General features: G+C 51.5%; 125 protein-coding genes, 10 tRNA genes and 2 pseudogenes (1 of these 137 only partly in view). 103 read left to right on the forward strand and 34 right to left on the reverse strand.

What is annotated here, in order from left to right; all coding sequences use genetic code 11:
- Positions 1-1211 precede the first annotated feature (1211 nt).
- The 21 genes and pseudogenes from ruvX (at position 1212) to trmD (ending at position 17734) form a co-directional block, all read left to right on the forward strand.
- A pseudogene (gene ruvX, locus EPO04_00005) lies at positions 1212-1616 on the forward strand (Holliday junction resolvase RuvX).
- Complete coding sequence (gene mltG, locus EPO04_00010) at positions 1597-2664, forward strand: endolytic transglycosylase MltG (protein ID TAK89492.1); 1068 nt, start codon at positions 1597-1599, stop codon at positions 2662-2664. Before ruvX ends, mltG begins: the two are co-directional and overlap by 20 nt.
- Positions 2665-3340: 676 nt before the next feature.
- Positions 3341-4561, forward strand: a complete 1221-nt coding sequence (locus EPO04_00015; protein ID TAK89493.1) for a LysM peptidoglycan-binding domain-containing protein — start codon at positions 3341-3343, stop codon at positions 4559-4561.
- A 72-nt stretch (positions 4562-4633) separates the two neighbouring features.
- The gene (gene obgE, locus EPO04_00020; protein TAK89494.1) at positions 4634-5896 is read left to right on the forward strand and encodes a GTPase ObgE; all 1263 of its coding nucleotides are present in this window, start codon (positions 4634-4636) and stop codon (positions 5894-5896) included.
- A gap of 31 nt (positions 5897-5927) precedes the next feature.
- A tRNA-Ala gene (locus EPO04_00025) sits at positions 5928-6003 on the forward strand.
- A 93-nt stretch (positions 6004-6096) separates the two neighbouring features.
- Complete coding sequence (locus tag EPO04_00030; protein TAK89495.1) at positions 6097-6666, forward strand: hypothetical protein; 570 nt, start codon at positions 6097-6099, stop codon at positions 6664-6666.
- Between the two features lie 150 nt (positions 6667-6816).
- A complete protein-coding gene (locus EPO04_00035) occupies positions 6817-7296 on the forward strand; it encodes a hypothetical protein (protein ID TAK89496.1) in 480 nt (159 codons plus the stop codon).
- A gap of 127 nt (positions 7297-7423) precedes the next feature.
- Positions 7424-7936: a hypothetical protein gene (locus tag EPO04_00040; protein TAK89497.1), complete on the forward strand. Its 513-nt coding sequence runs from the start codon at positions 7424-7426 to the stop codon at positions 7934-7936.
- Between the two features lie 220 nt (positions 7937-8156).
- Positions 8157-8233 (forward strand) — tRNA-Ala (locus tag EPO04_00045).
- Between the two features lie 25 nt (positions 8234-8258).
- A complete protein-coding gene (locus tag EPO04_00050) occupies positions 8259-9542 on the forward strand; it encodes a hypothetical protein (GenBank protein TAK89498.1) in 1284 nt (427 codons plus the stop codon).
- A 6-nt stretch (positions 9543-9548) separates the two neighbouring features.
- Positions 9549-10310, forward strand: coding sequence for a hypothetical protein (locus EPO04_00055; protein ID TAK89499.1), 762 nt, complete (start codon positions 9549-9551; stop codon positions 10308-10310).
- Positions 10311-10350: 40 nt separating this feature from the next.
- Positions 10351-13233, forward strand: coding sequence for an NUDIX domain-containing protein (locus tag EPO04_00060; protein TAK89500.1), 2883 nt, complete (start codon positions 10351-10353; stop codon positions 13231-13233).
- Between the two features lie 258 nt (positions 13234-13491).
- Positions 13492-13911: a hypothetical protein gene (locus EPO04_00065; GenBank protein ID TAK89501.1), complete on the forward strand. Its 420-nt coding sequence runs from the start codon at positions 13492-13494 to the stop codon at positions 13909-13911.
- Positions 13898-14068, forward strand: a complete 171-nt coding sequence (gene rpmF, locus EPO04_00070) for a 50S ribosomal protein L32 (protein ID TAK89502.1) — start codon at positions 13898-13900, stop codon at positions 14066-14068. The genes EPO04_00065 and rpmF overlap by 14 nt, the downstream gene beginning before the upstream one ends.
- Before the next feature lie 3 nt (positions 14069-14071).
- Entirely contained in the window at positions 14072-14527 is a 456-nt protein-coding gene (gene nusB, locus EPO04_00075) for a transcription antitermination factor NusB (protein TAK89503.1), read from the forward strand.
- A complete protein-coding gene (locus EPO04_00080; GenBank protein ID TAK89504.1) occupies positions 14490-14981 on the forward strand; it encodes an NUDIX domain-containing protein in 492 nt (163 codons plus the stop codon). The genes nusB and EPO04_00080 overlap by 38 nt, the downstream gene beginning before the upstream one ends.
- Positions 14978-15688, forward strand: a complete 711-nt coding sequence (gene rnc, locus EPO04_00085; protein TAK89505.1) for a ribonuclease III — start codon at positions 14978-14980, stop codon at positions 15686-15688. Before EPO04_00080 ends, rnc begins: the two co-directional genes overlap by 4 nt.
- Positions 15689-15819: 131 nt before the next feature.
- Complete coding sequence (locus EPO04_00090) at positions 15820-16020, forward strand: hypothetical protein (GenBank protein TAK89506.1); 201 nt, start codon at positions 15820-15822, stop codon at positions 16018-16020.
- Positions 16021-16146: 126 nt separating this feature from the next.
- Complete coding sequence (gene rpsP, locus EPO04_00095; GenBank protein ID TAK89507.1) at positions 16147-16593, forward strand: 30S ribosomal protein S16; 447 nt, start codon at positions 16147-16149, stop codon at positions 16591-16593.
- Between the two features lie 69 nt (positions 16594-16662).
- Positions 16663-17049: a KH domain-containing protein gene (locus EPO04_00100; protein TAK89783.1), complete on the forward strand. Its 387-nt coding sequence runs from the start codon at positions 16663-16665 to the stop codon at positions 17047-17049.
- Between the two features lie 4 nt (positions 17050-17053).
- Positions 17054-17734 carry a tRNA (guanosine(37)-N1)-methyltransferase TrmD gene (gene trmD, locus EPO04_00105; GenBank protein ID TAK89508.1) on the forward strand — a complete coding sequence of 227 codons (681 nt, stop codon included), beginning with the start codon at positions 17054-17056 and terminating at the stop codon, positions 17732-17734.
- On the opposite strand, the gene EPO04_00110 is transcribed toward trmD, so the two are convergent.
- Together EPO04_00110 and EPO04_00115 are read right to left on the reverse strand one after the other, a co-directional pair.
- Positions 17718-18752: a serine hydrolase gene (locus EPO04_00110; protein ID TAK89509.1), complete on the reverse strand. Its 1035-nt coding sequence runs from the start codon at positions 18750-18752 to the stop codon at positions 17718-17720. The genes trmD and EPO04_00110 overlap by 17 nt on opposite strands.
- A gap of 27 nt (positions 18753-18779) precedes the next feature.
- On the reverse strand, positions 18780-19565 hold the full coding sequence (locus tag EPO04_00115; protein ID TAK89510.1) for an alpha/beta hydrolase: 786 nt from the start codon (positions 19563-19565) through the stop codon (positions 18780-18782).
- A 36-nt stretch (positions 19566-19601) separates the two neighbouring features.
- On the opposite strand from EPO04_00115, the gene EPO04_00120 reads away from it, so the two are divergent.
- The 4 genes from EPO04_00120 to EPO04_00135 all read left to right on the forward strand — a co-directional run bounded on the left by EPO04_00120 (position 19602) and on the right by EPO04_00135 (position 21245).
- A complete protein-coding gene (locus tag EPO04_00120; protein ID TAK89511.1) occupies positions 19602-20216 on the forward strand; it encodes a superoxide dismutase in 615 nt (204 codons plus the stop codon).
- A 32-nt stretch (positions 20217-20248) separates the two neighbouring features.
- A complete protein-coding gene (locus EPO04_00125; GenBank protein TAK89512.1) occupies positions 20249-20731 on the forward strand; it encodes a hypothetical protein in 483 nt (160 codons plus the stop codon).
- A gap of 82 nt (positions 20732-20813) precedes the next feature.
- A tRNA-Gln gene (locus EPO04_00130) sits at positions 20814-20888 on the forward strand.
- A gap of 54 nt (positions 20889-20942) precedes the next feature.
- Positions 20943-21245: a hypothetical protein gene (locus EPO04_00135; GenBank protein ID TAK89513.1), complete on the forward strand. Its 303-nt coding sequence runs from the start codon at positions 20943-20945 to the stop codon at positions 21243-21245.
- Between the two features lie 64 nt (positions 21246-21309).
- Here the strand turns inward: EPO04_00135 and EPO04_00140 are convergent, their stop codons facing one another.
- Entirely contained in the window at positions 21310-21801 is a 492-nt protein-coding gene (locus tag EPO04_00140) for a hypothetical protein (GenBank protein TAK89514.1), read from the reverse strand.
- Positions 21802-21934: 133 nt separating this feature from the next.
- Between EPO04_00140 and EPO04_00145 the strand changes: the two genes are divergently transcribed.
- Positions 21935-22372: a hypothetical protein gene (locus EPO04_00145; protein TAK89515.1), complete on the forward strand. Its 438-nt coding sequence runs from the start codon at positions 21935-21937 to the stop codon at positions 22370-22372.
- A 14-nt stretch (positions 22373-22386) separates the two neighbouring features.
- On the opposite strand, the gene EPO04_00150 is transcribed toward EPO04_00145, so the two are convergent.
- Positions 22387-22986, reverse strand: coding sequence for a restriction endonuclease (locus tag EPO04_00150; GenBank protein ID TAK89516.1), 600 nt, complete (start codon positions 22984-22986; stop codon positions 22387-22389).
- A gap of 102 nt (positions 22987-23088) precedes the next feature.
- Between EPO04_00150 and EPO04_00155 the strand changes: the two genes are divergently transcribed.
- From EPO04_00155 to tgt, 3 genes are all read left to right on the forward strand, one after another.
- Positions 23089-23928, forward strand: a complete 840-nt coding sequence (locus tag EPO04_00155; protein ID TAK89517.1) for a hypothetical protein — start codon at positions 23089-23091, stop codon at positions 23926-23928.
- 93 nt (positions 23929-24021) lie between these two features.
- Positions 24022-24333: a hypothetical protein gene (locus tag EPO04_00160; GenBank protein ID TAK89518.1), complete on the forward strand. Its 312-nt coding sequence runs from the start codon at positions 24022-24024 to the stop codon at positions 24331-24333.
- A gap of 88 nt (positions 24334-24421) precedes the next feature.
- Positions 24422-25648 carry a tRNA guanosine(34) transglycosylase Tgt gene (tgt, locus tag EPO04_00165; protein ID TAK89519.1) on the forward strand — a complete coding sequence of 409 codons (1227 nt, stop codon included), beginning with the start codon at positions 24422-24424 and terminating at the stop codon, positions 25646-25648.
- On the opposite strand, the gene EPO04_00170 is transcribed toward tgt, so the two are convergent.
- Positions 25638-26021, reverse strand: coding sequence for a hypothetical protein (locus EPO04_00170; GenBank protein ID TAK89520.1), 384 nt, complete (start codon positions 26019-26021; stop codon positions 25638-25640). The two genes, tgt and EPO04_00170, sit on opposite strands and share 11 nt — an antisense overlap.
- A gap of 174 nt (positions 26022-26195) precedes the next feature.
- Between EPO04_00170 and EPO04_00175 the strand changes: the two genes are divergently transcribed.
- Together EPO04_00175 and EPO04_00180 are read left to right on the forward strand one after the other, a co-directional pair.
- A complete protein-coding gene (locus EPO04_00175) occupies positions 26196-26741 on the forward strand; it encodes a hypothetical protein (protein TAK89521.1) in 546 nt (181 codons plus the stop codon).
- Between the two features lie 13 nt (positions 26742-26754).
- Positions 26755-26991 carry a hypothetical protein gene (locus EPO04_00180; protein ID TAK89522.1) on the forward strand — a complete coding sequence of 79 codons (237 nt, stop codon included), beginning with the start codon at positions 26755-26757 and terminating at the stop codon, positions 26989-26991.
- Positions 26992-27629: 638 nt separating this feature from the next.
- On the opposite strand, the gene EPO04_00185 is transcribed toward EPO04_00180, so the two are convergent.
- Entirely contained in the window at positions 27630-28634 is a 1005-nt protein-coding gene (locus tag EPO04_00185; GenBank protein ID TAK89523.1) for a GTP-binding protein, read from the reverse strand.
- A gap of 30 nt (positions 28635-28664) precedes the next feature.
- Between EPO04_00185 and EPO04_00190 the strand changes: the two genes are divergently transcribed.
- Positions 28665-29105: a response regulator gene (locus EPO04_00190; GenBank protein ID TAK89524.1), complete on the forward strand. Its 441-nt coding sequence runs from the start codon at positions 28665-28667 to the stop codon at positions 29103-29105.
- Here the strand turns inward: EPO04_00190 and EPO04_00195 are convergent.
- Genes EPO04_00195 through EPO04_00205 form a run of 3 tightly spaced genes read right to left on the reverse strand, consistent with a single transcriptional unit; the run spans position 29049 to position 30476 of the window.
- Positions 29049-29891, reverse strand: a complete 843-nt coding sequence (locus tag EPO04_00195; GenBank protein ID TAK89525.1) for a prenyltransferase — start codon at positions 29889-29891, stop codon at positions 29049-29051. The two genes, EPO04_00190 and EPO04_00195, sit on opposite strands and share 57 nt — an antisense overlap.
- Entirely contained in the window at positions 29884-30189 is a 306-nt protein-coding gene (locus EPO04_00200; GenBank protein ID TAK89526.1) for a lycopene cyclase domain-containing protein, read from the reverse strand. The genes EPO04_00195 and EPO04_00200 overlap by 8 nt, the downstream gene beginning before the upstream one ends.
- Complete coding sequence (locus EPO04_00205; protein TAK89527.1) at positions 30174-30476, reverse strand: lycopene cyclase domain-containing protein; 303 nt, start codon at positions 30474-30476, stop codon at positions 30174-30176. The genes EPO04_00200 and EPO04_00205 overlap by 16 nt, the downstream gene beginning before the upstream one ends.
- Positions 30477-30510: 34 nt before the next feature.
- Between EPO04_00205 and crtI the strand changes: the two genes are divergently transcribed.
- The 15 genes and pseudogenes from crtI to EPO04_00280 all read left to right on the forward strand — a co-directional run bounded on the left by crtI (position 30511) and on the right by EPO04_00280 (position 43957).
- Entirely contained in the window at positions 30511-32010 is a 1500-nt protein-coding gene (gene crtI, locus EPO04_00210; GenBank protein TAK89528.1) for a phytoene desaturase, read from the forward strand.
- Between the two features lie 2 nt (positions 32011-32012).
- A complete protein-coding gene (locus EPO04_00215) occupies positions 32013-33104 on the forward strand; it encodes a polyprenyl synthetase family protein (protein TAK89529.1) in 1092 nt (363 codons plus the stop codon).
- Positions 33101-33985, forward strand: coding sequence for a phytoene/squalene synthase family protein (locus EPO04_00220; protein ID TAK89530.1), 885 nt, complete (start codon positions 33101-33103; stop codon positions 33983-33985). The genes EPO04_00215 and EPO04_00220 overlap by 4 nt, the downstream gene beginning before the upstream one ends.
- Before the next feature lie 19 nt (positions 33986-34004).
- Positions 34005-35204 (forward strand): annotated as a pseudogene (locus tag EPO04_00225) (FAD-binding protein).
- 51 nt (positions 35205-35255) lie between these two features.
- Positions 35256-35777, forward strand: a complete 522-nt coding sequence (locus EPO04_00230) for an inorganic diphosphatase (protein TAK89531.1) — start codon at positions 35256-35258, stop codon at positions 35775-35777.
- 74 nt (positions 35778-35851) lie between these two features.
- Entirely contained in the window at positions 35852-36862 is a 1011-nt protein-coding gene (gap, locus tag EPO04_00235) for a type I glyceraldehyde-3-phosphate dehydrogenase (protein ID TAK89532.1), read from the forward strand.
- Positions 36859-37308 carry an RpiB/LacA/LacB family sugar-phosphate isomerase gene (locus EPO04_00240; GenBank protein TAK89533.1) on the forward strand — a complete coding sequence of 150 codons (450 nt, stop codon included), beginning with the start codon at positions 36859-36861 and terminating at the stop codon, positions 37306-37308. The genes gap and EPO04_00240 overlap by 4 nt, the downstream gene beginning before the upstream one ends.
- A complete protein-coding gene (locus EPO04_00245; protein ID TAK89534.1) occupies positions 37229-37939 on the forward strand; it encodes a hypothetical protein in 711 nt (236 codons plus the stop codon). Before EPO04_00240 ends, EPO04_00245 begins: the two co-directional genes overlap by 80 nt.
- Entirely contained in the window at positions 37936-38820 is an 885-nt protein-coding gene (locus tag EPO04_00250) for a transketolase (protein ID TAK89535.1), read from the forward strand. The genes EPO04_00245 and EPO04_00250 overlap by 4 nt, the downstream gene beginning before the upstream one ends.
- The gene (locus tag EPO04_00255) at positions 38813-39793 is read left to right on the forward strand and encodes a transketolase family protein (GenBank protein ID TAK89784.1); all 981 of its coding nucleotides are present in this window, start codon (positions 38813-38815) and stop codon (positions 39791-39793) included. Before EPO04_00250 ends, EPO04_00255 begins: the two co-directional genes overlap by 8 nt.
- A gap of 36 nt (positions 39794-39829) precedes the next feature.
- A complete protein-coding gene (locus EPO04_00260; GenBank protein ID TAK89536.1) occupies positions 39830-40717 on the forward strand; it encodes a fructose bisphosphate aldolase in 888 nt (295 codons plus the stop codon).
- Positions 40718-40810: 93 nt separating this feature from the next.
- A complete protein-coding gene (locus EPO04_00265; GenBank protein TAK89537.1) occupies positions 40811-41101 on the forward strand; it encodes a hypothetical protein in 291 nt (96 codons plus the stop codon).
- Between the two features lie 73 nt (positions 41102-41174).
- Positions 41175-42152 carry a carbohydrate kinase family protein gene (locus EPO04_00270; protein TAK89538.1) on the forward strand — a complete coding sequence of 326 codons (978 nt, stop codon included), beginning with the start codon at positions 41175-41177 and terminating at the stop codon, positions 42150-42152.
- Positions 42152-43387, forward strand: coding sequence for a hypothetical protein (locus EPO04_00275; protein ID TAK89539.1), 1236 nt, complete (start codon positions 42152-42154; stop codon positions 43385-43387). The genes EPO04_00270 and EPO04_00275 overlap by 1 nt, the downstream gene beginning before the upstream one ends.
- Positions 43388-43957: a hypothetical protein gene (locus tag EPO04_00280; protein ID TAK89540.1), complete on the forward strand. Its 570-nt coding sequence runs from the start codon at positions 43388-43390 to the stop codon at positions 43955-43957. It begins immediately after the preceding gene.
- A 39-nt stretch (positions 43958-43996) separates the two neighbouring features.
- Here EPO04_00280 and EPO04_00285 read toward each other — a convergent pair whose 3' ends face one another.
- The 3 genes from EPO04_00285 to EPO04_00295 form a co-directional block, all read right to left on the reverse strand.
- On the reverse strand, positions 43997-44365 hold the full coding sequence (locus EPO04_00285) for a hypothetical protein (GenBank protein TAK89541.1): 369 nt from the start codon (positions 44363-44365) through the stop codon (positions 43997-43999).
- Positions 44358-44786 carry a hypothetical protein gene (locus EPO04_00290; protein TAK89542.1) on the reverse strand — a complete coding sequence of 143 codons (429 nt, stop codon included), beginning with the start codon at positions 44784-44786 and terminating at the stop codon, positions 44358-44360. Before EPO04_00290 ends, EPO04_00285 begins: the two co-directional genes overlap by 8 nt.
- 183 nt (positions 44787-44969) lie before the next feature.
- Positions 44970-45215, reverse strand: a complete 246-nt coding sequence (locus EPO04_00295) for a hypothetical protein (GenBank protein ID TAK89543.1) — start codon at positions 45213-45215, stop codon at positions 44970-44972.
- 144 nt (positions 45216-45359) lie between these two features.
- On the opposite strand from EPO04_00295, the gene uvrB reads away from it, so the two are divergent.
- On the forward strand, positions 45360-47327 hold the full coding sequence (uvrB, locus tag EPO04_00300) for an excinuclease ABC subunit UvrB (GenBank protein ID TAK89544.1): 1968 nt from the start codon (positions 45360-45362) through the stop codon (positions 47325-47327).
- Between the two features lie 11 nt (positions 47328-47338).
- Here the strand turns inward: uvrB and EPO04_00305 are convergent, their stop codons facing one another.
- On the reverse strand, positions 47339-47965 hold the full coding sequence (locus tag EPO04_00305; protein ID TAK89545.1) for a hypothetical protein: 627 nt from the start codon (positions 47963-47965) through the stop codon (positions 47339-47341).
- Between the two features lie 180 nt (positions 47966-48145).
- Here EPO04_00305 and uvrA point away from each other — a divergent pair, with 180 nt between their 5' ends.
- On the forward strand, positions 48146-50986 hold the full coding sequence (gene uvrA / locus EPO04_00310) for an excinuclease ABC subunit UvrA (protein TAK89546.1): 2841 nt from the start codon (positions 48146-48148) through the stop codon (positions 50984-50986).
- Positions 50958-51533, forward strand: a complete 576-nt coding sequence (locus EPO04_00315; protein ID TAK89547.1) for a hypothetical protein — start codon at positions 50958-50960, stop codon at positions 51531-51533. The genes uvrA and EPO04_00315 overlap by 29 nt, the downstream gene beginning before the upstream one ends.
- 40 nt (positions 51534-51573) lie before the next feature.
- Here the strand turns inward: EPO04_00315 and EPO04_00320 are convergent, their stop codons facing one another.
- From EPO04_00320 to EPO04_00330, 3 genes are all read right to left on the reverse strand, one after another.
- The gene (locus tag EPO04_00320; GenBank protein TAK89548.1) at positions 51574-51924 is read right to left on the reverse strand and encodes a hypothetical protein; all 351 of its coding nucleotides are present in this window, start codon (positions 51922-51924) and stop codon (positions 51574-51576) included.
- A 219-nt stretch (positions 51925-52143) separates the two neighbouring features.
- Positions 52144-52545: a hypothetical protein gene (locus EPO04_00325; protein ID TAK89549.1), complete on the reverse strand. Its 402-nt coding sequence runs from the start codon at positions 52543-52545 to the stop codon at positions 52144-52146.
- A complete protein-coding gene (locus tag EPO04_00330) occupies positions 52538-52930 on the reverse strand; it encodes a hypothetical protein (GenBank protein TAK89550.1) in 393 nt (130 codons plus the stop codon). The genes EPO04_00325 and EPO04_00330 overlap by 8 nt, the downstream gene beginning before the upstream one ends.
- Before the next feature lie 67 nt (positions 52931-52997).
- Between EPO04_00330 and EPO04_00335 the strand changes: the two genes are divergently transcribed.
- From EPO04_00335 to EPO04_00370, 8 genes are all read left to right on the forward strand, one after another.
- Positions 52998-54485, forward strand: a complete 1488-nt coding sequence (locus EPO04_00335) for an excinuclease ABC subunit UvrC (protein TAK89551.1) — start codon at positions 52998-53000, stop codon at positions 54483-54485.
- A gap of 13 nt (positions 54486-54498) precedes the next feature.
- A complete protein-coding gene (locus EPO04_00340; protein TAK89552.1) occupies positions 54499-54870 on the forward strand; it encodes a response regulator in 372 nt (123 codons plus the stop codon).
- Positions 54867-55235, forward strand: coding sequence for a phage holin family protein (locus EPO04_00345; protein ID TAK89553.1), 369 nt, complete (start codon positions 54867-54869; stop codon positions 55233-55235). Before EPO04_00340 ends, EPO04_00345 begins: the two co-directional genes overlap by 4 nt.
- 28 nt (positions 55236-55263) lie before the next feature.
- Entirely contained in the window at positions 55264-55443 is a 180-nt protein-coding gene (secG, locus tag EPO04_00350; protein TAK89785.1) for a preprotein translocase subunit SecG, read from the forward strand.
- 9 nt (positions 55444-55452) lie between these two features.
- Positions 55453-57210 (forward strand): hypothetical protein, encoded by a 1758-nt coding sequence (locus EPO04_00355; protein TAK89554.1) that lies wholly within the window; start codon positions 55453-55455, stop codon positions 57208-57210.
- 52 nt (positions 57211-57262) lie between these two features.
- Positions 57263-57348 (forward strand) — tRNA-Leu (locus EPO04_00360).
- A 54-nt stretch (positions 57349-57402) separates the two neighbouring features.
- On the forward strand, positions 57403-58107 hold the full coding sequence (locus EPO04_00365; protein TAK89555.1) for a hypothetical protein: 705 nt from the start codon (positions 57403-57405) through the stop codon (positions 58105-58107).
- Between the two features lie 92 nt (positions 58108-58199).
- Entirely contained in the window at positions 58200-60542 is a 2343-nt protein-coding gene (locus tag EPO04_00370) for a hypothetical protein (protein TAK89556.1), read from the forward strand.
- On the opposite strand, the gene EPO04_00375 is transcribed toward EPO04_00370, so the two are convergent.
- Positions 60539-60976 (reverse strand): hypothetical protein, encoded by a 438-nt coding sequence (locus EPO04_00375; protein TAK89557.1) that lies wholly within the window; start codon positions 60974-60976, stop codon positions 60539-60541. The two genes, EPO04_00370 and EPO04_00375, sit on opposite strands and share 4 nt — an antisense overlap.
- Here EPO04_00375 and EPO04_00380 point away from each other — a divergent pair.
- The gene (locus tag EPO04_00380; GenBank protein TAK89558.1) at positions 60954-62423 is read left to right on the forward strand and encodes a hypothetical protein; all 1470 of its coding nucleotides are present in this window, start codon (positions 60954-60956) and stop codon (positions 62421-62423) included. The genes EPO04_00375 and EPO04_00380 overlap by 23 nt on opposite strands.
- Here the strand turns inward: EPO04_00380 and EPO04_00385 are convergent.
- A complete protein-coding gene (locus EPO04_00385) occupies positions 62420-63190 on the reverse strand; it encodes a hypothetical protein (GenBank protein ID TAK89559.1) in 771 nt (256 codons plus the stop codon). The genes EPO04_00380 and EPO04_00385 overlap by 4 nt on opposite strands.
- A gap of 75 nt (positions 63191-63265) precedes the next feature.
- Between EPO04_00385 and EPO04_00390 the strand changes: the two genes are divergently transcribed.
- The 7 genes from EPO04_00390 (at position 63266) to EPO04_00420 (ending at position 68876) form a co-directional block, all read left to right on the forward strand.
- Positions 63266-64900: an FAD-binding oxidoreductase gene (locus EPO04_00390; protein TAK89560.1), complete on the forward strand. Its 1635-nt coding sequence runs from the start codon at positions 63266-63268 to the stop codon at positions 64898-64900.
- 11 nt (positions 64901-64911) lie between these two features.
- Positions 64912-65250, forward strand: a complete 339-nt coding sequence (locus EPO04_00395; protein TAK89561.1) for a hypothetical protein — start codon at positions 64912-64914, stop codon at positions 65248-65250.
- A gap of 35 nt (positions 65251-65285) precedes the next feature.
- Positions 65286-65372 (forward strand) — tRNA-Leu (locus tag EPO04_00400).
- Between the two features lie 64 nt (positions 65373-65436).
- A complete protein-coding gene (locus tag EPO04_00405; GenBank protein ID TAK89562.1) occupies positions 65437-65955 on the forward strand; it encodes a hypothetical protein in 519 nt (172 codons plus the stop codon).
- A 79-nt stretch (positions 65956-66034) separates the two neighbouring features.
- A complete protein-coding gene (locus EPO04_00410; protein TAK89563.1) occupies positions 66035-66949 on the forward strand; it encodes a hypothetical protein in 915 nt (304 codons plus the stop codon).
- Positions 66950-67009: 60 nt separating this feature from the next.
- Positions 67010-67768 (forward strand): ABC transporter ATP-binding protein, encoded by a 759-nt coding sequence (locus tag EPO04_00415; protein ID TAK89564.1) that lies wholly within the window; start codon positions 67010-67012, stop codon positions 67766-67768.
- A 1-nt stretch (position 67769) separates the two neighbouring features.
- Positions 67770-68876, forward strand: coding sequence for an ABC transporter permease (locus EPO04_00420; protein TAK89565.1), 1107 nt, complete (start codon positions 67770-67772; stop codon positions 68874-68876).
- A gap of 17 nt (positions 68877-68893) precedes the next feature.
- Here the strand turns inward: EPO04_00420 and EPO04_00425 are convergent, their stop codons facing one another.
- Positions 68894-69271 (reverse strand): cupin domain-containing protein, encoded by a 378-nt coding sequence (locus EPO04_00425; GenBank protein TAK89566.1) that lies wholly within the window; start codon positions 69269-69271, stop codon positions 68894-68896.
- Positions 69272-69339: 68 nt separating this feature from the next.
- Here EPO04_00425 and EPO04_00430 point away from each other — a divergent pair, with 68 nt between their 5' ends.
- Positions 69340-70038, forward strand: a complete 699-nt coding sequence (locus EPO04_00430) for a DUF4190 domain-containing protein (GenBank protein TAK89567.1) — start codon at positions 69340-69342, stop codon at positions 70036-70038.
- An 83-nt stretch (positions 70039-70121) separates the two neighbouring features.
- Here the strand turns inward: EPO04_00430 and EPO04_00435 are convergent, their stop codons facing one another.
- Positions 70122-70442 (reverse strand): hypothetical protein, encoded by a 321-nt coding sequence (locus EPO04_00435; protein ID TAK89568.1) that lies wholly within the window; start codon positions 70440-70442, stop codon positions 70122-70124.
- Positions 70443-70656: 214 nt separating this feature from the next.
- Here EPO04_00435 and EPO04_00440 point away from each other — a divergent pair, with 214 nt between their 5' ends.
- Positions 70657-71463: a hypothetical protein gene (locus tag EPO04_00440; GenBank protein ID TAK89569.1), complete on the forward strand. Its 807-nt coding sequence runs from the start codon at positions 70657-70659 to the stop codon at positions 71461-71463.
- A gap of 69 nt (positions 71464-71532) precedes the next feature.
- On the opposite strand, the gene EPO04_00445 is transcribed toward EPO04_00440, so the two are convergent.
- The 12 genes from EPO04_00445 to EPO04_00500 form a co-directional block, all read right to left on the reverse strand.
- On the reverse strand, positions 71533-71721 hold the full coding sequence (locus tag EPO04_00445) for a hypothetical protein (GenBank protein ID TAK89570.1): 189 nt from the start codon (positions 71719-71721) through the stop codon (positions 71533-71535).
- A 211-nt stretch (positions 71722-71932) separates the two neighbouring features.
- Entirely contained in the window at positions 71933-72169 is a 237-nt protein-coding gene (locus tag EPO04_00450) for a hypothetical protein (protein TAK89571.1), read from the reverse strand.
- A gap of 20 nt (positions 72170-72189) precedes the next feature.
- Complete coding sequence (locus EPO04_00455) at positions 72190-72792, reverse strand: dihydrofolate reductase (GenBank protein ID TAK89572.1); 603 nt, start codon at positions 72790-72792, stop codon at positions 72190-72192.
- A gap of 4 nt (positions 72793-72796) precedes the next feature.
- Positions 72797-73219, reverse strand: coding sequence for a DUF1801 domain-containing protein (locus EPO04_00460; protein ID TAK89573.1), 423 nt, complete (start codon positions 73217-73219; stop codon positions 72797-72799).
- Complete coding sequence (locus EPO04_00465) at positions 73209-73589, reverse strand: DUF1428 domain-containing protein (protein TAK89786.1); 381 nt, start codon at positions 73587-73589, stop codon at positions 73209-73211. The genes EPO04_00460 and EPO04_00465 overlap by 11 nt, the downstream gene beginning before the upstream one ends.
- A 248-nt stretch (positions 73590-73837) precedes the next feature.
- Positions 73838-74914, reverse strand: coding sequence for a restriction endonuclease (locus tag EPO04_00470; GenBank protein TAK89574.1), 1077 nt, complete (start codon positions 74912-74914; stop codon positions 73838-73840).
- On the reverse strand, positions 74914-75369 hold the full coding sequence (locus EPO04_00475; GenBank protein TAK89575.1) for a hypothetical protein: 456 nt from the start codon (positions 75367-75369) through the stop codon (positions 74914-74916). Before EPO04_00475 ends, EPO04_00470 begins: the two co-directional genes overlap by 1 nt.
- A 110-nt stretch (positions 75370-75479) precedes the next feature.
- Positions 75480-75555, reverse strand: a tRNA-Gly gene (locus EPO04_00480).
- An 8-nt stretch (positions 75556-75563) separates the two neighbouring features.
- Positions 75564-75639, reverse strand: a tRNA-Phe gene (locus EPO04_00485).
- A gap of 62 nt (positions 75640-75701) precedes the next feature.
- Complete coding sequence (mscL, locus tag EPO04_00490; GenBank protein TAK89576.1) at positions 75702-76103, reverse strand: large conductance mechanosensitive channel protein MscL; 402 nt, start codon at positions 76101-76103, stop codon at positions 75702-75704.
- Between the two features lie 27 nt (positions 76104-76130).
- Positions 76131-76207: transfer RNA gene (locus EPO04_00495), tRNA-Val, on the reverse strand.
- Between the two features lie 112 nt (positions 76208-76319).
- A complete protein-coding gene (locus tag EPO04_00500; protein ID TAK89577.1) occupies positions 76320-76724 on the reverse strand; it encodes a hypothetical protein in 405 nt (134 codons plus the stop codon).
- 130 nt (positions 76725-76854) lie between these two features.
- Here EPO04_00500 and EPO04_00505 point away from each other — a divergent pair.
- The 21 genes from EPO04_00505 (at position 76855) to EPO04_00605 (ending at position 94393) form a co-directional block, all read left to right on the forward strand.
- Positions 76855-76928, forward strand: a tRNA-Cys gene (locus EPO04_00505).
- 15 nt (positions 76929-76943) lie between these two features.
- A tRNA-Leu gene (locus tag EPO04_00510) sits at positions 76944-77029 on the forward strand.
- 89 nt (positions 77030-77118) lie between these two features.
- On the forward strand, positions 77119-77676 hold the full coding sequence (locus EPO04_00515) for a hypothetical protein (protein ID TAK89578.1): 558 nt from the start codon (positions 77119-77121) through the stop codon (positions 77674-77676).
- The gene (locus EPO04_00520; GenBank protein TAK89579.1) at positions 77666-78259 is read left to right on the forward strand and encodes a hypothetical protein; all 594 of its coding nucleotides are present in this window, start codon (positions 77666-77668) and stop codon (positions 78257-78259) included. Before EPO04_00515 ends, EPO04_00520 begins: the two co-directional genes overlap by 11 nt.
- Before the next feature lie 94 nt (positions 78260-78353).
- Entirely contained in the window at positions 78354-78668 is a 315-nt protein-coding gene (locus EPO04_00525) for a hypothetical protein (protein ID TAK89580.1), read from the forward strand.
- The gene (locus EPO04_00530) at positions 78665-78883 is read left to right on the forward strand and encodes a hypothetical protein (GenBank protein ID TAK89581.1); all 219 of its coding nucleotides are present in this window, start codon (positions 78665-78667) and stop codon (positions 78881-78883) included. Before EPO04_00525 ends, EPO04_00530 begins: the two co-directional genes overlap by 4 nt.
- A 122-nt stretch (positions 78884-79005) precedes the next feature.
- Positions 79006-79836 (forward strand): hypothetical protein, encoded by an 831-nt coding sequence (locus EPO04_00535; protein TAK89582.1) that lies wholly within the window; start codon positions 79006-79008, stop codon positions 79834-79836.
- A 112-nt stretch (positions 79837-79948) separates the two neighbouring features.
- A complete protein-coding gene (locus EPO04_00540) occupies positions 79949-80503 on the forward strand; it encodes a LemA family protein (protein TAK89583.1) in 555 nt (184 codons plus the stop codon).
- A 25-nt stretch (positions 80504-80528) separates the two neighbouring features.
- Positions 80529-80960 carry a hypothetical protein gene (locus EPO04_00545; protein TAK89584.1) on the forward strand — a complete coding sequence of 144 codons (432 nt, stop codon included), beginning with the start codon at positions 80529-80531 and terminating at the stop codon, positions 80958-80960.
- A 2-nt stretch (positions 80961-80962) separates the two neighbouring features.
- On the forward strand, positions 80963-81847 hold the full coding sequence (locus EPO04_00550; protein TAK89585.1) for a protease: 885 nt from the start codon (positions 80963-80965) through the stop codon (positions 81845-81847).
- Positions 81844-82593 (forward strand): hypothetical protein, encoded by a 750-nt coding sequence (locus EPO04_00555; protein TAK89586.1) that lies wholly within the window; start codon positions 81844-81846, stop codon positions 82591-82593. Before EPO04_00550 ends, EPO04_00555 begins: the two co-directional genes overlap by 4 nt.
- Entirely contained in the window at positions 82594-84606 is a 2013-nt protein-coding gene (gene ligA, locus EPO04_00560; protein ID TAK89587.1) for an NAD-dependent DNA ligase LigA, read from the forward strand.
- A gap of 753 nt (positions 84607-85359) precedes the next feature.
- Positions 85360-85653: an Asp-tRNA(Asn)/Glu-tRNA(Gln) amidotransferase subunit GatC gene (gatC, locus tag EPO04_00565; GenBank protein TAK89588.1), complete on the forward strand. Its 294-nt coding sequence runs from the start codon at positions 85360-85362 to the stop codon at positions 85651-85653.
- 20 nt (positions 85654-85673) lie between these two features.
- A complete protein-coding gene (gene gatA / locus EPO04_00570) occupies positions 85674-87104 on the forward strand; it encodes an Asp-tRNA(Asn)/Glu-tRNA(Gln) amidotransferase subunit GatA (GenBank protein ID TAK89787.1) in 1431 nt (476 codons plus the stop codon).
- Positions 87101-87544 carry a hypothetical protein gene (locus EPO04_00575; protein TAK89589.1) on the forward strand — a complete coding sequence of 148 codons (444 nt, stop codon included), beginning with the start codon at positions 87101-87103 and terminating at the stop codon, positions 87542-87544. Before gatA ends, EPO04_00575 begins: the two co-directional genes overlap by 4 nt.
- Positions 87541-88986, forward strand: a complete 1446-nt coding sequence (gene gatB, locus EPO04_00580; protein ID TAK89590.1) for an Asp-tRNA(Asn)/Glu-tRNA(Gln) amidotransferase subunit GatB — start codon at positions 87541-87543, stop codon at positions 88984-88986. The genes EPO04_00575 and gatB overlap by 4 nt, the downstream gene beginning before the upstream one ends.
- Positions 88987-89544 (forward strand): mechanosensitive ion channel family protein, encoded by a 558-nt coding sequence (locus EPO04_00585; protein ID TAK89591.1) that lies wholly within the window; start codon positions 88987-88989, stop codon positions 89542-89544.
- A 67-nt stretch (positions 89545-89611) separates the two neighbouring features.
- Positions 89612-89869, forward strand: coding sequence for a hypothetical protein (locus EPO04_00590; GenBank protein ID TAK89592.1), 258 nt, complete (start codon positions 89612-89614; stop codon positions 89867-89869).
- 2 nt (positions 89870-89871) lie between these two features.
- A complete protein-coding gene (locus EPO04_00595) occupies positions 89872-90360 on the forward strand; it encodes a hypothetical protein (GenBank protein TAK89593.1) in 489 nt (162 codons plus the stop codon).
- On the forward strand, positions 90332-90622 hold the full coding sequence (locus tag EPO04_00600; GenBank protein ID TAK89594.1) for a hypothetical protein: 291 nt from the start codon (positions 90332-90334) through the stop codon (positions 90620-90622). The genes EPO04_00595 and EPO04_00600 overlap by 29 nt, the downstream gene beginning before the upstream one ends.
- Positions 90623-90697: 75 nt before the next feature.
- Complete coding sequence (locus EPO04_00605; GenBank protein TAK89595.1) at positions 90698-94393, forward strand: DNA polymerase III subunit alpha; 3696 nt, start codon at positions 90698-90700, stop codon at positions 94391-94393.
- Here the strand turns inward: EPO04_00605 and EPO04_00610 are convergent, their stop codons facing one another.
- Positions 94394-94648: a hypothetical protein gene (locus tag EPO04_00610; protein TAK89596.1), complete on the reverse strand. Its 255-nt coding sequence runs from the start codon at positions 94646-94648 to the stop codon at positions 94394-94396. It lies immediately after the preceding gene.
- 479 nt (positions 94649-95127) lie between these two features.
- On the opposite strand from EPO04_00610, the gene EPO04_00615 reads away from it, so the two are divergent.
- The 11 genes from EPO04_00615 to EPO04_00665 all read left to right on the forward strand — a co-directional run bounded on the left by EPO04_00615 (position 95128) and on the right by EPO04_00665 (position 106475).
- Positions 95128-95769 carry a 50S ribosomal protein L19 gene (locus EPO04_00615; GenBank protein TAK89597.1) on the forward strand — a complete coding sequence of 214 codons (642 nt, stop codon included), beginning with the start codon at positions 95128-95130 and terminating at the stop codon, positions 95767-95769.
- A gap of 58 nt (positions 95770-95827) precedes the next feature.
- Positions 95828-96457, forward strand: a complete 630-nt coding sequence (locus EPO04_00620) for a ribonuclease HII (protein ID TAK89598.1) — start codon at positions 95828-95830, stop codon at positions 96455-96457.
- Positions 96441-96806 carry a YraN family protein gene (locus EPO04_00625; protein TAK89599.1) on the forward strand — a complete coding sequence of 122 codons (366 nt, stop codon included), beginning with the start codon at positions 96441-96443 and terminating at the stop codon, positions 96804-96806. The genes EPO04_00620 and EPO04_00625 overlap by 17 nt, the downstream gene beginning before the upstream one ends.
- A gap of 8 nt (positions 96807-96814) precedes the next feature.
- A complete protein-coding gene (locus tag EPO04_00630) occupies positions 96815-98611 on the forward strand; it encodes a hypothetical protein (protein ID TAK89600.1) in 1797 nt (598 codons plus the stop codon).
- A gap of 137 nt (positions 98612-98748) precedes the next feature.
- Positions 98749-99201, forward strand: coding sequence for a hypothetical protein (locus EPO04_00635; protein ID TAK89601.1), 453 nt, complete (start codon positions 98749-98751; stop codon positions 99199-99201).
- On the forward strand, positions 99198-99530 hold the full coding sequence (locus EPO04_00640; protein TAK89602.1) for a hypothetical protein: 333 nt from the start codon (positions 99198-99200) through the stop codon (positions 99528-99530). Before EPO04_00635 ends, EPO04_00640 begins: the two co-directional genes overlap by 4 nt.
- A 166-nt stretch (positions 99531-99696) precedes the next feature.
- Positions 99697-101034, forward strand: a complete 1338-nt coding sequence (gene nusA / locus EPO04_00645; protein ID TAK89603.1) for a transcription termination/antitermination protein NusA — start codon at positions 99697-99699, stop codon at positions 101032-101034.
- Between the two features lie 234 nt (positions 101035-101268).
- Entirely contained in the window at positions 101269-103752 is a 2484-nt protein-coding gene (locus EPO04_00650; protein TAK89604.1) for an ATP-dependent Clp protease ATP-binding subunit, read from the forward strand.
- A gap of 78 nt (positions 103753-103830) precedes the next feature.
- Entirely contained in the window at positions 103831-104106 is a 276-nt protein-coding gene (locus EPO04_00655; protein ID TAK89605.1) for a hypothetical protein, read from the forward strand.
- A 48-nt stretch (positions 104107-104154) separates the two neighbouring features.
- Positions 104155-105495 (forward strand): DNA repair protein RadA, encoded by a 1341-nt coding sequence (gene radA, locus EPO04_00660; protein TAK89606.1) that lies wholly within the window; start codon positions 104155-104157, stop codon positions 105493-105495.
- A gap of 62 nt (positions 105496-105557) precedes the next feature.
- A complete protein-coding gene (locus EPO04_00665) occupies positions 105558-106475 on the forward strand; it encodes a TRAM domain-containing protein (GenBank protein ID TAK89607.1) in 918 nt (305 codons plus the stop codon).
- A 248-nt stretch (positions 106476-106723) separates the two neighbouring features.
- Here EPO04_00665 and EPO04_00670 read toward each other — a convergent pair whose 3' ends face one another.
- Positions 106724-109378 (reverse strand): penicillin-binding protein, encoded by a 2655-nt coding sequence (locus tag EPO04_00670; GenBank protein ID TAK89608.1) that lies wholly within the window; start codon positions 109376-109378, stop codon positions 106724-106726.
- A gap of 534 nt (positions 109379-109912) precedes the next feature.
- Between EPO04_00670 and EPO04_00675 the strand changes: the two genes are divergently transcribed.
- The 3 genes from EPO04_00675 to recG all read left to right on the forward strand — a co-directional run.
- On the forward strand, positions 109913-111109 hold the full coding sequence (locus tag EPO04_00675; GenBank protein ID TAK89609.1) for a tyrosine--tRNA ligase: 1197 nt from the start codon (positions 109913-109915) through the stop codon (positions 111107-111109).
- Positions 111110-111116: 7 nt separating this feature from the next.
- Positions 111117-111521 (forward strand): hypothetical protein, encoded by a 405-nt coding sequence (locus EPO04_00680; protein TAK89610.1) that lies wholly within the window; start codon positions 111117-111119, stop codon positions 111519-111521.
- A 115-nt stretch (positions 111522-111636) separates the two neighbouring features.
- Positions 111637-112776, forward strand: the 5' portion of a protein-coding gene (recG, locus tag EPO04_00685; protein TAK89611.1) for an ATP-dependent DNA helicase RecG. 897 nt of this gene lie beyond the right edge of the window; the window shows 1140 of its 2037 coding nt (coding positions 1-1140); it begins with the start codon at positions 111637-111639; the stop codon falls past the right edge of the window.

The raw sequence follows: 112776 nt of genomic DNA on the forward strand, positions 1-112776 counted from the left end.
CGGCGCAACCTAAAGATAAAAAGCCGGGCAAAAAGTCGGCGGTTCCAAGCATCGGCAAGATGCAAAAACGAGCGCTATGGGCCGGAGCGGCGGTAGCTATATTGCTGCTAATCGTTGGTCTTAACTTTTACTTTACCCGTGCTACTGTGACCCTGTTTGCTAAGGGCGCACAAGTTAACTCTAGTTTTGATTTTACGGCCGATCCATCGGCCCGCCAGTCGGATATTGGTTCGGCGACCTTGGCTGCTACCGAACTGTCGCTCAATAAAACCTTAAACGCTAGCGTTCAGGCCACCGGCACCAAAGATCTGGGCACCAAAGCCAGCGGCACCATAACGGTTTACAACGAGTATGACTCCAATGATCAGGCCCTGGTGGCTGGCACCCGTTTTGTGACTTCGGATGGTAAGGTGTTCCGTTCGACCGCTGATGCCACCGTCCCAGGTGGGTCGGTTAGCGGCGGCAAGATTGTGGCCGGCAAAACCACGGTTTCGGTGCAGGCCGATCAAAATGGCGACCAATACAACGTTGGTCCAACCCGGTATTCGATTCCGGGGCTGTCGGCAGCGCAGCAGTCGGGTATTTACGGTCAGGGTCAACAGATGCAAGGTGGTTCGTCTAAGACCGCCAAGGTAATTACGCAAGCAGATATTGACCGAGCTCAGCAGGCCGCGGTAGAGGCCGATAAAGCGGAGGCCCAGAAGGATCTTAAGGATAAGGCCGGCAAGAGTCAGGTTGTACTCGAGCCATCCTTGCAGCAAAAGGTAACTAAATCTAACCCCAGCCCGGCTGCCGGCTCTGAGGCGAGCAGTGGGACCGTTGCGATTAGCGTTGAGTACACCCAGCTGGCGGTTAAGCAGTCGGAGCTATCGGAGCTGGCTAAAAGCAAGGAACAGGAGCAGATTGGTCAGGATAAAGAGATATACGATGATGGCAGCGGCAACTTACAGTTAAAGACGATGGGTGCAGCGACCGGTAGCGGGGCGCAGAAGTTCCGTGCTAACGCCACCGCTTTTGCCGGTACCAAGATTGATAAAGATGCTCTCGTCAAGGACATCAAGGGTAAGAAGATAGGCGAGGCTACCGAGATTGCACAGCGTTTGCAAGACGTAGAGAAGGCGGAAATTAAGGTGACGCCAACTTGGGCGACCAGCTTACCGCTGATGACCAGTCACATCAAGGTTGAAGTTAAGGTCTCAAACCAATAGCCGATGGTGGTTTTAGCAATTGATTATGGGGAAAAGCGAGTTGGCTTAGCGATTGCTGGGGGTGAAAGTGCCCGGCCGCATCGACTTAAGGTTGTTGCCAACACCCCAAACTTAATTGCCGATTTGGGCGAGGTAATTGAACGTCAGGAGGTAGGGGAGATTGTGGTTGGTTTGCCGCGTAATCTGGACGGCGACGATACCGCTCAGACCGGCAAGGCCAGAGCCTTCAGCCAGCATTTGCAGCAACAGTACCCCGATATCAAGATTATTCTTCAGGATGAGGCCGATACCAGTAATATTGCGCGTGAGCGTTTGGGCCGAGAGGGTTTGGTTGGCGATGAGCTCAAGCGCTGGCTTGACGCCGAGGCCGCGGTAATTATTTTGGAAGATTACCTTGCAGAACACTAATCCAGTATCACCCGTATTTGAGGCCGATCAGCCGCCGGCGCCAAAGCGGCGCTGGCTTGTGGTGTTGGTAGTGGTAGTTGGTGTGGTGTTAGGGTTGGCTTTTACCGTATTGGCGTGGTACTGGTGGGCGCTTCAGCCGGCCAACGTCTCGTCCAGTCAGTCGGTTCTAATCGATTACGGTAGCGGTGAGTCGACCGAGGCACTAGCGGCGGAACTAGAGCGAAAGCATTTAATTCGAAGCCAACTCGCTTTTAGCGTGTACGCTACCTTGACCGGTAAGCGGCGAATGCTTCAAGCTGGTAACTATGAGATCCAATCGGCCCGCAGTACTCCAGAAATTATTACCATGATTGCTGATGGCAAAATTGCTTCCAATCAACTATTGATTACCGAAGGCTCAACCATTTTTACACTCAAGGAGCGCTTAAAGCAGCTCGGCGTTGATTCGGCTGAGGTTGAACAGGCGTTACTAGCCACGTACAACGCGCCTACGGCCAATCAGCGCCCGTCCGGGAGCTCGCTTGAAGGATATTTGTTCCCGGACACCTATACCCTTCAGAAGCCGTATAATGCTCAATCGATTGTGCAACAGGTTCTAGATAACTTTGAGCAACAGCTAGCCAACACCGACTATCCTAAAAAATGGGAGATTCAAGGGCTTTCGGTGCATCAGGCGCTAACGCTGGCTTCAATCGTTGAGCGTGAGGTTAAGACCGATCAGGATAGAGCGATGGTGGCGCAGCTCTACTTAAATCGGTTGAGTCGTGGCATGATGCTGCAGGCCGACCCAACCGCTATCTATGCTACCGAGCTGGTCGGTAAACCGACGAGCCCAATTGACCTTAAGATTAATTCTCCCTATAACACCTATCTAAATAAAGGTCTTCCACCTGGGCCAATTGGCAATCCAGGATTGAGTTCAATGAGAGCGGTAGCCAACCCAACTCCAAATAATTACCTCTACTTTATATCCGATAAGGAGGGCGTTACTCATTTTGCTGTCACTTACGAAGAGCATCAAAAGAATATTGACCGCTACTTAAAGTAAGAGCATAATCTATTCCGGTTATGTATGGGGGCGTAGCCTGGCCTTATTCTTGTGCGTAACCAAAATACAACCCAGAGTCACCTGGAGGTGATTGCTTTCGATAAGCAGATTGAGGCAGGTTCTAGGGGCGGAGATAAGCTGTGTATCTGCCCAGCTTGCGCCTGTGAGACCCAGGAGGAGTGCCTAGACCCGCGTAATGAGTGCTGTCATCACGCCGAGTGCTGTGCAGACCCCGGTGCCCTCAAGGCAGATGTACATCAGCGTGAGTTGGTGTTGACGTGAGGGTTATAGAAAAATGGGTGAGATGGCAGAAAGTCCGCTATCTCACCCTGGTTTTAACCATAAGCTTTTATAATTAAGACATATTTTGTCAAAAAAGTCACTTTTTGGCAGAATTATAGTAAAAAATAGCAGTTTATGCCTTAATAAAGCCAAAAAAGCCGTATTGACACTACTGGAGTGGGCTGATAGTATTCGGAATGTACATTGATAAGCGTAAGCGTATTTGCCGATCGGCCTCGAAAGGGCATCAGATTGGTTCGTTTGCGGTTGTCAATTGCCTGTCAGAAGTGTCGTACGGATCACCACTAAGGTCGAGGTGATTCTGCCCAAAGCGAAAGCAAAGGGGAAAGACATGGTACGACAGAGCCCACGTTAAGCTCTGCTAAAGCAGAGTGTGGGGTGGAGAAAAGTCATTAGTAGAGAAGTTAGTGGCTCGCTGCCTGCTATAGGCATTGGGCTATCCAACATCCAAGACGCTTCCAAACTAAAACTTCCAAACACAACTCAACAAAATACTCAAACCATACCGGTACCGGCACAGGGGCTAACCCCAGTCGGTCAGGTAGTTCAAAAGGCTGGTATTGTAGCCACTCACAGCGCTTTTCCGCGTTTTGCCACCCATTTAGCCGCCGTGGCTTTGGTTGGCGCAGTGGTTCTAGCCGGCTCAACAACTCACTCCGCCCGTCTTAACCCACTTGCAAACCAAGTTGGGTTTGGTTCAACCATCGATAAGGCCGCCGAAATGGAAGTGGCCGCTGCGGTTGCTTCGCAGACCGACTTACTGGTTGAATCTGACATTTCAAGTAACGCTAAGACTCTGAACTCTCAGGTTGGCTTGCCAACCTCCGGAGATGCTACTTTGGCACAGCGCCAGGTGGTTGACACCAGTGGTTCATCGGCTCGTGGCGTAACCAGCTACACCGTTCAGCAGGGTGATACCCTGGCCAGTGTGGCGGCTAACTTTAACATCACCACCGATACTATTCGCTGGGCCAACGGTAACATGGCGCCTACGGCCGAGCTGAAGCCAGGCCAGAACCTGGTCATCCTGCCGATTTCGGGATTACAGCACCAGGTTAAGGATGGTGAAACCGCCCAGAGTTTGGCCGATCACTACAGCTCAAACGCAGAGCAGATCATTGCCTTTAACAACGCTGAGGTGGATGGCTTGAAGCCAGGCCAGGTCATTGTGGTACCCGATGGGGTGTTCCCCGAAGCTGCTCCAGTAGCCCGCGCTGCCGCAAACACACCGGCAGCTACACCGGCGCCAGCTGAATCAAGCGCTCCAGCTAAGGTGAGCTTGGCCCCAGGTAGCCGCAACAACACCTACTCGTACGGTTACTGTACTTGGTACGTTGCTAGCAAGCGAGCAGTGCCAGGTGGTTGGGGTAACGCTCGGTCATGGTATGCTAACGCTCAGGCCTCTGGTATTGGCGTCGGTAGCGCACCTCGACCGGGAGCAATCGCTTGGACCGGCGCAGGCTACTACGGTCACGTGGCGTACGTAGAGAGCGTCAGTGGAAACATGGTAACGGTGAGTGAGATGAACTATAACGGCTGGAACCGCGTTTCAAGCCGAACCGTACCCGCCTCTACCTTCCGTTACATCTACTAATTTTGTTAAACAAAAACTGATAAACACGAAAGGCCGCCTACCAGGCGGTTTTTCGCTATAATAAGGAATACTATGTTCGCAGATACCGCTAAAATCATAATCCAGGCTGGCAAGGGTGGCGATGGCCGCCTGAGCTTTCGTCGCGAAAAATACCGGGCCATGGGTGGTCCGGATGGCGGCGATGGTGGCGATGGCGGCAGCGTTATCTTTGAAGTAAGCCACAACGTCAGCACCCTGTCGGCTTTTCGGCGCAAGCAGCGGATTGAAGCTGAGGCCGGACAGGTTGGCGGCGACAACCGCAAGCGCGGTAAGGGTGGCGAAGATATGGTGGTACCGGTGCCAGAGGGAACCCAAGTTTACGATGGCGAGCAGCTGATAGCCGACCTAACCGCGGAGCAGCCACGAGTTGTGATTGCTAAAGGGGGCAAGGGCGGCTACGGTAACGCCCACTTTGTGTCCTCGGTGCGTCAGGCTCCGCGCATTGCCGAAAAGGGGGAGCCAGGTCATAGCTTTGAAGCTCGGCTTGAGTTAAAGTCGGTAGCCGATGTCGGCTTGATCGGTCTGCCTAATGCTGGCAAGTCGACCTTGCTATCGGTTACTACCGGCGCCCGTCCAGAAATTGGCAACTACGCCTTTACCACGATCACTCCTAACTTAGGAGTAGCCAGCTGGCGCGATAGCTCATTTACCATAGCCGACATTCCCGGCTTGATTGAAGGGGCTCATCAGGGCAAGGGGCTGGGTGATGAGTTTTTGCGCCATATCGAGCGCACCGCCGTATTGGTGCATTTAATTGATGTCGCTAGCCAGAATGTGGCTCAAGATTATAAGCTCATCCAGGAGGAACTAGGGCAATACCAGGTTGATTTGAGTGGTAAGCCGCAGTTAGTGGCGCTATCAAAGATTGACACCGTTGCCGATGCAAAGCAGGTAAAGCAAGCAGAGACAGCCTTAAAGAAGGCCGGCGTAAAGCAAGTTTTCCAGATATCTTCAACCACCCATACCGGCTTAAACGAGCTGCTGGATGCTGTTCTTAAGCTAGTTGAAGCCGATCGTCAGCGTCGTGATCAGGAGGTGGCCGAAAAGCCCAAGGTAATTATCGATGAAGCTAGCCAGCCCGATTTATGGAGTGTTGAAAAAGCCGATAATGGCTTTATAGTCCATGGCGAAAAGATTGAACGATTTGCCCGCCGGACCAACTGGGATAGCGATATTGGCGTTGATCGAATTAAGGATATTTTACGACGCCAAGGCGTGGTTAAGGAGCTACTTAAACAGGGCCTGACTGAAGGCATGGTGATACACATTGCCGATTACCAGCTAACCTGGGAGTAGCTGCTCGGTTTTGGTATAATACCTCCGTTATGGGGATATAGCTCAGCTGATAGAGCGCTGCATTCGCATTGCAGAGGCCGGCGGTTTGAATCCGCCTATCTCCACCAGGAATTATTTAATCAAACTCTTTTGAGTTTTTGCTTCAGTCGAAATGTGGTAATAATACTGCACAGGTGTGTACCCGACAGAATTGAGAGATAATGGCTACTCATGAGGCGCGACGTAAGCCGGAGCGTGATGCAAGTGATTTCCAGGGCGAAGGTATGCCTGGGTGGATGCGGGAGCAGCTCCGTCGTGAACGGTTCCGCCAGAAGTCAAAAAAGAAGCAGGATGCTGGTCCGCCAGTTCCGCCACCAATTGAGGACGCTATTTTGATGGCGGCTTCAGATCTGCGTGACTTTCCAATGTACCCAGTGATTGTCGACAGAAGCAGGCACATTGTGGATTTTGACTGGCGTAAGCCTGAGCACTGGGGAGCCACCCATCAGCTTGGCCAGTCTGGAATAGCAGCGTACCTGCTGTACTACATGACCACTCTTTCAGACAGGGAGATTGCCGATCTGATTGGCGTAAGTGCGCCAACGGCGCGAAAGCGCCGCGAGATGATTGAGTGCGATTTGGCTCGAGAGCTAAAGACCGACGACAAGCGTACTTGGTGGGATTGGGTCGAAGAGTCGATGGAGAAGGCCCAAGAGATTGCCGAGTGCGCTATCCTGTGGTTGGACGGCGTAGAGTATCCAGCGGATTGGGGTGCCTCGGCTCAAGCATAAAGGGTCCCCGGAACAAGTTTCTGGGGACCTCAAGCTACCATGAATTATATGTTCAAACCTCTAAAAAATCTTGAAAAAAGGCTAGTAGAGTTGTATTGTTAGCCTAGGTAGCAACCATAACCACCATCGTCGTACGAAAGGGGTGTGGTCATGGTGCAGAAGCTTAACAACTACGAGGGGCCGCCTGGCTCAATGCAGTGCATGCCGGATCTGCCGGAGTGGGTCAGCAGGGGGATGGCCTGCGAGGCTGAGGTGAGAAAGGGGGTGATCACCTGGAAGCCCTGTGGGCGCGGGCACATCCGTGAGGTCACCCGGACCTCAATCGCTCCAGTTAGCGGGTCGCATGATCACCCTGAAAGGTGTGTCAGGTGCGACATGGACTACGTCGAGATCTTCGACACGCTTGACTGGGACGATGAGTCGAGTCGGGTCATTCTCGAACTGGTCTGCAACAACTGCGGCTGGAGTGGCGAAGTACGGCTGACCATAGAACAGGACAGCCGACTGATCGCCATCAACCGCGAGCAGCGCAATCAAGTTGCTCTCGACGACTACAACTGCTTTGCTATGTGGGCGCGACGGTTCACTCTGGCGCTGCGGGAGGGTCACGTCAAGCCCGAAGACTTCTAGCTACCTGATGGGGCGGTCATATGACCGCCCCTGGAACGTTTTTATACCTGGGAAACCGGGATTTAATCAAAATTTAATAATCGTTTGTTAGGCTGTTTTTAAAACTAACTCAAAAGAAAGAGGGGATATGAGTAGCAGTCTAAAAGAGTTTGCGAGCAAAGAAGATATTTGTAGACTTCAGAGGGAAGTGGATCGTCTTGACCAACGAATTGATATTTCCATGGAGCAGCTCGAGGGTAACATTATCGGCAAAATGTCAGCCATGGAGCACCGAATTATGAAAAGTGTGGATAATAAATTTGAAGAGTTTACTATACTTTTTATGCAAGAGCTGGATCGTCGATTTGAAGGCTTTGAAGCAAAAATAGATCAAAAAATTAATTTGCGAACCGGGAAGATTGAAGCTCGATTAGACAAATTCGAGGCCCGTTTTGGCAAACTGGAGTTTCGATTTGATCGGCTGGAAGAGCGCTTTGATAAGCTTGAGGCACGCTTTAATAAACTTGAACAGCGCTTCAACCAGCTAGAAGCCCGGTTCGATAAACTAGAAGCTCGCTTTGACAAGCTAGAAGCCCGTTTCGATAAAATTGAGGATCTTTTGCTAAAAGTACTAAGCGGTCAGAGCCAGGCTAAAACCTAAACGCTTATGCTACAATGTGGCCATGGCAAAAAACTTTCTAGATGAAGAACCAAAAGCGCGCGGATTGTCCCATATGGATGGTTTTAGATTTGGGTTTGGCTTTTTTATAGCAAACTTAATTGGTTTGACGGTCTTGGCGGCACTAACTGCAGCGGTTGGTTATGCTGTTCAGCGGTTGCATTAAACCTGTAGATCTGGTAAATTTGGCACTTGTGGACGCGGGGCTATAGCTCAGCTGGCTAGAGCGCTTGCATGGCATGCAAGAGGTCCAGGGTTCGAATCCCTGTAGCTCCACCAGAAATTATTCTTGTATAATAACCACATGCAAACCTTTTTGCGGCGGCTGGTCGCTAGTCAACTTGAACAGCGAGTCCAGCAGCTAATTCGTAAAAATAAACTCAAAATCGTAGCCGTTACTGGCAGTGTCGGTAAGACTAGCACTAAGCTTGCGATCGCATCGGTGTTGTCGCAAAAGTATCGAGTGTTAGCTCATCAGGGAAATTATAACTCTGAGCTGGGGATGCCGCTGTCAATTTTTGAGCTAGAGGTTCCCGCTTCGCTCAAAAACCCAATGGCGTGGTTTAAGATACTCAACTTAATTGATCAAAAGCTCAAACAGCCATATCCATATGATGTACTGGTGCTGGAGATGGGCGCTGATCAGCCAAACGACATTCAAAAGTTTATGCGCTACATTGAGCCAGATATTGGTATTGTCACAGCAATTGCGCCGGCTCACCTAGAGCAGTTTGGGAGTGTAGACGCAATCGCGCACGAAAAAATGGCCTTAGCACGTGGCAGTCGAGTGGTGCTGCTTAATGCCGAAGATCCGCGGGTGATGGAGGAGTCAAAGAAGTTAGGCCGCGAGGTAAGCACCTATGGCGTGCGCGACGGCAATGCTCACTTTGAAGGCATTACGCGGTTGAAGAACCTGACACTAAATGGTCGCCTGCAGCTAGCTGATGACGAGGTAGCGGTTAAAACCAATTTTGTTGCCGAGCATAGCTTGAGTGCTCTAGCCGCCGCCGCAGCGGTGGGTGAAGAGCTGGGCTTGAATGGCAATGAGATCAAGGCTGGCATTCAGACCTTTGAGTCGGTTTCGGGTCGCATGCAGGTGTTTAATGGGGTGAATGGCTCAACCATTATTGATGACACCTATAATTCTAGCCCTCGAGCAGCCACGGCGGCGGTGGCCGAGCTGCTACGCCTGCCAACCGAGGGTCGTCGTATCGCGGTGCTCGGCACCATGAACGAGCTTGGTGACGCCGCGACTGAGGCCCACCGTGAGTTAGGCCGCGTGGCCGCTAAGGTCGATTTGCTGGTCACAATTGGCAAGCTAGCCGGTGATTACATTACTGCCGGCGCGGTTGAGGCGGGCATTGATGATGCCAAAATTAAGAACTTTATGTCCCCGTACAAAGCCGGTGAGTTTTTAAAGAGCGAGCTGAATCAAGGTGATTTGGTTTTGGCTAAGGGCTCTCAAAACGGTGTGTTTGCCGAAGAGGCGGTGGCGCTAATTTTGGCCGACCCTAAAGATCGCAAAAGGCTTGTGCGTCAGAGCGAATCGTGGGAACGTAAAAAGCAAGAACAGTTTAAGGTCCAATAGGAATATATGGAACGCCTCCAAAAACTACTTTTAGCGCCGGTAAAAATCCTTTCGCGCGGCATCCCGTCTCGACTACTACAGTCAAATATTGCAGTTGATAAAAAATACCTTGAGCGGATCAGTCGAGAGCACAAGATTGAGCGTGATTGGTATGAAAAAGTACCGAGCTTTCCTACGAACTCAGACATAATAGATGCTGCCAATAAGGGCGTGTTAGTAAAAGTAGTTGAAACCCCAGACTACTTACCTATAATGCGTTTGCGCAATCCTAAACTACACGATGAGTATCCGCCATACCTAACTAAGGCTTCAGCAGCTCTTTTAGGCCAGATTACTGCCGAATGGCGCAAGCGAATGCTGGCAGAAGGTTTTGATAAAAATGTTCGGCTGGCGGTTACTAGCCTAACTCGATCGCAGGAGTATCAAGATCAAATTGTGGCATCCGGGAAGATGGCGCTATCGGATGGACCGCACTTGCGTGGTGAGGCTTTTGATATTGATGGCTGCGGTTATTACGTGGGAGACAAGCCGGTTAACCCTCGTCAGAAAAAGGTAGGTGGGGAGTTTCATAAAGCCTTTGAACAGATGGATGCCGGTCTTCCGGAGCCAGAACTAATCGACTATTCTGAGTATCAGCCACGAATTCATGAGATTTTGCATGAGGTCCTTAATGACCTGATGGCTAAAAACAAACTACATTACCTACATGAGTTTCCAAATACCAACAATACGGTATTCCATGTAGCACGTAATCCAAACGCCTCATAGATATCTCATCCCATCTGATTTTCTGCTACAATAAGCCGTAATGAAACGTTATAGTCCAAAGGAAATTGAACCCAAGTGGCAAAAGATTTGGGAAGAGACCAAGCTGTATCAAACCAGCGATGATGATCCTCGCCCAAAATGGTACCAACTGGAATTCTTTCCCTATCCATCTGGCGTAACCATGCATGTTGGCCACGTCCGCAACTATGTTATATCGGATGCGTTTGCTCGATATAAGCGCATGACTGGCCACAATGTGCTTCACCCGATGGGGTGGGATGCCTTTGGTTTGCCGGCCGAGAATCAAGCGATTAAGACGGGCTTGCCAGCGCGTAAATCAACCGAGCAAAACATTGCCGTGTTTAAGCGTCAGCTAAATCAAGTTGGCCTGTCGTATGACTGGAGTCGCGAGATCAACTCGTCAGAGCCAGATTACTATCGCTGGACACAGTGGCTGTTCCTATTATTCTACGAGCGCAAACTTGCCTATAAAGCCGAGTCGGCAGTTAACTGGTGCCCACACGACAAGACCGTGCTTGCAAATGAACAAGTCATTAAAAAAGATGGTAAGAATGTTTGCGAGCGGTGTGGGCATGAAGTTGAGAAGCGCAACCTGTCGCAGTGGCTCTTTAAGATTACCGATTATGCTGATCGCTTACTGGAAGACCTTGAGAAGATTGATTGGGCCGACAACGTAAAGGCAATGCAGCGCAACTGGATTGGGCGAAGTGTTGGCGCTGAAGTTGAGTTCAAGTTGAAAAATGGACCTCAGGATGAGCTCGTCGCCTTTACTACTCGCGCCGACACCTTGGCGGGTGCTACCTTCCTAGTGATTTCACCCGAGTTGGCTCAGACCTGGGTCGAAAAGGGATGGAAGGCGTCAGCGGAGGCTCAAGAATATATTACGGGCGCAGTAAGTAAATCGGAAATTGAGAGGCAAGAGACCGACCGTAAGAAGACCGGAGTAAATACTGGAATTATCGCAGTCAATCCTCTTACTAAGGAAGAAATACCGGTATGGGTGGCCGATTACGTGCTGGGTGGGTATGGCACCGGTGCGATCATGGCGGTACCGGCTCACGATCAGCGTGACAATGAGTTTGCGCAGGCCTTTGAGCTGCCAATTAAGACTGTGATTGAGCCAATTACTGGTACTCCGCAAAAAGATCCGGTGTTTCGTCGCAGTATTGTAGCGCTTGTTGAGGATCCTGAGACTGGCGATGTGCTATCTATCAAATGGAATACTCAGCACGGAGAAAACTACCTTCTAGTTGGAGGTGGGGTGGAGGAAGGCGAGGATCTAATTGAGGCTGCTCGCCGCGAAATAGCCGAGGAGACAGGTTATACCGATGTTGAGTTTATTGAACAGATGGAGAATGTACATCACAGCTACTTTGCATCTGCTAAAAATATTCCGCGTGAAATCATTGCGACTGGTCTGAAATTTAAGCTTAAGAGTCACGACAAACAACCTTTGCAGCTTGAAGCAAGCGAGCAAGGTCGAATGGTTGCAGAGTGGCTAACCCCGAAGCAGTTTAGTAACCTTGTAACGGATGAGCTACATCAAAGAGTATTTGAACGGCTAATGTTTGGCACGATTTACAGTGGCGAAGGTATCATGACGAGCTCAGGCACCTATGACGGCCTGAGCTCAAGCGAAGCGCGTAAGAAAATCACGGCCGAGGTTGGTACTGAGCGAGTTAACTATAAGATGCGAGATTGGCTGATTAGTCGTCAGCGTTACTGGGGCGCACCGATTCCAATTATTCACTGTCCAAAGTGCGGTATCGTTCCGGTGCCAAAAGACCAGCTCCCCGTTGAACTGCCCGAGCTTGAGTCTTATCATCCAAGCGATGATGGTCGTTCTCCGCTGGCGCGAGTTAAGGAGTGGCTACATACCGAATGTCCACAGTGTGGCGGCCCAGCTGAGCGCGAGACCGATACTATGGATACATTTGTTGATTCAAGCTGGTACTTTTTGCGCTTTACGGATCCAAATAATGACAATGCACCATTTGATGGTGTAAAGGCCAATCATTGGCATCCTGTAGACACCTATGTCGGTGGTGTAGAGCACGCGGTGGCTCACCTTTTGTTCGCGCGATTCTGGACCAAAGTTCTGCATGATGCCGGGCTGATTAATTTTGAGGAACCGTTTAAACGCTTACGTAATCAGGGTATGATCGGCGGTAGCGATGGCCGCAAAATGGGTAAACGCTACGGTAACGCCGTAACCCCTGATGATTTAATTGACCAGGGTTATGGCGCAGACGCCCTACGTCTATATGAACTATTTATTGGCCCGTATGATCAGGGGGTCGACTGGAATCCGACTGGTATTGATGGCACTAAGCGCTTTTTGAATCGGGTGTGGGCGCTGACACAAGAGCATCTCGAGGCCCGCAATGAGGGAGAGAGTGGTGATAGTAAGCTTGAGACCGCGCTTGCGGTTACGGTTCACAAGGCCATTAAGAAAGTCACCTTCGACTTGGAGCAGTTTGGTTTTAACACCGCCATCGCCGCAATGATGGAAACGGTTAATGAGATGTATAAGCTCAAGACCGAACTGCCGCTTGGGAGCGAGGCTTGGCAGCAAAACTTGAAGTTGCTGGTACAGATTTTAGCCCCATTTGCACCCCACATTACCGAGGAGCTGTGGCAGCAGCTGGGCGGTGAGACTAGTGTGCATGTGGCCAGCTGGCCGGCCTTTGATGAAAAGCTCGTGCAGGACGAACTGGTCACGGTGGTGGTTCAGGTGAACGGTAAGGTTCGCGCTAAGCTTGAGGTTGGCGCTGATGCCGGTGAAAATCAGGTGAAGGAGCTGGCCGAGAAGAGTGACTCAGTCAAAGCCCAGCTGGAAGGCAAAGAGATTGTGAAGACAATCTATGTCCCGGGTAAGATCCTTAACCTAGTTGTAAAGTAGAAAGCTTTGTTTTAAAATACAAACAGTTTCGTAGGCATAAAAGCGCGGTTTCGACCGTGCTTTTATGCGTCTGGTGGAGCTACCGGGGATCGAACCCGGCGACATGGTTTCGTAGGCCTTACCGCGACACCAGCCGTAGCCCCCTACTTTGCTCCAACCAGACATATAGACCATATCAGCCCGGCATTAACAGATTCTTAAGCCGCCCAACCCCTTGCGATTTTTGCTAAATCGTCGTATTATACTGCCCAAGAGCGCATGCACATAGACGTTAACGACATCTTAAGGCAAGGGGAAGGCTCAATTACCGACTTTAAGGTCGATAATGAGAGTCCGGAGCTTGCTGATGTAAAGTTAGCGCAGCCGCTCGCCGGTAGCCTACGGATAATGGGGACTCGCGACGGTGTGCTAGCCATCGGTGATTTGCAGACCGCTGTCGAGCTGGAATGCGGTCGCTGTTTGCGCACTTTCACTCACTCGCTTGAGCTGCCGATCCGGGCCGAGTTCGCTCGTAACCCCGACGAAGATAGCTTCCCAATTGATAGTAAAGGTACTATTGATCTGGACGAGCCGGTTCGGCAAGAGCTGATTCTACAGCTACCGATCCAACAGCTTTGCAAAGACGACTGTGAGAGCTTACAATTAAAGGAAACAAAGGACTCCAATGGCCGTTCCTAAAAAACGTACGAGTAAAACTCGCCGCAATCAACGCCGTAGCCACGATGCGCTTAAAGCGCCAGCGCTACAGCTTGCCAGCGATGGCAGCCTGGCTCCTCGCCGCCTGCACAAGGCAATCAGCTTGGGCCTAACTAAATTAGTGAGGCGGGAGCGCTAAAGCATGGCCTCTAACCGACATCTCGGTCGAATCGTTGCCATGCAAACATTGTATGAATACGATTTTCGCGAGAATGCCGGTGCCGATGTCGATAAAGCCGCCATCATTGATCGTAACTTTGGCGAGTTTGCCAACGCGATTGATGACAAAAACTTTGTTTACGACATCGTTGAGGGCGTTCAGGCTCACCAGCAAGAAATTGACGACATGATTGGCCCGGCTGCACCAGAGTGGCCGGTTGATCAAATTGCCAAGATCGATAAGATCATTTTGCGCATTGGCGTGTATGAGCTTTTGTTTAAGCGCGAGGTTCCCCCAAAGGTGGCTATTAATGAGGCGGTCGAACTAGCCAAGGCCTTTGGTGGCGAGAACTCTAGTAAATTTGTAAACGGCGTACTTGGTACCATTTACCGTGGAAGCGATGTCTACGAACCAGAAGAAGAAAAGAAAGCAGACTAAATCAAAGCGTCCCGCTCGCACCAAGGCGGTACGTGAGTTTACGGCGGGCGGAATGGTGTTCCGCCGGGTCGGCGCTAGTGATATTGATATTTTGATGATCCAGGATCGGCTGGGGCGCTGGACCATACCAAAAGGCCACGTAGAGGAGGGCGAGAGTCTGGAACAGACCGCCGTGCGTGAGATCGGCGAAGAGACCGGCTTAACCAAGCTTTCAATTAAGGATAAGCTGGATAAGATTCACTTTTTTTACCGCAAAGAGGGCAAACTGATTTATATGACCACTCATGTGTTCTTGATTGAAGCGCTTGGTGATACCGACACATTGATACCTGAAGATAGCGAGGGTATTGTTGACGCTAAGTGGTTTGACCGGGCCGAGGCGCTGAAGCTGATTGAGTATAAAGACACCGAAAGGCTGTTTAATATGGGCTTAGAAAAGCTGGGGTTGGCATGAGTAATGTAAAGGTGGAGGCGAATTTAGACGCGCTGGAGCAGGAGCTCGAGCTAGAGTTTGCCGATCGCAGTTTACTCGAACGGGCCTTCATTCATCGTTCTTACCTCAATGAGCATCCTAATTTGGGTCTGGAGCACAATGAGCGCCTGGAGTTCTTGGGTGATGCGGTCTTGGAGCTAGTCGTAACCGATTATCTGTATAAGAACTACCCCAACCCCGAAGGAGATTTAACCAACTGGCGCAGCGCCCTGGTTAAGACCGAGTCGCTAAGCGAGGTGGCCGCAAAGCTCGACTTTGATCGCTACCTGCAGCTCAGCCGCGGTGAGGCTAAGGGCAACGCTCGCAGTCGCGCTCTAATTCACGCCAACTGCGTGGAGGCATTAATTGGTGCCATTTACCTTGATCGCGGTTACGACGAAGCCAAGCGCTTTATTAGTAGCCATATTGTTAGCCGGCTGCAAAGCATCCTAGAAGAGGGCAGTTGGGTTGATCCAAAAAGCCGTTTTCAAGAACTGGCCCAGGAGCGTGAGGGGCACACGCCGCACTATAAGGTGTTAGATGAGGCCGGGCCAGATCACGACAAGGTGTTTGAGGTTGGCGTTTACGTCGGCCAACGCTTGTGCGGCAAGGGAAAGGGCTCAAGCAAGCAGGCGGCTCAACAGCAGGCGGCAGCCAACGCGCTGAAAGCTTACGAAGCCAACAAGTAGAGATATCCCTTAATAAAGACAAAAAACGGTTGTAAGTATAACCGTATGTGTGGTATTACTAAGTTGCGACGCGCCAAGGCATTATCCCTTTCCGCGCCGGGCACTATCCTGTGACCCAAGGAGGTGGTTCGGTGTTTGCCGTAACCACAAGCTGGATTCGCCCCTTGTTTGGGGTGGCAGTTGCAGGAGCTGCTTTGGTTCGTTCGATCCAGGACGAGCTCAGCAGAGAGTGGACTCCTGCAGACAGCCCGCCTCCGGTTCGATTCCCGCGTGCCAGCATCACGCATTACGGAACCCCACCTGAAGCAGCCAAGGTCGAGCGGGTGGCCTAGCCTCCTATATGCGCCTCACTCGGTTGGTATTGAGTGAGGCGTTGATCGTCTTTATGGCTACAGGTTGACAAACCTGGCGCATATCTGTAAAATCGACCTCATTGTTAAGAGATACAACTCACTCATATGTTAGTAATTCGCTTGGCCCGTGGTGGCCGCACCAAATACCCAGTTTACCGAGTCGTTGCGGCTGAATCTTCACGCGCCGCTACCGGCAAATTTATTGAGGTACTTGGCTCATACAACCCTCACACCAAAGAAGTTAAGCTCGACAAAGAAGCGATTGAACGTCGCTTAGCTCATGGAGCTCAGCCTTCAAACTCAGTTGTTAGGCTGCTGATGCAGGAAAAGATTGAGCTGCCTTCCTGGGTTAAACTTAAAACCAAACAGTCTAAGCCTAAGAGCGAGCCAGAGGAAAAGCCGGCTGCCGAGGCGCCAGCCGAAGATGCCCCAGTGACCGAAGAAGCAGAAGCTGAAGCACCGAACGAAGAAGCCAAATCGGATACGCCAGAGCCTCAAGCTGAGACCGCGACCGAAGAAGATAAGCCAGCCGAAGACTCCGACAAGGCATAAGCTATATCAAATCGCCAAAGTGCGGTATGATGTACAGTATCAAGAAGGAAACCTCACTTCATGGCAGATCTGCGCGAAGACTTTGTTAATTATGTAGTTAAAGCCCTAATATCAAATCCAGATGCTGTTGAGCTGAAGCGCGTACGCGATGATAAGGGTGAATACTTGGAGCTCCATCTGGACGCCGCCGACATGGGTAAGGTTATTGGCAAGGCCGGAGCTACCGCCAAAAGTATCCGTACGTTGTTGCGCGGCGTGGGTGCTAAGGATGGTCTAGCACCGTTGCCGCTCAAGATTGTTGACCCGGAGGGTGGCCCAAGTGAACGAAATGAGGCACCAGCTGAAAGCCAAGAGGCAACCGATGCCGATCCAGCGCCGGCGGAAGAAGACGAGATAGCGACCCGTCACGCTCAAACCAAGCGTGAGGCGGAGGAGCTAGCCGACCTCGAGCTGTAAGCCAATGCGAATCGATATTATTACGCTTTTCCCTGGTATGTTTAAGGGGCCGTTCGACATGAGTATGCTGTGGAAGGCTCAAGATCGTGGGTTGGTACATATTCATCTTCACGATTTGCGCGAATTTGGGCTTGGCCCTCGTCGCACCGTTGATGATACCACCTACGGCGGCGGTGACGGCATGCTGCTAAAGCCCGAGCCCGTGGTGGCGGCCATAGAGTCAGCCAAAAAAGATAACCCCGAGGCAACGGTGATCGCTTTATCGCCTCAAGGGGTGCAGTTTAAGCAAAATCTGGCCGCGGATTTATCGGCTAAAAAAGGTCTAATTTTAGTAGCCGGACATTATGAGGGGTTTGATGAAAGAATTATTAAGTATGTCGATATTGAGTTATCGGTGGGCGACTACGTATTGACCGGAGGCGAGCTGCCTGCCATGACGCTGGTTGATACGGTGGTACGCTTAATCCCGGGCGTTCTGGGGGGCGAACAAAGCGCTCACGTGGAATCGTTTAGCGACGGCTTACTTGAATATCCACAGTACACTAGACCGGTTGAGTTTAGGGGCGACAAGGTACCTGAGGTGTTGCAAAATGGTCATCATGCCGAAATCGAGCAGTGGCGCAAGCAGCAAGCGCTAATTAAAACCAAGCGTAACCGCCCAGACTTACTTAACGAGCGGTCATAGCGGCGTAAACATCCTGGCTTAGTTGCTTAAAAGCAGTCGAGGCTGAACCGCCATTCTTCCAGGGGCCGCTTAATCCGGCGATAACATACTGGCCTTGCGCAGTATAAACAATGCCGGCATCGTGTATGTAGCCGCTAAGATCACCGGTTTTATGGGCGATTACGGTACCGGCTGGTAGGCCCGTGGGAAACCGATTGTTAATGGTTTGGTTTTTAAGGTTGTTGATGAGCTCGGCCGAATATGTAACGCCAACCAGCTCCCCGCGGTAGAGGCGTTGGAGCAGCAGGGCGGTGTCGTGAGCGCTGGTTTGCTGGGTGCCGTAAGCGCGCAAGTAGGTGTTAGCGTAACCTAGTTGGTGCAGTCGAGCGTTTTGCTTGTCCCAGCCCGCCACCGTGCCTAGCTTTTCGCCGCATAGGTTATCGGAGATTGTGATCATTAACTTTAAGCACTGGCTATAGCTTTTGCCCGTTCCTGGGACAGTTGATTTTGCCTTAATGGTCCCGGCTTGAAGCTTTTTGTAAATTGCTTCAGCTACAAACAGCTTATAAATACTAGCGCTGGTAAAAATATGGTCCTGATTAACTCCAGCGGTTTCCCCAGTTTGAAGATCAATAACTACAACCGCACCGGTGCCGCCTGCCTGGTTGGCAAAGTTAGCCAGCGGGGCGGCTAAGCGAGTTTGGAGCGGTTCGGTGGGAGCTGGTGCCGGCTGAGCGGCTGGAGTGGTCGTTGGTGACGATTCGGCCGTAGCTACCGGTTGGGTGGTAGGTAGAGGCTGAATAATCGCCTCGGCTTGCTGCGAGTGGGTGTAGTAGTCCCAGCCGAACGCGGTTAAGGCTCCTATTAGCGCTAAAAAGCCGATTACAAATAAAAGCTTAGAGCCAAAATTTGAATGATGATTGGTTGGTCCAATTTGGTACTTGTCGTAATCTAGCGATCGGGCGATCGGGCGAGCTTTTGGGGCCGCTACTATCGGCTTTGGACTTGCAATAATTCCATCAACACGCTGACCCACCATAACTGCATTGTAGTTATGGTTGAGTGGTTACTCAAGCGTTGGTTCAAAAACTTGCCTAACAAAGGCTCGGCAGGAGCGCCAAGGCGATCGGGGTAAAAGCCTTAATGGCCAGACAAAGCTGAACAGGGTTAGCATGTGCTCAATGGGCAGATAGCGGGCTGCAACTCGCCCATTTGCCGACTTGATTCGTTGAACAAAGGTTTTGGCGTAACCAATTTTTACAATTGGGTCAAAGTAGCCGTGAACAACTAGGGCGGGGGAGAGCGTGCTAGGCAGCTGCTTGCCAATACGCCAGGGTTCAGATAGATCTTTAAGCGGGAAGATTGGTTGGAGATCGGGACGTGGATAAAAATCGTACGGGCCCGACAGGCCAATAAAGCCCTTAAGGACTTGGCGAGAAAGCCCGGTTTTCTCCCAGTAACCAGGCAAGTAAGCCAGGGCGCTGGCAGTGTGGGCGCCGGCAGAATGTCCGGCAATCACAACCCGCTGAGGGTCGCCACCATACTCGCTAATTTGCTCGTCGACCCATTTTATCGCTAGCGCAGCATCATCAACAAAGGTCGGGTAGCGTATTTGAGGGTACTTACGGTATCCAACCAATACCGCTACGACTCCCATCTTGGCTAAAGCCCGCCCAACAAAGCCGTAGCGCCATAGACCGCCGTTCTTCCATGTGCCTCCATGCCAAAAAACCACCACCGGGAGCGGTTGAGTTGGTGGCGGCCCAGGTGCTCGGTAAACATTCAGCTTCATTAAGCGATCCGGCCCATATGGTAGTTGGTTGCCAATACGCCAACGGGTTAACGGTCTCATATACCCTAGTGTACAATAGACTAAAAAGGAGCGGCGATGTTTACTTTACCCGATTTACCCTACGGCTACGATGCGCTTGAGCCTCATATTGATGCCAGAACCATGGAGGTTCACCACAGCAAGCATCACGCGACCTACGTTCAGAAACTTAATGATGCCCTAAAGAGTCAACCCGACTTAGCGCAAAAAGACATCACGCAGCTGCTTAAAAATCTCGGTGATCTGCCTAAAGATGTTCAGTCGGCGGTACGTAACAATGGGGGAGGCCACGCTAATCACAGCTTGTTTTGGCAGGTGATGTCGCCTAACGGGGGAGGCGAACCGGCCGGCGAGCTGGGCGAGGCTATCAATGTGGCCTTTGGCAGCTTAGGTGAGTTTAAGAAGCAATTTAAACAAGCTGCCATCGGCCGATTTGGCAGTGGTTGGGCTTGGCTGTGTGTCGATACCGACGGCTTGCATATCTGCTCAACCGCCAACCAGGACACCCCATTAAGCGATGGTCACATTCCAATCCTAGGGCTAGACGTGTGGGAGCACGCCTACTATTTGCATTACCAAAACAAGCGCCCAGACTATATTGACGCTTGGTGGAATGTGGTAAATTGGGACGAAGTCGAACGTCGATATAGCGAGTCCAAGACTAAATATTAAACAAATTAAAATTCTAACCGGAGAAAAATGGTATGCCAGAAATGAATGATTTTGCAGCGCGTAAATTTGGAGAGGTTTTGGCTTTTGCCGAAACCTTTAATGACACGGTTGATCGCGCTCTTGAAGCAATTGGCAAGGAGCGAAGCGACGAGCAGATCCAACAGCTCAAAGATACTAGCACCGATCACGCTAATCGAATCAAAGCTATTGTTTTGGCGGCTGGCACCAGCGAAAGCACCCTTAAAAAGGCCGAAGCCACCAACAAAAAGCTTCGCACTATGCGCGATACCTACATTGGTGACAGCTGGGATGAGCTGACCGAGATTTATGAATGGCTGGGCTTTTTTACCGGTGCCGCCATTGTGCACTGGGCGTTAATTGAGGGTGTTGGCGAAAGCCTAGAGGATGACGAGACGGCCGGCTTGGTTAAGGATGCCAAGGAGTTCTACCAGCAGCTAATGAACGATTCAATCAAACACCTGCAGCTGGTTGGTCGTAATCGCACCGGCGACTAAAAGCTTTAAGCCAGATTCAAGTTGGAGCTAGGGGATTGAGAAAATCCCCTTCTCTTGCTATACTCCTAAGGTTAAAACTCGATGGGGCGTGGCCAAGTGGTAAGGCGCTTGATTCTGGCTCAAGAGATCGTAGGTTCGAATCCTACCGCCCCAGCCAGGAATTATTGAATGGTATAATTTTACTAGCATTAACAAAAAATTAGGGGGTAAGATGGAAATAGGAATAGTAACGTCATATGATAGCGATACAGAACTTGGCGTAGTTGCAGCCAATAATAACGAGCTTAGCTTTAAGTATGGGGATGGCCAGAATATGATTTTTGACTCCAAGCTCAAGGAGCCGACGCTCAGCGGTAAGCACGAACAGCCAGAAGGTTTTTCTTTAAAGGAACCTGATATTGGCGATCCCATAGCGTTTATGCGCGATAATGAACTGGTAACGGCGTGGGGGTATTTGAATCACTATATTGGACTTGCTGAGCGAAAGCATCCTACGAGATTTGTTGCGGCATAGCTGGGCTTATTTTGAGGCGCAGTATCACTATGACCGAGCTGTTAAAGCCCGGTCATAGTTTGTCTCACCCCAGGTAGTCCTCAACCACCTTGAACGGTGTCTTGCGGCGGTAAGGCTTTCCTGCCGCCAGGTGATAGCGCTTGGCTAATGCTTGGCGCTGCTTCTCTTGCTCTTCGTAGTTGTAATAGGAGCCGGTTTCCTCTTGGGAGAGCTCGATATACTGCTTCAGAATTGGTTTGGCATCGAGCTCCTCCAGGTCTATATGAAGTATCTGGGCGTCATCGGTGATGGGGCGGATGTCCGATTGGCTCTTTGGGGCGTAAATCAGCTCACCGGTTTCTAGGTCGACGCCACCAATGTGGTAGCCGTGGGCGTTAAGTGATTCTAGTACCATCATTCCCACGGAGTACTCATATCCGGGGCCCCAACCGGTCCGCCCCTGCGCCTGCAGTACCAGCCACGGAAGCTGGTTCCACAGATCAACTTGTGACCGGCAAAACTGGCGGATCTCCTCGGCCAGCTCGTGCTGGTTGCGCCGCAGCTTTTTGATTGTCAAAGGATATCCTTTCTCAAACGGCTTGATGCTTTTAGGATAGGTGAGTGAGCTGACACTATCTAGACAGACCTTTTTGAGTCAAAATAATATGAGCTAATGTTTATAGTCAGAAAACTTATTGTATAATCGTCGTATGGGTAAGAGCAGACAAATATTTTATGGGTTGGTTTTTGCGATAGCGCCAACCATTCTGCTTTTTGTATCTGGCGCAATTATATTTGATTACCTATATAACCGAGAGGCGGAGAGTCTGAAGGGGCAGTATATTGAACCCTGTATTATACCGGAAGGCTGCCCCAAAGAGCCGGGTATTATGCCGGCGGTAATATCAATGGCCATAGCAGCAGTTCTGGTAGTGCTCTCGGTAGTTATTTTGATGAGGCTGGTCAAAACTACCTGGATAAAAGCACTGGTTACCGGTCTGATGTGTGTAGTATTCGGAGTTGTAGTCATAGCTGGATTTGTGGGCCTAAACCAGAGTATTGATGGTAATAAATTGATACCAATTATGATTGCAGTCATATATCTAGGGTATGGTTCGATTATTTCATTGAATTTAAGGAAGAAATAGCAACCTTGGATCTTTTAAGGAGCTTGGTAAAAATCCAGTATCCACAAAGCTAGCTGATCTCGATCAACCAGCTCACATTTATTAGAGGCGGCTAGAGCTTTAGCGTGTGGCGTGAACTGATTATTAGTGATGACCATTGATTTTGTGCATCTGTAGTGAGCCATACCGGAAAATGCTTCTCTGACTGCTTCTTGAGCCACCGCTTTTGAGTAGCATTTTAATTGAACGGCGGTCCGAACCTTATTTCTTGTAATAACAAGGTCAACTCCATAATCACCGCTAACCGGTGTTGTTTTAACGCTATAACCTTGGTATTTAAGCAGCTCGGCGACATACTTTTCAAACTGAATACCCGACATTCGGTCGACATCATCAAGCCGAAGTAGTCGAAGAGCCTGCAGGCGTTTCTGGCTACGCCGCTGCTGGATAATGTAGGAAACGCCGATTACGGTTAATCCTACAGCAAGGATGATCGCGACAAATAAGCCTGTAAGTTCAATTAGGCTGGTTGTTTGGGTGACGCTCATAACCACGACCACCAATACAATCACCCAAAATAGCAATAAGTGGTTGGTTTGTTGAACTTTGTTTTTACTGTAGCGTCTTCTCGCCATAGATTCAGTATACTTTAGACGTAAAATGCCTGTGTTCAGTAGCTGATAGTATTAAACATAAGCACTATTGCGGTTTGGGGGAGGCGGGGATAGAATATTTTTATGAACACCCAACTCCGGCGGCAAAGTGGCTTTTACGTTATTGAGGTTATTTTAATTATTGCTGTCGTCGCAGTACTGGGGTTTGTGGTCTGGATGTTTATCACCAAAAAGAGTCCCTCTCAAGCGTTAAATGGTATAACCGGTAACTCAAATGGCTTGGTGGAGTGGGATTTTAATGGCGACAGCTGGAAGGCGATGGGCAAGGCGCCGGAATGTGAAAATCCGCTAACGATTGCATCACCGGTGGATGTGACCAAGGTTAACTCGGTTTTACTGCCTGGAGAGGTTAGAGGGGGCGACTTTAAGCCTCACGGCGGGCTGGGCGGCGACCCTTCAACCAACAATATGATTACGGTATCGGCTATTCGCGATGCTTACTTGTATCGAGGCTCTCGCTATCTGGTTGAAGGGCAGGTTCAGTATATGTTTGATTTTATGGACTCGTGTGGTGTGATGTACCGATTGGATCATTTAGCCACCCTGACTCCGGAGTTTCAAGCTTATGCCGACAAACTACCGCAGCCTCAGCCGGATGATAGTCGTACCGAGAAGTTTCGTGATCATCCGTTAATTAAAAAAGGCACCATGATTGCCACCGAAGTGGGCATACGCCAGGGTAAAAATGTGTTCTTTGATCTTGGCGTGTACGATTTGCGGCAGCCAAACGATGCATCCAAAACCGATCTGTATAAGACCGATCAACTACGAATTCAAGATAAAGAGCAGTCTTTTTATGCATTGTGCTGGTTTGACTACCTGACCGGTAGCGACAAAACGGCCATCAAGGCATTGCCGGTACGTAATGGTCAGCCGGCTGGCACCAGCGACTATTGTAAGTAGTCACAGCCTAGTTGTTAAAAGTTGACATTATTCCTGGCGAGCCATATTGTAAAAGTGCATAAGAATTAACTGTGGGCGGCCAGGAGTAGGGTTATGAGAAAGATTCAAGTCAACAAAATAGGGGTCGCCTCATTTGGTAAGGTGGTCGGCTTTACTCAGGCAATCATTGCCTTTGTATACGGTCTACTGGTTAGCTTTTCGGCGGTTGCTGGCATTCTGGGCAGTAACAACGACTGGCTAGCTAAGATGGGTATTAGCTTGAGCGTGGCAGTGTTTGCCGTGTTTATCCTGCCGCTAGTAGGGTTCGTTTTTGGCTGGGTGCAGGGCGTGATTGCAGCCGCAGTCTTGAACGTGGTCTTTAGCGAATCAAAGGGCCTCGAGCTGGAAGTCCAAGACGTTAAGTAAGCGTTAAACGACTAACTATAGAGCGGCCCTTCGGGGTCGTTTTATAGTTAACGGCTTTTATGGGCTAAACCGTGGTACAATTACCGTCGTGAAATTAGACTCAAACTTTAGCTTTGTTGTGCATGCTACCGACGGTGACGCCCGTCGCGGCACCATTAATACGCCTCATGGGCCGATTGAGACACCGGCTTTTATTCCGGTGGGGACGCAGGCTACGGTTAAAACACTAGATGTGGCTGATTTGCATAAGCTGCAGGCGCCAGCGGTGTTGGCTAACACCTATCATTTATATTTGCGCCCGGGTACCGAGCGCATCGAGCGTTTTGGCGGCTTGGGCAAATTTATGGGCTGGCAGGGGCCGACCTTTACCGATAGCGGTGGGTTCCAGGTGTTTTCGTTAGGCTTTGGGCTTGAGCACGGGGTGAGTAAGATGAGCAATATCTTCCCGGATGAGCCCGGTCAGGAACGCAAGGGCGGCAAGCCAAAGCTCATGAAGGTGGATGATGATGGAGTGTCATTTAAGTCGCATCTTGATGGCTCGAGTCACCGCTTAACCGCCGAGATCGCGGTTAAGCTGCAGCAGCAGATCGGGGCTGACATTATCTTGGCTTTTGACGAATGCACCTCGCCGCTCCACGATGAGCGCTACACCGCCCGAGCCTTACAGCGGACTCACGCTTGGGCTAAACGCAGCCGGGACGCCTGGACCAATCGGAGCACCCAGGCGCTTTACGGCATCGTTCAGGGCGGCGCTTATAGGGGTTTGCGCGAAGAAAGTGCCAAGTTTATGGCAGATTTAGACTTTCCGGGTTACGCGATTGGCGGATCACTGGGCCGTACCAAGCAGGATATGTACGATATTATTGAGTGGTCAACGCCGTTTTTGCCTCCAGATCGGCCGCGTCATTTGCTGGGCATAGGTGAAATCGCCGACTTCTTTACCGGAGTCACTCGCGGTATGGATACTTTCGATTGCGTAGCGCCAACTCGAATGGCTCGTAATGGTGCGGCCTACATCGCGCCTGAATCTGGAGGTACCGCCCAAAACAAGTTTCGTTTGAATGTGGCCGCCGCTAAGTACCAAGATGACGACCAGCCAATCGATCCGACTTGCGGATGCTTTACCTGTCAAAACCACACCCGTGCCTACATTCGACACCTGTTTGCCACCAGCGAGGCTTTGGGTCCTAGACTTGTGACATTGCACAACTTACATTTTATATTTCAGTTGATGGGCCAAATTAGGGAGGCAATCAGCCAGGGCAGTTTGGCTGAACTGGCGGCGCACTGGGGCGTTACCGAGATTAAGCGTTAACCACCTTAATGGCTCGTAAATAATCAAGTAGGCCTTGAGCGTCAGCTTCGCTGACGTCAATAACTTGCTTGCCATAGGTCTCAACAATGTCGCCGGCTTTGCGCAATAGGTAGTGTTTATACTCACCGGTGGAGGTATCGTCGACGGTAATTTCGGCAAGCCACTCAAAGTCTGAGCTAGCCTGCGGCAAAGTTAACTTGAGGTCAATTTGACCGCCATTGGGCAGTTTGATTATGGTTTGGGTGAAGATATTTTGGCCGGGTTGATTGTAGGCCTGTCCATCGACTGGCTGAGTGCTGTCGCTAGACTGGGAGGTCGCTTGCGCCCACTCCAACAGGCTCTTAAATACCGGGGTGGTCTGTAAGTTTGTCATACCCAATATAGTACCTTGTACTTTATTTTTTATCGAGCACAGCCGTTTTGGCTTTAGCATAAGCGTTTTTGGCTTGATAAAGCCAATAAAACATTGTACGATTGTAGATTACTAACTGAGGTCCGGATGGAGCGGTTTGCTTTTCATCACCCAAAACTATATAGACGCAGCCTAATGGCGATCCTGATCGTAATGATTGCGAGTGGTCTTGGCTCGGTGTTTGCCGGCGGTTCTAGCCGTGCCGACAGCCAGCCGGGCTTGCAGGTTAGCCCTAAGATGCAGCCGCCGGTCCAAAAGGCGGCTGCTAATACCAGAAAATCGGTTCGTCCAAGCGGTTGGTCTGGTGTGACCAAGCTGCCTGGTAGCGACGGTAGCGGGTCGGTGGCCTCGGCGCAGTCCACGCCAAAAGCGGCGGCGACAACGGCTATCCCATTGGGATCGGGCAGCTCAATGGCCTTGGGCCGTTCGCTTAACGCGGTGCAGTTTGGCGATGAGCATTGGCCGGCGCTTCAAGCGCTGTGGACGCGCGAGTCAAACTGGAACCCGGCGGCCCGTAATCGCTCAAGCGGAGCTTGTGGTATTCCACAGGCGCTACCGTGTTCAAAAATTAAGGACATGAGCCCGCAGGGTCAGATTGAATGGGGGCTTAACTATATTCAGCAGCGTTATGGCACGCCGACTAAGGCATGGCAGTTCTGGCTGGCCCACCACTGGTATTAGGCTAGTCTAGCGGTTGATAAAAGAGGCGGCTAAGTCTCGTCGACTGCGACGGTATCGCCAGCCGGTGTATCCCATGATGCCGGTGCCAAAAGCGGCGGCTAAACCACCGGTGTCACCGGTTTTAGGTAGCGCAGCTGGTGCCGGTTGTGGTGCTGGAGCCGGAGCGGGCGCAGGAGCAGGGGCGGTTTGCTGCTGTTGCTGCTGCTGGACCACAATCACTTGGGGAGCTGGTGCGGGCTGCTTGGCTTGAACCTTTTTGGCAGGTGCGGAGGTTACCGCTTTGGCTTGGACTAAGTTGCCGCAGGCCTTAATAACCGCAAACTGAAACACTCCGTCCTTCATGTAGACAAAGGCTGCTAGCGAGCTACTCTGGAACGAAACTTCAGTAGAACGAACGTACAGATTGCCATCTTTTTTAGAGCCGGCAATGTTTTGCCGACCATAGCTGCGAGCGCCGGTTGCCACGGTTTTGTCACCCACGATCACCCGACCACTTTTGGTTACGGTGCCGTTAACCATGTTGTCGGATTTAAGCTCGGCCATGCTGACGCCGCGGCTGGTAAACTCATGTCGAATCGACTGGCCGCTATGCTGACCATCACCGTTTTGAAGCTTGTTAATCAATTCTTGAGTCGAGTAGGCGCCATTATAAATCATGGCGTTAGCATCGGCGTCACGCGGGCCGCTGCTCGCAGCCAAGGTTACGCCAGGTGCTAGTACCAAAATAAAACTAAATACAATAGCGACAAATCGCTGCAACTTATAAGACATCGTTCTTCCCCACTTAAACTACATCTACCCTACATTAGACCAAGATCTTATGCAAAACTCTTAATATATTTCCATACAGAACGCTCACTGTCTATGGCAAAATGCACAATTAAATCACTAGGAACGGCGCGGCACAATTAATGGCTGCCGGATAGCCGTGGATGGGCTGGGGTCAATGCAGTCCTGCAAAAGAGCTTCTATCTGGGCTTTGCTTAGATCTCGTCCAATAAAGACCAGCCGAGTTTTGGGGGTTGATGCTCCCCATTCGTCCCAGCTTAACTCGGCCCGACGGCCAACCTGGTGGAATAGATATTTACGCCCCTCACCCTTGGTTCCAAAATCTACAAAGCCTTTGGCACGATAAAGGTTGGTCGGGATCTGTTGATTAACAAACCTTTGAAACCGTGCTGGATCCAGCGGCTGGTTAGGCTCAAAGCTAAAGGTAGAGTAGTGGTCGTGGACGTGCTGATGGGAGTGATGGCCATCATCGCTCTGATGACTAATGTTCTTATCGTGATCATGCATCTCTTGGTCGAGTAGCAGGCGTACATCAACCCTGGCCTGCTCGGTGACAATAGACCGAGTTCGTGAATTAATGCCATTAACAAAGTCTTGAGCCTGTCGTAAACGTTTTTGGTCTACCAGGTCGGCTTTGTTTATAATCACAAAGTCACCGTGCTCAACCTGCTCTTTAGCTAGCTTAATTGAGTCGGGATTACTGTCGTAGTTGGCGGCGTCAAGCACTGCCACCACGGCATCTAGTCGGGCATGATCGCCACAGGCACGCCTTAAAACCGCGGTTAAATCAGCTGGCTCGGCTAGTCCACTGGCCTCGATTACAATATAGTCGACCGGGCTGCTAGGGTGAGTGAACTGTTCAATAGCCTCATCAAGGTCAAGCGAGTCAAGCGTGCAGCACATGCAGCCATTGGTAAGTTCAAGGAGATCATCGCTTTGCTCCTTAACCAGTTCGGCATCAATATTAATGTCGCCATAATCGTTAACCACCACCCCGATCTTGTAGCCGTGCGGGTTGTTTAAGATCTGCCCCAGCAAGGTGGTTTTTCCGGATCCTAAAAAGCCGGTTAGAGCGGTAATTGGCACTACGGTTGGCTGCTTCATGCCAATAAGTATAGCGGCTGTGGATTTTTTATGCTTATAATTGATTCCAAGGAGCAACGCATGTCAAAAGTACTGATTCTAGAAGACGATAGTCAAATTCGCACCGCCTACACCTACGCCCTGGTTAAAGCCGGACACACCGTGTATGAGGCACCGGATGCCGGTGTAGCGGCAGCCCTGATTAAGCAAAATCATCCCGAGGTGATTATTTTGGATATGCTGCTGCCGGGCACCTCCGGTCTGGAGATGTTGCGCAACGAGCAGATTGCTCAGCAGTACCCTCAGACCAAGATCATCGGTTTTAGCAACATCGATAACCCTAATATCATTAAAGAAGCACAGAGCCTTGGGGTTACTCAATACCTCCAAAAGGTTGATGTTACTCCAGCTAAGCTGGTTGAGATTATTGAACAGCTACCAGCCGTACCAGCGCCACAAGACAATTTGAGTAAAGACAAAACCGCACAGTAAATTAAGCCACATCCAGCGTCGCCAGCCTTGATTAAAGTTTTTGGTTCGCCAGGACCACCACACATTCAAGGGGTACAGCGAAAGCGCTGCAAGCAAAATGTAGCTAACCGCCCCGTAGGTCGAGGTTATTATTGCTGCCAAGACAAACAAGGCAATACATAACCAGCTAGTGGCTGTTTGTCCAAGAGCGGTAGCGATTGAGCCGATTCCAGCCTGCTTATCTGGTTCAATATCCTGAATCGCACCAAAGGCATGGCTAGCCAACCCCCACACGAATAAAGCTAGAATAGCCGGTACCAATTGCTGGTTGAAGCCAGCAGCCATTAGACCAAACAGCGCCGGTCCGGCAAAGTGAAAGCTTGAGCTGACCGAGTCGATAAAAGGTCTTTCTTTAAGGCGAAGCGGCGGCGCGCTATACGCGACGGCATCGATTAAGAGTAGGGCTAAAATTAAAGCAGCAATTAAATTGGCGGTGATTAAATATAATGCAAACGGTAAGCAAATCACTGTTGAAGCGCCTAAAACAAAGCGATGGTAAGGCTTGGGTATCTTAGCGCCTTCAATACCTCCTTTGCGCGGGTTAAGAATATCGCTTTCGTAGTCGTAAACATCGTTGACGCCGTACATCAGTAGATTAAACGGGAATAAAAAGAACAGACAGCCTACAGTAAAAAACGGCCCAGGCTGACCTCCTGCCAGCAAATAGGCTGCCGCAAACGGAAAGGCGGTATTAACCCAAGAGAAAGGACGGGATGCTAGCAGTAAAATTTTAATTCGTTTAATCACGGCCGAGCAGTATCCACAGGGAAGGTACGAGTAGAACGACGGCAATGGTGTAGGATAAATCCTCAATCGGCGCCGAACCAATACGAATACCAGATATGAGGCTGGAGTCGTAATTTACAATTGGCAGGCCGGTCAGCAGGTTGTCAAAGATAACGGTGAGTAAAATCAGCGGTATTACCACCCAGACGAGCTGGCGAAAAAACTGCGGCTGTTGTCTAGCGGCCATCAAGGCTACGGCTGTGCTAATAATTAAAAATGGAACGCATACTAAAAAATAAACCATCATTGGGTGCGCCATCTCCAAATCAAAAGCGTAAGGTAGCTAAGCAGGGTTAAGAACAGCAGTTCTTCAAGCGGGAGATTGGGATGAGCGAGACTAACACCACTAACATAACGTTGGTTTGTGCTAAAAATTCCTACTAAAATCCCAACTACATCCCAGACTAAAAAGAATAGAACACTGATCGCAACGACGCGGGTGGTTAGTTGCGGCTGGGTAAAAAAAGCCAGTCGATATCGGTAATCGAGGTAGAACAGGCCGCCCAGAGAGACGACAAGAGTAATAAGGTAGATAAAGTTAGCCATTAATAAATTTATGGTAGCATAGGGCAAGATTTATATGGCAAAAGGCAGATCTAAAAAAGTTGTTATTATTGGTGCCGGTCTCGGCGGGTTAAGTGCGGCAATTAGGTTGTTAGCTGCTGGCTACCAAGTTGAGCTGTACGAAAAAGAGTCTTTAGCTGGTGGGCGGGCGCAGCTAATTGAGCAGGACGGCTACCGTTTTGATATCGGCCCAACGCTTTTAATGATGACCGATGTGCTTGAGCAGACCTTTGCAGTCGCCGGCAAAAACATGGGTGATTATCTTGAGCTCCAGCAGCTTGATCCCAATTATCGGATTGCTTTTGCCGATGGTAGCGGTATGGTGCTTACCAGTAATCTAGCCGAGCTAACCAAGGAGTTGGCGGCAATCGATCCGGCCGCACCGCAACAGTTCCATCGCTTTTTTGCCAAGCTGGCGATGATGTACCGACTGGGCCGAGATCGCTACATCGATAAGAATTTTGACTCGCTATTTGACTTTATCGATCCAGTAAGCGGTTTAAACCTGTTGCGACATGGCGGTCTGCGGAGTCTATACGGCTTGGTTGGTAGCTACTTTACCGACCCACGCTTGCGCCAGGCGTTTAGTTTTCAGTCAATGTATCTGGGTGTCTCACCCTACGACGCCCCAGCAATTTATGCAATTATTGCGTACATGGAGACGGCTGGTGGGATTTGGTACGCCAAGGGTGGAATGCATCAGGTACCTCGAGCGCTGGCTAAGCTGGTAGGTGAGATGGGCGGGGTGATCAAGCTTAACGCTCCGGTTAAGCGAATTGTGGTTGAATCTGGCCGGGCTACCGGGATCGAACTAGAGTCGGGCAAAAGAGTGAAGGCAGATATTGTGATTTCAAATGCCGATCTGAGCTACACCTATAATCAACTTTTGACTCCACTTGAGCGGCCTAAAATGAGCGACCGGAGACTATCTAAGCTTAAACAGTCTTATTCGGCAATGCTGTTTTATTGGGGAGTTAACGCAGACGTATCAAACTTAGAGCACCATAATGTGGTATTCAGCCAAGACTATAAGGCCAATTTTGATCAAGTTTTCAACCAAAACGTACTACCAGAAAACCCAGCCTTTTATACCCACGTACCTACTAAAACCGACCCGACGGTGGCCCCGGAGGGTAGGCATGTTGTTTACACCTTGGTGCCGGTGCCAAACTTGACCGGCAAGGTTGATTGGGCGCAGGCCGAAAAACGCTTAAGACAGCACGTATTAACAACTCTAAAGCAAAGATTTGGGGTTGACTTAAGCCGGTCAATTGAAACTGAGGTGGTGTTTGGTCCTCACGACTTTAAAACCAAATACAACCTGCCGGATGGTGCCGCCTTTGGGCTAACTCATACCTTGGGGCAGTCTGGGTATTTCCGCCCGCATAACTATGTTAAGGGGGTTAGTGGGCTGTATCTTACTGGTGCGAGCACCTACCCTGGATCGGGTGTGCCAATGGTATTATTGAGTGGTAAATTGGTGGCAGAACGCATAATGCGTGATATAAAGAAATAATCATGAATAAAACACTTCAAGACAGCCAGATACTAACCAAATCGGAGTTCCGAGTTTTAGTGGATGAGCGTTTAGCTAAACTTTATGCCGCTAAGGCTCGTCAGGCTGCCAAAATCGATGCTAGCTATGCCCAGCTGATCGAGGAGATGGCAGCTTTTGTGAATCGAGGGGGCAAACGAATTCGCCCCTATTTGATGTACTTAATTTATGCGGGGTACGGGGGCGACCGCCTTGGCGCGGCACTAGATATGGCAGCTAGCCAGGAGCTGTATCACAACTTTCTATTGATACACGACGATATTATTGATCGAGACACCACTCGTTATGGTGGTCCTAATATTGCCGGTCGTTACTGCGAACTACTTGGCCGCAATCTGTCGCCGCAAGAGGCTCGCCATTTTGCCGACGGCATCGCTCTGATGGCGGGCGACACCAATGCCGGACTGGCCTTTGAGCTGATACTAAAATCAGACTTTGATGATTCAACCAAGGTGCGAGCGGCCGAGCGTATGACCCAAATGATCTTCGAGGTTAGCGGCGGCGAGGTGCTCGACGTGCTGCTGCCATTAGGTGATGCTAGCGAGGTAACCGAACACCGTCTGCACCAGGTGCTGCATTACAAAACGGCAACCTACAGTTTTGACGCGCCAATGCAATTGGGTGCGATTTTGGCGGGCGCCAACCAAGAGCAGTTAAATGCAATTCACGATTTGGCCATTCCGGTAGGGTGTGCTTTCCAGTTAACCGATGATCTTTTAGGGATGTTTGGGGATGAGAAAAAGGTTGGTAAACCGGTTACCAGTGACCTGGCCGAGGGCAAACGGACCATTTTAATGCAGTATGGTTTTGAGTTGGCTGATGCCGACCAGCGGGCAGTACTTGAGCAACACTTTGGCGACCCAAAGGTTAGCGTAGAAGGCCATGCGGAGGTGAAGCGGATTTTGGAGGTGACAGGGGCGCATGCCAAAACCCAGGCTTTAGCGGCCAGCTATGCCACCAAGGCCGGGCAGGCTCTTGATCGTCTGGCGCTGGCGGCTCCGGCCAAAGAGGCGCTGGCCGAAATCATGGCCTTTACGGTGAGCCGGCAAAAGTGAAGCTAGCCGACCAGGCTATATATGATAAGGCCTCGACGGCCGCTAGCGCTGCAATTACACACACCTACACCACCTCTTTTGGGTGGGCGCTGAAGCTGCTACCACGGCGACAGCGACAGGCTATCTATGGGATTTACGGCTTTGTGCGCCTAGCCGATGAGCTGGTGGATAGTTTTCCGCCGGCTACTGCTACCGAGCTGCTGCGGCGGTTGCGTCATGAGCTCAAAGCCGCCAACCTGCTGGGCACGTCAATCAATCCGGTGGTTCAAGCATATATTAAGGTGATGCGTAGTTATCAAATTGGCGCAACATTAACCGAAGCTTTTTTGGAGAGCATGGAGATGGATATTGCCAAGCGTTCCTACAGTCAAAAGGAGTATGAGCGCTATATCTATGGCTCGGCCGAGGTGGTTGGATTGATGTGCTTACGGGTATTTGTTGAGCATAAGGCTTACCTTAAGCTAATGCCGGCGGCACAAAGCTTGGGATCGGCTTTTCAAAAGGTTAATTTTTTACGCGATTTCGCTAGCGACTACAACGACCGTCAAAGAATTTATTTCCCAGCGGTTGAGTTTGATACTTTTGACGATTTAGCTAAAGTAAAGGCTGAACAAGACATAATTGGTGATTTTAAGGAGGCTTTAGACGGTTTGAATAAGCTGCCTTGGGCCAGCAGGGTGGCGGTAGCGGTGGCCACCCGTTACTACTGGGAGTTACTTCATCGCTTGCAGCGTTACCCGGCTATACGATTGCGCCAAAAGCGGATTAGAGTACCTAACGGTTATAAGCTTATATTGGCGCTTCAAACCTTGTTGCTACAGGGGTTACTACGGCGCCCGCTTCGCCTTAAGCCGTCACGCCGCTTGCGCGCTTCGGTATAATAGAGGTAAGGAGAACCATATGCCAAACATCAAAGATATTAAGATTTATACCACCTCAACCTGTGTTTACTGTAAGGCCGAAAAAGAGTACTTAACTCAGCACAAAATTCCGTTTACCGAGGTTCGAGTTGATACCGACGAGCAGGCGGCCCAAGAAATGATTCAAATCAGCGGGCAAATGGGGGTGCCGTTTACGGTCATCACTAAAAGCGACGACAGCCAAGAGGGAATCCTTGGCTTTGATCAGCCACGCTTGCAGGCAGTGCTGGGGCTATAGATGGCCGAAACACTTTATGATGTGGCGGTGGTTGGCGCCGGCCCAACTGGTTTGGCTGCCGCAGTCTATACCACGCGAGAGGATCTTAAGACGATCGTTGTAGACAAGGGGGTTGTCGGTGGTTTAATCGCAACCACTGAAACGGTGGATAACTATCCGGGTTTTCCAGATGGTGTTGGTGGTATTGAGCTGGCTGAGCGGATGCAAAAGCAAGCTGAGCGCTTTGGCGCCGAGATAAAGCTTAATACCGAGGTTGTTGGTTTGAGCCCTGCAGATGATCATGTTGAGCTAAAGCTGGTCGACGGGGTAATTAAGGCACGCAGCGTGTTGATCGCCACCGGTTCGGCCTATCGCAAACTCCAGATACCAGGAGAAAAGGAGCTGGAGGGCCGCGGGGTTCATTACTGTGCTACCTGTGATGGCCCGCTTTACCGCAATAAAGATTTGGTGGTGGTTGGCGGTGGCAACACCGCGCTGCAAGAGAGCCTGTTTTTAGCTAAGTTTGCCCGCAAGATTACTATGCTGGTTCGCAAGAGCGAGTTTCGCGGTTCGGAGATTTTGGTTGAGGCGATTCAGCAAAAAGACAACATTGAGGTTAAATTTGAAGCTGAGGCCACCGAAGTGGTGGCAAGCCAAGGCCGCTTTGATCATGTGGCGGTAGCCACCAAAGGTCAGACCGAGTCGCTTAAGGCGGATGGACTGTTTGTCTTTATCGGGTTATTGCCAAATACCGACTGGCTACACAAGGCGGTTAGCTTGGATGAGCGTAATTTGGTAGAGGTGGACAAACAGATGCGTACCAATATTGCCGCGGTTTTTGCGGCCGGCGATGTAACCGAGGGTTCGATTGGCCAGGTTGCCAGTGCGGTGGGCGAAGGGGTGTCGGCGGCGCTCGCAATCCGTGCTTATCTCGACCCGCACCACGGTACAACCGGTTACTGATTTGGTATACTAAGCAGCAATACGACTAAAACTTAAAAAGGAAACTCGTTGATGTCTAAACTTGATGCCGGCTCAAAGGCTCCCGACGTAGTTAATGTGGTAATAGAAATTCGCCAGGGCGAACGTAATAAGTACGAGATGGATAAGGATACCGGTTACATTACTCTAGACCGAGTAACTCCGGTGGCGATGGGCTACCCAACCGACTACGGTTATGTTCCGGAAACTCTGTGCGAAGATGGCGATCCGCTTGATGCCTTGCTGGTAATTGATGAGTCGGTGCCACATGGCGTGGTGGTTCCGTCGCGGCCGATAGGCGTGCTGAGAATGGTTGATGGTGGCGAGGGCGACGAGAAGTTAATTTGTGTGCCAAAGGATGATATTACCAAGGATCACATTACCGAGGTCGACCAGCTGGGTGACAACTTTAAAAAGATGGTTGAGCACTACTACACTCATTACAAGGACTGGAAGAAGGATTGGCAGGGCGCCGAAGTTAGCTTTAATGGCTGGGGTAACGCCGCTGAGGCTAAAAAGGTCGTTACCGAGTCGATTGAGCGGGTGAGCCAGTAAGGCACGCTCGCAGAAACTTGCACCAAGACGCCTATGCTTATATGATGTAGGCAAGTAAGGGTAAAAACAAAAACATGGCATATAAGCTCGCAATCAATGGATTTGGCCGAATTGGCCGAAATGCCTTTAAGATCGCCTGGGGTAACCCTGATCTTGAGGTAGTAGCAATTAATGACCTGGGTGATACCAAGACCTTGGCTCATCTGCTAAAGCATGACTCAAACTACGGCCTGTACCATCACCAGGTTGGTTTTGATGACAAGCACCTTATTGTTGAGGGTCACAAAATACCGGTTACGGCCGAAACCGAACCGGCAAAGCTGCCTTGGAAGAAGCTCAAAGTCGACGTGGTGATTGAAAGCACTGGGCGCTTTACCAAGCGCGTGGATGCCGAAAAACATCTTAAAGCCGGCGCCAAGCGGGTGGTGATTTCGGCTCCAGCCAAGGACGAGGATGTCCCAACCATTGTGATCGGCGCTAACGAAGATGAGCTGACCGCTAAAGACACCATCATCTCGAACGCCTCATGTACCACCAACTGTATTGCCCCGGTTATGGCGGTGCTGGACGATGTGTTCGGCGTCGAAAAGGCGCTGATGACCACCACTCACTCCTATACGGCAACTCAGAGGCTGCAGGATGCTCCAGCTAAGGATATGCGCGAGGCACGTAACGCCGCCGAAAACATTATTCCGACCACCACCGGTGCATCAAAGGCCGCTGCCAGAGCTTTACCGCAGTTAAAGGGTAAGTTTGATGGCATGAGCGTGCGCGTACCCACCCCGGTAGTGAGCCTCAGCGACATCACCTTTGTCAGTAAAAAGAACACCAGCATCGAAGAGGTTAATCAGGCGTTAATGGATGCTGCTAGTAGCGAGCGCTTCGCCGGCATTTTAACCGCTACTGATCTTGAGCTAGTGTCGCGTGACTATTTGGGTAACAGTTACTCGGCCATAGTCGACCTGCCACTCACCAACGTGGTTGGCGGCAACTTGGTTAAGGTGGTGGCTTGGTACGACAACGAGTGGGGATACTCCAATCGGCTGGTCGAACAGGTTGTTAATGTTGGGAAGACCATCAAATGAAAGTCTTCATCGGATCGGACCATCGAGGCTATGAGCTAAAAAATCAAATTCGTGAACACTTGGTACACAAAGGTTATGACGTGTCGGTGGTAGGTGGCGAGGTCAAAGATGACAATGATGATTATCCGCCCATCTCCTACGAAGTAACTAGCAAGCTGTTGGGCGAGGATGATGGTACGGCGCGCGGTGTTTTGGTGTGTGGTAGCGGCCAGGGCATGGCAATCGCCGCCAACCGGGTACGTGGCATTCGCGCCGCGCTGGCTTGGAGTCCGGCCGAGGTTAGAGCCGCTCGGAATGATGACGACGCCAATGTTTTAGTGTTACCGGCCGATATGCTGGACGTTGATACTGCCCTGGCGGTGGTGGATGTATTCTTTGAGCAAAAGTTTAGCGGCGAGGAGCGCCATCAGCGTCGAATCGACCAAATCGAGGAGCTGTATGGCTAGTGTGGTGCCAACCATTCTGGCTACCAGCCCAGAAGAGTACCAACAGATGTACGATGTAGCCCGTAGCTTAAGCGTACGAGTCCATGTTGATGTTAGCGACGGTAAGTTTACCGATAACGCTACGCTAGGTATAGCCCAGGTACATCGGGATGATGAGGCTGAACTTGACCTGCACCTGATGGTTGAGGACCCTACTAGCATCCTGGAAAGCGCGCTTAGCCTTAAGCCGCAGTTAATTATTTTTCATGCCGAATCGCAGGGTGATGTCGGTGCCTGTATTGAGCACTGTCGCGAATTGGGTGTTAAGGCCGGGGTGGCCATTCTACCCCAAACCTCGGTTGAATCGGCTCGTGAGCTGATAGTTAAGGCCGATCACGTGCTAATATTTACCGGCTCACTTGGCCATAACGGTGGTGAGTTTGACTTAACTCAGCTTGGGCGGGTCGGTGATGTAAGAAACCTTAAGCCGAGCATCGAAATTAGTGTTGATGGCGGCGTAAATGACAAAGTGGCCTCGCTAATTGCGGTTGAAGGAGTTGACGTGTTGTATTCCGGTGGATTTTTACAGCAAGCCGAGGAGCCCAAGGCGGCTTTTGAGTCAATCAACGGTCAGATAGGGGCGACGGTATGAAATCACTAACGGTACCGCAACTCGAAAAGCAGGCCAATCAGATTCGCCAAGACATTATTGAGATGTTGGTCGAAGCTGGTAGCGGGCATTCGGCCGGTTCACTTGGGATGGCCGACATTTTTACGGCCCTATACTTTCGCATTATGAATCATGATCCAAAAAAACCAGACTGGTCGGAGCGCGATCGCTTAATTCTATCTAATGGCCACATTGTACCGGTACGCTACGCAACTATGGCTCGAGCCGGTTACTTTCCGGTTAAGGAGCTTAAGACTTTGCGCAAGTTTGGGTCGCGCCTGCAAGGTCACCCGGAGCGCGTCCGCCTGCCTGGCCTGGAGACTACAAGTGGTCCGCTTGGCTCAGGTCTGAGTGCCGCTTGTGGCATGGCGCTAGCTCTTAAAATGGATGGGGCTAAGCAACAGAGAGTGTACTGCTTAACCGGTGACGGCGAGCTGGATGAGGGCAATATCTGGGAGGCAATTATGTTTGGTGCCAAGTACAAGCTCAGTAATCTGACGGTGATTGTTGACCGTAACAACATCCAAATTGATGGCCCAACCGAAAAGGTGATGCCATTAGAGGATCTCGCCGCCAAGTGGGAGAGCTTTGGTTGGCATGTAATTGAGATTGATGGTCACAGCATGCAGGGAATTATAGATGCCTGCAACATGGCTAAGGCGATTGAAAATCGCCCGGTGGTAATTATTGCTCACACCATTCCTGGCAAGGACGTGGATTACATGGAAAATGATTACCATTGGCATGGTAACCCGCCCGGACTAGCCGATATGGCCGGAGCGCCCCCTAAGGCTCAGCAGGCCAAGGTGGCACTGCATGAGCTACGGACGCTTGGCGGCCGGATTCGAGGCGAGCATGAGTAAAGAAATGCATTTAGACGACAAGGCGCTTACCAAGGACGCTACGCGAGAGCCAATCCGCGCTGGTTTTGGGCGCGGCCTGGTTAAGGCCGGGCAGCTGAATAGCCAGGTTGTAGCCCTGTGCGCCGACCTCACCGATTCGGTGAAGATGGGGGCTTTTGCTAAGGAGTTTCCGGATCGCTTTGTTGAGGTTGGCATCGCCGAGCAAAACCTAGTTACGGTTGGTTCGGGCATGTCGTTGATGGGTAAGGTTCCATTTGTTTCTAGTTACGCCGCGTTTTCGCCCGGTCGCAACTGGGAGCAAATTCGTACAACCGTTTGCCTAAATGAAGCTAATGTTAAAATTGTTGGCTCGCATGCCGGTTTAATGACCGGTCCAGACGGCGCCACCCATCAAATGCTCGAAGACATCGCCTTAATGCGAGTATTGCCAAACATGACGGTGGTGGTGCCCTGCGACAGTATTGAGGCCGAGAAGGCTACCCTGGCAATTGCTGGCCATAAGGGTGGCGCTTACCTGCGTTTGGCTCGTGAAAAAACTCCGGTTTTGACTACGGCTGATACGCCGTTTGCCCTAAACAAGGCCCAAGTGTTCCGACCGGGTAAGGACGTTACAATTGTTGCTTGCGGCGTTATGGTTCATCAGGCGTTGGCGGCGGCTGAGGCGTTGGCCAAAAAGGGCATTGAGGCCGAGGTGATTAACTGCCCGGTAATTAAGCCCCTTGATACCATTACCCTGCTGGCCTCAATCCGCAAAACCGGTAAAGTTGTCACTTGCGAAGAGGGCCAGATCAACGGTGGCCTAGGCGGGGCCGTGGCCGAGATGCTGGGCGAACACCATCCAGTGGCGATGCGGCGGGTTGGTATGCGCGATCGTTTTGGTGAGTCTGGCACCCCAGATGAGCTGCTGGAGCACTTTGAGCTGACCGCGCCACATGTCGCGAAAACTACAAACGAACTCATCAAAAACACTTAGCAGATGCTAAACTTAAAGAAATAAAGGAAAACCCATATGCAACATGAACAGCTAGAGCGAATTCAACATGGTAAGGGTTTTATTGCGGCGCTCGATCAGAGCGGCGGTAGCACCCCTAAAGCCTTAGAGAACTATGGCATTACAGAAGATGCCTATTCGAATGAAGATGAGATGTTTGATCTGGTTCACCAGATGCGTAGCCGGATTATTCAGAGTCCGGCCTTTACCGGGGAGCATATTTTGGGAGCCATTTTATTTAAAGCGACGATGGAGCGGCAAATAGATGGTCTCGATACAGCCGACTTTCTGTGGCAGAGTAAGCAGATCGTACCGTTCTTAAAGATTGATAACGGCTTGGCGGAAGAGGTAGACGGGGTTCAGCTTATGAAGCCAATGCCGGAGCTGGCACAGCTGCTTGATCGGGCTAAACAAAAGCACATCTTTGGCACAAAGATGCGATCGGTCATCAAAGAAAACAACGCTGACGGTATTGCTCGGGTGGTTGATCAACAGTTTGAGCTGGCCAGGCAGATAATTGCAGCCGGCTTAGTGCCGATTATTGAGCCAGAGGTCGATATTCATGCCGCCGACAAGGATGTGATCGAAGCGGTCCTCAAATCGGAGCTTAAAGAGGGCCTCGATGGCCTACGTGATGATGAGTTGGTTATGTTTAAGCTAACATTACCAGAGGAGGATGATCTCTACCATGAATTTACCGCTCATCCAAAGGTGATCCGGGTGGTGGCCTTGTCGGGTGGCTACGCCGCTAAGGAGGCAAATGAACGTCTTTCTCGCAACCACGATGTAATTGCCAGCTTCAGCCGCGTGCTCGCCGAAGGCTTATCGGTGGATCAGACAGATGAAGAGTTTGATGCCACGTTGCAAGCTACGGTTGATAGCGTTTACGAAGCTTCTTTGACTTAGCAGAGCTAAAAACATTCTTCGCGAGTAGGTGTTAAGAATTATTTAATAATTTATTGATACAGTGGGCTTAACACAAACTAAGCCGGAGGACTTATGGCTCTAACAACCGAAGACAAAACTTATATTGACGCAAGCGTAAAGAAAATTATCGACCATGCGCTTGAAGAGTTTGCCATATCGATCAATAACAGTTTTCAGGCAATGCACCAAAGATTTGATCTTTTAGAGATTCGGGTTGGGAATTTAGAGACGCGGATGTCTAAAACTGAGGCTAGATTGGAGGAGATGGATCGTCGCTTGGGTCACAAGGTGGATTTGCTGTTTGATGCTATCTCATATCGGTCCGAGGAGGCGGCTGTTGAGTCGCAGGCGCAAACAGCCTAATTTTAATTTAAGATTAAGATAAGCCGCGACTAAAAAACCTGTAATTTTTAAGCATAGACAGTATAATAATGTCATGAGCACTCACAATCATATCCGCATAGTTTCGGTCGGGGCGGCCTCTCAGGATGTGTTTATTATGGGTAAGGCGCTTCATGGTAAGCGCGACGTACGATCTCATGCGCTGGTTGAACAGTTTCCGCTGGGTGCCAAGCTGGAGCTTGATAGGGTGGTTTTTGATACCGGGGGCGGGGCTACGAACGCGGCCGTAACCTTTGCCCGCCAGGGTTTTAGTAGTAGCTACGCCGGCAAGATTGGCAAGGACCCAGCCGGGGCAGAGGTATTGCGCGTACTTAAGCGCGAAGGTGTCGATACCTCTCATTTGCGGGTTGACGAGCGACTGGGCACGGCTTATTCGACCATTATGCTATCCGATACCGGTGAGCGAACCATATTAGCCTACCGCGGCGCTTCGGCTCGCTTAAAGGCCGATGATTTTTACGGCAGTCATATTATGGAGGGCGACTGGATGTATATCTCGTCGCTGGCGGGCAACATGGATCTGCTTAAAAAGCTGCTGCAGCACGCCCATAAGCAGAGGATGAAGGTAGCTTTTAATCCAGGTAAGGGAGAGCTAGCCAATCCCAAAAAGCTGCGAAGTTATTTGCAGGGTGTCGAAATTTTAATGGCCAATAAAGAAGAGATGCAGTTGGTGTTTGGGGGTGAGCGGCCGGTTGATACGGTTCTAAATGCCATGCCGTACTGCCCCTACATTGTGCTAACCGATGGCCCGGCGGGCAGTTATGTGTCTGACGGTCAAAGCATCTACTTTGCTGGTCAGTATAAGCGAGTTAAGGTGGTTGATCGCACCGGTGCCGGTGACGCTTTTTGTGCTGGCTTTGTTGCCGCAATTGCCCGGGGCGATTCGGTTGAGGATGCGCTAACGTTGGGTAGTGCAAACTCTACCGGGGTGGTACAGCAAATTGGCGCCAAGACCGGTATTCTGCGTACCAACCGGCTCAAGACGATGAAGGTTAAACGAGTCTCAATTTAATGACCAGGTTAGCGGAGTTTTTACAGGCCAAAGAGCCATTGTTTGACCACGCACTTAAGCAGCTGGAGCAGCGGACCGGCCAAAAGGGCGCTGACGCCAAGTTGAGCGCCGAGCTGGCGGAAAAGTCGGCCAACTTTACCAAGCTGCTCGGACTCAACTCGGACTGCAGCGGCGAAGATCTTTACTCGGCCTTAACCGTTAAAATTAAGGATCAAGACAAACACTTAGCCGAAGCAATTGGCGGTACGCACCACGAAAATGTGGCCGAGATGGTTCCGCTGGCAATTCGCCGGTTGGAGCAGATTAATATGCCACGGAGCTGCTTTGCAATGAAGTATAAGGTGGCCGCCAAGATGTTGGCTAAGCAGCCACCGCAAGAACTGATGAAGCGACTGGGCTACTCCGACATTGAAGCAATGATTGAAAAAGAGGATTTAGCCGAGCTGTTTATCGCCATTCGCTTTACCGAGGGGCCGGATTGGCTGAACCGGTTTAATGAGGTCTATCAAGACCTAAAGCCAAGTGATTTTGAGGAACGCCCAATTAAGTTGGTGCGTTTTGATGGCGATAAATGGGGTAATGTAGCGGAGCACTTCATCGTTAAAAAGAAGCATATCAACACGCACTCCAAGGAGCTTGGCGTGGTGGCAATCCTGCATCCGCCGCACTCGGAGATGAAGGCGATTACGCTCAAGGTCATCACCTTAACCCTGCACTATTACAACGAGGTACGTTTATATAGCGCCTATTTTAAGTACCTCGCCAAAAATGAAAAAAACTTTGGTAAAACCATCGTCGAAACCTTAATTGCTGATACGCCATCGGTTAAGATGATTGATCATGGTGACATTCATTGGCGAGTAATTCAGCGCTACTACGGTAAAATTGGCGAAAGCGCTCAGCACCCTGAAGTTTTTCAGCCACATTTGCAGCCAGAGGATCTACATTGGCGTAGTGCTGAAAAAATTCTGTACCAAATCGACCCAGAAATGGGTATCTGGCAGGATATGGATTATGTGGCGGTTAAAAAACCGGACGGCGTAGTCACCTTTAATTTAATGGATGTAGCGTTAAGCTATGCTAACGAAGTGCCATATGTCGATCGCTATCTGTATCACTTCCAGGAGTCGCTGTGGAATGAGATCTTTGCGCGGTATATGGGCGATGACGTGCTGCGCGAACAGCTGCTAGTCAAGCTCGATAACGCTATCGTTGAACCGGAGGACCTAACTTAAATGGCTAAACTGCCCCCGCACGCTCAGTATCCCTACCAGATCTGCGTATCTGGTGCCGCCAAGGGCACCACGGTTAAGTACGCTCATAATCTTGCCGAGCAGGCCGGTAAGCGAATTGCCGAACGTGGCCACATTACACTAACCGGCTCAACCACCGGGCTGCCAGACTATGCGGCGGGAGGCGCTAAGCAGGTGGGCGGAGTTTCAATTGGCTTTTCACCGGCCTCTAGTCGTCGCGATCACGTTAAGTCCTACCAGCTGCCAACTAAAAACTACGACAGCATTTTGTGTACCGGTTTTGACTACACCGGGCGCGACCTGCTTTTAATCCGCTCGGCCGATGCGGTCGTTATGATTGGTGGGCGGATTGGCACACTGCAAGAGTTTGCGGTGGCTTTTGAGGAAAAGACTCCGATTGGCATTGTTGCTGGCTCGGGTGGGGTGAGTGATTCGATTAAAGAAGTGTTAAAGGCCGCCAAACGTAATCGGCATACCGTGCTGTTTAACGATGACCCGGCTAAGCTGGTCGACGACCTAATTAAAATCTTAGATAAAAAATATAAGGAATAAGAAAGCACTACGCCCCGCGAAACTTCCGCAGGGCGCTTTTTATGAACTCAGCTTGATCTCGGCGCTAGCTAGCTCTTTTCGCAACTGCCTCCGCTTCCGTAGAAAAAAGTAGAAAGCAATCGAACCGGCCGTCGCCATTACCACTGCAAAAAACGGTGGTTGATCCATCTCGTCCCACCCTAGGGAGTCCCGGTAAGACAGACAAACATACCAGGCCATACCCATTAGCCAGACGATATTTCGGCCCAAAATCAGACGCAGATCACTTGATCGGTACCGCTTTTCGCGCCGATTTTGAGTGATCGTATAGCCCGCAAAGTGGGAGTAAAGCGCCACAAATGCAGCGGCGCTGACGGTGATCGTTGAAGCTATGAAGTGAACTGCAAACTCCAGGGTCAGGTTACCCACGATGCCTCTTTCTGCCGTAGCTAGAGGGGATCCACCCTTGCACGATGAAAAACCACTGCGTCATTGCGGCAAAAGCCACAAGCAGGAAGCCAGTCGCTACCGGGCTTGAATCGCTAGTAAGCGTCAGGCTGGTTATCGCTGTAGTGGCCAGCCATAGGTAAATCCAGCGCCAGTTCTCCTTCTGCGCCCCCATGCCTTCGGCAATGGCATGCAGAATGATGAAAATGGCTACAGACAAGATCATGTCCATCACAAAAATGAACATGCTGGATGTGCTTGGCGGGTAGGCCGCTAGCGCATGAAGACCGCAGATTAACCCGATGGCGCTACCGATGACCTGAATTGCTGCCAGCGGGTAGTTATCCCGGGTTCGCAAACCAATGGCAACCAGGGTATCCCAGATAGGGCGTCGATTATACATGAGAGGTGCTCTCTTTCGAGTACGAGTAGACGAAAAACGCTAACGCAGTTATACGTAAAAATTAAACAAACGTCAATAAATGCCAAAGAGAAAGCGCTCAGGTTGAATGTCGTTGGTACGACGCCTGAGCGCGTGATTCCGTTCTTCTCTTTACTGCTTGTTCGGCCCCCGAGAGGGGGTCGGCTACCAGAATTTGACGGCCTTGTAGCCCGCGCCACAGGCTGCCACGAAGAGGGCAGCAGCTACGAGTGGCAAGGACAGGTTGGCGATCACGCTGACCACCATGTGGCTCAGCATGTCGCCGAGCCACACCATGATGGCGTAGAAGATCCCGGTGAGGTAAAGCACCACGATGATGGTGCTGCTCACTGCAATCCGGCGCCAGGTGCCGAACATGAAGGTCCCGAGCTGCCTCAGGAGCAGGGGCATGGCTTGCCTTTCGGTTGAGGGGTAGCTATGTAAAGTCTTGTGAAACGGAACTGCGTCTGGTCTGAGATCTCTCCCAAATCAGATAATTACTACTATACCAAAATACTTACGTTTTGTCAATAGATGTGGTACAATAGCCAGGATATGGCAAAGTTTGAACTCTCCTCCAAGTACAAGCCAACCGGTGACCAGCCTCAGGCGATTGAGGCTCTGGTTAAGGGTCTGGATCGTGGCGACAAAGAGCAGACTTTGCTGGGTGTAACCGGCTCCGGTAAAACCTTTACGATGGCTAATGTGGTGCAAAAGGTGCAAAAGCCGACCCTGGTGCTGTGCCACAACAAGACGCTGGCGGCGCAGCTGTACGGTGAGTTCCGTCAGTTCTTCCCCAATAACGCGGTGCAGTACTTTGTGAGCTACTACGACTACTATCAGCCGGAGGCCTACATTCCGCGGAGCGATACATATATCGAAAAAGACAGCTCAATCAACGAGGAGATCGACCGCTTGCGTCACGCCGCCACCATGAGCTTGCTGACGCGCGAGGATGTGCTGATCGTGGCTTCGGTGAGCTGTATTTATGGCCTTGGCAACGTTGAGGATTACACCGCCATGACGGTCGACGTTAAGGTGGGCGAGGTGCGCAAGCGTGATAAGCTCCTACGGCTGCTAACCGATATTCAGTACACTCGCAACGACACCGCCTTTACTCGCGGCACCTTTAGGGTGCGTGGCGACACGGTCGAGGTCTTCCCGGTGAGTGATGAGACGGCTTACCGGATTGAGTTTTTTGGCGACGAGGTGGAGCGGATCCGCCGGGTTGATCCGTTGACCGGTGAGGTGCTGACCGAGCCCAAGCAAATCAAGATCTTCCCGGGCAAGCACTTTGTAACCCCGCAGCAAAAGCTGCAGCACGCGATTGCGCGTATTAATGAGGAGCTGGCCGGTCGGGTGGCTGAACTAAAGGCTAACGGTCAGTTGCTAGAGGCCCAGCGCTTGGAGCAGCGGACACGTTACGACATGGAGATGCTGGAGCAGACCGGGTATGTTGCAGGTGTCGAAAACTACTCGCGCTACCTAACCAACCGTGAGCCTGGCGAGCAGCCGGCCACCCTGCTTGATTACTTCCCGGATGACTTTTTACTGTTTGTGGATGAAAGCCATATGACCATTCCACAGGTTCGCGGCATGTTTAACGGCGATCGCGCCCGTAAGCAAACCTTGGTTGAGTACGGCTTTCGTTTGCCGAGCGCGCTCGATAACCGCCCGCTCAAGTTTGACGAGTTTGAGCGCCACGTAAACCAGGCGGTGTACGTCTCAGCTACTCCAGCCGACTGGGAGGTTGAGCGGTCCAGCCAAGTGGCCCGACAGGTGATTCGACCGACCGGCTTGCTGGACCCAGAGATTGAGGTGCGCCCGGTTGAACACCAGGTTGATGACCTAATTGCCGAAATTCGAGCGACCATTACCAAGGGCCAGCGGGTGTTGGTGACCACCCTAACCAAACGAATGGCCGAGGATCTGACCGAGTACCTGCAGGAGCTCAACATTAAGGTGACATACTTGCATTCAGAGGTGCACACGCTTGATCGGGTCGATATTCTGCACGACCTACGTAAAGGTGTGTATGACGTCGTGGTCGGTATTAACCTGCTGCGTGAGGGTCTTGACCTGCCGGAAGTAAGTTTAGTAGCCATTCTCGATGCCGACAAAGAGGGCTTTTTGCGTAGCCAGTCGGCGTTGATTCAGACCATTGGTCGGGCCGCCCGTCACGTTGAAGGTCGAGTTATTATGTATGCTGACAATATTACTAGGTCGATGAAGGTAGCAATTGATACTACCCAGGAGCGCCGCAAGATCCAAACCGCCTATAACGACAAACACGGTATCACCCCAGCCGGTATTCAAAAGGCACTGTCGGAGCGGATGCAGGCCGAGGAGGCGGCGGAAACCGACGACATTAAGAAGTTCAACATTGATGATATACCCAAGGATGAGCGCAAGCATTTACTAAGTGAGCTTGAGAATCAGATGAAGCTGGCGGCCGAGAATCTGCAGTTTGAGAAGGCCGCTGCCTTGCGCGATCAGATTGATGAGATCAAGGGCGCCGAGTGAGGCAGTGGTCACTATCGCCAGCGAGACCGGCGGTACTGCTTGGTGTTCGCCTGCGTGCGCCAGTACGGGTTGGGCTTTTCGACTCGTATCTTGTCGTATGAGATGCAGAGCCACCAAAAGCAGAGAAAAACGAAACAGAACCCCCTCATGAGCATTTCCTCGTAATTCCACGATGCGAAGGCGAGGCTAGCGATGCCACAACCTAGCAGCATGAATACAAAGAACGGCATGACGAAAAGATCGTGATGGATCTTACTCGCCATCCAGGCCTCTTCGTCCTGCATGCGGTTTTCGGGTCGGTTACGCTCGCCTTCGCGAAACTGCCATCCGACGCTGAAGGCAAATAGCAGAATGACAATCTGTCCCCCAACCAGGGTCCATTCGCTCACCCTTACATCTAGGGTGTCAAAGGTGCTGACTAGACAGGCTACGGCGACCCCTAGGAATACCTCGCCGAAGTAGCCGAGCCAGTTGTCTTTGAGGCGCCAAGAGAAGTGGCGATCTTCGCCGAACTCGACCAAGATGAAAGTCCAGATGTGCGAGACCAGCAGGGAGCCTAGGAGGGCGCCCCAAAAGCCGTGGTCGAAGATCCAGCTGAGAAACGGGATCCAGATGTGGAGCTGTTCAGAGGGAGACATGGTGTCATTCCAATCTGTCGAAGTTGTCGATGAACTGCCTGCGCGGCATTATGCCATAATTTGTGCAAATTTACAATTGCGATGTGGTGGTAATAAGTTGGATGGGCGGCACTCTAGCCAAAACCGCTTTTTCTGTGTATAATCCTAACTTGATTTTATGCGGGGACAATTGGTTTGAGTATGCAAGACAAGATCGTGGTACGGGGCGCACGTGAGCACAACCTCAAAGACATTAATGTTGAGATTCCACGCGACAAACTAGTAGTTATTACGGGGCTGTCTGGCTCCGGTAAATCGTCGCTCGCCTTCGATACCATTTACGCCGAGGGACAGCGTCGGTATGTCGAAAGCCTCAGCGCTTACGCTCGTCAGTTCCTGGGCTTAATGGAAAAGCCCGACGTCGATCAAATCGACGGCCTCAGCCCGGCAATTTCAATCGACCAAAAGTCGAGCAGCCGTAACCCTCGCTCAACCGTTGGTACGGTTACCGAGATTTACGATTACATGCGCCTGCTGTGGGCGCGCGTTGGTGTTCCGCACTGCCCAATTTGTGGTAAAGAAGTGGTGCGTCAGACCAGTGGCCAGATCGTGGAGCAGATCGTTAAGCTGCCCGAGGGTACTCGAATTATGGTCTTGGCCCCAGTGGTCGACGACAAAAAGGGTGAGCATCGTAATGTGGCTGCAGATCTTAAAAAGGCCGGCTTCTCACGTCTACGTGTGGACGGCCGCGTCATCGACATCGACGACTTCCCCGATCTCGACAAAAAGCGCAAGCACACCATCGAGGCGGTGGTGGACCGCATGGTGGTGGAGGACGAATCACGCCAGCGGATGACCGACTCAGTAGAGCAGGCGCTGGCTTTGGCCGAAGGCATCGTTAACATCAATCAGCCCGATGAGGACAAAACCCAGAGCTTTAGCGAGCACTACGCCTGCCCGGTTCATCGCGAGGTTAGTCTGCCCGAGGTGGCACCACGAAACTTTTCGTTTAACTCGCCCCACGGGGCCTGTCCGCATTGTACCGGCCTTGGCACCAAGCTAGAGGTCGACCCTGAGCTGGTGATCCCTAATCGGCGCCTAACTCTGGCCGAAGGGGCAATTCGCCCATGGTCGCGCACCACCGCGCGGGTAACCTGGTATACCCGATTGCTTGAAGGCGTGGCCAAAGAGTTTGGTTTTTCGCTAGACGTACCGGTTAGTCAGATGAAGCCAGAGGATTTAAAGATTATTTTGTACGGTGCCGGTGACCAGCCGCTAAAAATGCGCGGTCCGGGTGGACGAACCTACAACACTACCTACGAAGGCGTGATCCCTAATTTGGAGCGTCGTTATCATGAGACCGACTCTGACTTTGTGCGGCGCGATATCGGCAAGTACATGGCCGAGCGTGAATGCCAGGTCTGCCACGGCAAGCGCCTCAAGCCCGAGATTTTAGCGGTCACCATTGCTGGCGAGTCGATTGTGGACGTAACCACTCGCTCGATTAATGATGCCGCCACTTTCTTTAATGGTCTTGAAATGAATGAGCGTGATGCCAAAATTTCTTACCAAATTCTTAAAGAGATTAGGGCGCGTTTAAGCTTTTTGCAAGATGTTGGTCTGACCTACCTCACCTTGGACCGGAGCGCTAACACCCTGGCCGGAGGCGAGGCTCAGCGTATTCGTTTAGCGACCCAAATTGGGTCAAGCCTAATGGGTGTGCTCTACATTTTGGATGAACCGTCGATCGGTCTGCATCAGCGCGACAACGATCGCTTGATCTCAACCCTGGTACGCCTGCGTGACCTGGGTAACACCGTAATCGTGGTAGAGCATGACGAAGACACCATGCGCACCGCCGACTGGTTGATTGATATCGGACCCCGCGCTGGTGAGCACGGTGGCGAGGTGGTCAGCGCCGGTAAGCCCGAGGACGTAATTAATGATCCTAAAAGTCTAACCGGAGCTTATTTAGCCGGTAAAAAAGAGATTGCGGTGCCGGCTAAGCGCCGTAAAGGCAGCGGTAAGTCGCTGACGATTAAGGGCGCCCGTGAGCATAATCTTAAAAACATTGATATTGATATTCCACTTAGTAAGTTCGTGACCGTCACGGGAGTGTCCGGCAGCGGTAAGTCCAGCTTAATTAACGACATTCTGGCTAAAAAGCTGGCTCAAACCTTCCACCGGGCTGGTGATGTGCCGGGTAAGCATGATGAAATTGAGGGCACTCAAAATCTCGACAAGGTGATTAGCGTCGATCAGTCACCAATTGGGCGAACACCCCGCTCCAACCCCGCCACCTATACTGGCGTGTTTGGCGATATTCGAGACCTGTTTGCGGCTACGCCCGAGGCCAAGCTGCGTGGCTACAAGGCCGGGCGATTCAGCTTTAACGTTAAGGGTGGGCGCTGTGAGGTGTGTCGAGGTGACGGTATCATCAAGATCGAGATGCATTTTCTGCCCGACGTGTACGTGACCTGCGAGGAGTGTAAGGGTCGGCGCTACAACCGTGAGGCGCTCGATATTCACTACAAGGGCAAGAACATCAGCGAGGTGCTTGATATGACTGTGGAGGAGGCGCTGACCTTCTTTGAAAACATTCCATCGGTTAAGCGCAAGATCGACACGCTGTTTAGCGTTGGCTTGGGTTACATTCGCTTAGGTCAACCGGCCACCACGCTGTCTGGCGGTGAGGCCCAGCGCATTAAGCTGGCCACCGAGCTGGCGCGGCGTAGCACCGGCAAGACGCTCTACATCCTAGACGAGCCAACCACCGGATTGCACTTTGAGGATGTTAATAAGCTTCTCGAGGTACTTAACGCCCTGGTCGACAGCGGTAACACCGTTCTAGTTATTGAACACAACCTCGACATCATTAAGAGCTCCGATTGGATTATCGATATGGGCCCCGAAGGCGGCGATGGAGGTGGTACTATGATTGCAAGCGGTACGCCCGAAAAGGTGGCCGAGGTAACCGGCTCTCACACCGGTAAATATCTAAAGAGGATCTTAAGTGACACCCGAACAACGTCAGCCAAGTGACGATACATTAAAGCCAGAGGCGAACGCCGAGCTGCTGGCCAAGGTTGAGTCTCAGTTCGCCGATGAGCGCGAAAAGGATAACCCACTGTATAAGTGGCTTCTATCTAAGGAGCGGCCGGTAACAGATGAGCTTGAGGAGGGTCTGCCCGAGATAGTTCAGTCCTATCTCCGCTTTTTGCGTGAGACAACGGAAAACTCAGATATAGCTCGGTTGAAAAGCCAGCTCAAGTTACGCCCAGATAATCGAGTAAATAAAGAAGGGGCGTTTGGATCCAAGAGCCCACTTCGTCCCCTTATTGGAGGGCTTTCTGAGTCGATGGACAAGATGGGGTATCGCGATCAGGTAAGTCTGCTAGCCGATGCCCGATTACGTGGTGAGCTGACAGCGGCTTACGAGGTTGCGGCGCATATTATCCGTACTGAAGCAGCTGATGATCCCGAGGCCAAACACCCAACTGTTGTGAGCAATCCACTGAGCGACACCCAGTTTATGCACGAAGCGGCTCGCTACGTTATGGCTGAGCAGAAGAAAAATAATATTTCATAGTTAAAAACAGAGAACCCACCGAAGTGAGTCCTCGGTGGGTCTAGGCGGTGGTGATGGTTGCTGCTGGGTCTGCGTTTGGCAGAGGGTCTTTCTTGCCGTCAACCCTAGCCTTGATTCGGGTGCATTTGTCGTCGGCGTTGATGAACCAGTGACCGTGATGTAGGTCGGCGGCTCCCTTGCATAGCAGGGTATTGGTGGCATTGCCGCGCCGAACGTCGATCTTGTAGGTCACGTAATCGTAATCCTCATGAGGATCGACGTCGTACCACCGTGGGTGATACTGCTCGATGAAGGCCAGCTTTTCGCGTTCATCGGCTTGAATCTGTGCTGCGTGCTCTTGTTCGCTCGCCTCATCGCTGAGGTAGGGCGCGCGCATGATCAAGACGGCCATCACTATCGCTGTGCAAGCTACTCCAAACAGCAGGAGGATAGTGCCCCTGTATTGACCCTGCGTATTCGGCTTTTGTCCGCTCGGATCCACTTTCACCATAGCTATCTCAGTTTCTATCTCACTCGAGCGTGGAGATCAGACGCATCTGTAAAAGATTAGTAACAATACCATTAAGTTATATATTTTACAAGTAGAAGGCCCGCCGAAGCGGGCCTGTAATCACTCAATGTGCCAGTTGGTCAGTAGGCCGGTGTACCACTCATCGTTGTCGACAATCCACTTGGCGAACGTAACAATGTCGATGTGGCTGAAGTCCATGGTGTCAACAATTGGGGACAAGGTGCTCAGTACGGCAAACCGAAGGAAGTCCTTGATCACCTCTCGGCAGGCCGGGTGGGCAAAGAAGGCTTTCAGCTCCTCCTCGCGCGGATGAAACTCGGTGACTTCTGGTGGCGACAGAATGCTGACTTCTTGCTCCGGGTGCTCCTTGGCGACCCGAATTGCGTCTTTCGCTCGATTGAGGGCCTCTTCCCCGCCTTCCGGGAACTGAGCCGGGTGAGTCTCGGCTCGTCGAATCAGTAGCTCAAGATCTTCAACCGAAATAGTGACAGCTTCAGTCATTGTTATCGTCTTTCTGTGGGTATTGGCTTTCAATTAGCTGATCAAGCTGGGCTATCTCGCCTTGGAGCTGTGTGGACGGCACGAGAAAGTAGACCCAGACGCCATGGCCCTTTTGGGCGCTTGAACGACCAAACTCCTTACGTCGGTCAAGAATCCCTTTGTGACGAAGCAGTTCAAGGGTTTGATAGGTGGTTTGCCAGCTCCATACCTTAAAGCCGGTCTCTCCATAGATGACATCGGTTTCTTCGTTTGGGTAGCCGCGGTTGCTGCCGTGTAGGACTGGGACTTCAGCGTGCAGTTCTGAGGCGGTCATATCCCGGCCATCCATCATTTCTAGAATGATGCTGCTCCGCTCTTCACTCGACATGCTCTGACGGCTTGCCATTTTGACCTCGGTGCTCGTAGTTGTACGCACATCTGTTATAACACGCTTAAATGGTAGAATATAGTCAATGAAAGTTACCGAAGCGGTTAAGGAAAAGTTAAAACAACTTCCCAAGGAGCCCGGCGTCTACTTTATGAAGGACGAGGCGGGGAAGATTATTTACATTGGCAAGGCGGCGATTTTAAAGAACCGAGTCAGTTCATATTTCCAGACTCGCAAGGATCGTGACGTAAAGACCGAGATCTTGGTAGGCAAGATTGCCAACTTGGACTGGATAACGGTTGATAGTGAGGTTGAGGCGCTCTTTTTGGAGTCCGAGTTCATTAAGCGCTACATGCCGCAGTACAACATCGACCTGCGTGATGATAAGCATTTTTTGTACATCCGGATTCCGATGAAGGATGAGTGGCCGGTGATTAGTTTTGTGCGCCGCCCGCTGGATGATGGAGCCGATTACTTTGGGCCGTACACTGGTGGCGGTGACGCGATCCGCAAGGCGATGCGTCAGCTGCGCAAGGTGTTCCCGTACGTGACTCACCCAGTGAGCCCAATGCCTAAGCGGGGTTGCTTGCAGTTCCATTTGGGATTGTGTCCGGGGCCGGAGGAGAACGCAATTAGCTCGAGTGATTATAAGCGTAGTCTACGCCGGCTAATGATGTACTTTCGCGGTGAGAAAACCAAGTTGATGAAAGATCTTGAAAAGGAGATGCAGCAGGCGGCCAAAAAGAAGGATTTTGAGTTGGCCGGGGAGCGGCGAGATCAGCTGCGGAATTTGGAAGCGCTGGGTAGGCAGATGATATTTGGTGACAAGGAGACCTTTGATCTGACGCTGGACCAGGCTCTGGTTGGCTTGTCGGATCGATTGGGCCTTAAAGGGATGCCACGGCGGATGGAGGCCTATGATATCTCGCATTTTCAGGGCACCGACAACGTGGCCAGTATGGTGGTGTTTCAAGATGGGGTGCCGAACAAGGAGGAGTATCGTCGGTTCAAGATGCGAGTTCCCGGTAATGACGATTTTGCTCACATGCGCGAGGTGATTCGGCGGCGGTTTAGCGGTAAGAACCTGGAGAAATGGCCAAAGCCCGATTTGGTGTTAATTGACGGTGGTAAGGGGCAGCTGGGGGCTGCACTGGGTGTGATGGATGAGCTGGGAATTGATATTCCGGCAATTGGTTTAGCTAAGCGCGAGGAAGAGATTATTCGCCGAGGCGATGGTTCTCGGATTGATCCGGATAAGGCCGGTGACGAAAGGTGGGTGGAGCAGCATGTTAAGTACGAGCTGATTGTGTTGCCGCATAGTTCGCACGTGTTGCAGTTGCTACAGCGGATTCGCGACGAAGCGCACCGGTTTGCGGTGACCTACCATAGCCTGCTGCGTGGTAAGCGGCAGACCAGCTCGCTACTAGATGGTATCCCGGGCGTGGGGCCGGCAACTCGAAAACTACTAGTTAAACGATTTGGCAGCGTGGCTGGGGTTAAGCAGGCTAGTTTTGAGGAGTTGGTCGCGGCGGTTGGTCGATCGCGAGCCGAGTCAATATCGCGCCATTTATGATATTATTAAAGCCATGAGCGCACCTGTAGTTTACGTAATTGATGATGATACCGCCCTGCGCACAGCTTACGCTTCGGCGTTACACAAGCTGGGTCTGGAGGTTGAGACCGGTACCGATGGTCTTGAGGCTAAGGAGCTGGTTCAAAAGGCGACACCCGACATCATGCTTCTTGATATGTTGATGCCAAACATGGACGGTTTAACCTTTTTGCATTATTTGCGGGAACACGCTAAATATGACGATGTTTTGGTAGTGGTGGCCAGTAATTTTCCGACCATGCCAGAACTGGACGGCTTGAGGGTATCGAAGTTTCTGCCAAAGCAAAAACACACACCAGAACAGGTGGCCGAAGCCGTAGCGGAAATTGTAAAGGCCAAGGTATGATTCGAACCTTCTTGCTGCGCTGGATGATAAACTTTTTAGGTTTGTGGGCGGCCGCCTCAATCCTTTCGGGAGTGAACTACCAGGGGGAGATTCAGGTGGTGGTAATTGCGGCTCTAATTTTTTCGATCATCAATGCTTTTATTCGCCCTTTGGTGGTTTTACTGGCGCTACCGGCCATTGTGTTGACATTAGGGCTCTTTACCTTGGTGGTAAATGCCTTTATGCTGTATCTGGTTACAGTATTTTACGATTCGTTCCAGGTTAGCTCGTTCTGGCAGGCCCTAGTGGCTGTTGGCATTGTCTGGATCGTCAACTATCTGTTCACTGATTTAATTGAAGGAGGCAAGCGTGCGAACGCTGTTTAACTACATTAGCGTTATTTCGGGGCTATTGATGATTGCGACCATTTTGTTGCAACAGCGTGGCTCAAGCCTGGGAGCTGGTTTTGGTGGTGGCGATACCGCTCTTTACCAAACCAAGCGAGGCGCCGAGAAGGTGTTTTATTACAGCACCATCTTTTTAGCGGTTATCTTTGTGGTATCGGTAGTGTTAAGTATTTTGGCTAAACGCTAAAACCAAGCTATGCTCACCTATCTCAAGTTTAAATGGCAACGAGTGGCTCGTAGGTGGTGGCGCAACGGCTTAAAGTCGATCACCACCGGTCGGGCCTACCTGCGATATCGAGTGTGGGGACGCTGGCAGCAGCTAGCCATGATTCGCCGCTTTGTGGTGGTTTGGTGGGCGATAGTTTTGGTTTGCGGCGTGGGTCTGTTGTGGCAGACGCGTCACGTGGTGGCCGAAAGCGCGGTGTTAAAGCCGTTAGCCGGCGGACGCTATACCGAGGCGGTGTTTGGGGATATGACAACAATCAATCCGATTCTGCCAACCACTAGCGCTGGGTCTGATGCCAGTCGCTTGGTGTTTAACGGCTTGACCGCTTTTAACACGCAGGGGGAGCTTAAGGGTGACTTAGCCGAACGCTGGGATGTTAGCCCGGACGGCAAAACCTATACCTTCCACTTACGCCAGGGCGTAACTTGGCACGATGGGGTGCCGTTTACATCGCAAGATGTGTTGTTTACACTAACCGCGATTCAGAACCCCGATACGCGTTCGCCGCTGGCCCCAACCTGGAAGGGTGTTACCGCCGAGGCGCCCGATGATCAAACGGTGGTGTTTAAGCTGCCCAAGCCGTATACGCCTTTTGTTAACGCTACTACCGTTGGTATTTTGCCGCGGCATAGCTTGGAGCGGACCGAACCGCGGCTGCTGCGAATCAGTGATTTTAATCAGCACCCAATCGGAACCGGTCCGTACCGAGTCCGCCAGCTGTATGCCGAGCGAGGAGAGCTAGAGCTGCAGGCTAATGGTGATTACTTTAAGGGTCAGCCCTACATCCAAGCCATAGTCCTGCGTAGCTATGAGAGTTCTGATGATGCGCTCCAGGCCTACCGCCGCCGTCAGGTTATGGGCATTGCTCAGCTGCGCCCCGGACAGGTGTCAGAGGCCGCCGAAACAGGTACGCTTAAGCTGCACGAAGCCGGTGTTCCCGACAGAGTGGGAGTCTTCTTTAAAACTAAAAGCGGTATTACGTCAGATAAGGCGGTGAGAGCGGCATTAGCGCTGGCTACCGACCGGGGAGAGATCGTTAAGAACGAGTTTGACGGCTACGCCAGTACGGCTAGCAGCCCTTTAATTGCTCCTAAAATGAGCTCGGTTGGCTTGGCTCAGCCTTCTCGCACCAATATTGAGGCGGCCAAAGCCAGTTTAGAGGCGGCCGGCTGGAAGGTTGGTGCCGATGGTGTAAGAACCAAAAACGGTCAGCCTTTGACGCTTAAGCTGGTTACTCAGTCACAAACCGCCTATGGCGCGGTAGCTCATCGGCTGCAAGAGCAGTGGCGGGCGGCAGGAGTAAAGCTGGAGGTAGAGGAGGTGTCGGCCGAAACCCTGCAACAAAGCCATATCCGCCCGCGCAACTACGATGTTTTACTCTACGCCATTAATCTTGGTGCCGACCCCGATGTTTATGCTTTTTGGCACAGCTCGCAGGCGGCTGACCCGGGCCTCAACCTGTCGACCTACAATTCGAAAACCGCCGATGCGGCCCTGGAGGCCGGCCGGATCGTGCGCGACGGCCCAACCCGCGCGGCCAAATACCGCAACTTTATTCAAGCTTGGGTCCAAGACACGCCGGCGATTATGCTGTACACGCCTACATACATATACGCGGTTGATCGGGAGGTTAGGGGGATCGACATCAAGCGATTGGTCTACCCGTCGGATCGGTTTGACCAAGTTGAGCGGTGGTCGGTTCGGGTTCAGCCGGTCGCAGCCCGTTAGGGTATAGCTCTAGCCGACAAAATAGGGTATAGTGGTGAGTCGTAGCCACCAAGGGCGAGTGGTGAAATGGTAGACACGCTAGATTCAGGTTCTAGTGAGCGCAAGCTCGTGGAGGTTCAAGTCCTCTCTCGCCCACCATTGCACTTATGCTTACCGTGTGAGATTATTTGAAATAATAAACATGGTTGCCAAATGCTAAGAAAACAAAATGGGTTTACGGCCGTAGAAGGCGTCTTAGTAGTGTTGCTAATTGTAGCGATCGGCGCCGCCGGCTACTTTGCTTACCAAGTCAGAACTCAATCATCCGATCCAACCAGCCAGTCGCAGCCAAAAGCTAAAGCGGCACCCAAGGTCGAGCTAACGACTTATAGCTCAAAAACAATGCCTGGTGTCAGCTTTCAATATCCGCAAAACTGGAAGGTTGAGGAGAAAGTTGCCGGCGACCCAGGGAATGAGGGTGATGTTCCGTCTGCCGAAAAACTTACTCTAAGTAGTCCATCAGGAGCGGTTAAACTTACTTGGACTTCTGGGCTTGTTGGTATCGGCGGAGCTTGTAATGATGGCTCCTATCCCGGTGATGATTTAGCTCTGTGCACCCTATATGAAGTTATTAACAGCCATAAGCTAAAAAATGCCAACCTATACTCTGTATCAGGTGTTTACACGCAGGTTGGCGATAGCCCGACGGCCTACCTGGCCATACAGGCAAGTGATGGCGTCATTAAGACGCGCCGCAGCTTTTCGGGCGAGTTAGTTAGCGGCGGCGAGGCGGGGGCTTACATGCTGGTAGTGTCACCTGTAGCAAAGTCTGCTACCAAGGCCGAGGCAGAGGCTGCACTCAAGAGTAGCGACATGGTTACCGGCCAAGCCATTATCGATTCATTTACTAAAAAGTAAATTTTAAAAGGCCCGACCTCCAAAAAGACTTGACACCACAAATAGTGGGTGTAGGGTAAACGTAAGCACTATAAAATAAAAAGTTGCTATAAATGCCCAAAAAATCAACAGGACTACTTAGAAGACGGCGATTTCGCAAGCGTGATCTGTTGTTCGTGGCGGCATTATTTTCGCTGGTTGGCATGCTGGCAATTATTAGCACCTTTGCAGCCACCTTTACTACGGTTGAGGCCGGCACTCTAAAGTACAACAAAGTAGCTAATATTGCTGGTCAAAACGGCGGCAGAGCGGCAGCCATGTACTGGGGCGCTACCGGCACCGGCAATGTTAGTTTGCCCACCAAAACTACCAGTGTAACGGTTTACGCTCGCGGCGATCAGTGTCAGGGCGCTCCGCAGATGACGTTAACGATTGACGGTCAACAGGTGGCTAACCAGGCGGTTACCGCCACCGGGTGGAAGGCTTACACCGTACCGGTAAATATTGAGGCCGGCAGTCATGCGCTAGCGGTTGGGTTTACCAATGATGCGGTGGTGGCAAATGGCAACAAAAACAACGTCACGACCTACTGCGATCGTAACCTGTACGTTGACCGTTTAGTATTTACCGGCCTGGACAAGCCGGCCACCTTAAGCACCAATGTAGAGGCGGAAATAATGAGCTCAAACTTGAGTCAGGTGGTAGATGGCTCGGTTAAGGACGGTAAGGCTCGAGCCTTTTACCAAAACGCGACTGCCAGTACCGGTGTGATACTGCCAAACGCGGTCAACCAGATCAAGCTGGTAGCTAAGGGTGATCAGTGCCAGGGCGCACCAAACGTAAAGGTGACGGTTGATGGTAAGTCGGTGGTTAGTCGAGCCGTTACGGGGCGAAACTGGGGTGAGTATGTCTCGACGGTTAACATTCCAGCCGGTAGCCACAAGGTTGGCATTGAGTTTACCAATGATGTTTATATTGCCGCCACGCGCTGTGATCGCAACCTGTACGTTGACCGCTTGGTACTAACCGGACCGGCACCGGCACCAAAACCTCCAGTGGCTCAACCAGCCGCTAGTAAGCCGCCGACACCAACGGTGCCAACCACTCCAGCCGCTCAATCGGTAGCAACCTACAGCCCAACGGCACCGTATACCATCATCATGATTGGTTGGCGGCCGTACGAAAAAGAGTATGCCCAGCTGGCGAATACCAAGACCAACTTGGTTTATCGATCGATTGAACGTACACCAAACGGCCAAGGCAAGTGGCCCAAGCTGGATCAGTGGGAGGCAGCCAACTACCGTTACTACAACAATGTGGCTGGATCCGACTGGGCTTCGAGCGGGGCCGGTGGTGCCTGTAAGAACATCAACCTGGCCTACATGGACCAGCGTTACAGCGACGAGTTGCTCCAGCGTAAAGGCAATATTGGCTACTATATGCACGAGATGGTGGCGCTGAATGCGGCTTGTAACGGCTGGAACTGGACGGCGGCGGCTCAATCAATCGACTGGGCCAGGATTAACAACTGGATGCTGCAAGCTAAGGCGCAAAACAAAAAGGTGATATGGTCGGAGCCGGCTCAGGGCTGGAACGCCATCCGCTCAAACCCGACCTTCCAGGCGGTAGCGCCGTACTGGAAAGAGTCAATGGTGCCAATGTTTGCCACCAACTTCCGCACCCCATCTTTCAATCATGTGCCATACGCTCGCGATGGAGCCACGGCGGTGGCGCGACAGTTTGGCACCCCAGTAGGTGAAAGCGTGCAGTCCTGGTACTTCCGTGAAGGCTACAACGACTTAACCACCAGTGCTACGGTCGGCTTGGCCAACTACGGGCTAGAGGTTGGTTCAACCTATTACCAAATTGAAGGTACCTATGGCGATATGGCTTGGGGCACCGACTACATGAAGGGCATTCTGGCCTTTAGCAAAACATTAGGTCCGGCCGGCAGCCCGGTGCCTGCTCCCGTGGTGGTTGTGCCTCCGGTGGCGGCGTCGCAGTCAACCGTCGCTAAAAAGCCGCTCTACCAGCTTTGGAACAACGTTACTTCGGACCACATGTACACCACTAGCGAGACCGAAAAGAATCAACTTATTGCCACTAAAGGTTACGTCGACCAAGGTATCGCCGGGTACGTTTACGAAAAATCGGTACCAGGCAGCGTACCGCTATATCGCCTTTATTCGGCTAATTTAACCGATCACTTTTACACCAACAGCGAAACCCAGCGCAGCCAGGCTAAAGCCGGCGGCGGCCGGTATGTCGATGAGGGTATAACCGGGTACGTTATGACCAGCCAGGTATCTGGTACCACACCACTGTACCAACTTTATAGCGGCGGGTATCCGGATCACTTTTACACCACTCAAACCTGGTCGCGTGATAGCGCCAAAGCCTCGTTCCGCAAGTATGTTGAGCAGGGCAATGCCGGCTACGTCTTTGTTAAACCCTAGTTAGTTTTATCGGAGTCTTTCGGTTTGTCTTTGTCTGGACGATGGATTTGTACGTCTTGCTTTAACGCCTTGGTGGCCTGCTGGGCCATACGTTCAATATGGTTGCGTGTGTGATGCAGCCAGCGCCGGGCCCATTCAAACTCAAGCGCTAAAATAGCCAAGCCGGCAGCTATCACCACAAAGCCGGGACCGGGCAGGGGGATTAGGGCAATTCCGATGGCAATAACCGGTATGCCAATGGTTAAAATTAGGATTCGCTTGCTAAACTGATAAATTCGCCTGCGCATAGCTGTATTGTATCGTATAATACAGCTTATGCAGCCACTACCATTATCTTCTGACGGCGATAAGCTAGTTTCACTTTTGCAGTCGGCCCCACCCGAACCGACCACCGCGCGTGATGTGGTGCATGTGGACGGAGTGGCCGGTCGCATCTATTTTGCCTATGAACAGCTTCGTAATGCCGCCGAGTACGGAGAACAGCACTTACTGTTACGCCGATCGATTGAGCGCTTTTTGCAGCGCAGCCTAAACTTTAATCATCCCGAAAAGCTAGCATTGGAGCTGGTGATTGAGCTAACACAAGCTCGTTACCTTAAAAACGATAGCGTGCCGCGTGAGGTGCTTAAGCAAATCGATGAGACCATTGCTGGTTTTTGTGAGGTTTATAAGCATACGCTGGCTGGTGGCCACCGCGAGCGGGCGACGGTGCGCATCTGGGTGTTGCAATCGGCCTCGGTTTACATTGAGCAGTTGATTTCGCCACAGCCGCGGACTCGGGCTTTTGTCGACTTTGCCTTCCAGCACTACCTGGAGTCGATTGAAGGCACCGACATCCGCCAAGGTTTAAGTGATCAGCAGTATGAAATCGCGGTGTACTGCGCCACTCACCGGGCCATCATGAAGTCCGACATTGCCACCGCTCGGGCCTATGCCGCGGCCAGTCGGATCGCCGCCGACACCAAGCAGGGTGATATGGAGTATTTTGTAACGATTAACAGCTATATCGACGAGCTGTTTAACGGCAAGGAAACCAACCGAATTATGCGCATGATTGGCCAGTATGGCGCCCCGATGCGCATTTTACGCGAAATGGTGGTGCCAAACCCGCAAGCCGAGAGTCTGTTGCATGATCGACCAAGCTTAATTGGCCGTTCGCGAGCGACATTGCAAGAGCAGTACTCGCTGACTCGCTCTCGCTTAAATAACGGTATTGTTCGTAGTGTGGCGTTTGTGGCCATTACTAAAATCTTAATTGGGCTGGTTTTGGAAATCCCGTATGACTTAATTCGCCACGGCGCCATCGTCTGGCCACCATTGATCATGAACGTGCTGTTTCCGCCACTATACATGGCAACGTTGGGTCTGAGCATTCGCCCGCCGTCGCAAAAGAACTCCGAGATTGTGGTGGGGTATATCGACCGCATTTTGTACCAAACCGGCCGTTCACCCATAAAGTACCGCTTACGACGACGGGTGAGCTCAGCCGCGCTTAACCGCACCTTCAACCTGCTTTACGGTGTGGTAGTGGTTAGCTGGGTGGTTATTTTAACCTGGATTTTGGCCCAACTTGGGTTTAACTTAATGAGCGGCATCATCTTCTTTGTCTTCCTGTCGACGGTCAGCTTCTTGGGCTTCCGCTTAACTCAAACCGCTCGCGAGTTCGAAATGATTGAGGGCCGCCGCAGCTTCTTTGGCCTATTATCCGACTTCTTTTACACTCCGTTTATTCGGATTGGTCACTGGCTGTCCGACCGCTACGCTAGGGTCAACGTGGTGGCGCGAATCCTCGACATCTTAATTGAGATGCCCTTAAAGTTTGGTCTGCGCTTCTTGCGTGAGTGGATGGGCTTTTTACGCGACAAGCAGGAAGAGCTTTAATTTTTAGCGATTAGGACCGGTTCGGGTAGCTCAATCACCTTTGCTACGCCATTGGTGTAGTAGGAGTCTCCATTTGGGTCTTTAGCTGGCTTATCTTTATGAATTGGCTGGTTGAACTGGTAGCTCTCGCCTAGAATGCCACCATGCTTTAGTAGCTCTTCAACAATATAATCGCGTTCCCAGTCGATGTCGGGGTCCTTAAAGTGGTGCACAAACGGCGGGCGAAACTTAAACTTAAACGATTTTTCGAAGGTGGCGGCACCAACCCATACCCGCTGACCACTGCGTAGCACATGCCGCGTCCGCCACAGCCGAATATGATGCCGCTGGGCATAGCCATTATCGGTTATTTTTTGAAAGGATATATCCTGCAGTCCAACGCTAATAAACAGCGGCATAAAGGGGCCCTTGCGGTAGTTTTTATTAAACAGGCTAGAAGCAAAACCCAGCGTTACGTGGATTGGGGTGGAGGGGTGAGCCCCATCCCAGCCGGCTTCGGCAAAGGCGTGATTAATGGCTTTTTCTGAACCCACAAAAACCAGGTTGATTGGATCCATTTTGCGGCCAAAAATGGTTTGGCAGTAGCGCGGTAGCCGGTCAACAATATCCTGGCTAATGACGTGATGCTTGGTTTGGCGAAAATCACGGGGCTTATACAGTTTTTCGAGGGTGGTAACGTGGAATAAGGTGGATAACAATCGGGCCGAAGTGATGGCCGCAAACCCAATGGTGATTCGAACTAACCAGTTTTTATATACGCGTTTCATGTGGATGTATTATGCCTGATAACCTCGCAGTAGTCGAGGCTAGCGACAGGGAAACAAAGCTGTTATGCTAATACCATGAAGCAAGCTCAAATCAAGGAACTACGATCACAGATTCACGGGGAGGTTACCGACAGCAAGGAGGCTCGTGAATATTTTTCGACCGACGGCAGTATTTTTAAGATTATGCCCAGCGCGGTGGTTTACCCAAAATCTACCACCGACGTGCAGCATACGGTAGCGCTAGCGGCTAAATCGGCCGACAAGCCAAGCAAACGGTTTAACATTGTTGCTCGCGGCAAGGGCACCGATCAGGGTGGAGCGGCGTTGGGCGACGGCGCCATGGTGGTGTTCCCGGCCCACATGAACAAGCTGCTCCGCCTCACCAAGGATACCGTCACGGTGCAGCCGGGCATGCTGTTTGGCACCCTGCAAAAGATTCTGCACAGCCATGGCCGCTTTTTGCCGCCTTACCCTTCGTCAATCGATTACGCCACTATGGGTGGAGCGGTGGCCAACAACACCTGTGGCGAGATGACCTACAAGTATGGTTCAACCGCCGACTGGGTAGAAAGTATGAAAGTTGTTTTAGACGACGCCTCGGTAATTGAGACCAAGCGACTCAGCCGCCGTGAGCTCAACCGCAAAAAGGGCCAGATGACCCGTGAGGGCGATATTTACCGCGGTATCGACGGCTTGTTGCACGATAATGCGGCTCTAATCGCTTCGAGCCAGCCTCGCACTAGTAAAAACTCGGCCGGTTACCGACTCAGCCACATTAAGGGTAAGGGAGGCTCGTTTGATCTGAGCCAACTGTTTATTGGCGCTCAGGGCACCCTGGGAACGGTTACGCAAATCACCTTCCGTACCGCTCCGTACCAGGCCCATACCACCCTAACGGTAGGCTATTTTGATAACCTTGATAAGGCCAGCGAGGCGGTGCTTAAAATCCAAAAGCATAAACCGGCCGCCATGGAGGTGGTCGACTATTATCTGCTCAAATTCCTCAAGGAGCATCAACCCGAAACGCTAGAAGGCCTGGTGCCCGAAGGCGACCTGCCGAAGGCGGTGATCCTGATTGAGTACGACAACCAGTCGCATCTGCGCCAAAACATTCTTAGCCGCCGTACCGAAAAGATTCTGTCTAAACTAGCCACCAGCCACGTTACCACCACCAATCCGCGAACCGAACACCGCTTGTGGGCGATCCGCCATAGTGCGGCCGCGGTTATATGGATGAACAATGGCCCCAAAAAAGCTCTACCAATCATCGAAGACAGCTGTGTGCCGGTTGAAAAAATGCCGGAATTCCTTGATGGCGTCTACAAAATTCTCAACAAGCATAAACTGGAGATTGCGGTTTGGGGTCATGCCGGTGATGCCAACTTCCACATGCAGCCGTTTATGGATCTGTCAAAATCCAAGGATCGCAAAAAGGTTTTCCAGGTAATGGATGAGTTTTACACCCTGGCGATTAAGATGGGCGGCACCACCGCCGGCGAACACAACGACGGTTTACTTCGCGCCCCTTATCTCGAAAAGTTGTATGGTAGAGATATGTACGACTTGTTTAAAGAGGTTAAAAAAATCTGCGATCCCAAGGGTATCTTTAATCCACGAATCAAGCTTGATGTTAAAAAGAAAGATTTGGAGTCGATCGTGCGTCATGAATATTCGATGAAGCACCTGTACGATCACATGCCAACCACCTAAAAGGAGTCAGTATGTTATTTATTCACCGCCGCACACCCAAAGCCAGATTTGTTAGCTGGGCCTTCTTTTGTCTGCTAATCTTGTTTCTTGCCATCGCTACGCAGCGACCGCAGGTTGGCTTAGCCGGTGCCGGCGCTATTTTAATTTTGCTGGCCCTAACCGTTGAGGCCAACAAGGAGCGAATCTGGAAGGATTACAAAAAGGGCTATAAGTACAAAAAGGGGAGCTGGTTGCCAAAAGCTTGGACCGAGCCAACTCAAACCTACTACAACCTCAACGTTTACGTCTTGTGGCCAGCGGTGTTTGTGGTTGGATTTGTTGCAATCGCCACCGCCTACTTTATTAGCTAGATTAGGCGTGCTACAATTTGACGGTTCAAACCCACGCGGATGTGGTGGAATGGTAGACACGCCAGCTTGAGGGGCTGGTGGCCGTATAGGTCGTGGAGGTTCAAGTCCTCTCATCCGCACCAGGAATTATTAAGATCGAACCAATGTGATTATGCTTGCAAAGCAGCTTAAAATGCCTCATAACTAATGCAACTTCTCGTGTCCGCAAATCTGCGTGCTGCTCAGTACGCAGCGAGCGACCACGAGGAGACGCACATGCCGCAGCACACTATCTTTCTTGCCAAGATCACACAGCTGAACCATCTCAGTAAGTCGGAGACGGTCGAGGTTGAGATCGATGCTCTCGATCCCGAGGCCGTGGAGTGGGACAACAACACGATTCACTTCACGCTCCATGCCCTGCAGTTCGCCGTCCCGGATGGACCCAAGCCTGAGAGCGTTGAATACGCCAACGGTCAGCTGCGTTGGGGTAGCTACAGCTGCTTCCCGTTCGCCCGCCACGATCCAGCTGAGGTCTACTTCACCGAACCGCTGATGTGGACGCTCAAGAAGGCCATGTGCGAAGGAACGGCTTCGTATGCTCAGGCCCGGGCCTGGATGAGGGAACATGGTCTCACTGAGGCACTACAGGCCGGGGACCGCACTTTCTACGACCCTGCCAATCCTCGGTTCATCATTCTCCAGCCCGTGACCACCTTCGCGTAGATCACCCGTGTTGTACTTAGACCCCGTCTCGTCAAGAGGCGGGGTCCCTCGTTTTGCTACTCGATTTTACCCCCATTTTATGGTACTCTTATCCATTGCCATGAATATCAAACATATTGCCATCATCTATAACCCCAAGAGCACCGGCGACTCGACCGCAGCCTCGCAGCAGCTTTACCACGACGTCCGCGAGCACCTGCCACATACCGGCGTGGAGCTAATGCCCACCAAATATCGTGGTCATGCCGCCGACTTAACCGAGATTTTGGGTCAAACCCGCACTGGCGTGGTGGTGGTTTCGGTTGGTGGAGACGGAACTTATAACGAGGTGATCAACGGGGCGATGCGAGTGGCGCCAAGCCGCCGCCCTGTTTTGGTGCCATTTGCGGCTGGTAACGCCAACGATCACAGTCGCGAGCTACTAGGTGACGCCAAGGTGATGAGCCAGTTGATTGCCGGTGACACTCAGGTTATCGATTTGCTGCGCTTGTCGGTTCACAACCCTACCGGCGACGATGTTTTGCTGCACGCCCATTCTTACATCGGCTTTGGTGCCAGTGGGCGAGTGGCGCGCCTGTTGGATGAGCGCAACTTTGGGCCGATTAGCGAAAAGCTGATAGCGCTGGGTGAGATCTTGAGCCCGAGCGAGTTTAGCGCGGTGGTTAACGGGCACAGTAAAAAGCTGTATAGCATCGTGTGTAGCAACGTGTCGGTAATGGGCAAGTACTTAAAGGTAAGCCACCAAGCCGACTTGAGTGACGGCCACTTTGAGGTGGTTGAAACCGAGGCCCATTCACGTTTGGAGCTACTAAAAGAGGTTAGTCAGACCGCTACCGGTCAGCCGGCCGCAACCAAGAGAGTGCAAAGTTACAGCATGATGCTGATGGACGGAGTTCAGGCTCAGTTGGACGGCGAGCCAATCAGTTTGTCTAAGGCCTCAACGGTGTTTGTTACGGTTGAGCGCGAGGCGATTCGAACCTTAGCGGGTGAGTAAATTACCAATTTTAGCCACAAGTGTTTACACGTTAACTAATGCGTCTTATAGTGGTTATATATGTCAAAAGCATTAATAACAGTAGATGATGTCCGTAAGGATTATGATGATTTTCAGGCAGTCCGTGGCGTTAGCTTTGAGGTAAAGCGCGGCGAGGTGTTTGGTATTTTGGGGCCAAACGGCGCCGGCAAAACCACCACGCTGGAAATGATGGAGGGCCTACGCGAGATTTCGAGTGGTAGCGTAGTGCTAGATGAAATAGATGTTAAAAAGCACCCATACGATGTTCGCAAGATTATTGGCGTGCAGCTGCAGTCCTCATCCTTTTTTGAAAACAGTACGCTGGTTGAGCTGCTAACCGCTTTTGCCGCCATGTACAATCAGCGGGTTGAGCCAATCAAGTTGCTAGAGAGAGTCGGACTGGCCGAGAAAGCCAAGAGCTACCCGGAGCACCTGTCGGGTGGCCAGCGCCAACGCTTTAGTATCGCGGTGGCCTTGGTGCACGAACCGAAGGTGCTGTTTTTGGATGAGCCAACCACCGGTCTTGACCCGCAGGCTCGTCGCAACCTGTGGGAGCTGGTGCAGGAGATCCAAAAAGATGGCATTACCGTTATTTTGACCACTCACTATATGGAGGAGGCGCAGGTGCTGTGCGACCGCATTGCCATCATGGATGAGGGCAAGATAATTGCGCTAGATACACCGGACAAGCTAATAAAAGATCTGCTCAAGCGTGGCTTTAAGCCGCACGTCGAGGTGCAAAAGGCCACGCTTGAAGACGTCTTTATTGATTTAACCGGCAAGGATTTAAGGGATTAATATGCGCGGGTACCTGTTTACAATCAGCCAGCTAACCAAGCTACTGGTGCGGCGCTACTTCCGTAGTCGCATAGCCATCTTCTTTTCGGTGTTCTTCCCGCTATTACTCTTGTTTGTGTTTGGCTTTTTATACAGCAACAACAAAGACGTGTCGTTTAAGGTGGCGCTATTTAATAACTCAAACACCGAGTTCGCTAAACAGTTTGCTACCAACTTAGACCAAGTAAAGGCCTTGAGCATCCAAAAAGATCTCACCGATATGGACGCGGCTAAAGAAAAAATGAACCGCAGCGAAATCGATGCCATTATTGAGCTGCCACCCGAGTTTGGCCAGATCAACAGTCAGAACTTCCCCAGCGGACAGGTTAAGGTGCTGTACTCGCAGAACAGCCAGCAAGCTGGGCAGACCATTGGCTCGGTACTGCAGGGCATTCTGGATGGCGTAAACGTGCAGCTAACCAAGATACAGCCGCCGCTTACAGTTAAGGCGGAGTCTACAGCCGACCAGGGCCTCACCGCCTTCGACTACGCCTTCCCTGGGCTGATTGGGTTCTCGTTGCTGGGTCTGGGCATCTTTGGTCCGCTCAACATGCTCCCGGCCGAAAAGAAGACCGGGGCGCTAACTCGTTTGCGGGTGACGCCGCTTCGCCCATCTCAGTTCATCATCTCGTACATGTTCTCATCGCTAGCAACCGGAGTGCTATCCATTACGGCCATGTTCTTGGTGGCGATTACCTTGTTTGAGTTCCACCTGGTCGGTAATCTGCTGGTCTTTGCTCTGTTCACCATCTTTGGCGCGATCATGATCTTTGGTATCGGTGTCGGCGTCGGCGGCTGGGCCAGTGACGAAAAGCAGGCGGCTCCACTAGGGAACATCATAACCTTCCCAATGATGTTCCTGTCCGGTATTTTCTTCCCCCGTTACCTAATGCCGGAGTGGCTACAGGGCGTAACGCAGTTTATTCCGCTAACTCCGGTGATTGATGGCATGCGCCTGATCTTAACCGAGGGCAAAACCTTTATTGATCTTGGTCCCCAGTTGGGCTTGATGGCCATCTGGACGGTGGTGGTTTACACCATTGCCTTCCGCGTCTTCCGCTGGGATTGAAAACTCAGTAAAAGGCGCTACTTTACCATGATGGTGTCGTTGCCATCGCGGTTGGGTGCACCGGTAATCAACACCTCCAAGCCATCATCGCCGGCTGTAAGCGTGCGAACCACCTCTGGGCCAACTCGTACCGCATCAAGCGGTTTAAGCTCAACCACCTCATCATCCAGTAGCATCTGGCCGCTACCACTCAGCACAATAAACACCTCTTCTTGGTATTCGTGTTTGTGCTTAAATGGGATGTTGCGATTAGGCAAAACCTTTTGATACCCCAGTCCCGACTCCGTTAGGTTGAGCGGCTTGGTAGCAAACCGCGCCTCCATGTCTTTATCGTGACCATACTTAGGTGACATGTTTTCGAGTTCGGCGAGATTGAGATGAGTGTAGTTAGACATATGACGATTTTAGCACGCGGTTCAAAACAGGCGTATAATAGAGGTATAGCTTAGCGAAAGGTCTTGCCATGGCCGACCAGAACATTACAACCACCAAAACCAACACACTCGCAATTGCGGGCTTAATAACGGCCTTCTTTTTACCACTGGTCGGTCTGATCTGTTCAATAATTGGCCTGACGCAAATTAACAAACGTAAAGAACGTGGTAGGGGTTTAGCGATCTCGGGCATTGTGGTGTCGATTTTGGTTGGTATAGCCCAGCTAATCACACTGGTTATCGTTGTGGCGGCGATGAACTCCGGCGTAACGCTTACGACCTACCGCGACAACACCATTGGTTACAGCGTAAAGTACCCTGAAGGCTGGAATATTGCCCCGCAAAATGTAGAGGGCGTTCAGGGCATAATCATAAAAAAAGAGTATAAGCAGACCGGCAAATCTTACGGCCAGATTGAGGTTGGCTACTTTGCTCCGCCGGCCAACGGATACAGCCAAGACATCTTACAAGCCACCGCTGACGGAATTAAAAAGAGCAACAAAAACACCACCGTACTGTACGAAAACAAAAGTAGCGCGAACGGTTTAAGCACGCTAACATTGCTGACGACTTACGATGGCGAGACCGGAAAGATAAAGGCTAAGACCACAATTATGCTCAAAAAAGACAACGCCTTGTTTGTAATATCAACGCAGGCGCCAGAGGAAAACTGGGATAAGTACTCAGATAGCTTTGACGAGATTCATAACACCTTTACGCCAAATTAAACTAAATAATAACTAAAGTGAGAACGGGGCGGTGCGTATAGTGCACCACCCCGTTTGACAGCGTCGGCGCTAGGCGCCTAGGCTTACGACCAGCGGTCGAGAGCCGACTGGGCGGCCTGCTGGACCCGTGGGTCCAAGTCCTCCTTGGCCATCTTGCGCAGCTCGACCTTGTATTCCGGTCGGCAGCGCGGGATGCGCTCCTTGATTCGGATGCAGGTGTTCAGGCGCAGAACGGAACTGCCATCGCGCAACCACTTCAGAGAAGTAATTGTGCCGGAAACCGCGTCGAAGCTGGAGTCCTCGAGCTCCACAATGCCCTCGAAGAGGTCATCGAGCTCCTTGTCGGTCAGCGGCTCCTGCCAGTCGTCGAACTTCCGAGCGAGCGCTTCGATACGATCGTTCATGTCTCTCCCTGATGGGTCGAAGATGGACTAAAGTCTTAAGCTGTCAATATCCTCATCTATTTCTGAGGATGTTACATAATAGCATAAGTAGTATAAAAAGTCAATAGTACCTTGAATATTATGATCTGTTGAGGCATTAATGCCATCTGGAATTGTAAAAACTGATCTGAAGTCGTATACTGGGCCCACGTTCCAGATACGAAAGGACGTTGACATGAGTCAGCAGAAGACCAGCCGTCTGATCATTCAGGGTCAGCCGGATGACATTCGTCGTCGGTATCACCTCGATATCGACTTCCCGTTCGGCCACATCAACTTGAGCCCAGGGAAGCCAGACTCCGGCGGGTTGGTCCACTTCACCTACGGCTCCTTCGTTGGCTACTGGGCCAGTGCTTACCCAAGTCATTCCCAGATTCCGGGTCGCTTGCATCACATCATCAGCCAGATCGCTCGGGCCAGGTGGAGCAGCAACCTGCCGCTAGCTGGTGGGATTGCGGTACGTACCAATCACATGCGCGTGTTCATCAACAAGCGCATTCCCGCTAATAAGCGCCGCTCCGCTCTCCACCATCTCGACAATGTTGTCATCAAGGCGCTCGGCGCAGATCTGCGGCCGGATTACGACAGCGGGCAGATGTGGTACAACGACCCAGGGCCTCAGGTCGATGTGGTTCGCCCGGACTGGCAAGCTGGGGTTAACGTGTCCGATCCGGAAGGGGATCGTCGGATCAGGCTTGACCCTGACGTCAACTGGAAGACCTTCAGCGGCGAGCGTTTCGTCAACGTCAAGGAGCAGTTCTCGATCCATCGGATCCGTAGCTGGCCGAAGGAACAGATTGAGCTTCTGCATACGCTGTTCTGGTCGCAGGGGAGCGAGTCGTGCGACATCTTTCCTCCGCTCACTGGCAGCGGCATGGAGTTGACGTTGCGCAAGGGCTTGGCCTGGACGTGGGCGGACGTCAACCGCGAGTGGACCAATCGGTTCGCCACCGGCGTTGACCTGCGCGCCCTCGCGGCTTAGCCGTATCTAGAACAAAGAGGCCGAGCGTCATGCTCGGCCTCTAAGCGTTTTTATTACTGGTAGCTAGTGTTACTTCCAGCCGAAGGTCTGGCCTAATATCCACACGGTAATCGCAATGGAAATAAAGAACAGACCTAGACCTACTGGGCTACCCCAGCTGAACCACGAGCCCCACGAGCGCCAGTGCTTGAGGCTCTCGACGTGGCTCCAGTCGTACTCTTTTTCGTAGTCTCTGGGACTTTTACTTTCGTTTGCCATGGTTTTCTTTGTTATTTAATGAGAGTCTGTCGCCAAACGGAGTCGACTATGTCCGTGCGGTGCAGGCTTACCCATTCATTTGCAGGGGTCTTTGCGTCCGTCCATGGTGTTCGCCGAATGAGTGGCGCATGGATGCAAGGGACGACCCGATGCTGATATTTAAGCAAGAAAGTAGGGGAGTTTCAAGCGTTTACGGGTATAAGCGCAATAGCTAGTCACTAACTGTATGTATTGGCGGAATCGTTAGAGTAACGTCCATTAGGCTTGCGTACAGAATGGCAGTACGGAGTAGTTCTGGCTCATGAGCGAATGCGCCAAAGGTAAACATTGCGTAATCTAGCTTATTTTTCCTGGCGTCTTGAATGAAGTCAATGTAGGTCCCAGCGTCATTTTCTTTTAGGTAGGCTTCACAGTCTTCTATGTTGTTGGGTAAATCAATTGAGCTCATACTACTAGTTATCCTTTCGGTTAAAACGACCCTGTTTCTACCTTACCAGCCCGCTTGTAATTGGCAAAAATTACACCTTTGGGCGAGATCTTGGAATCGGTCAGCTTAAACGCCGCCGGCATGGTGCCCTCGGCAAATAAACGCTTGCCTTCACCAAGGGTAATGGGGAAGACCTTGAGCCAGAACTCATCTACCAGGTCGTGTTTCAATAACGTCTGAATCATGTTCCCGCTACCGTGAACCTGCAGTACCGGTCCATTGCTCTGCTTCAGCTTCTTAAGCTTAGCAACCACATCGCCAGCAACCAGCACCGAGTTTTCCCATTCCAGTTTGGGCTTAGAAGCTGATAGTACGTACTTGGTCGCCTTATTAAAGGGCGCACCCAGCGTGTCCGGACCCTGCTTCGGCCAATAATTGGCAAAAATATCGTAGGTCTTCCGGCCAAGCAGTAGATCATACGATCCATTCATTTGCTGGCTCATAACCTCACCAGAAAAATCGTCCCAGTATGGAACAGTCCAGCCACCATACTTAAAGCCGCCACTGGTATCTTCGTCTGGCCCGCCCGGTGCCTGCATAACCCCGTCGAGGCTAAGAAAGGTGAGTACAATAATCTTTCTCATATACTTACTCCTTCCATAATATCTTGCTGATAGGCCCGTTTTTAGACAGTAACTTAATATGGTCATACGACTGCTGCAAAATCTGCTCTAAGATTGGCAGCTCTACATCGCTCAGCTGCTTAATGTACAAACAGTACCCAGTAGAGGCATGCTTACCGAGCTTAGCCAGTAATTCGGAGTAGCGAGCAGTTCCGTCCATAAGGTAAACTGTAATCTTATTTTTTCTGGGGTAGAAGCCAATGACCAAGCCGTCACCTTCGCGCCCGCTGTCGTACTTGTAATGATAGGTATCAAACCCGAGCGTGCCGGCATTCCATAGCTTAGGCTCATGTCCACTTATCCGTTGCATCATATCAGCTAGAACCGCGGAATCTTTGGCGGTCTGCTCATTAAGCGCCGCGAAGTACTTTTCGACTTTATCCTTCAACTGCTACCTCAAACCCTCCATATGCCATTTTCTTCATATCAACCGGCATGGAAAAATCGTTTTGTTCTTTATATTTTTCGCTCATTTCTTCCATTGCCTTTTTGTTTACTTCGTCGCGGTGCTCCTTGGAGTTGAAAACAATAAAAGAGAACCATACATTTTCATCATCACCGGCGTCGGCCATGTCGGCAAAAGCGCGTGATTTTTCGTCACCCACCACTTGCTGCTTGAGGTCATCACCGCGACACTCAAAATACTGAAGCGCACCATGCTTCATCCAAGCGTCACGCCCATCCTCGGCCATTTTCTCATACTCTGTTTCTTTGCCCTTAGGCACTACCAGTACAAAACCATCAACATATTTAGCCATCCCCACACTCCTTTTTTATAAAGTGACCTTCTTAAATAAGTTTAACATTTACTCCATATACTTTGCATATTGGAGGTAAACAAAAAGAGTACCGAAGTGCTCGATAATTCCTGGTGTTAGCGACTCAGTAAGCGAGGCGTCATTGCCTTTGGCTGAAGTTTATTTTGAGTAGCTGTGTTCGTGGGCCAATTGTACGCCCGTGACAATCGTGTTGTGCATGGAGGTAAAAATTAACAAAATATTTCAGCTTATGCTTGTGCTGGTCCTCTCCATCGATAAGCTCGTCTAAATCCAGCATCCTCAGCCTCCTTAACCGTCTTGGCATAGAATTCACCTCGTTTTGGGGTGATTTTTGCCTTGTCATATTGTTGGTCAAACGGCAAGTGGTATATCTTGTCTCGCTTATTAGATATATTGCACTTGATGCAGGGGTAGTTCTTGTTCATTTTAAAGTTTTCTTTTAATTCAATTTTTAGCTCTTTTGCAAATCTTTTTGCTAAATCCGATAGTGTTGTCGATGTTGCGAAAACAGCTTTAACGGACCTGCCCTTATTTGCATCTCGATACTGGAAAACTGTGCCAAAAAACTGAAATATATGCTTTTCATAAATGACTTTGAATTTTGACCAATTCTTGCATTGTACGACTACTATTTCATTTTCCTTGCTTGCAATAATATCCCTGCCCAAATCTTCCAGCCCCTTGAATATGCCGACATATTCAACCTCATATCCTTTAGATTCGTAAGTATAGCCTACGTATCTTTCATACATCTTCCCGATTTGCCATTTGCTTTTTGGCCTGCTCCAATATCTATCAAGAGCCAATTGATTCCTCTCCGTGGTGCTTAGTTTTCTGTACTCCTTTTTTGAAACATAATTAGTAACCTTATCTTCCAGCTCCTCCTCGCTGTAGTCCGCAAGAATCCTCCTATCTTCTTCGGATATATTGTCAACCTCTTCCTTGAGGTCGATAAGAAAAGGGGCAACACTTTCATAGTACGCAACAAGGTACTCAAGAATCTTTTTGTCTGAGATTGCCCTTCTCCTTTCCCGCGCCATATTTGCGACTACCTCGCTTGCCCGAACTGCGGGTACGTGCTTGTATTTTAAGAAGTCAACCAAATTTTGATCTTGAAGTTGCTGGTAATACTCAAATGCACTTGCTAAAGTAGGAAAACCAATCTGCCTCTCCTTTATAATTTGCTCTAAGTCTTTCTTTTGGTCTCGGATATGCTCTAAGTATTCTTGTGCTTGTTCGCGAACTTCATGCCATTCACTTATTGTCTGCTGCAATTCTGCCCGTACATCTTCGTAGTACCCCATTATTTATATGCCTTTTCGAAATCTTCAATAAATAAGTCATTATAATAGGCTTTAATGTCCTTTTTAGCAGTAACGTTTACCCATTCCTTGTCTCTGGTGCATGAGCAATTAGGGTATCTGTTGCAACCCAAGAATTCACCATACATCCCGTCCCTTTTAACCATATAGCCTGTCTTACATTCAGGACAACTCCTATTTATCCTATGTATGCTTTTAGCAATTTTGGCTTCCTCGTATTCGTACGAATTTACATATTCGTCACGCATTGATTCAATCTCTTTTTTAAGCTCCGCTAGAGATGTTGATGAAATGAAATTAGTTTTCAATAACTCTCTAGTAAGAAGTGACTTCTTTTTTTCATGGCGCCTTTTAGCATACTCGTCGAATAAGTCTATTAGCCAGCCTATTATTGTTAGGATTAGGAAAATACCTATAAGTATGATAAAAGGCTCCATACCGCTTCCTCCAAGATAAATATACCACTGTATCACGCTTTAAAGTTGGTTTTTAAGCAAGATTAACCGGTGGAATACTAGATGTAATCACCGAAGCGTCAAATAATTCCTGGTGCGGGTACAGGGACTCTAACCCTGGGCCTCTTCCTTGGCAAGGAAGCGCTCTAACAGCTGAGCTACACCCGCATGTAATTTGGTGGCGAGACTCGGACTCGAACCGAGGACACGAGGCTCTTCAGGCCACTGCTCTACCAACTGAGCTATCTCGCCAGGGCTGGTATGACCTCAGTATTCTAGAGGAAAAAACGGTTTAATTCAACAGTTTTGGGAGACTAGCTAACCTTAACGCCGCAGTGCTTACAGCGCTTAGCTTTGGCTGGGATCATACTCAGGCATTCGGGGCACTCTTTTTCGCCCGTACCGACCTCCTGGCCGCGCTTGGCTCGGTTGATTAGGTGATTCATTGGCTTAACCACGCCAAAAAAGATAACAGCGGCAATTATAAGGAAGGCGATGAGGGCGTTGAGGAACTTGCCGTACATGATGGCGCTGCCGTTAATGGTGAGCTTGAGGGCGGAGAAGTCGGGTTGGCCGCCAACCGCGGCGATCAGCGGGGTGATGACGTCTTCGACCAGGCTGGTCACGATGGTGCCAAAGGCGGCACCAATAACGACACCGACGGCTAGGTCGACCACGTTGCCACGGAGTAAGAACTGTTTGAACTCTTTAAGCATGAGTTTAGTATAGCGCAAAATAAGGACTGGTGGGCGCTGAGGGACTCGAACCCCCGACCCTCTCGGTGTAAACGAGATGCTCTAGCCAACTGAGCTAAGCGCCCGGGTCGATTACGACCAGGGAATAGTAGCAAATATTGGGGCAATAATCAATCCTGGCTGGTTAAAATGAAGCGCCACCCTCCGAATCCGTTCAGAGGGTGGCGTGAGCCGCGGTTAGGCGGCGACGAGTTCGGCCTCGAGCTTCTTGTTGCGGGGAGGGTGGGCCGCGGTGATCAGCTTGCGGAACATCTGTTCGATGCTACGCCGGTTGCTGGTGTCGCTGCAGCGGTCGAAGAGATCGGCGGTCATCAGGAACTGGGGGCGGTTACCCCGGTGTAGACGCACCGGCATGCCGTCGGCGCGAGTCAGGGTGCCAGAGACGAGAATTTCGTCACCTGGCACTCCCACAATGATGCGGCCAGTCCCTCGGCCCGCGATTTCGAAAACGAAGCTGACTTGGTTGTCGGTACCGCTCGCTTCATCTGGCTTGATCTCCGTCTGGAGATCCTCGGCGGCCAGAATGGCCAGCCGGATGAGGCGTTCGCTACGGGTTTCTGCTTTGCTCGTCGGTGTGGGCATGTTGCCTCCTGGCGAGTTGGGAACAGTATCTGTATAATGACATATTGACTCAAATTGCGCAAGTCGATTTGGGGTTGCTGACAACAGGTTAGAACCCATGTATAATTTGGGAGTTCCTCGAAAAGCTTATGGCACCTTGGCGGAGTGGTTACGCAGAGGTCTGCAAAACCTTTTACACCGGTTCAATTCCGGTAGGTGCCTCCATTAATTATATTGTCCGGGAGAGTGGTGGAATGGTATACACGACGGACTTAAAATCCGTTGCCTTTACGGGCTTGAGGGTTCGAGTCCCTCCTCTCCCACCAGGAATTATTCATTAATTGCGATTGCAGGCTGCATATATTAAGGTAGAGCTACTTCTAACATTCTAGGTGAGAGAAAGTTGGTGGAGCACATGAGCTACCGGCTCACGGAAGATCAGTGGCGCATTGTGCTGCTGATTTGGGATCGCAAAAAGAAGGGTCGGCATCCAGCGCAACCCTTTGACTTGGCCGCCCAGCTTGGCCTGAGCCGAATGAGCGTGTTACGCGATCTTGGATATCTGGTAAGTCTCGAAATCGTAAAACAAGATGTCGGCTATCAGTGTCACCCAGCAAAGCGTTGGCCTTCCGAAGAGATGTTGTGCCTCATGGAGGCTTGGCGAGTTGGAGTGAGCATTGACGAACAGGGCGAGGCCGACGTGGTCGCGGTGTATCTCACACAGCAAAATCAACTTCGGTTTCAAAATGGGCAAAAAATGTTTCGAGGATTTGTCGCTCAAGCTATAGGCGAAACTAAACGGGCTGAAAATCCACTCGAACATCTTGTCCAGCAGGCGGCCATTCAGCCATCATGCCCGGCTGACATTGTTCGTCGAGCAGCTTACCAGGCGGCGATTGAGTACTGGCAGATTAGGCCGCTGCCTAATGGCACGGTTTTTGACAGCGCGGAAGGTGGAGCACATGGCGTTTAAGCTGAATAAGGGTTACGAAGCAATCCTGGTAGCGATAGATCAGCAGCGCCGACCACTAAGCTTAAAAGAGCTTGAACTGCTGACAAACTTAAAGCCTCAGTCTCTCAGGGCGTACTGCAAGAAGCTGGTTAGAGAGAAGTACCTGGTGTATAACCACGCAACCCTTCGCTACTCAGAGGGTGAGCTCTTTCCACCCGTTATCAAGATGGAAAAAATAACGAAGCGGTTGGAGGCTTGGCGGGAGCAGGACCCCAGCTTCCATCCCGTAGCCTTTGAGCTGATGTTCAAGCACGGTGGTGGATACGACTACGACTTGCGTCAGGATTTTCTGCGGCGACTGCGCGAACTGCTGCGTCCAGCGGAGGTGGCCGGATATGAGCCTGATTCGCTAGGCGAACCGCTCGTGCCGGCAGGCTGCAGTCCAGAGACCGAGCTGGTTTACCGGCGCGCTCACGAAGTGGTAAGCGATTGGCTGAGTCAGCGAATTGACGTGGGTTCCGGGTTAGATCATGACCCCGGGCCGGAAGACGCGCCGCTGCGTGACGACGAGCCATGGTTCCCGGTTCCGCTGGAAGAAGAGTGACGAAAGGCGGCCTCGCATAGTCTGTGAGGCCGCCAGGATTGCAATTATTTTATTTGATGGTACTTTATAAAGCATCAGTATCAACCTTCTACAGATGGGTAAGAAGATGATTCGACGACTGATTGACAACGTGTTGGTGCATGTCTTTTGCACCGCGGCGGTCGAGGTTTGCTTGGAGGCTTACGACGGGCGCGCACACCCCGACTACTTGGGCCCGCTGCAGGCCAGGCTGCTGCGCCCGATGACCCGCTTGAATCTGCTTGTCTACGAGATGAACTGCAGCAACGAGCGCATGGAGTGGTCCCAGGCGGAGTTCCCGTACGGCAACGAGGAGCTGCGAAGGCGCCTCTTTGATTCCAGCTTCTGGGCTAAGGATCTGGCGTTTCGGGTTCGCTTGGCGTTCGCATGAGTGTGCCGGAGTTGGCCGAAGGACATCAGCTCATCCTTAATGAGCTTAAAGAAGCGGGCAGCTGCGGCCGTCGGCTTACCGAGCTCGTTAAGTTGTTCGACGGTGATTTTGAGACGCTTGTTCGGTGCCGAGACCAGCTTATTGAATGGGGGCTGGTAAGGCGAGAAGGTGACTGCTCCACATCGAGCTTCGTACTGTCGGATAACGGCAAGTGACCCCGGCGATTGGGCCGGGGTCGTTTTACGGAATTATATGGTTTTTGTTGTTTGCATCCAGTAGTTGTATTAAGGTAGAGCTACTTCTAACATTCTAGGTGAGAGAAAGTTGGTGGAGCACAATGCAGGAACGACTTTGGCTCAAGGTTACGCATCTGCGTCTCTTCGACTGGCTGCTGCATGACTACGGGGGCGGGGCGACCCACATCCTGTTCACGCTCAGCCTGGGAGACTTCCAGACCAGGAAATTCCATCTGACGCCGTCCGGAGTCGGGGTGGACGCCTTTGGCACTCCGAACACCGGTGGTTCAGGCGATCACATCGGTGCTGTGCCGGCGGACTACAAGCTCGCGGGTGTGCCGGTGCCAGATCTCATTCTCGGCGACCTTCTTGTCGAGGCGATCTGGAGACACTTCAGGCAGCCCCAGAATTGGGGTCAGCTACGGGAGTACTACAACGGTGGCCAGACGCCTTACGAGGTCATCATCGCGCCAGAGCAGTGGGGCGGCCAGGCGTTGTGGATTCCGGTCGACTTCGTCGAGATCTTCAACCTGTTGCCGGCTTCGACCGGCTTGTATGCCGATATTCGAATGGGTCATCACCTGCTCTTCCGGGAGCAGCTGCTTGACCGCCGCTACAAGTCGACGGTGATGGAACGGCCGCATCCGGGCGACTGGCAGACGATCGATCGGCTGGCCCGCAGCGAAGAGGAGCTTTTTGAGGAGGCTCTTTTGCGCCGAACCTTCACGAATCCTCGAGTCAATGAGCTGATCGAGGCGGCGACACAGCACGCCTGGGACAGTGGTATGTGGCGGGAATACAACCGTCTACGGTTCGGTCACAGCAAGGGTCGTGAGCACTACCTCTACGGTGTGCCGGGTGTCGATCCTGGTTCGGTGGCCCCGGGTCTGGTCATGAACCTCAGTCCGCCCCCGTCGGTCGTGGCGGCGTAGTTCAATCTTTCGGGCGGCTCTGGCTTAACGGTCAGGGCCGCCGAGTTCGCAATTATCTCTCCCAAAAACCAATCAAAAATGCTACAATAGAGCCAAAATAAAGGGTAGCCGAATGACACTTTGGATTATTTTAGGAATTGTGGCGGTTGTGGTGATCGCATTGATCTTGATTTATAACGGTTTGGTTACCGCCAAGCAGCGAGTTGAAGAGGCTTGGAGTGATATTAACGTGCAGCTTAAGCGCCGCTATGATTTGATCCCAAACCTGGTATCAACGGTCCAGGGCTACGCCAAGCACGAGTCAAAGGTGTTTGAGGACGTAACCAAGGCGCGCACCGCGGCTATGGGCGCACAAGACGTTCACGCCAAGGCCGAGACCGAAAACCAGTTGGCCGGTACGCTCAAAAGCTTGTTTGCGGTAGCCGAGGCCTACCCGGATTTGAAGGCCAACCAGAACTTTAAGGCGCTGCAGGATGAGCTAGTGGATACAGAAGATAAGATCCAGGCGTCACGTCGGTTCTACAATACCAACGTGCGAGACTTTAATATCAAACTGGGAGTGTTCCCCAACAACTTAATTGCCGGCATGCTTGGGTTTAAGCCACGCGAGTTTTTTGAGGCCGATAATCAAGCCGAAATTAATGAACCGGTGGCGGTTAAGTTTTAACTAAAAGTTAAGGAACGGTTAAGCAGTGCTCGAAAACGTTACTAAAACCTACGCCTGGCAAGAAGCGATGGAGCTGTCGCGCGAGCTGACACGGTTGTGCGAGGAGTTTAGCGACGGTGATCGTAATGTGCTGGTTGGCCATCTACGCCAAGCGGTGGTTGAGATTCCGGCAACGGTAGCGGTTGATATTACGCTGGGCCGGCCGGCAACGCTGGAGCCGGCCATTCGTTTGGCAACCGAGCTGGAGCTGGTGCATCGAATTTACCCAGCCATTGAGACCGGTACCGCGCCGCAGAAGCTAGAGGATTTATTGCGGCGGATGCGCTCAAACAATTTTACAGAGCAGGAGCCAGCCTCAGTCGATGAGGCTGAAGAAGAGCAGCCCGCGCCCGAGCCAAACGAGGCTAGTCCAGCCGCCCCAACCTCAATTCCGGTTACCCCACAGCAAGAGGATTAAATATGTACACCGCCGTTAGTTCGAACAAGCGTAAAACCGTGCTATTAATGGCTCTGTTTGTGGCCTTTATCGCGACTTTGGGTTATGTGGTCGGGGTGATTAGCGATAGTCCCGGGCTGCTTTACTTTTTTGGGATTGGGGCATTGGTGTACTCGATCGTAACCTACTTTTTGTCGGCTAAAATAGCGCTGGGAATGTCGGGCGCCCGCGAGATTAAAAAGTCGCAAGCTCCTGAGCTGTATCGGCTGGTCGAGAACTTGAGTATTACCGCCGGTTTACCAATGCCAAAGGTGTACATTATTGAAGATAGCTCGCCCAACGCCTTTGCGACCGGGCGCGACCCCAAGCATGCCGCGGTTGCGGTGACCAGTGGGTTGCTAGAACGCCTGGAAAAGGATGAGCTGCAGGGAGTCTTGGCGCACGAGATGGCCCATGTTGGTAACTATGATATTCGGCTAATGAGCGTGGTAACCGCGCTGGTGAGTATTGTGTCGATTATTAGCGACCTGCTGTTTCGAGTGAGTTTGTTTAACGGAGATGACGATAGCCCCAATCCATTGATGCTGGCAGTGGGGATTGTCCTAGCGATCCTAGCGCCGTTAATTGCTCTGGTGATTCAGCTGGCAATTTCGCGTCGGCGTGAGTATTTAGCAGATGCTACCGCGGTGCAGCTAACCCGTTACCCCGATGGTTTGGCCAAGGCGCTAGAAAAAATATCGCACGGCGAGCCAATGCACCGGACCTCGTCGGCCACCGCTCATTTATACATCGCTAATCCGCTAGGTGGTGGCAAGGGTATTGGCGGAGCGGTAGCAGGACTGTTTAGTACTCATCCACCAATCGAGGATCGAGTGGCACGCTTAAGACAGATGGGAGATGTGGTATGAGTCAAAAGTTTAGTAGTCCGTTGCAGCTGGCCAAGGCCAGTTGGCAGCAAGGTCGCCAGCATTTAAAGCTGTTGTTGGGTATATCGGCGGTGGTCGGCATTCCTTCAACCCTTGCCAGCACTTACCTGGTTGACCCAACCGCCGATAGTTCAATTTCGGCCTATATCGCCTTTGCTCAGCTGGCAATGAACGCGGCTTTAATCTATGCCGCAATCCAGCTGGCCAAAAGTAAGAAGGTGACGATTCGGCAGGCCTACTACCAGGGTTCCACTTTGTTGGTGCGCCTGGTGTTGTTCTCATTCTTGATGTTGCTATACGCTATTCCGCTGATGCTTGGTTTGCTGATGTTGTCGTTTGGGGTGTTTGCGCCCGGTTCAACCCTAACTTCGGTTGAATCACTGATTATTGGCGGCGTGGCTCTATTGATTACCATTCCTGGGCTGGTGCTACTGGTCAAGGGGATGTGGGGTGCCTTTGTGATTGGTGAGGGCAAGGCAGGCCCGATTGAGGCCTTGATTCAAAGTCATCGCCTAACCAAGGGTAAGGTCCGCAAAAGCTTGGCTCGCCTCTTAGCCTTGGCGGCAATTTTGGCGGTAAGCGTGGCAATACCGGCTGGGTTGCTGGTCGCTCTGGCGGCGCTGACCGGGATTCAAGCGCTGTCGGCCTTGGTGCAGTTTTTGGTGGTGGTAACGGTTGTACCTTACAGTACGCTGTACCTGTATAAGATGTACGTGGAACTTAAGTAGATGAGCCAGGATCAAGCGGCCCGTCGAGCCGCTAAGCTCCGCGATCTGCTCAATGAATATCGATATCAGTATTATGTTTTAGATGCGCCCACGGTTGATGATGCGGTGTATGACTCGCTAAACGTTGAGTTGCGTGAGCTGGAGGCGGCGCATCCTGAGGTGGTTACGCCTGATTCACCAACCCAGCGAGTGGGGGCCGAGCCGCTGGCTAAGTTTGAGTCTGCTCCTCACCAAACTCCAATGCTGAGCCTGAATGATGTGTTTGATCACGCCGAGGTTTTGGCCTGGGAGGAGCGCATGCGCAAGCTGCTCGGGGCCGGTTTCCGCCAAGAGTACTACGCCGAGATTAAGATGGATGGTTTGGCGGCTTCGTTGGTTTACCAGGACGGCGTGCTGGTGCGAGGTTTGACTCGGGGTAATGGTCGAGTGGGCGAGGACGTTACCTCTAACCTGCGCACGATCGAGGCGATTCCGCTCAAGTTGCGCCAGGACAAAACCGTACCACAGCAGGTTTACCAGGGTAGATTTGAAGTGCGCGGCGAGGTGTTGATGTACAAGCAGGTGTTTGAGCGGCTCAACCAACAGCGCGCCAAAGAGGGTAAACCGCTGTTTGCCAATCCGCGTAACACCGCCGCCGGTACCATTCGCCAGCTTGACCCTAAGTTGGTGGCAGCCCGGCAACTAAGCTTCCATGTTTACGCCGTACCAACCGATGTAAGTGGCATATCGACACATGCTGCCGAACATGAGCTGGCAGCCAAGCTGGGCTTTAAGGTTGAGTCACACAGTCAAACGCTTAGAAGCACCAAGCAGATAGAGGCTTTTTTGAGCGAGTGGGAGGATAAGCGTAAAGAACTGCCGTACAACACCGACGGAGTGGTGATTACGCTCAACGACCGATCGGCGTACCAGCGGCTGGGCGTGGTTGGCAAAGCCCCGCGCGGCTCGATTGCCTATAAGTTCCCCGCCGAGCAAGTCACCACCAAGCTCAAAGACATTCAGGTAAGCGTTGGCCGAACCGGCGCGGCGACACCTTTTGCGGTACTCGAGCCGGTACAGGTAGCAGGCTCAACGGTGCAGATGGCGACCCTACACAACGCCGGCGAGGTGGCGCGCAAGGATGTGCGCATTGGCGACACCGTGATAGTACAAAAGGCGGGCGATATTATTCCGGAGGTGGTTGGGCCGCTGGTTGAATTGCGTACTGGCAAAGAAAAAAAGTTTGTGATGCCGACCAACTGTCCGATTTGTGGGCAGCCGCTACACAAGGAGGCCAAGGAGGCGATTTGGCGCTGCATCAACTTTGACTGTCCGGCGGTTGAGCGCGAACGAATAATCCATTTTGCCTCTAAAAACGCCTTTGACATTGAAGGCGTTGGCGAAAAAAACGTCGATGCTTTTTTGGACGCCGGTGTAATTAAGGACGTTGCCGATCTATTCAAATTAAGCGAGGCAGATCTGCTCAAATTGGATCGGTTTGCGGACGTGTCGGCCAAAAAACTGGTGGCCTCCATCCAGGCTCGTAAGGAGGTTGCATTAGACCGCTTCATTTACGCTCTAGGTATTCGTCATGTTGGTGAACAAACCGCCTTTGACCTGGCCGATCACTTTGGCTCGTTGAATAGGTTCCAGCGAGCGACTCAAGCGGAGCTTCAAGCTGTACCGGGTATTGGAGCGGTGGTAGCCGATAGCGTTTTTGACTGGCTCAACAGTCGGCGTCATCAGCAGTTGGTTGATAAGCTGATGAGCGTTGGAGTGCATCCCCAGGCGGTGCAGCGAGTAGAGGGCCCCCTAACCGGAATGAATTTTGTAATCACCGGTACGCTGGAGGCTTTTGGTCGCGATGAGGCAGGCGCCCAAATAGCCGCCAAGGGAGGCAAGCTGCAAAATGCGGTTACCAAAGACACCACCTATGTCGTGGTGGGTGATGATCCGGGTGCAAGTAAGATCACCAAGGCTCAGAAGTTGGGTATTGAGCAAATTGATGAGCAGAAACTGCACAAGCTGTTATAGTCGCGCAATTTATAAGGCCTAAATAGCTAAGCGGCGACGCAAATGGTATGAACTCTTCCCACCGAAGTGGGCAACTGTTACCATTCGCGCCGCCGCATCTCGCCCGGATTGTCGCGAGGAGGGACTAGGCGAGAAGTTGAAAGCTGTCGGTTGTCTAGGGGGTAGACCTGACTGTGCGTGGTGGGTCAACCGGCGACCTGCGCCCGCAACCCTACGTCTCGCTCAGCAAGCAGCTCCGACAGCAAGAGACCCGATGGGTTTTGCCCTGGCATTCTCTTTCCCTTGGCTGCACAAGGATTTTGGGGACGTCCGCTTGATGGGTGGGGGTTCCCTCGCACGGAAGTATTTTTACAATAGGCTTATTGATTGATGTTGTCAATTGGTGGTAACTATATAAATTATTGTAATAATGCACAAAAAAGCGCTACCGAAGTAGCGCGTAGCTTAAGCGAAGCCTAGGCTGTAAGTTGGTGACCCGGGTGGTGCCGGCGATGCAAGGACAAGTCCAAGAATCGACCGACACCACCTGAGCGTCTCCCTCCCCTGGGAGGCCCGCTGGGCGGGCACGCTTGTGAAGTTTTGTGCACCCCGGGGCGGCTCTTGGGAGAGGCTCCCCGGGGTGCTGATCGAGGTGTCGGGCGAGTGGCCGGGAGCTGTTCAAGAACTCGGTGCTCGCTCGAGACTCACTCATTTTGCCTCTAAGTGCCATTTACTGTCAACCCTTTGCTCAATCTGGCTGCCATCAGGTACAATATGTTTATGTCGAAAATTACCCCGGACGAGGTTCGCCGCGTCGCTGAATTAGCCCATATTGGCTTGGCCGAGGATCAAATTGATCACTTTGCGCGCGAGTTAGATCAAATCGTTGGCTTCGTTGAACAGTTACAAAAAGTTGATGTTAGTGGCATAGAACCAACCGACCAGGTTACCGGTTTAGTGGATGTATGGCGTGAGGACGAGGTTAAACCCGGTCTGTCTCATGATGACCTCAAGCTCAATGCTCCCGATTGGAAAGACGGACAGTTTAAGGTAAAGAGGGTGCTATAGTGGCCGATCTTAAGCGACCAATTGCCGAGTTGGCCGGTGAGGTGCAAGCCGGCAAGCTAACAGCGGTTGAGTTGGTCAAAGCCAGCCTGTCAGCGATTGACGGCGCCGAAGATCATCACGCCATCCTCGAAAAGAACGAGGAGGCGTTGGCGCGCGCCCAAGAGATTGATGAGCGTGTTAAAAAGGGCGACAAGGTCGGCCGCTTAGCCGGTATTCCCTATATCGCCAAGGATAACTTTTTAACTAAGGGTACGCATACCACCGCTTCTAGCAACATCCTAAAGCCATTCAAGGCGCCATATCAGTCAACCGTTATAGAGAGGTTGGAGGATGAGGGAGCAGTCATGGTTGGTAAGGCCAACCTGGATGCGTTTGCGCACGGCTCTTCAACCGAAAATAGCGATTTTGGCCCCACCAAAAACCCGCACGATGCAACGCGAACTCCGGGCGGTTCCTCCGGTGGCTCAGCTGCCGCCGTGGCCTTGGGTCTGGCCTGCTTTGCGCTGGGTACCGATACCGGTGGTTCAATCCGTCAGCCAGCGGCCTTTACCGGCACGGTTGGGCTCAAGCCAACCTATGGCTTGGTTAGTAGGTATGGAGTTGTGGCGATGGGTAGCTCGGTAGACGTAATTGGTCCGCTGACCAACTCGGTCGCAGACGCGGCGCTGGTGCTAGATGTTATGGCCGGCCAAGATTCAGCCGATGCCACTACCATTGAGCGTGATTCGGAATCCTACACTCGGATCAAAGGCGACCTTAAGGGTAAAAAAGTCGGTTTGATAAAGGAGTATCTGGGTGAAGGAATTGATCCAAAGGTAAAGGCTTCAATTATGCAGGCCGCCGAGCAGATGAAGCAGGCGGGAGCCGTAGTCGAGGAGGTTTCGCTGCCATCGACCGATTTGGGCCTGGCTGCATACTATATTTTGGTTCCAGCCGAGGTTAGCTCAAACCTGGCCAGATACGATGGGATTCGTTATGGTCACAGCTCAAAGGATGCTACCACCATGCACGACACCTTTCTTAAAAGTCGCAATGAGGGATTTGGCGACGAGGCTAAGCGCCGCATTATGATCGGCACCTATGTGCTATCTAGCGGTTACTATGATGCCTACTACAAACGGGCGCAAAAGGTTCGCACCGTGCTACGAAATGAGTTTAACCAGGCGTTTGAGCGCTACGATTTGCTGCTTGGGCCAACCACGCCAACACCGGCCTTTAAGCTGGGCGAAAAAAACCACGATCCGCTATCGATGTATCTGTCGGATGTTTACACCGTGGTGGTGAACCTGGTCGGTTGTTGCTCGATCAGTCTACCAAGCGGCTTGGTTGATGGCCTACCGGTGGGCTTACAGCTGATTGGCCCACAACTGGGCGAGCGAGAGCTACTTGGCTCAGCCGTAGGGGTTGAAGAGCTATTGGGTGAAAACTCCGCTAAGGAGGTGACGCTATGATTTGGATGCTAATCGCGGCCTTAGCGCTTGGCTTGTTGCTGATTGCTGTAATCAGTGCCGACCAGTCTAAAAAGCCGAAAAAGCGCAACGGTAAACGTCGTTACGCCAACCGGATCGGGTCGGTCGACAAAGAGTTTGTGCAAACTCGTTGGGTGGCCATCGAGGGTATGGCCAGCGGCGGGGGCAGCTTGCGCGACGCCGTCAGCGAGGCCGATAAGCTGGTTGATTATGTGCTCAAGCAGTCTGGAGTACCTGGTGAGACTATGGGCGAACGGCTTAAGAGCGGTGGCGACCGGTTTAGCGACATTAATGCTATCTGGCGGGCTCATAAGCTGCGCAATGCCTTGGCGCACGAGGCCAAGTTCGACCTGGTTCCAAGCATGGCCCGCGAGGCCATTGCCGACTTCCGCCAAGGCCTTAAAGATCTGGGGGCACTATGAGTAAATACGAAGTCGTTATCGGCATTGAGACTCACGTGCAGTTGAGAACTAAGACTAAGTTGTTTTGTAGTTGTAATAACGACGCCCGAGATGAAGCTCCAAATAAGTATGTCTGCCCGGTATGTACCGGTATGCCTGGAGCGCTACCGGTGCTCAATAAGCGAGCGGTGGATCTCTCGTTGCAGGCCGGCCATGCACTCAATGCGTATGAGAACACTACAGAGTTCCACTCTAAGTTCGACCGCAAGAACTACTTTTATCCCGACAGTCCAATGAACTACCAGATAACTCAGTTCGATGAGCCAATCGTGGGGAAGGGTTACGTTGAGTTCCCAGTCAACGGTGAAACCAAGCGAGTTGGCATTACGCGAGCTCATCTGGAGGCCGATGCCGGTAAGTTGACTCACCCAGCCGGCACCGACTACTCCTTGGTCGACCTCAACCGCGCCGGTACTCCACTGCTCGAGATTGTCAGCGAGCCGGATATGCGCAGTGCGGCTGAGGCTAAGGCTTACGCCCAGGAGCTGTATAACCTGATGCGCTACGCCGGCGTGAGCGACGCCAACTTGTATTACGGCAACATGCGTTTTGACGTAAACGTTAGCTTACGCCCGATTGGTAGCAAAGAGTTTGGCACTCGCACCGAGAGCAAGAACCTTAACTCCTTCCGCGCTGTCGCCGGAGTGGTTGAGTATGAGACCAAGCGCCAAACCGAGCTGCTGGATAAGGGTGAGAAGATCATTCAGGAAACTCGCGGCTGGGATGAGAATAAAAATGTGACCTTCAGCCAGCGCTCCAAAGAAGAGGCACATGACTACCGTTACTTCCCAGAGCCGGATATCCCACCGCTCGTGGTTACGGAGAAGATGCTCGGTGAGGCTAAGGGAGGTTTCAATATAATGCCAAAAGATATACGTGAAGCTCTCGCGGAAGCTAAAATTAAATCAAATGAGATGGAGGCGCTTATTGGCGACCCTGAGGCCTCTCGCTTTTGGCTACAAGTTGTGGCTGAAAATCCTGCCTACGCCCATTTCGCATTTAATTGGTTGATTGGAGATCGTATTAGGCTCGAGGATGATAAAAATGAAAGCCTCGCCGAATCCGCAGTTGATGTAACGACGTTGACGGGAGTTGCTAAGCTGATCGATTTAGGCAAGATTAGCTCGACCAACGCTAAGATTTTACTCGAGAGGTTATGGGATATAGATGAAGACCCTCTTGTAGTTGCGGATCAAAACGACCTCCTCCAAAACTCCGATACCGGTGAGCTCGAGAAGATCGTGGATGAGGTTATTGCCGCCAATCCCGGTCCGTGGGAGCAGCTTAAAGCTGGCGAGACAAAAGTCCTGGGCTTTCTGGTAGGTCAGGTTATGAAGGCCTCAAAAGGACAGGCCAATCCGCCAATGGTTAATGATATACTAAAGAAAAAGTTAGGAAGCTAGGTGACTTCACTCGATCTATCATTTGAAAGCTTACTTGATCCGGTTACGCAGGCCTTAAACGAGATTTTACCCAAAATACCGCTAGCTATTTTGATATTGCTAGCTGGTGTTGTAGCTATTCGAATTATTTCTTGGGTGATGCGGTGGCTGATAAATCAGTTTAATGTACCCAAGGGCCTGCAGGGCATTATCATGTCGCTGTTTAACTCCCTGCTGCTCATCTTTTTGGTGATTGTCTTCCTGCAATCGCTGGGCTTGAGCAATGTCGCCTTTATCTTTTCGGCAGCGGTGGCCGCTACCGGCTTGGCGATCGGTAATGGTTCGGTAACCTTAATCAGCGACATCATATCTGGTATTTATTTGGCGCGTGATCGTAACTTTTCGATTGGCGACATTGTTCGCGCCGGTGAGGAGCCGGTTGAGGGGGAGATTATTGGTATGGATATGCGCCGGACTCGGATTAAGGACGCTAGCGGGCACGTTCATAGTCTGCCCAACTCAGTCGTTGAGCGTAAGGCATACGTACTGATTACTAAAAAACGCGACCGCAAGCTGTAAGTAACGGTATCCAGGCTTGCCAGCCACCCAAAAAAGCGGGATAATAAGGTTATAACGGGTACCAATTATGCAAGATGTACAAGCGGTTTTGGTTACGATTCTAGGTATTGGCTTTGCCGTATTTTTAATCATGGCCATTATTACCGTTTCGATTGCGATTAAGATTTTAACCAACATCCGCCACATCACTCAGCGCTTGGACGAAACCACCACCAGTGCCAGCGAGTTTATGAAGTACTTTGGTAAGAGCGTCGGACCGGCGGCGGCTTCGGCAGTAGCGTCGGTAGTGGCTCGTAGCATTAAGAACGGTTTTAAGAGGAAATAGCGATGGCAAAGGAGGTAAAGGTGAAGGATCATAGCAAGGGATTTTTAAAGGGCAGTATGATTGGCGCCGCGATCGGAGCGGTAGCGGCGTTGCTGCTGGCGCCCAAGAGTGGCAAAGAGACGCAGGCCGATATTAAAAACACCGCTAAAAAGGTGGTGCGTGACGCCGATGTTAAGATTGCAGATCTTGAGCGAGAGCTTGATGGGCGGATCGACAACCTTAAGATTGCCGCCAAGGAGCTGCACGGCGAGGCTTACGAAGAAAGCCAGCGCCTAATTACGCGAGCCGAGCTGCTCAAGCAGGACCTACAGGATTCGGCAACACGTATCGCCAAAGAGGGCAAAGAGGTTCATAGCGACGCCATGACCGACGCCAAGCGACTGTTAAATGAAGGAAGTGCGGTGTTGAGCGAGCTAGAGCGAACCACCAAAAAGATTGTTGGCTCAGCTAAGAATAAGGCAAGTGATCAGTTCAAAAACAATGACCGATAAGCCGCAAAAACCAACCGCTGCCGATTACGAAAAACTGGGTCGAACCATTGAAGGAATGTTGATCAACGATTATTTGGATCTGCTGGGCAATCCGCGCCGTCAGCTACGCAGCGCTTTTGTACGCGGGATTTTTACCGGCTTAGGCACGGTTTTGGGCGCGACCTTGATTGTAGCCTTTGTGGTGTGGGTGCTGCATATGCTGGGTGGTTTACCGGTGGTCGGTGAGTATCTGCAAGGCGCCGGTAACACCATTCAGCAGTGACACAATAGCGGCTCATTTCAAGACTTAACCGCTTATGCTAAGCGGTGGTATACTTAGGTCAGATAGGGGAGATACGTGAGTACAAAAACTGCCGAGGCGGCACCTAAATCAGTGTCGTCAGCCACGCAATTTGTGCATTTGCATAACCATGGCCATTACAGCTTACTGGATGGCCTGCAAAAGGTGCCGCAGATGCTGGATCGCGCTAAAGAATTAGGTATGAACGCGATTGCGATGACCGATCATGGCACGTTGTCGGGCATTGTAGAGTTTTACAGCGAGGCCAAAAAACGCGACATCAAGCCAATAATTGGACTTGAGGCGTATGTGGCTCCGCGGCGAATGCACGATAAAACCGGCAAGGCCGACGCCAATCCGTATCACTTGATCCTGCTCGCCAAAAACCAAAAAGGCTACCAAAACTTGATGCGGCTGTCGACCAAGGCTCACCTAGAGGGGTTTTATTACAAGCCACGAGTTGACCGCGAGCTACTTGAGGAACTGCATGAAGGTATTATTGCGCTGTCCGGCTGTGCTAGCGGCGAGGTAGCGCGCCACATTTTGAATGGCGCTATGGATGAGGCTCAGGCCACCATTGAGTGGTACCGCGACACCTTTGGCAAGGATAACTACTACTTGGAGCTGCAGGACCACGAGGAGTGGGAGCCGCAAATCCGGATCAACAAGGCCCTGATTGAGCTCAGTAAAAAAACCGGAGTGCCACTGGTGGTGACCGCCGACTCTCACTACACCTGCCGCGACGATCGCGAGGCCCACGAGATCCTACTGTGTGTTCAAACCGGCAAAACCATTGGTGATACCGACCGGATGGAGATGGACATGGCGCTGTTTATCTCTCCCCCCGAAGAGATAGCTAAGCGCTGGGAGCACGTGCCGGAAGCGGTTAGCAATACGGTAAAGATTGCTGAGGCTTGTGAGGTCGAGTTGGAGTTAGGCAAGATTTTGATTCCGACCTTCCCGACCCCCGATGGCAAGACCGAAAAGCAGTACCTGCACGAGCTGTGCTGGCAGGGAATGATGTGGCGTTACGGCGACATTCCTAAAGAAGACATGCACCTGGTAGAAGAGGCTAAGGCGCGCAAACAGCTTGATTCGACGTTGATAGAACGGCTTGACTACGAGCTTGAGGTTATCGACAAGATGGGCTACGAGGGCTACTTCTTGATTGTGGCCGACTTTATTAACTGGGGTAAGAACCAGGGCATTATTTTTGGTCCAGGGCGTGGCTCGGCGGCCGGTTCAATTGTGGCCTACGTGATGAACATCACCGATCTTGACCCGATGAAGTATGACTTGCTGTTTGAGCGCTTCCTCAACCCCGATCGTATTAGCATGCCGGATATTGATATTGATATCCAAGATACTCGTCGAGGCGAGGTGATTGATTACGTTACCGAAAAGTATGGGCAGGACAGAGTGGCTCAAATCATCACCTTTGGCACCATGGCGGCTCGCAACGCCGTGCGTGATACCGGTCGGGCGCTGGGCATGAGCTACGCTGAGGTTGATGCAATCGCTAAAAAGGTGCCACAGCCGGTTCAGGGGCGGCACATACCGCTTAAAAAGTCGGTGGTTGATGATCCGGAGTTGCGCGAAGAGTACAACAGCAACCCTCGTGCTAAAAATCTGATCGATCTGGCCCAAAAGCTCGAAGGTACCATCCGCAGCAACGGCGTTCATGCCGCCGGCGTGGTGATCGCGCCCGATGAGATTGTAAAGTTTATTCCGTTGCAGCGCGCTCAAAAGGGCGGTATCTGTACTCAGTACTCAATGAACCCGGTTGAGGACTTGGGGCTGCTTAAGATGGACTTCTTGGGTCTATCCAACCTGACCATCATTAATGACGCGCTAAGAATTATTAAAAAGGTATACGGCAAAAACATTGACATCGCCGACATCCCGCTAGACGACCCCAAAACCTATGAGCTGTTTAGCCGTGGCGATACTACCGGCGTGTTCCAGCTGGAGTCGGCCGGCATGAAGCGCTACCTTAAAGCCCTACAGCCGAGCAAGTTCGATGATATCGTGGCGATGGTGGCGCTGTATCGTCCCGGCCCAATGCAGTTTATTGATGACTTTATTGACCGCAAACATGGTCGCAAGGAGGTTCGGTACGATCACCCAGGCATGGAGGCGGCGTTGGGTAATACCTACGGCATCTTGGTCTACCAGGAACAGTTTATGCAGATCAGTAAGGATATGTGTGGCTTTACCGGTGGTCAGGCCGATACCTTGCGTAAGGCCATTGGTAAGAAAAAGCGCGACGTGATGGCCAAAATGAAGACCGCCTTCATTGATGGCATGGTTGAGCATAGCCAGGTGAGTCAGGCCTTTGCCGAAAAGTTTTGGGGCCAGCTCGAAGCTTTTGCCGATTACTGTTTTAACAAGAGTCACTCGGCCTGCTACGCGCTAATCGCGGTGTGGACCGCCTACCTTAAGGCAAACTACCCCAGCGCCTTTATGGCCGCGCTCATGACCAGCAACTCCGACAACATCGATAAGATCTCAATGGAGATCAACGAGTGCCGCCGCATGGGTATTAAGGTGTTGCCGCCGGACGTTAACCACAGCTTTCTTGAGTTTAGCGTCATGCCGGAAACCAACGACATTCGCTTTGGCTTGAGCGCGGTTAAGAACCTGGGAGTTGGCCCGATCGAAGCAATCATTGCCGCGCGCGAAACCAAGGGTTCATTTAAGACCGCCGAGGACTTTGCCAAGCGGGTTAACGCCCAAGAGGTCAATCGTAAGGGATGGGAGGCCTTAATTAAGGTGGGCGCCATGGATAGCTTTGGCGCCGAACGCGGCACCCTACTCTACAACCTCGACACCATCACCGGATATGCCTCTAAAGCCCAAAAGCATGCTCTTAGCGGCCAGATCGACATTTTTGGTTCGCTCGGCATGGAGGATGACATGCCTGGTTTGCGGCTGGACATTCCGCCAACCACCGTTAGTAACCGCGAGCAGCTGGCCTGGGAGAAGGAGCTAATTGGTCTATACCTGTCGAGCCATCCGTTAGACGATTATGCCGCCTACTTAAACGACAAGGTGGTACCCCTGGGCTTAATTACCGGCAAGCATGAGGGCAAGTCGGTTCAGGTTGGCGGTTTAATCACCACGGTGCGTAAGATCACCACCAAAAACAACGCTATGATGGCCTTTGTTGGGATCGAAGACAAAAGTGGTGATTTGGAGCTAATCGTCTTCCCCAAGGCTTACGAAAAAAACCCCGAGCTATGGCAGCCCGACACAGTGGTTGAGGTTAATGGCAAAATCAACACCAAAGATCGTGACGGCAAGCCCGGCGGCGAGATTAAGATTATGGTTGATGAGGCCAAGGTGATCGACTACGACAAGGCCAAGGCCTACAAGCCAAGTGGTAAGCCCAACGCGCTTAAGATCGTATTTGAGCGCAGCGCCGGGGTGCCAAAGGAGGAGGTAGAGGGTGAGATGATTGGGGCCGTACCGCTAGGCGCACCGGAGCTGGCATCGGTTGTGAGCGAGGCTCCAGCTAAGAATACTGCGCTGATGATTAAGCTAAATAAGATTTCAAGTACCGAGGTGCTGACTAGTATTAAAACGATTATTGCCGGCGCCCCGGGAACCGATCCAGTATTCCTAATCATGCCTGGCGAGCCACCCAAGAAAATTAAGCTACCGGTCACCGTGCAGGTTGATGACGACCTGATTAGCCGACTCAAACAGGTGGTTAATGAAGGTGTGGTTGCCCGCGCGACATACAGCGTTTAGCTACGCAGCTTGAGGAGTTAAAGCTCTAATACTCCAACTTTGGGATGATTTTCTTGCTTCAACCAGAGGCCGCCTCGCTTTCCGCAGGAAGCCAATCCGAAGGCTTTCTGCGTTAAATTCCTGATCGTCGTCAACCGTAATTACAACAGTAGCCTTGTTTGGAATGTCGTCATAAAGTTCCGGATGATCAAGGAGGTATGTATCAAATTCCTTGATTAGGCGGATGTTTTTATCGATGTATTCTCGTGTGCTCATTTTCATTCTCATAGTATACCTACTTTCTCTTTAATGCTAACTCGTAGATTCTTCTAAAATCTCGAAAACTTTCCTCTATGTTTTCTTGGCCCCAAGTTAGAGCCTCATTGGCATTTATATGGGGCAAATTATGTACAGTTTCACCACGCCTTGGATGGTATCTGTGGATGTGAGGAGCTTGGCCATGAGCGTTATCAATTTTGATGATTAACCGCCATTTACCCTCAATGAGCGCCTCGTACATAATCGCGAACTCCTTAACGACTCCCCTGTAGGTAACGATGCGGCGAATCTCGCGATCTTGCACTGTTAGGGTTACATTGAACTTTCTGCTCCGCAGATTCGTGCCACTCATTTATCGCAACTTACTTTTGAGCATAAGCCGAACTGTAACAGACTTACATTAACAAAAGATTAACGCCCGTTAGCCACTTTAACTTCTTGATCTGTTCAACAGATTGTGTTACATTACTTGGGTTATGCATCCCGCAATTACCAAATTAGAAGCAGCATCGCGTAAGCCGGCCATCGCCCAAGTGCAGTCCGGTGATACCGTGCGTGTTCATCAACTGATTCGCGAAGGCAGCAAGCAGCGCGTTCAGGTTTTTGAAGGCGTGGTTATCCGTACCGACCGTATGGGCAGCACCACCGCTTCGATTACCGTTCGCCGAATCGCCAGTGGTGTTGGTGTCGAAAAGAGCTTTTTAATGCATTCACCAAACGTCGAAAAGGTTGAGGTAATTCGCCGCAGTAAGGTGCGCCGCAACTTTATGAGCTTTTTACGTGATCGCCGCGGTAAGTCGGCCCGCCTCAAGGAGGTTTCGTTTGATCGTACCGCCGCTAACGTCCAGCCGGTTAAGGATGAGGTGGTAGCTGAGGATCCCCTAGCTAGCGACGAAGAGCTTGATGCCGAGGTGACTGAGTTGAACGTTGAGGAGACCCAAGAGGTTCACCCAGAAACCTCAACCGAGGAGATTGCCAAAGAAGAGGAAAAGGCCGCCGCTGCCGATGAGCCAAGCGCTGATGATGGTGATGGCGACGAGTCGGTAGCCGAGCAAGAAGAGGCCGAGAGTGGTGCCGACCGCGCTGAGGCCGAGGAAGACCGCGAGTCGACCAAGTAATTTATTACCGATAAAAAAATAAGCCGCCCGAAAGGGCGGTTTTTGGTATGCTGGGATAATGAAAGCGCTACCAACCAACCAGCTTGAACTCGAGATTCAGACTCAGGGTTACAATCTGGTCGCCGGTATCGATGAGGTTGGTCGTGGTCCGGCGGCTGGGCCGGTAACAATAGCGGCGGTGATCTTGCAGCCAGATGCGAAGTTTGAGGGCCTGCAAGATTCCAAGCTGGTTTCGCCTAAACGCCGGCTTGATCTGGATCGCCAAATTAGGCAGCAGGCCATAGCGATTGGTATTGGCTGGGCTAGTAGTCGTTATATCGATGAAAAGGGAGTTACTGCTGCATTAAGATTTGCTGGTTCTCAAGCCATAAATCAGCTTTCTGTGTCACCAAATGCCCTAATCTTAGATGGAGTACATAATTATTTAATGTTGCCGTGTCACACTGTAACTATGGCAAAAGCAGATCAAACCTCAACCTGTGTGGCCGCGGCTTCAATTATTGCTAAGGTGGCGCGCGATCGTTATATGGAGCTACTCCATGAGTCTTATCCGCAGTATGGCTTTGCCGGTCATAAGGGCTACTTGGCGGCTAGTCACATGGAAGCGTTAAGGCAATATGGTCCATCCCCTCATCACCGCTACAGCTGGGCGCCGGTGAGGGAGGTGGCGCGTGCCTTCGACCACTGAGACCGGCCGTTGGGCCGAACAACAGGTTGCCAATCTGATAGTTAGGCGGGGTGGAGTTATTTTAGCGCAAAACTGGCGCACCAGATGGAGCGAGATCGATATTGTAGCCACCGGTCGCTACGGAATTAGATTTATTGAGGTAAAATACCGTCGTTCAACCCTGTATGGGAGTGGTTTTGAGGCAATCCTGCCAGACAAACGGCAAAGACTTGTTCGCGCTGCCCGAGCCTGGCTGATGATTAATGGCCGGTCGGATGGCTGGGCGATTGATGTAGTCTCGGTTTTTGGCTCAACCAAGCAGTTTGAGATCGAATATATGGCTAACGCGATTCAGGGCGATACGCTATAATACCCAAGATGACTAAACTCGATACCAGTAAAACCGAATGGGACCTGTCGCCGTTACTAGCGGGCGATGATGACCCTAAGATCGAGGAATACCGCAAGGCAGTTACCGAAAAGGTTGATGCGTTTGTTGAGAAATGGCGCGATCGGGACGACTACCTGAAAGATCCCAAGGTGCTACGCGAGGCACTGGATGAGTATGAGAGGCTTCATGCCATGCCTGGTCTTGCCTATGATGATCTTTATTTTCATTTACGCACCCGAGTGGAAACTCAAAACAAAGACTTAACCGCAAAGCTTCAGTTAGCAGAAGATTTTGCACTTAGTATCTGGAATAAAATGCAATTTTTCTCGCTAAAAATTGGTCAAATACCTGAAGACGTGCAGAAGTCGTTACTGCGAGCCGATGAGTTAAAGACGTATTATCACTGGCTAGATAAGGTTTTTAGGGCTGCTCGCTACAAACTCAGCGAAAAAGAGGAAGCAATTTTAAACCTCACATCAACTGCCAGTTATAGCAACTGGGTAAAAATGCTTCAGCGATTTATCAGCAAAGAGGAACGGAAAGTGCTCTTTGCCGATGGATCAACTGGGAAGGCTAACTGGGAGATGCTATCCTCGCTAGCTGGCGACGATTCTGTCAAGGTTCGCCAAGCGGCTAAAGTAGCGATTGAGGATATTCAGAACAAATATGTAGACGTCGCTGAGGCTGAGCTTAATTCTGTGTTACAGAATCAAAAGGTAGGAGACGAGCTGCGGGGTCACAAGAGGCCAGATCAGCATCGTCATATGAATGATGACATCGATAGCGATGTCGTGGATGCAGTAGTCAAGACGGTTGAGTCGCGTAATGACCTTTCAAGGCGCTTCTTTGATTTAAAGGCTAAGTTGCATAAGGTGGATCATCTTGCCTATAGCGAACGCGCGGTTGGGTATGGAGAGGCCACCGCCGAGTACCCTTATGATCAAGCCGCGAACCTGGTAGGCGAGGTATTCCAAGAGCTCGATCCAGATTTCTATGACATTTACAGTAATATGTTGGCGACAGGCAGAGTGGACGCTTTGGCGCGCAAAAACAAAAGTGGAGGGGCTTTTTGCATTAGTATAGGCCCTCAACATCCAGTGTATGTGATGCTCAATCACACCAACACAATGCGAGATGTTGCTACCATCGCTCACGAGATGGGTCATGCTATTCATAGCACCTTAAGTATTCGGGCTCAAAACGCCCTCAACTGCGACTACCCTACTTCTGTAGCCGAAGTGGCCAGCACCTTTATGGAAGACTTTATCTATCAGCGGCTTCTCGAAGAGGCAGATGAAGAAACTGAGCTAAGTTTGCGCGTAGGCCTGCTGAATGATCTTATTGCTAGTTGTCACCGTCAAATTGCTTGTTATCAGTTTGAGCAAGATATTCATCAAGGATACAGACAAAAGGGGTATCTCTCTAAGGACGAAATAAACGATCTATTTAATGCCCGTATGGAGGGGTATCTTGGAAAGCATGCTGAGGGTTCTGATAACTTCTGGGTGGCTTGGCCTCATATTCGTAACTACTTTTATGTCTATTCATATGCCAGTGGGATATTAATTTCTAAAGCGCTTCAGTCTAAAGTGAAGAAGGATAAAGCGTTTATTTCAAAGGTAAAAGAGTTCCTTTCCGCTGGCTCGTCAAAGTCGCCAAAAGAGATCTTTGCTGATATGGGGATAGATATTACCGATAAGGCGTTTTGGCAAGAGGGCTTAAAAGAGATTGAGCAGCAGCTCGATGAAACCGAAAAGCTAGCCAAAAAGCTCGGCAAAATTTAGTCTATAATCTGTAACAACAATCATAAGCGCATTGACAAAATTGACATTTGATGCTATTATGGCGCTTATATCCTGATGAGGCGAAATCCTCATTAGAACCCTCTGACAATCTATCACTACAATCTCCGGGAGGAGATATGAAGAGCATGAAGCGCAATGCAGCACGTCTGCTGCTGTTCGCCTTCTTCGTGGCGGGACTCGTTTTCGTCGCACTGCAGGTGCCGAAGGAAGCAGTCTTCGTGACGATTCTGGCCGCCATCACCGTCTTCGGGGTGATCAGTGCAATCATCTCGCACAAGCGGTTCGGCGCGGGCGCGGAAGTCGTTCGGGAGACGAAGAGTCTCCAAATCGATCACGATGATTTGATCGACCAGATCAAGGCGTACAGCAACGCCGCCCGTCGGGCTGACGCCCGGAGCGACCTCGCCTACAAGCAGCGTTCGCATCCGGGCCGCTGGTTCGCCCGTGCGTTTGGGCTGCCGGACTCGAGCTCCTTGTCTATCGCCGATGGCGACATCAGGGAGTACAGGTCTCGGCGACCCATCGCCGTCACTCGGCTGACCGAGGCCGGGCCGGAGGTCGTCCGGTGACCCGGCGGCGCTGGATTCCGATCCTGATGCCGTTCGCGGTTGTCGGCGGGCTTCTGCTCGCTCGGAGGCTGCTCACCCCGGTCCCGTGGCACGAAGTGCCGCAGGAGTGGGTGCCCGGTGTATCCGATTATGGCGATTCGTCGACCATCGTCGAGGATCCGGCTCGCTCGGGGGAACCGGATCCGGATGCGCCCTGGGTGTCATTCGGGCCTCCTCTCAAGCCGACCACCCTTGGGGGTCATCGAGTTCTGGATTCCCGCCGACCCGGCGGCGTGATCTGGCTCGAAGATGCCGAGATGCCGAGAGGCCACGGCCTCGATCGGCCCTAAGGGCCACACTCGTCCGTTCGGACGGATCTCACTGTAAAAGGTGGGGTCCGTCCGGCGGGCGGTTTTACTTTTTAGCCATTATTTGCTAGTATAAGCGTATTCGGTCGACTGGTTGTCGGCCATTTTGTTAGAAAAATTGAATAACAACTGAATAGAGAGAAACAATATGAACGCACAATTTTTACCAGCTATTAATCAAATTGCTGACGAAAAAGGCCTACCTCGAGATACCATTATCGAGGCGGTTGAGGCTGCCCTGGCCGCTGCCTACAAAAAGGATTATGGCGAGAAGGATCAAGACGTCCGCGTATCGCTCAACCAAGATAGCGGTGACATCCGCGTATTCATCCGCAAAGAGGTGGTAGCCGACGCGGACGCTAACGACGAGGAGTTTAATGAAAACGCCCAAGTGACGCTTAAGGAAGCCAAAAAAACCGATAAGGACGCCAAGGTTGGTACCGAGGATGAGCCGTACGTAGTGGAATACGAGGTTGATCCGGGCGAAGGTTTTGGACGTGTCGCCGCTCAAACCGCCAAGCAAGTGATCATCCAGCGTTTGCGCGAAGCCGAGCGCGAAATCATCTTTAACGAGTACACCGATAAGGTCGACACGTTGCTTAACGGTACGGTCCAGCGCATTGACGGTAATGTGGTTTACGTTGATATTGGCAAGACCAACGGAGTGCTGTTCGGTGGCGAGCAGATCCCGCACGAGCGCTACTACATTGGTCAGCGTCTTAAAGTGTACTTGGTGCGAGTTGAGCAGACCGCTCGTGGCCCACAGGTGGTACTAAGCCGGGCTCATGCCACGATGGTAGAGCGCTTGTTTGAGCTAGAAGTACCCGAGATTGAGACCGGTATGGTTGAGATTAAGGGCGTATCGCGCGAGGCCGGTACCCGCAGCAAGGTGGCGGTCAAGTCCAACAGCGACAGTGTTGATCCAGTGGGCACCTTTGTTGGTGGGCGCGGAGCTCGCGTCCAGGCCGTTATGGGTGAACTGGGCGAAGAGAAGATCGACATCATTCTATACAGTGATGACCCAGAGACCTACATTATTAACGCGCTATCACCAACCAAGGTTATAAGTGTTGAGCTAGATGAAGATGAGCACAAAGCGGTGGTTAAGGTTCCGGAAGATCAGCTGAGTCTGGCAATTGGTAAGCAGGGGCAGAACGTGCGCTTAGCCGCCAAGCTAACCGGTTGGAATATCGATATTGTAAGCGCGGATGAGTCCAAGGTTGAGGCGGTAGCCGAGGCCGCTGATGGTGATGAAACCGAGGCCGGTGAGCCTAAGTTGGCCCCTAAGAAGGGTAACAATCTTGAGGATTCGCTAATTGCCGCGGTGCAAAAGCAGGAAGGCGACAGCGACCCAGTTGAGACCGCTAAGGACGTGGCCGACGAGGTGGTTGCCTCCGGTGATACCACCGAGACTCCCGATGACGAAACGGCGGGTGACGACGGCGAGACCGAGGCCGGCGACTCAGCCGATCCCGACGCAGCTTAAACGCTTAAGTTCATTAGCAATCGCTCTATGAGCCAAAAAACCACTCTTTTGGGTGGTTTTTTGATGGATTCACACCCAGCCGGTGCTACAATACGATTAAGCAACCATGCGGCTGAGTGCACTCACATCTGGGATCGGTAAAACTATTGGCACTCTATGCATGAGAGTGCTAAAATAGTAATAATATGACCAAAAGCATAGGGTACAGCTAAGTTAAGGGAAGGAGCTGCGTTTATGGCAGTTGAGTTTGGTCCAGAGTTTGACCGTTTTACCGAAAATGCAAAACAAAGCCTGGTGCAGGCCGATGCAATTGCGCGGTCGATGTCGTCAAGTTATATTGGCACCGAACACATTTTGATGGGGGTGTTGCAGCAAGAGGGCTCAATTGGCTCAAAGATCTTGCGTAACGCCGGCGTGACCATGGACAAAGCCCACATGGTACTGAGTTTTTCACCCAAGATTATCACCCACGGACATAAAGGGTTGAGCCAGCTGGCCAAGAATACCTTGACGTTGTCGTGGCGAATCGCCCGCGAGTTTGGTCAGCCCTACTCCGGTACCGAACACATTCTATACGCTTTACTAAGCCAAAAAACCGCTCGATCAAACACAATTTTGCGCGAAATGCAGGTTGACCCTAACGTGATTCGCTCCGAGCTGGAAGGCTTTTTAAGTAGCCAGCAGTTTGCCGCCGAAGAGGCTCAATCTAGTAGTCGACGGTCAAACTCTAAGACTCCAGCGTTGGACAGCTTTGGCGTGGACATGACAGCTAAGGCGGAGGCTGGTAATCTCGACCCAGTAGTGGGGAGAGAGCGTCAGATCGGCCGAGTTATTGCGATTTTGAACCGTCGTTCTAAAAACAATCCGGTCTTAATTGGCGAGCCCGGTGTCGGTAAAACCGCCATCGTGGAGGGCTTGGCTCAAAAGATTGTGGCCGACGAGGTACCCGAGATGCTGCAGGATAAGCGCATCATCATGCTTGATCTTGCTAGCGTGATCGCTGGGACCAAATATCGTGGTGAGTTTGAGGAGCGACTGAAGAAGCTGCTTGACGAAGTGAAGGCCAATAAAGAGGTTATCTTGTTTATTGACGAGCTACATACGGTGGTTGGCGCCGGCGCGGCCGAAGGTGCAATTGACGCAGCCAACATCTTAAAGCCGGCTTTGAGCCGCGGCGAAATTCAAGTTATTGGCGCCACCACCTTAGAGGAATACCGCAAGCATATCGAAAAAGATTCGGCTTTAGAGCGGCGTTTTCAGTCGGTTCAGGTGCCCGAAGCAACGGTCGAGGAGACGATTCAGGTTTTGTACGGCTTGCGACCACGCTATGAGGATCATCACCGGGTTGAAATTACCGATGAGGCGATTGAGCAGGCGGCTAAGCTGGCCAAGCGCTACGTGGCCGATCGTTTTCTGCCCGACAAGGCGATCGATCTAGTCGACGAGGCGGCAAGTTTGGTGCGGATTAAGCGGGGTGCCAGCAGTAAGCAGTTGCGCAACTTGCAGCGCCAGCTTTCGAGTATCCAGGAACGGATTGAAGATTCGGTGAACGAGCAGGACTTTGAGGAGGCTGCCCGGCTTAAAACGCGGGCTAGCGTACTCGAACAAAAGATCACCGCGGCCAAGGTGCGTGAAGGTCTAAATGATAATGATCTTAAGATTACAGCTGAGGATATTGCCAATGTTATTAGCGTAATGACCGGCATCCCGGTAACTCGCTTGATTGGTGTCGAAATGGAGCGCTTGATGCAGTTGGAGCGCCGTTTAAGTCAGCGCGTGGTGTCGCAACCCGAAGCGGTGTCGGCCATTGCTAAGGCGATTCGTCGTAGCCGAACCGGTATTAGTGATAGCCGCCGGCCAATTGGCTCATTCATCTTTTTGGGGCCGACCGGAGTGGGTAAGACCGAGCTCGCCAGAGTGTTGAGTGAGGAGATGTTCCATAGTCGCGATGCGATGATTAAAATCGACATGAGCGAGTTCATGGAAAAACACAACGTTGCTCGATTGGTAGGCGCGCCAGCTGGATACGTGGGTTATGACGATGGCGGGCAGCTAACCGAGCGAGTGCGACGTAACCCGTACAGCTTGATCCTGTTTGACGAGATCGAGAAGGCTCATCCAGATGTATTCAACATGCTGCTGCAGATACTAGAAGACGGCTACGCCACCGACGCCAAGGGTAAGCGGGTTGATTTTCGAAACACCATCATTATTATGACCAGCAATGTTGGTGCCGAAACCATGTACAAGCAGGCCAAGCTTGGGTTCCAGGCCGAAACCAAGAAAGAGGAGCAGGAACTGGATCGTCACCACGAACACGTTAAAGAGCAGGTTATGGGGTCACTTAAAAAGACCTTTCGCCCCGAGTTTTTAAACCGGATTGACGATGTGGTGGTGTTCCGCCCGCTGAGCAAGCTTGATATTAGGGAGATCCTTAATTTACAGTTAAGCGATCTAGCCGGCCGCCTCGGTGAGCAAGGCTTAAGTATCCGCGTGTCTTCAACCGCTAAAAGTCTATTGATTGATAAGGGCTACAATGTCGATCAGGGCGCTCGTCCGATGCGTCGAGCGATTCAAGATATGATCGAGGATCCGCTGGCCATTGGCGTTCTTAAGGGTGAGTACAAAGAGGGCGATACCGTTAGTATTACTGCCAAGGGTGACGAGCTGGTGCTAAAAACGCTAGCGCCAAAGCCAAAAAGCGCCAAAGTCGCCTAGCTTACTTTTAGGTAGTTAGAATTAAGAATTTTTTAATCTTTAGCTGCTATGCTGATAAAAATAAAGAGGGAGTTTAGCATGGCAGGATTTACAAAAGAACAAAAACAAGAGTTGGTAGACATCGTAAAGCCCATGATCGATGAGCTAGCTCTCCAGATGGGGAAAGGCTTTAATGAGGTAACCGAACGATTCGCACGAATGGATGACCGGTTTGACCGAATCGAGATTCGATTAGATAGGGTAGAGGGACGACTCGATAGTCTGGAATATAAGTTTGATCTAATGGACCAAAGGGTAACAAAGACCGAGGCAGCCGTAATTCACCATCGGCTGGTAGCTCAGGCAAAAGCTTAGTTCGCTTTTTGTTCGCTTTTAAATTCAAGCTATGCTAGCATAGAAACAATGGCAAAAACGGTTACTCAGTATGTTTGTCAAAACTGCGGCGCTACTTATTCTAAGTGGGCGGGTAAGTGTGATCAGTGCGATAGCTGGAACAGCTTGGTGGAATCGGTAGCGACGGTAGCCGGTGCAACCACCAAGAAGGGTAATGCGGTTGCCGCCCTGCGCCCCGAAAAGCTAAGTGAGGTGGCCACTAAAAAGCTGCCACGAATTAGTGCCGGCGTCGAAGAGGTTGATCAGGTTTTGGGTGGCGGAATTGTACCTGGTTCGGTACTGCTGCTTTCGGGGGATCCAGGAATTGGTAAGTCAACGCTGGTGCTACAGGTTGCTGCCGCCATCGCCGCAAATAAATCGGTACTGTATGTTAGCGGCGAGGAGTCAACCAGCCAGGTCAAGTTGAGAGCTGATCGCTTAGGAGTTGCCGCCGAGCAGCTGGCTTTGCTGTCCGAAACCAACGTCGATGGTATCGCGGCAACTATGGCTAGCGGTGAATACGACCTGGTTATTATCGACTCAATTCAAACCATGGCAACCGACGATCTGACCGGTAGCCCAGGTACGGTGGGTCAGATTACAGCCTCGGCGCAGCGGTTACAGCAGGTGGCTAAGGCGCAGCACGTGGCAACAATTATTATCGGTCACGTTACCAAGGAGGGGACAATTGCCGGGCCTAAGATTTTGGAGCACCTGGTTGACGTTGTACTCTATCTGGAGGGTGACCGGTATGGCTCGTTTAAGGCTTTGCGTGGCATAAAAAACCGGTTTGGTTCAACCAGCGAGGTGGGTATTTTTGAGATGGGCGATAAGGGTTTAATACCGGTACCGAACCCCTCCGCCGCTCTTCTGGCTGAACGCCAGGAGGCGCCCGGATCGGCGGTACTGGCTACAGTTGAGGGAACGCGTCCGATTTTGGTCGAGGTTCAAGCTTTGGTGTCAAAATCGGTATTTGGTTATCCCAAACGAACCGCCTCCGGATTTGACCTTAATCGCCTTAATTTACTGGTGGCGGTGCTTACTAAACGAGCTGGTTTAAACTTGAGTGATCAAGACATTTATGTTAATATAATAGGCGGATTGAAAATCACTGAACCGGCAGCTGATCTAGCAATTATTCTGGCGATCGCCTCGGCGTTTAAGAATACGCCCATCGCTCATAATCTTATTGCTTTTGGCGAAGTTGGCCTAAGTGGTGAGATCCGTTCGGTGAGTAATGTATCAGCCCGACTGGCTGAGGCAAAAAAGCTCGGTTTTCGATATGCAGTTGGCCCATCGCGCCAACCAACCAAAGATATGAGTCAAGTTAAGACCATTAAACAAGCAATCGAAGCCGCCTTACCGGCATAACAATAGGAACTTATAACATAATAGCGGCTGACCTATTGCAGCCAAGGAGATATATTGTACCTATGATTTTTAAACGTAATTCTGATAAATCCGACGAACCGAGCTCTATCCCATCCGCTCAAAGCGGTGCCGCTTTGGTTGATACCTCGGTTATTATTGACGCCCGTATCGCTGACATCGCCAAAGCCGGTTTTGCTCCAGGCAAGCTACTGATCCCACGCTTTGTATTAGCTGAGCTGCAGAACATTGCCGACTCAAGTGACGCCATGCGTCGTGGACGCGGTCGTCGCGGGCTAGAGACGCTCAACACCATGCGCGACAACGGTGTAGACATGGAAGTGATTGAGGATGATGTTTCGGATATCCCCGAAGTTGACGCTAAGTTGGTGCGACTTGGTCGTACTCATGGCGTGAGCGTCCTTACCACCGACTACAACCTTAACCGCGTGGCCAGCATTGAAGGTGTGCGAGTGCTTAACATTAACGAGCTAGCTAATGCGGTGCGACCGGTTATTTTGCCAGGAGAGCATATGCAGATCAAGGTGGTTCAGCCGGGCAAGGAGCGCGGCCAGGGTGTTGGCTACCTAGCCGACGGTACCATGGTGGTGGTTGATAGCGGCGATAAGCTGATCGGCCAGGAGGTTGATGTCGAGATCACCCGGGTGTTCCAAACCGTTGCTGGGAAGATGCTGTTTTCGGTACCTCAGGGTGTTAAGCCCCAGGGTGACGGCAAGGCTTCGCGCAAGCTAACTAAGGCCGAGATTCCGCAGCAACCAAGCAATGGCCGCAGTAATGGAGATCGCCCCAAGCGTGGCCCCAAGCCAGATAATGGCAAAAACGGTCGCCCACAGGGACCTAAGGCACAGACAGACTCAAGGCCACAACCAAACAAGGATCGAGCAGAACGTCGTCCGCGTAAACGAGTTAGCCCAACTCAGCGGCTAGAAGATAGCTTGCTTGAGATGACCAAGGCCGAGTAAATAATCTGGCTGTCCAAAGCCGAAACCATTCAAGCCATAAAGCTTATTGCACCACAAATATTCGAGTAGGCGTGGTGGACCCGCCAGAATCTACGTTCCAAGTATAAGTCCCTTTGGTGAGGGGCGCGTTAACTGTGACCGAGGTACTTTTGAGGTTTGGGTAGCTCGGGCTGCCTCCGGGACCGCTAATATGTAGACGGTATACGCCATTACCCCCGGGCGACCAGCTAAAGGTCGTTGCTGCGCCGCTATGGAGTTTGGCCTGGTTGGCAGGGCTGATTACCACAAAAGGAGGCGCCGCCGGCACTACCCCCAGAGGCCACGGTTACGGTTGTTTCACTACTGCCGCTATAAAGTGCGGCGTCGGTTACGACTGCTCGCAGCGTGTAGCTGCCGGCTGGTGGAGAGTTGGTAAAGTTGTAGGTGGTTGAGCCGCTAATCTCCTGGGTGGAAATTATTTGGTCGTTAAGATACACCGTTAAGCTTTTAAGCGGGTGTGTCCCCTGGACCACGTTCACGCTAATTTGAATTGGTCCGGTTCCGGTAGCGCTAATCTGGGCGGTCGGTTTAATATCGGTACATTTGTGGACGTCATCTTTGTCGACTGGGATGGCTCCACCGCTGGTGTAACCGAGCGTACGCGCCAGGGCAGCAATCGGAGGAAACCACTTACTGTACTGTGGGTCGCTGGGCGGAACCTCGGCGCTAATCTGGGCGGTCGTAACGGTCTCAACCGCTTCGGGTGGGGTACATTCGGTTGCGAGCTTGCCGCTAACTTTATCAACCTGACCGGTTTGGGTGCCCGCAACGTTTTCTGGTCGATACCAGCTAGGGAAGATGTCGGTGCGGCGCTGCTTGGTTGAGGCGGTTGGGAGCTTACCGGTATTGGCATCCAGGGTTACCTCTTTAATACCGCTTGGTTTGGTGAACTCCTTGTTAGGGTACCCCTGCAGGGCTGACTTCATATAGGTGTTCCAAATCGGCGCCGATACCGTGCTGGCCGACGAGGTCATTGGTTTGTTGTTGTTATTTCCGGCCCAAACGCCTGTTACTAAATCGGGGGTATAGCCCATAGTCCAGGCATCATTGTAGTTTTCGGTGGTACCGGTTTTAGCTGCCACGGTCCGCCCCGGAATAACCAGCGGGTTGTTGGCGCCAAAGATGTAGCTGCGAGCTTTGTTGTCGCTCAGGATACTAGAGATCAAGTAAGGAATTTGAGGATCAAGCGCTTTTTTACCCTTTGGCTTTTCGTTATCTTCAACCACCTTATTGTTGGGGTCGGTTACCTTTAGGATTGGGGTGGCATCGTAATGGGTGCCGCCGTTAGCGAAACTTTCGTAGGCATTAACCATCTCGTTCAGCTTAACCTCGCCCGAACCAAGTACCAAGCTCAAGCCGTAGGTGCTTGGGGACTCATTGAGCGTGGTGATGCCCAGGTCTTTAGCGGTTTTAAGCGATTCAGGAATACCGGCCAGCCAGAGCATCTTAACCGCTGGGATGTTGAGCGAGCCAGCCAGCGCGGTACGAACCGACTGGACCCCATAAAACTTGCCGGTGTAGTTTTTTGGCTTATAGTTACCAAAGTCGGTTTGAACGTCGTAGATGGTACTGCCGGGCCCCCAGTTCTTTTTAAAGCCGGTGGCGTAAACAATTGGCTTAAAGCTAGAACCAGGCTGGCGCTTGGCCAGAGCGACGTTAAAGTCTCCATAATCCGGGTCGTTATAGTCATACGAGCCAACCATGGCTAAGACCTGGCCGGTCTTAGGGTCGGCCGAGACCAAAGCAGCATTTGATCCGCCGAGCCGCCGCACATTGGTCATATTCTTTTTAATAGCTTCCTCGGCCTGCTTTTGCTTTTCGATATCAAGTGAGGTGATTACCTTGAGCCCACCATCCTCTACCTGCCGAACGCCATACTTGGCCTCCAGATACTCTTGAGCGTAGCGGGCAAAGTGAGGGAAGTCGGTTTTTTGGGTGGCAATCTTGGGGACCGGCGATAGGTTCAGTTTGGCAACCAGGTTGTCCAAAGATGGCCCGCCCTGAATCTTGGCGGCATCGGCCTCCTGCTGGCTAATCTTCTTTTGCTCCACCATGCGATCCAGTACGGTGTGCTGGCGAGCAATTAAGGCGTCACGGTTCTGGCCGTAAGGTGAGTAGTAGGTGGGCAGCTGCGGTATCGAAGCTAGGGTAGCCGATTGGGCTAAAGTCAGGTTTTTGGCACACTTGTCACCTTGAATATTTTGAGGGAAGTAGGTGCGACAGGCCGACTCAACCCCGTAGGCCTGTGAGCCGTAAGGGATCTCATTGAGGTATAGCTTAAGGATGTCATCTTTTTTATAGAGCTGTTCAATCTCGAAGGCTAAAATTAGCTCTTTGATCTTGCGAGTATAGGATCGCTCAGGTGTAAGCAGAGCGTTCTTAACGTACTGCTGGGTGATGGTTGAGCCACCGCCCCTAGTTGGATCGCGGAACAAAATCCCAGTAAAGGCGCGACCAACTCCCATAAAACTAAAGGCACCGTGCTTGTAAAAATCCTTGTCCTCAATTGCTACGGTGGCGTCCTTAATGCTCTGCGGCATTTCCTGGAACTCGATTACCTTACGGTTCTTGTCGCCGTGGACCTCAAAAATCTTGGTCTGACCGGTGCGATCATAAAAAACGGTGTTTTGGGAGCCGATCCGAGCGTTAATTTTTCCGGGGCTAGGAAGATCTTTGGCAAAGTAAGCCAAAACCAGGAACATAGCCAAAAAACCGGCCCCGGCAATCTTGCCGGCCCGCTTGGCGCCCTCAGCGTTTAGCCAATAGCGCTTAAAGTTACTAGGAGTTAAGAAAGACGCCCCGAAGCGCTTGGCGCGGCCGGCAAAGCTGCGATCACTGGAGCGGATAACCCGTCGTTTAGCCATGTAATGGTGTGCTCATAATTGTAGAGCTATTATACCGTTTTGGCGCTCACCAGCCAAGCCAATATGCTTAAGGTTGCAATCGGGTGCAGAGATTGTAAAATTGGTCCAAGTTCTTCAACAACTACCTAGGGGATAATCTTCCTTGAGCCATACGACAAGTATTGATCTTTCGGCAGGCCCGACCGAGATTCGCCAACATCACGTCAACACCGAGGTGGCCGGCTGGACAGTTCGAGTCTGGGCATTCGGCTCCGATGCAGTTACGCCGCGATGTGTTGCCCTGCTCATCGAGTCCGCGAACGGTGATCGGGAGGTTCTCGATTTCACTCAGCCGGGCATGCGCCGGGCAATTCAGCTGGCGTCAGCTCCGACTCAGGCTTTCACCGAAGAGGCCTTCAACGAGTGGCGCGATAACACGCGGCGGCTCCCGGGTGTCACTCCGCTCGATGTCATCCTCCCATCCACCGCCTCTCAGCGCTAGCTGAGGGGCGGTTGCCCTTTTAACCCAAGAAGATCAAAGTCAACCGCTATGCTATGATAAAAACCATGAAAGACGTTATTTTAAGCCGCGCCCAAGACATTATCGTCAAATCAGAAGTCGAACAGGCATTATCCAGCGACCAAAAACTTCGTATTAAACTTGGTATCGACCCAACCGGTCCGGTACTTCATTTGGGGCGGGCATCAGTTGTTCGCCGCCTAAAGAACCTACAAGATATGGGTCACCAGATCGTTCTGATCGTGGGCGATTTTACCGCTAAGATCGGTGATGCTTCCGATAAAACCAGCGAGCGTCAGGTACTCAGTGACGATGTCATTAAGGCCAACATGGCCGACTATAAGGCTCAGCTCGGCCAAATTCTCGATATGAGCAAGGTTGAGTTTCATTACAACTCGGAGTGGCTGAGCAAAATCCCGCTCGATAAGTTTATTGAGTTGGCCCAGCAGTTTACGGTGGCGCAGATGATTGAGCGCGAAAACTACGCCATTCGGTTTAAAGAAAATCGACCGATTGGCCTACATGAGTTTCTCTACCCAATTCTGCAGGGTTATGACTCGATTGCGGTTAAGGCGGATATTGAAATTGGCGGCACCGATCAGCTGTTTAACCTAATGGCTGGGCGCACCATGCAAAAGAACGCCGGCCAAAAGCCTCAAAGCGTGCTCACCTTTGAGCTGCTGACCGGTCCAGACGGCCGCAAGATGTCGACCAGTTGGGGTAACGCCATCTATATTACCGACGAGCCAAACGACATGTACGGCAAGTTGATGCGTATTAATGATGAGTTAATTGCCGAGTACTATCGGATCTGTACCGATGTGCCACTTGATGTGATTGAACAGGTGGTAGACGATATTGCCGGTGGCGCCAACCCGCGTGACACCAAGGCCTCGCTCGCGCGCGAGATCGTGACGATTTACCACGGCGAAAAGGCCGCGTTTGCAGCTGAGGAGGCGTTTAACGCTCAGTTCCGCGAGGGCAAGTTGCCTGAGGATATGGCCGAGGAGACCGTCAGTAAGAGTAAATGGCAGCCGATAGAGTTGTTAGTGGCGCTGAAATTAGCTGAGAGTAAATCTGATGCTAGACGATTATTGGAACAAGGAGGAGTTCGCCTGAATGGCGTGCAGATCAAGCAGGAGCGTACGAAAACCTCTGAAATTACTGTTGAGCCGGATGACGTCATCCAGGTTGGTAAACGCCGTTTCGTGAAGCTTCGGGTTAAGGGCTAGTTTTTCTTTGGGGGTTAAAAATCGTACCGGTACGATTATTATTCCGCCTGGGGTTTTTGTAGATGTTCATGAGAAAATGACGGCTGATTTTCTTGCCACCAAGTTAAGTTATGACGTGACATTCCTTGTGCCGAATAGGAGAAGGGGAGCAAAAACTCCAGATATTGAAATGAATAATCTACGCTGGGAAATTAAAAGCCCGTCTGGTAAAAGTTCTCGCACAATAGAAAATAATTTACGTACTGCTCTCCGGCAGTCCCCAAATATCATACTTGATGTGCGCCGTATGGACGGTCGAATTCCAGGTAAAAAGTTATTGGATGAAGTTGAGCGCCAATTTAATCACGCAGCGGCAATAAAGCGTATAATTGTCATTCTTCGGCAAGATGTACACATTGAATTTAAGCGTTAAATTTGCTATCTTAATTATAGAAACGCGGGACGCCGACACTGGATAGAGTCGGCCAGCCCGCTTTCTTCCTTTATGGGGGGCGAGAAAGCTATTATTTTTAGGGTACAATAGGGTGATGAATGTGGATGTCAGAGTTGAAACGCTCAAGGGCGTGGGGGCGGCGATGGCGAGCAAGTTGGAGCGCCTGGGGATTGTGACGGTTGCTGATCTGCTCAATCATTATCCGCGTAGATATGATGATTTCTCGGAAATTATTTCAATTCGCCAAATGAAGCCGGGCGCGGTGACCTTTAGGGGTAAGGTAGTTAACATCGCCTCGCGCCGGGCGCGTGGTCGCAAGTTGACCATTACCGAGGCGGTGATAGCCGATGGAACCGGCACGGTTAAGGCAATTTGGTTTAATAATCCTTATTTGGTTAAGCAGTATCCAGTTGAAACCTCGGTAATGGTGTCGGGTAATCTAGAGTTTCGTAACAACGATTTGGCTTTGCGGGCTCCGGCAATCGAGCTGGACAGCGATGATTCGATGCATACCGGCCGGATCGTGGCGGTGTATCCTGAGACTCACGGGCTGACCAGTAAGCAGCTGCGCACCGTTATTCGGCCGGTATTGGAGCGCCTTGAGGGGTTACCGGAGACGCTGCCAAAGGAGATAATTAAAGAGGCGAGTTTGGTATCGCGGCAGCAAGCCTTGAGTGAGTTGCATCTGCCAACCAGTCGCCAGGCGCTAGATAAGGCGCGTCACCGACTGGCTTTTGAGGAGCTGTTCTTTATTATTGCGGCTTCGTTACGACTTAAAAGCCAGCTGCAGGATGAATCGGCGCCGGAGATCGATTTTAACGTAGAGGTGGCGCAGGAGTTTGTTAAGTCTCTGCCGTTTGCGATTACCAATGCCCAGCGCCAGTCGGCCTGGCAGATTTTAAAAGATATGGCGCAGCCTCACCCCATGAATCGATTGCTCGAAGGTGATGTTGGTAGCGGTAAAACGGTGGTGGCCTTTATGGCGGCAACCATGGCGGTACGGGCCGGGTATCAAGCGGCGTTAATGGTGCCAACCGATGTGTTGGCGCGTCAGCATTTTAAGAATGCAACTAGCTTGCTGGATGATCTTGGGGTGCCGGTGGAGCTGGTGTTGAGCAAGCAGCCGGCTGCGGATAAGGCGCCGGTGCTGGCGCGAATTAAGGCCGGTCAGCCGGGTTTAATTATTGGCACGCATGCACTACTTGGGGAGTCGGTTGAGTTTAGCAAGCTCGGT

The organism is Patescibacteria group bacterium (assembly GCA_004297735.1).
Classification (GTDB): Bacteria; Patescibacteriota; Saccharimonadia; order UBA4664; family SCTI01; genus SCTI01.

Bases quoted from the DNA above. Each gene is read 5' to 3' on its own strand.
- EPO04_00615 (TAK89597.1), top strand. From the start codon at position 95,128: ATGCATCCCGCAATTACCAAATTAGAAGCAGCATCGCGTAAGCCGGCC.
- EPO04_00295 (TAK89543.1), bottom strand. From the start codon at position 45,215: ATGCCCCTGCTCCTGAGGCAGCTCGGGACCTTCATGTTCGGCACCTGG.
- EPO04_00320 (TAK89548.1), bottom strand. From the start codon at position 51,924: ATGGCCGTCTTGATCATGCGCGCGCCCTACCTCAGCGATGAGGCGAGC.
- EPO04_00160 (TAK89518.1), top strand. From the start codon at position 24,022: ATGAGAAAGATTCAAGTCAACAAAATAGGGGTCGCCTCATTTGGTAAG.
- EPO04_00430 (TAK89567.1), top strand. From the start codon at position 69,340: ATGGCCGACCAGAACATTACAACCACCAAAACCAACACACTCGCAATT.
- EPO04_00270 (TAK89538.1), top strand. From the start codon at position 41,175: ATGAGCACTCACAATCATATCCGCATAGTTTCGGTCGGGGCGGCCTCT.
- EPO04_00590 (TAK89592.1), top strand. From the start codon at position 89,612: ATGCAAGATGTACAAGCGGTTTTGGTTACGATTCTAGGTATTGGCTTT.
- EPO04_00035 (TAK89496.1), top strand. From the start codon at position 6,817: ATGGTGCAGAAGCTTAACAACTACGAGGGGCCGCCTGGCTCAATGCAG.
- uvrA (TAK89546.1), top strand. From the start codon at position 48,146: ATGCAAGACAAGATCGTGGTACGGGGCGCACGTGAGCACAACCTCAAA.
- EPO04_00245 (TAK89534.1), top strand. From the start codon at position 37,229: ATGTATTCTTTGAGCAAAAGTTTAGCGGCGAGGAGCGCCATCAGCGTC.
- EPO04_00455 (TAK89572.1), bottom strand. From the start codon at position 72,792: ATGAGAAAGATTATTGTACTCACCTTTCTTAGCCTCGACGGGGTTATG.
- EPO04_00110 (TAK89509.1), bottom strand. From the start codon at position 18,752: ATGGTGGGTCAGCGTGTTGATGGAATTATTGCAAGTCCAAAGCCGATA.
- EPO04_00425 (TAK89566.1), bottom strand. From the start codon at position 69,271: ATGTCTAACTACACTCATCTCAATCTCGCCGAACTCGAAAACATGTCA.
- EPO04_00040 (TAK89497.1), top strand. From the start codon at position 7,424: ATGAGTAGCAGTCTAAAAGAGTTTGCGAGCAAAGAAGATATTTGTAGA.
- EPO04_00550 (TAK89585.1), top strand. From the start codon at position 80,963: ATGTACACCGCCGTTAGTTCGAACAAGCGTAAAACCGTGCTATTAATG.
- EPO04_00050 (TAK89498.1), top strand. From the start codon at position 8,259: ATGCAAACCTTTTTGCGGCGGCTGGTCGCTAGTCAACTTGAACAGCGA.
- EPO04_00520 (TAK89579.1), top strand. From the start codon at position 77,666: ATGGCGTTTAAGCTGAATAAGGGTTACGAAGCAATCCTGGTAGCGATA.
- EPO04_00055 (TAK89499.1), top strand. From the start codon at position 9,549: ATGGAACGCCTCCAAAAACTACTTTTAGCGCCGGTAAAAATCCTTTCG.
- EPO04_00500 (TAK89577.1), bottom strand. From the start codon at position 76,724: ATGCCCACACCGACGAGCAAAGCAGAAACCCGTAGCGAACGCCTCATC.
- EPO04_00370 (TAK89556.1), top strand. From the start codon at position 58,200: ATGCCCAAAAAATCAACAGGACTACTTAGAAGACGGCGATTTCGCAAG.
- EPO04_00465 (TAK89786.1), bottom strand. From the start codon at position 73,589: ATGGCTAAATATGTTGATGGTTTTGTACTGGTAGTGCCTAAGGGCAAA.
- EPO04_00280 (TAK89540.1), top strand. From the start codon at position 43,388: ATGGCTAAACTGCCCCCGCACGCTCAGTATCCCTACCAGATCTGCGTA.
- EPO04_00150 (TAK89516.1), bottom strand. From the start codon at position 22,986: ATGGCGAGAAGACGCTACAGTAAAAACAAAGTTCAACAAACCAACCAC.
- EPO04_00060 (TAK89500.1), top strand. From the start codon at position 10,351: ATGAAACGTTATAGTCCAAAGGAAATTGAACCCAAGTGGCAAAAGATT.
- EPO04_00540 (TAK89583.1), top strand. From the start codon at position 79,949: ATGACACTTTGGATTATTTTAGGAATTGTGGCGGTTGTGGTGATCGCA.
- EPO04_00145 (TAK89515.1), top strand. From the start codon at position 21,935: ATGGGTAAGAGCAGACAAATATTTTATGGGTTGGTTTTTGCGATAGCG.
- rnc (TAK89505.1), top strand. From the start codon at position 14,978: ATGAGTAATGTAAAGGTGGAGGCGAATTTAGACGCGCTGGAGCAGGAG.
- EPO04_00470 (TAK89574.1), bottom strand. From the start codon at position 74,914: ATGGGGTACTACGAAGATGTACGGGCAGAATTGCAGCAGACAATAAGT.
- EPO04_00405 (TAK89562.1), top strand. From the start codon at position 65,437: ATGCAACTTCTCGTGTCCGCAAATCTGCGTGCTGCTCAGTACGCAGCG.
- obgE (TAK89494.1), top strand. From the start codon at position 4,634: ATGTTCGCAGATACCGCTAAAATCATAATCCAGGCTGGCAAGGGTGGC.
- EPO04_00205 (TAK89527.1), bottom strand. From the start codon at position 30,476: ATGGCTAACTTTATCTACCTTATTACTCTTGTCGTCTCTCTGGGCGGC.
- EPO04_00385 (TAK89559.1), bottom strand. From the start codon at position 63,190: ATGAAACGCGTATATAAAAACTGGTTAGTTCGAATCACCATTGGGTTT.
- EPO04_00135 (TAK89513.1), top strand. From the start codon at position 20,943: ATGGAAATAGGAATAGTAACGTCATATGATAGCGATACAGAACTTGGC.
- EPO04_00665 (TAK89607.1), top strand. From the start codon at position 105,558: ATGATTTTTAAACGTAATTCTGATAAATCCGACGAACCGAGCTCTATC.
- EPO04_00345 (TAK89553.1), top strand. From the start codon at position 54,867: ATGATTCGAACCTTCTTGCTGCGCTGGATGATAAACTTTTTAGGTTTG.
- EPO04_00420 (TAK89565.1), top strand. From the start codon at position 67,770: ATGCGCGGGTACCTGTTTACAATCAGCCAGCTAACCAAGCTACTGGTG.
- EPO04_00190 (TAK89524.1), top strand. From the start codon at position 28,665: ATGCTTATAATTGATTCCAAGGAGCAACGCATGTCAAAAGTACTGATT.
- EPO04_00170 (TAK89520.1), bottom strand. From the start codon at position 26,021: ATGACAAACTTACAGACCACCCCGGTATTTAAGAGCCTGTTGGAGTGG.
- EPO04_00630 (TAK89600.1), top strand. From the start codon at position 96,815: ATGACTAAACTCGATACCAGTAAAACCGAATGGGACCTGTCGCCGTTA.
- EPO04_00435 (TAK89568.1), bottom strand. From the start codon at position 70,442: ATGAACGATCGTATCGAAGCGCTCGCTCGGAAGTTCGACGACTGGCAG.
- ligA (TAK89587.1), top strand. From the start codon at position 82,594: ATGAGCCAGGATCAAGCGGCCCGTCGAGCCGCTAAGCTCCGCGATCTG.
- EPO04_00635 (TAK89601.1), top strand. From the start codon at position 98,749: ATGAAGAGCATGAAGCGCAATGCAGCACGTCTGCTGCTGTTCGCCTTC.
- gap (TAK89532.1), top strand. From the start codon at position 35,852: ATGGCATATAAGCTCGCAATCAATGGATTTGGCCGAATTGGCCGAAAT.
- crtI (TAK89528.1), top strand. From the start codon at position 30,511: ATGGCAAAAGGCAGATCTAAAAAAGTTGTTATTATTGGTGCCGGTCTC.
- EPO04_00475 (TAK89575.1), bottom strand. From the start codon at position 75,369: ATGGAGCCTTTTATCATACTTATAGGTATTTTCCTAATCCTAACAATA.
- gatC (TAK89588.1), top strand. From the start codon at position 85,360: ATGTTTATGTCGAAAATTACCCCGGACGAGGTTCGCCGCGTCGCTGAA.
- EPO04_00650 (TAK89604.1), top strand. From the start codon at position 101,269: ATGGCAGTTGAGTTTGGTCCAGAGTTTGACCGTTTTACCGAAAATGCA.
- EPO04_00355 (TAK89554.1), top strand. From the start codon at position 55,453: ATGCTCACCTATCTCAAGTTTAAATGGCAACGAGTGGCTCGTAGGTGG.
- EPO04_00655 (TAK89605.1), top strand. From the start codon at position 103,831: ATGGCAGGATTTACAAAAGAACAAAAACAAGAGTTGGTAGACATCGTA.
- EPO04_00450 (TAK89571.1), bottom strand. From the start codon at position 72,169: ATGAGCTCAATTGATTTACCCAACAACATAGAAGACTGTGAAGCCTAC.
- EPO04_00670 (TAK89608.1), bottom strand. From the start codon at position 109,378: ATGGCTAAACGACGGGTTATCCGCTCCAGTGATCGCAGCTTTGCCGGC.
- EPO04_00575 (TAK89589.1), top strand. From the start codon at position 87,101: ATGATTTGGATGCTAATCGCGGCCTTAGCGCTTGGCTTGTTGCTGATT.
- EPO04_00030 (TAK89495.1), top strand. From the start codon at position 6,097: ATGGCTACTCATGAGGCGCGACGTAAGCCGGAGCGTGATGCAAGTGAT.
- EPO04_00120 (TAK89511.1), top strand. From the start codon at position 19,602: ATGTTTACTTTACCCGATTTACCCTACGGCTACGATGCGCTTGAGCCT.
- EPO04_00155 (TAK89517.1), top strand. From the start codon at position 23,089: ATGAACACCCAACTCCGGCGGCAAAGTGGCTTTTACGTTATTGAGGTT.
- EPO04_00290 (TAK89542.1), bottom strand. From the start codon at position 44,786: ATGTATAATCGACGCCCTATCTGGGATACCCTGGTTGCCATTGGTTTG.
- EPO04_00675 (TAK89609.1), top strand. From the start codon at position 109,913: ATGATAAAAACCATGAAAGACGTTATTTTAAGCCGCGCCCAAGACATT.
- EPO04_00530 (TAK89581.1), top strand. From the start codon at position 78,665: ATGAGTGTGCCGGAGTTGGCCGAAGGACATCAGCTCATCCTTAATGAG.
- EPO04_00395 (TAK89561.1), top strand. From the start codon at position 64,912: ATGTTATTTATTCACCGCCGCACACCCAAAGCCAGATTTGTTAGCTGG.
- EPO04_00555 (TAK89586.1), top strand. From the start codon at position 81,844: ATGAGTCAAAAGTTTAGTAGTCCGTTGCAGCTGGCCAAGGCCAGTTGG.
- EPO04_00215 (TAK89529.1), top strand. From the start codon at position 32,013: ATGAATAAAACACTTCAAGACAGCCAGATACTAACCAAATCGGAGTTC.
- mscL (TAK89576.1), bottom strand. From the start codon at position 76,103: ATGCTTAAAGAGTTCAAACAGTTCTTACTCCGTGGCAACGTGGTCGAC.
- EPO04_00240 (TAK89533.1), top strand. From the start codon at position 36,859: ATGAAAGTCTTCATCGGATCGGACCATCGAGGCTATGAGCTAAAAAAT.
- nusA (TAK89603.1), top strand. From the start codon at position 99,697: ATGAACGCACAATTTTTACCAGCTATTAATCAAATTGCTGACGAAAAA.
- uvrB (TAK89544.1), top strand. From the start codon at position 45,360: ATGGCAAAGTTTGAACTCTCCTCCAAGTACAAGCCAACCGGTGACCAG.
- EPO04_00415 (TAK89564.1), top strand. From the start codon at position 67,010: ATGTCAAAAGCATTAATAACAGTAGATGATGTCCGTAAGGATTATGAT.
- EPO04_00410 (TAK89563.1), top strand. From the start codon at position 66,035: ATGGTACTCTTATCCATTGCCATGAATATCAAACATATTGCCATCATC.
- gatB (TAK89590.1), top strand. From the start codon at position 87,541: ATGAGTAAATACGAAGTCGTTATCGGCATTGAGACTCACGTGCAGTTG.
- EPO04_00175 (TAK89521.1), top strand. From the start codon at position 26,196: ATGGCGATCCTGATCGTAATGATTGCGAGTGGTCTTGGCTCGGTGTTT.
- EPO04_00445 (TAK89570.1), bottom strand. From the start codon at position 71,721: ATGGCAAACGAAAGTAAAAGTCCCAGAGACTACGAAAAAGAGTACGAC.
- EPO04_00255 (TAK89784.1), top strand. From the start codon at position 38,813: ATGAGTAAAGAAATGCATTTAGACGACAAGGCGCTTACCAAGGACGCT.
- secG (TAK89785.1), top strand. From the start codon at position 55,264: ATGATTGCGACCATTTTGTTGCAACAGCGTGGCTCAAGCCTGGGAGCT.
- EPO04_00525 (TAK89580.1), top strand. From the start codon at position 78,354: ATGGGTAAGAAGATGATTCGACGACTGATTGACAACGTGTTGGTGCAT.
- EPO04_00275 (TAK89539.1), top strand. From the start codon at position 42,152: ATGACCAGGTTAGCGGAGTTTTTACAGGCCAAAGAGCCATTGTTTGAC.
- EPO04_00200 (TAK89526.1), bottom strand. From the start codon at position 30,189: ATGGCGCACCCAATGATGGTTTATTTTTTAGTATGCGTTCCATTTTTA.
- EPO04_00440 (TAK89569.1), top strand. From the start codon at position 70,657: ATGAGTCAGCAGAAGACCAGCCGTCTGATCATTCAGGGTCAGCCGGAT.
- trmD (TAK89508.1), top strand. From the start codon at position 17,054: ATGCGAATCGATATTATTACGCTTTTCCCTGGTATGTTTAAGGGGCCG.
- EPO04_00230 (TAK89531.1), top strand. From the start codon at position 35,256: ATGTCTAAACTTGATGCCGGCTCAAAGGCTCCCGACGTAGTTAATGTG.
- EPO04_00065 (TAK89501.1), top strand. From the start codon at position 13,492: ATGCACATAGACGTTAACGACATCTTAAGGCAAGGGGAAGGCTCAATT.
- nusB (TAK89503.1), top strand. From the start codon at position 14,072: ATGGCCTCTAACCGACATCTCGGTCGAATCGTTGCCATGCAAACATTG.
- EPO04_00610 (TAK89596.1), bottom strand. From the start codon at position 94,648: ATGAGCACACGAGAATACATCGATAAAAACATCCGCCTAATCAAGGAA.
- EPO04_00325 (TAK89549.1), bottom strand. From the start codon at position 52,545: ATGACTGAAGCTGTCACTATTTCGGTTGAAGATCTTGAGCTACTGATT.
- EPO04_00115 (TAK89510.1), bottom strand. From the start codon at position 19,565: ATGAGACCGTTAACCCGTTGGCGTATTGGCAACCAACTACCATATGGG.
- EPO04_00250 (TAK89535.1), top strand. From the start codon at position 37,936: ATGAAATCACTAACGGTACCGCAACTCGAAAAGCAGGCCAATCAGATT.
- EPO04_00390 (TAK89560.1), top strand. From the start codon at position 63,266: ATGAAGCAAGCTCAAATCAAGGAACTACGATCACAGATTCACGGGGAG.
- EPO04_00080 (TAK89504.1), top strand. From the start codon at position 14,490: ATGTCTACGAACCAGAAGAAGAAAAGAAAGCAGACTAAATCAAAGCGT.
- EPO04_00375 (TAK89557.1), bottom strand. From the start codon at position 60,976: ATGCGACCGGCCACTCCGTCCACATGCACCACATCACGCGCGGTGGTC.
- rpsP (TAK89507.1), top strand. From the start codon at position 16,147: ATGTTAGTAATTCGCTTGGCCCGTGGTGGCCGCACCAAATACCCAGTT.
- EPO04_00265 (TAK89537.1), top strand. From the start codon at position 40,811: ATGGCTCTAACAACCGAAGACAAAACTTATATTGACGCAAGCGTAAAG.
- EPO04_00335 (TAK89551.1), top strand. From the start codon at position 52,998: ATGAAAGTTACCGAAGCGGTTAAGGAAAAGTTAAAACAACTTCCCAAG.
- EPO04_00365 (TAK89555.1), top strand. From the start codon at position 57,403: ATGCTAAGAAAACAAAATGGGTTTACGGCCGTAGAAGGCGTCTTAGTA.
- EPO04_00305 (TAK89545.1), bottom strand. From the start codon at position 47,965: ATGTCTCCCTCTGAACAGCTCCACATCTGGATCCCGTTTCTCAGCTGG.
- radA (TAK89606.1), top strand. From the start codon at position 104,155: ATGGCAAAAACGGTTACTCAGTATGTTTGTCAAAACTGCGGCGCTACT.
- EPO04_00515 (TAK89578.1), top strand. From the start codon at position 77,119: ATGAGCTACCGGCTCACGGAAGATCAGTGGCGCATTGTGCTGCTGATT.
- EPO04_00185 (TAK89523.1), bottom strand. From the start codon at position 28,634: ATGAAGCAGCCAACCGTAGTGCCAATTACCGCTCTAACCGGCTTTTTA.
- EPO04_00260 (TAK89536.1), top strand. From the start codon at position 39,830: ATGCAACATGAACAGCTAGAGCGAATTCAACATGGTAAGGGTTTTATT.
- EPO04_00340 (TAK89552.1), top strand. From the start codon at position 54,499: ATGAGCGCACCTGTAGTTTACGTAATTGATGATGATACCGCCCTGCGC.
- EPO04_00125 (TAK89512.1), top strand. From the start codon at position 20,249: ATGCCAGAAATGAATGATTTTGCAGCGCGTAAATTTGGAGAGGTTTTG.
- EPO04_00330 (TAK89550.1), bottom strand. From the start codon at position 52,930: ATGGCAAGCCGTCAGAGCATGTCGAGTGAAGAGCGGAGCAGCATCATT.
- EPO04_00535 (TAK89582.1), top strand. From the start codon at position 79,006: ATGCAGGAACGACTTTGGCTCAAGGTTACGCATCTGCGTCTCTTCGAC.
- EPO04_00620 (TAK89598.1), top strand. From the start codon at position 95,828: ATGAAAGCGCTACCAACCAACCAGCTTGAACTCGAGATTCAGACTCAG.
- EPO04_00595 (TAK89593.1), top strand. From the start codon at position 89,872: ATGGCAAAGGAGGTAAAGGTGAAGGATCATAGCAAGGGATTTTTAAAG.
- rpmF (TAK89502.1), top strand. From the start codon at position 13,898: ATGGCCGTTCCTAAAAAACGTACGAGTAAAACTCGCCGCAATCAACGC.